A 115,343-nucleotide genomic window follows, 5' to 3' on the forward strand; every position below is an offset into this window, starting at 1 on the left:
AACAAACCAAGAACTGACACCATTTTATGATCAAATTAAATCACAAAATAAATCAGTGCACGACGTGTTAACTTTAGCTTCTCTAGTTGAAAAAGAAGGTGTGAGTGACAGCGACCGTGCTAAGATTGCAGGTGTTTTTGATAATCGTATCGATCAAGGTATGACATTGGGTACCGATATTTCAGTTTTATATGCACTTAATCAACATAAGACGATGCTTTCAATTGAAGATACTAAAGTAGATTCACCTTACAACCTTTACCAAAATAAAGGGATTGGACCAGGTCCATTTGCAATGCCAAGCGAATCTTCAATCAAAGCCGTTCTAAATCCTGCTGATCGTGATCAAGGTTATTTATACTTTGTGGCAGATTTGAAGACTGGAACCGTCTACTACAGTAAGACTTATGATGAACATATCGCAACAAATACACGATTAGGTCAACAAAATTAAACAGGTAGTTGACAAATTGGTTCATTCACTCTAATATTTATCAGGAATGAATATAGAAATATGGGGTGTTTATAAGGATGGTCGAAAGAGTATTTCCTATGACAGCTGACGGTAAAGTTAAGCTTGAGGAAGAATTAGAAACTTTAAAATTAGAAAAAAGACCAGAAGTTATCGAAAGAATTAAAATTGCACGTTCTTTTGGTGACTTATCTGAAAACTCAGAATACGAATCAGCAAAAGATGAACAAAGTGTGTTAGAAAGTCGCATTAAGCAAATTCAAGAAATGTTGAAATACGCACAAGTTGTTGATGCAACTCAAGCAGAAGCTGACGAAGTTGCCATCGGTAAAAAAGTGGTCTTCACAGAAGTTGGTGAAGATGATCCTGAAGAATACATTATTGTTGGTTCATCAGAATCAGATCCATTATCTGGTAAGATTTCAAATGATTCACCTATTGCCAAAGCTATTATTGGTAAAAAGACAGGAGATGTTGTTTCAATCTCAACTCCTGGTGGCGAATTTGATGTTGAAATTCTAGAAGTAACCTTAGCTGATTAAAATAAAAAAACGTCGATTAGACAGTTAGTCTAATTGACGTTTTTTTATTTTGCGGTGTGTATATAAACCACCTAACATTAAGATAAGTGTGATACCAGATAATACAAACGGATAAATAACGTAATCAGGTTGATAGTAATATTCAATATGATGAGAACCACTTGAAAGGGGAAGGCTCCAAAATGTATTTGCCCATTTTACCGGTGTTACGATTTTTCCATCTACTTTAAATTTCCAACCACTATCAGCAGGGATTGAAGTCATAAAGCGTTTGCTTTCCGACAACTCAACATCTGATGTGTAGTGTGTATTAGATAATTGTTTGGTATTTGTTGGTGTTGACTTAAGAGATTCAACGTCTGTCTTGAAAGAAGCATTATCAAATCGGTATAAAGATAATAAAGAGAAGGACAAGAAGTCTTTTTGTAATTCCAATTTGAAAGTGATTTTGACACCTTTTTGATTACTTGCAATATTCAAGACGCGATTTTCATTGCCACCAAGTGAACTACCACTAACAATAATATCGTTAATATAAAGTTTAACTTGTTTATTATCGAAGAAGTTTGGAACCAGTAAGTAGTAAGAGTCGTTGGTTTCGGGTGTGAAACTATACTCAACTGAAGCTGGCTTTCCTTGTTCCATGACATGATAAGAAGTTGTATCTAGTGATTTTTCAACACTAACATTTGAGAGTGAAACATCCATCTCAGGTTGCTTTTTGAAATATGAAGCTTGTTTGTTTAACAAGTTTGACATTAGTTCTTCTTGATTTAAGATTGGACGATTAGTTGCCAATGAAACTTCTGAAGGATTCTCAGGAGCAACGAATGAAATCGGCAATGAACTATCATTCTTATAAACATCAATCTGATAGTTTTTCATGATTTTTTGGTAAGTATCTAAGTCAGGTCTTGAAGATAAAGTCGCAAAGCGATTAGGTGTTTTGAACGGAAACGGATCTGAATTATCTGTGTAATTATAATAATATTTCACACCTAATAGTGAGTCAGTTAAAACTGTACCATTGGTATAGCTATAAGAACTACCACTACTTTTAAGACCTAAACGATTCAAGAAACTACTTTGATAGTAAGGCGTTAGCGAATTAAAGTGACTGATACCGTTAAATTGTCCACTGAAGGGATCATCATTTGAACGATAGTAAGTTTTTTCTGTTCGGTAAAAACTATCATCGGAAGCTTTAATTTTTTGACTGGTATCGGCGTTTTGATGTGAATAGTTAACATAAGCACTATTTGATTGATAAGAGATATTGTTCAAACTGGCCGCAAAGTTACTTGAAAGATCCAACGTAACTAGTGCCATTAATAGGATTGGGGCAATAGCACCCCATGCATTAAATCGCTTATATAGATAAATTCCCATGGCAAAAAATACAGCTGTAAAGGCAATATTTAGCCAGTCTAAAAATGTAAATTGTGTGAGGTTAATTGAGACAAAAATGATAGCTGCGGCAATTAACACGAGTTGAACAATCCAAGTTTTCTTACTATCAAACTTGATATTTTTGAGGTAATCACTAGCCAGTATTAAGCATAAGAAGACTAAACAGAAAGTAAATCTTCCTGGGAACCAAACGGGGAATTGTCCCATATGCCACATTAAAACAAGCGGAATAAAAGACAATGAACCAACCATAAAGAAGAAAAGTCCAAAGAAGCTGATTCTGATTCGCTTAGCAATAGCTTTGTTCATAAAGAAACCAATAACAGCTAGTAACAAGATACTACTAAAATAAATATTTGGCATACCATAAGACATTTGATTGAAGTCAAATGAACCAATCATCAATTTTGCTAATGTATTTTGCGGTGGATATTGGAAGGCTAGTTCAAACTGTGATCCTTGTGATTGACCTTTACCAGTTAACAGCTCAAGTACAGTAGGAACTAAAACGAAGGCTGTGAGTAGTGCAGACAACAGATTAACACCAATGTACTTAGCAAATAACTTGCGCCAGTTTTTAGGATGGTGAATAATCCAAAGTGTTATATAGTAGAAAAAGCCAAACAACAGCGCCATATATCCTGAATAAAAGTTTGTGATTAGCAACGCACAAGTTACAAGTAATAATTTTTTGAATTGGGGTTTTGATACGAACCAGTCATCAATCGTTTGAATTAGAATAGGTAGCAAGATAACTGAATCAAGCCACATTAAATTGAAATTATTAGCAACAACGAAACCACACATAGCATAAGCAGTAGATAGGGCTAATGTTGTATAGCCATTAAGATGGTTACGACGGTTGAAATAGTGAAAACTACTTAAGCCAATAAAACCAATTTTAGTTAAAATAACAAAGAAAATTCCGGTTGGGAAAAAGGCAGTTGGCACTAGCAGTAGAATTAAGTTGAACGGACTTAGTAAATAGTAAGCCCAGGTTCCAGCCATTGCGCCACCCAATCCTTTGCTAAATGAATATAAAATATCACCAGGATTTTGAGTAACGGTATGCTTAAAGTAAGCTAAAAAGTCAATATATTGCTGACCTAGGTCAACTGTTAGAATAGAATTGTCACCAAAAGGATAAGCTCCTCGTAGTGCAAAATAAATTAAGAATAAAATAAAAGGTAATAAGAAACTGAGCCACTTAAAAGTCTTGATGTTATCAACTTTTATTAGGCGAGTTAGATATTTGTTTTGCATAATCTCCATCCATTATTTAAAAAATTTTCAATACGTTTGTACTGAATAGTAATTCACTCCGAATTTTGTTAAAATAATTCTATTACATTAAGGAATGAATTGTCGTGAAATATTTAAAGAAATTAAAAAATTCAACAAAAAAAAGCACCTCTTCAATCCCTACAAGAATGAACATTCTTTTGGGCGTTATTTTTATTTTATTTGCGTTACTCATCATCCAATCAGGACACTTACAATTGAACTATGGTAGTCGTTTTCGTGCCGAAGTCGATACGTCAGACCGTAACCTAGTTCAAGCTAATGTTCCTAGAGGAATCATGTATGATTCAAAAGGTCGTGTTTTGGTTGGAAATGAATCAAAAAATGCCATCACTTATACCCGTGGGATGAATTTAACCACGAAGGGGATGAAAGAAATTAGTGACGACCTTAGTCAGTATATCTCTTTAGACGGTGACAGTGCAACTAATCAAGATTTAGCCACTTACTATTTAAGTGATACAAGAAATTATAGTGATTTGCTAGATAAGATGCCAAAAGACCAAACGGACTCGACAAAGTTATCAAGTACACAGATTTACGCTAATGCGGTGAAGTACTATATTAGTCAAAAGCCGCAGGTTTCTGATAAACAAAAGTCAGCAGCTATTATACTACGTAAAATCAGTGCTGCTTCAATGCTTTCAACGGTTTATGTAAAAAATAATAATTTAACTGATAAAGAAGTGGCACTAGTTGCTGAACATTTATCAGAACTGCCAGGAGTTAATATTGGAACGGATTGGACTCGTGTCTATCCAAATGGTGATTCAGTCCAAAGTATTATTGGGCGTGTTTCAAGTGAACAGGCAGGATTGCCTAGTGATCGCTTGCAATATTACTTAACTCAAGGCTATCTAAGAAATGACCGTGTAGGAACAAGTTACTTGGAGCGCCAGTATGAACCTATTCTTAGAGGGTCTAAAGCGCTCAACCAAGTAAATATTTCGTCTTCAGATAACACTATTGAAGAAATTAATACGGTTTATCCAGGTGTTAAAGGAAGTAGTTTGACCTTTACATTAGACTTGCAGTATCAACAAATGATTTCTGATAGTTTGAATAAGTACTACCAAAAAGCACAAGCTGATGGTGTCACAAAATACTCAGCTGGGGCTTATGCTGTGGCAACTAATCCCAAAACAGGTGCTATTTTAGGTATTGCTGGAATAGGGCGCAATCCAAAAACTGGTGAGACTTACAGTGATGCGCTAGGAACCATTAACCATGCCTTTACAATGGGGTCTGTTGTCAAAGGAGCTACAGTTTTAGGCGGGTTGATGAATGGGGCAATTACGCCACAGTCTAATACCTTACCCGAAGAAGCTATCTATCTAAGAGGAACACCAGTGATGAAATCTGTTTATCCACTGGGAACATTCTCTTCATTAAATGCACAGACAGCTTTGGAAGTTTCTTCTAATATTTATATGATGCAATTAACGTTAAGATGGTTAAAAGCAGGATATGTTGCTAATAACTATATTACGATGCCGCAAGACGCCTTTGTTCAAATGAGAAATATTTATTCTCAATTTGGATTGGGTGTTAAAACAGGTATTGATTTACCAAGTGAGGTCGCTGGCTATCCAGGACGTTCTTTTGATAGTAAAGGAAACCTTCTTTCAGGATCAGCATTAGCCTTATCATTTGGTAACTACGATGGTTATACAGTAATGCAACTAGCTCAATACATCTCCACAATTGCAAATGGAGGCTATCGTATGAAGCCTTATCTTGTTAAATCAATTGGCCAGACTACAGATGATAACAAGTCGTTTATTACGCAACATACAACATCACCAGAAGTCTTAAACCAAGTGGACTTTACACAAGATCAGCTTCAAGTTGTTAAAGAGGGGATGTATCAAGTTGTTCACGGACATAATGCCTGGGGAACAGCCCACACATTAGCTGATATTGAACCGGCTGTTGCTGGTAAGACTGGTACCGCACAAACATTTTACTATGATCCAGATAATCCTGGAAATCCAAATGCACCAGAAACAACAACATCTAGTTTTGTAGGTTATGCGCCTGCTGATGATCCGCAAATTGCGATTTCTGTTGTGTTCCCTGACTTAGATGTTAACTCAGAAGGACACTATAACTTAGATGTTGCACACGAAATGTTCACAAATTACTTTAAATTGAATCCACAAAAATAGTAGAAAAATTCAAAAAATAATGTTATTATATATGAGTTAAATGCATCATAGACAATTTAGGGGGTGTCATCAACATGAACGTAAATATTAACTTAGAGTGTACATCTTGTCACGAACGTCTTTACTTAACAAAGAAAAATAAACGTAACCACCCACAACGTTTAGAACTAAAGAAGTACTGCCCTCGTGAGAGACATGTCACACTTCATCGTGAAACAAAATAATGAAAACAGCAGGGCTGACCTGTTGTTTTTTTAATATACAAAGGGATTTTTATTATGGATAAAGCTGAACTCAGAAAGATGCAACTGAATAGATTGCAGGAATTTGCTAAGACCACTCAAAAGCAAAGAGAAGAAATTAATCTCTTTCATCAGTTTGTCTCACATCCTAGGGTTAAGGCTGCACAAAGTATTGGCTTGACTGTCGGGGATGCTTTTGAATTAGATACGCTTCCATTAATTGAAGCACTGCTTGAAATGAAAAAGTCAGTCTATCTTGCTAAAGTTAGACCACATAGACAGATGGATTTTGTTGCGTATAATTCTGGTGATCAGTTGGTTAAATCTAAATTTGGTGTTTTAGAACCAGAATTAGATACACCAGTTAAAAATCAATTGGATTTAGTTGTGACACCTGGCTTAGCAATTAGTAGAGATCATCACTATCGTGTTGGATTTGGTGGTGGTTACTTTGACCGTTTCTTGAATCAATACCAAACCAAAACTTTGACTTTGGCACTCACGCCTATGATTTTTGAGTCTGCAGAGTGGCCAATTTCTATGATGGATGTACCGATTGACGAGCTAATTATTCCTAGTGAATAGTAAAGGAGTCTAATAATTGCAAAAAATTAAACGATTTATCAATTCAAACTTTGTTGTCACTTATACTTTATTAGGTGTGATGGCACTCGTATTTCTATTTGAATGTTTTAGTAGTAAGCAATTGGCCTTGTTCAGTGGCGCAATAGACTCAGGGACATTGCTTAACTTTGGATCACTATTTAATCCGCTAGTTGTTATATTTAATCAGTGGTGGCGATTAATTACAGCGCAATTTATTCATATCAACTTCTTGCACTTTGCTTCTAATGCCGTCATGATTTATTATGTCAGTCAGTTTTTAGAACCGGCTTTAGGTAAAGCCAAGTACCTCAGCATTTTTTTACTGTCAGGGATTGGCGGTAATCTGATGTCTTTAGCATTTGGATCAGATATGATAGTTTCTGCTGGTGCAAGCACTAGTTTATTTGGATTGTTTGGTGTGGTACTCGCCTTAGTATGGAATAATCAAAATCCAGCTATGACCGCTATCAAACAACAATTTTTAGCATTAGCTATTTTGAATTTAGTAATGGATTTATTTATTCCAAGTATTAATATCCAAGGTCATTTTGGAGGCTTATTATTTGGTGTATTATTTGGTATAATATTCGGTGGTCAAAAAAATCAAAAATTATATGCAACAAGATGGCGAATAGTTGCGATTTTTGCTACTATAATCTTGACATTAATTTTAATTGGAATAGGAATGCAGGTTTCGTATTAATGAAACAATTGTATGATGTTCAACAATTATTAAAGCGGTTCAATATTTATGTTTATGTTGGTAAACGTAAGTGGGATATTGAGTTGATGGCATTGGAGCTAGATAATATTTACCATTCTGGCCTCATTACCCAGAAAGAATTTATCTCCGCAAAAGTAGTTCTACAGCATGAATATGAAGTTGAAAAGAGAAAGGAAGAACAACGTGGATAAAAAATTAATTGGTGTTGACTTAGGAGGCACCACAATTAAGTTCGCTATTTTAACTAAAAATGGAGAGATTCAACAACGTTGGGCTGAAGATACAAATATTTTAGATGATGGTTCACACATCATTCCTGATATTATTAAATCTATCAACCATCACTTGAATCTTTACCACATGAAACCAGAACAATTTGCTGGAATTGGAATGGGTTCTCCTGGTAGTGTTAACCAAAAGGACGGTTCAGTTGTTGGCGCTTATAACCTAAACTGGCGCAAACCCGTTTTCCCTAAACGTGATATTGAAGAAGGTACAGGAATCCCAGTTTTCATCGATAACGATGCTAATGTAGCAGCGCTTGGTGAAAAATGGAAAGGTGCTGGTGACAACGCTTCTAACGTTGCATTCACAACTCTTGGAACCGGTGTTGGTGGTGGAATCATTGTTAACGATCAAATCGTTCATGGTGCTGCTGGTGCTGCTGGTGAAATTGGTCATATCATTGTTGAACGCCATGGTTACAAATGTACTTGTGGAAACAATGGTTGTTTAGAAACAGTTGCCAGTGCAACAGGTATTGTACGTGTAGCTAGAGACTTGGCAGAAGAATACGCAGGTAACTCATCATTAAAACGCTTACTTGACGCTGGTGAAGAAATTAGCGCTAAAATCGTATTTGATTTAGCTAAAAAAGATGATCCATTGGCTGTACGTGTGATTAACCGTATCTGTGATTACTTAGGATATGCATTAGCTAATATTTCTAATACATTAAACCCTGACTTTGTTGTTATCGGTGGTGGTGTTTCTGCTGCTGGAGACTTATTGTTGAACAAAACAACTGAAGCATTTGAAGAATCAGCATTTCCAAGTGTTAGAAACTCAACAAAACTACGTCTAGCTTCATTAGGAAATGAAGCAGGTGTTATTGGAGCCGCTTCACTAATCGTTCAATAAAAAGTATAAGGGGATTTCGACATGTTAGTTTTATACGTTGTTTTAGCAATTATTGTATTGGCAATCTTGTTTAATTGGTTGTATATCCGCTTTTATAGCAAAAAATTAGCGGGTGCATTATCTAACGAAGATTTTCAAAACACTATGCGCAAAGCACAAATTATTGACTTACGTGGAACAGATGCGTTCGATCAATCTCATATTTTAGGGGCTCGTAGCATACCATATACACAACTTAAACTATCTTTTGCTGAAATGAGACCTGACTTGCCTGTTTATCTGTATGCAGATGGCCAAAGCATTTGTGTGCGTGCAGCAAGATATCTTGTTAACAAAAAAGGGTTTAAAAATGTTAAATGGTTAAAAAAAGGTTATCGAGACTGGGAAGGTAAAACAAAATCTTCTAAAAAAAGTTACTAATAAAAAAGCTTGGTTAAAATAACCAAGCTTTTTTATTTTATTATTTATTTTGCACGACGATGTGCGGATAAACTTTTACGAATTGCACGACGGCGGTTTTCTTCAATACGTTCTGCTTCTTGTTCTTCTGGTTCTACTACTTTTTTCTTAAATGTAAATGCAGCACCAGCAAGAGATGCAACTGTAAGAGCAGTACCTGTTAAAACGCCACCTAAAAATTTTTTAGCCATCTGACATTCCTCCTTTGAATTGTTAAATTGATTTTATCATAATTTCAGAAATATATTAATAAAGGACGTCTAAATTGAAAAAAATATTAATTGTAGCAGGGCCAACTGCTGTTGGAAAAACAGCATTTGGTATTGAACTGGCACAAAAATTTAATGGAGAGATTATTTCCGGAGACTCGATGCAAGTTTATCGTGAAGTCTCAATAGCAACAGCTAAACCAACAGTATCAGAACAAGCTCAAGCTGTGCATCATTTGATTGATACACAAAGTATTTATGATGAATTTTCTGTGAAAGATTTCGTTGAAGAGGCTGATCAACAAATTTCAGAAATAACATCCCGAGGTAAATTACCAATTATTGTAGGGGGAACAGGTTTTTATCTTAATACGCTAATACATGACTTTAAATTAGGAGCAGAAAAAGACGACAACTATTTAAAAGTTGAAAATGACTATCAAAAGATGCTTAAAGAAAAAGGCGAAGAGAATCTTTGGCAACTTTTATTAGAAAAAGACGCAGTTTCAGCAGAGAAAATTCCTAAAGAAAATCATAGACGAGTTATTAGAGCATTAACTGTGATTAAAGTAACAGGGCGGTTATTTTCAAAACAACAAAAAACGCTGCCGGTTAAGTATGATGCTTTATTGTTAGGACTAAACACTGAAAGGCAAGTCCTATACCAAAGAATTAACCAAAGGGTTGATCTCATGATGTCAGAAGGGTTACTCGATGAAGCAAAATTAGTTTATCAAAATCAAAAGCGAATCTATCAAGCCAAACAGGCGATTGGCTATAAAGAGTTCTTTGATTATTTTGATAATAAAATTACTTATGAGCAAGCAGTTGAACAACTAAAGCAAAGCTCAAGACGTTATGCGAAAAGACAATTAACTTATTTTAGAAATAAATTACCAATAAATTGGATTGACCCAATCGAAAAAGATGCTTGCTATAACAGTATTTTTGATAAAGTTAAAAATTGGTTAGAAAAATGATGTGAGAAAACCTGACATTAGAGGTTGTGTATCTTAAAAAGGGCTGTTATTCTATTGATGTGTTGATGAGGTATTAAAAATGGATGAGATAAAACAAAGAAAAGCGCAGCCATTATTAAAAATTTCGGTTGTGATGGAGTTGACGGGGCTAACAGCTCGTCAAATCCGCTATTATGAAGATCAAAAATTAATTGATGTTTATCGTACAAAAGGTAAACAGCGATTATATTCATTGAATCAAGTTGATATTTTGTTGATCATTAAACAACATTTGAGTGATGGCTTCAACATTGAAGACATTCGAGCATATTTTGATAGTCAAAAACGTCAAAAGAAAGCGGTTAATGATAAACAAGCTCGACGGTTATTATTTGATGAAATGATGAATAATAGTCCTTTTGGTTCATCCACTCAGCACTACTAAATTTTAAAAGTTAAAGGTTAGTTACGACGGAGGAAAAAGAATGTCAAAGGCATACACAAAACAAGAAATTAGAGAAATTGTTGAACAAGAAAATGTTAAATTTTTAAGATTAATGTTTACAGACATTAATGGCGCTATCAAAAATGTTGAAGTGCCAGTTAGTCAACTAGAAAAAGTTTTGAACAACGAAGCTGCTTTTGATGGCTCTTCAATTGATGGATTTGTTAGAATTGAAGAAAGTGACATGTTATTACACCCTGACTTATCAACTTGGTTGATTTTTCCATGGGAAGTAGAACACGGTAAAGTTGCTCGCTTAATCTGTGATGTATACATGCCAGATGGTACACCATTCAAGGGTGACCCTCGTTACAATCTTCGTCGCGTTTTAAAACAAATGCAAGACAAAGGTTACTCAGCATTTAATATTGGACCTGAACCAGAGTTCTTCTTATTTAGATTAAACGAAAACAACAAACCATCTCTTGACTTGAACGACCAAGGTGGCTACTTTGATTTAGCACCTGTTGATTTAGGTGAAAACACACGTCGTGATATTGTTTTAGAACTTGAAAAAATGAATTTTGAAATTGAAGCTAGTCACCATGAAGTTGCACCTGGACAACATGAAATTGACTTCAAATACACTGATGCTCTTGAAGCAGCAGATAAAATTCAAACTTTTAAATTAGTAGTTAAAACTGTTGCAAGAAAACACGGTTTACATGCAACATTTATGCCAAAACCTCTACAAGGAATCAATGGATCAGGAATGCATATTAATATGTCACTATTCAAAGATGGTGATAATGTATTCTTTGACGAAAATACAGATAACCAATTATCTAAAGAAGCAATGTACTTCTTATCAGGTATTTTGAACCATGCAAAAGCATTGACAGCTTTAAACAACCCAACGGTTAACTCATACAAACGTCTAGTACCAGGGTTTGAAGCACCTGTATACATTGCATGGTCAGGTACAAACCGTTCACCTCTTATCCGTGTTCCTCAGTCACGTGGCCTTGGAACTCGTCTTGAATTAAGAAGTGTTGATCCAGCAGCTAACCCATACTTAGCTATTGCAGGAATCTTATCAGCTGGTCTTGAAGGACTTGAAACTAAAGAATTACCAGTAGAATCTGTTGATCGTAACATTTACCACATGACAGATGAAGAACGTCGTGAAAACAATATTACTGATCTTCCAGGAACATTGAATGAAGCGGTTGATGAATTCGCAAAAGATGCTGTCATCAAAGAATCATTAGGCGAACACTTAACACAAAGCTTTATTGATTCTAAGAAACTTGAATGGTCAGCATACCGTCAAACAGTTTCTGAATGGGAAAGAGACCAATACATGGAATTGTACTAAAATTAAAAGCTATCTGAATAATTCAGATAGCTTTTTTTATTTTGTCGATAAAGTTTGTGATTGAAGGATGGGTTTCAAATTTTTGATAAATGAGATAAAAGTGTCTAAAAAATGGAGCCCCTAGTTCTTGAAACATAATGGTGTTATCAATGGCATCTAGACTTACAATGGATTTACCAATCCCTTGTTTCAAAAGATCGACAATTAACTGATTATTTTTAACAATAATACTGTTTTTAGGTACAATATTATGATTGTTCAGATACTTTTTAGTGTAGTGATAAACGCCAGAACCTTCTTCTCTGAGCAACCACGTATCAGATTTAAGATTACCGGCCAATACTAATTGATCTGTTTTTATTTTTTCAGTAACAATCAAATTATGATGAACAGGTTTTTCGACGATACCAAAAGCCAAGCGATGATTTAACACATCATCTAAAATTTCTTTAGAATTATGTACTTCAGTAGCTAGATTATACTCGTTATAAATAGCAGAAGGTAATTGAGATAATAACTGAGGGACGAAGGTATGCGCGCTAGTTTGCGAACACGCGAATAATAAATCATATTTTTTGGGATTATCACTAATATCGGTTTGAATAGTTTGCCATTCTTTCAAAATTTTTGTGGTGCTTTGATATAGTCTGGTGGCATTAGGTGTTGGCTCTAGTTTAGCTTTACCATTTCTAATGAATAATTGTGTGTTTAGTCTTTCTTCTAGTTGTTTAACGTGTAATGAGAGGCTAGGTTGAGAAGAAAAAAGTTGTTCAGCTGCTTTTGAAAATGACAAGGTTTCATATACAGCAACAAAGGTATGCAGTAATTTGAACATAAAGAGTCCTTTCTTTTTGTTATTAAGGTTATTAATAGTATATATAGTTATTATCTATTAAACAAATATTAACATTAATGATGTGATATAGTTATGCCTGTATTGAAGGAGAGGAAAACATGAAAATCAAAAAATCTTTTTTACCAGGTATTGCAGTGACATTACTTGTCTCTGTTGTTGCTAAATATTTAGCAATTTATTTACCTTTTATTGGAGCAGAATCTTTGGCCATGTTGATGGGGATTTTGTTAGGTAATACTGTTTTAACACAGTCTAAGCTAAATTCAGGTGTTAAATGGTCAGAAAAATATCCCATTGAAATTGGAATTGCACTACTAGGGTTAACAGTAACGCTTAAAACTATAGAGTCTTTAGGGATTAATGGTATTTTATTTATTGTGTTGCAGATGTTGTTGACTATCATTGTGGCAATAGTGTTAGGGAAAAGAGTCTTTAAGGTATCAAAAAAATCATCGCTTTTAATGGCGGCAGGTAATGCTGTGTGTGGATCAAGTGCAATTGCGGCTGTATCGCCAGAAATCAAAGCAAATGATGATGAAAGACGAACTGCAGTAGCAACAGTTAGTTTAGTTGGAATTGTCTTATTAATTATTCTGCCAATTGTCGGTCCTGTTGTACTCGGTAAGCAAGACTTACTTTTAGGTGCATTAATAGGTGGGACTCTTCAATCTGTAGGACAAGTTGTGGGGACAGCGTCTTTAATTAATCAAGACGTGACAACATATGCAACACTATTTAAAATGTTGCGAGTGATTTTATTATCGGTAGTGGTTATCAGTTTTGCAAGAATGGCTCAGGGAAAAAGTCAAAAAACTGCCCAACCTAAAAAATCAGTTAGCCAATACATTAAAGTACCTTGGTTTATTTTGGCATTTATTATTTTTATTTTGATTAATAGTTATGTTAGTTTACCAACGCAGCTAACGCATAGTGCAAAAGAATTAACCAGTTTCTCTGGTGTTATTAATCTTGCTGGTATCGGCTTAAACTTAAAATTGAAAACGATTAAAGATTCCGGTAGTCGATTTTTAGGTTATGGATTATTAATTAGTTTGCTGCAAGTTGTAGGAGCAATTATCTTAATTAAGTTACTATTCTAATTACTTATTATTAGTAAAAAATTAAACAAAAATGAAATGCAAGGTTGAATTACACAAAAAAATAACTTATAGTTAATTTAGTAGAAGAGGTCGCAATTGACAATAGCTAGATAACTCGCTATCACAATAGCATTAGTTACTCTAGTGAGGGGATATTGCCGAAACGTCAAAGAGTTGTGACGATTTGATGTTGGGGTATGGTTGAATAAATCATAAACTGTCATAAGCATAAAACTTATGGAGCGCTATCGACAAATTGACATCTAAGCCAGTTTAGATTCTTTTGTCTGCCTAGACAAAGGAATCTTTTTTTGTCTAATATTTTAAATAGCCACTCTTCTGAATAATAATTTACGGAAATAGGAGACTGTCATGCCAGATTTATCATCAAAATTAAGTGCAACGTATAACGAAAAGTTAGACTTAGTTAATCCATCAGGGATTAGAAGCTTTGATCAAAAAATCTCAGCTATCCAAGATATTGTAAAACTAACAATTGGAGAACCTGATTTAGATACACCCGAACATATTAAAAATGCTGCAGTAGAAAGCATTCAAAATAATGATTCTCACTACTCAGCTCAAACAGGTAAATTAGAGCTTAGAAAAGCAGTTTCTGATTATTTAAAGCGTCAACAAGGTTTAAATTATAATCCAGAAGATGAAATAATCGTGACAATTGGTGCAACAGAAGCAATTTATGCCACTTTTGAAACGATGTTAAATCCAGGTGATAAAGTGATTGTGCCAACACCGACATTTGCACTTTATTTTCCTATTATCGAGTTGCTAGGTGCACATCCAATTATGGTTGACACCTCACAAACAGGCTTTCAATTAACACCTGAAAAATTGGCAGAAGTGATTGAAGAAGAAGGGCCTTCAGTTAAAGCAGTTTTACTTAATTATCCAAGTAATCCAACAGGGGTTGAATACGATAAAGAAACCGTTGAGGCTCTAGCGCAAGTTATTGAACAGCATGATATTTTTGTTGTTACAGATGAAATTTACTGTGAATTAACTTATGATGTTGATCATTTTTCAATTGCTAAGCTATTGCCTCAACAATCCATTTATATTAACGGATTATCTAAATCTCACGCTATGACAGGATATCGAATTGGTTACGTTTGTGGACCGAGAGAATTCATGTCAAAAGTTGCTAAAGTGCATGCTTTCATGGTGACTTCACCATCTAATCCTGCCCAAGTTGCAGCAACAGAAGCGCTTAATAACGGTGATAATGATGCGATTGAAATGCGTAAAATCTATCAAAAGCGTCGTGACTTAATTGTTGATGAATTAACAAGTATGAACTTTGAGATGGCTAAGCCTCATGGTGCGTTTTATCTATTTGCTAAAATTCCAGCATCATGTACACAAGATTCTTACCAGTTCGCACTAGAATTAGCTGAACAAGCAAAAGTTGGTGTCATACCTGGAAGTGCATTTGGTAAAGGTGGACAAGGTTACATTCGTTTTTCATATGCAGCTTCTGAAGCTGATATTCAACTAGCGATGGATCGTATTCGTGATTACCTTAAAACAGTCAGATAATTAGTAATTAAAATCAGGAGGACAATCAATTGACAGACAGAATGATACCAAACGTAATGGGAACTCAACATCCAGATAACGCTAACATTCCGTTCTTTAAAAAGCATCATAATCCATTTGTTTCAGCTTTTGAAGAAATCGATGAAGCTTATGCTAACTTTTCAACTTTAGATGCCGATGAATACATGTGGGACTGGGAAGGAAAGCATGCTGATTCTTCTGTTATTAGCCGTTTGTATACCAAACAATACGACTATTTCAAAAACCATGAACTTGGTGACGATAAATTTTTAACGTTTAGATTACCTAACATTTGGGAAGAAAAAGGTTATAGTTTAATGCAAGCTATGACAACTATGATGCTGGCAGAAGATTTTGCAGACGATTTAAAATTTAAAAAACGTCCGCTATTTGAAGCGGTTCTGCCAATGACGAAAAGTGCAGATCAACTGATTGCTATGGAAGATAAGTTTGCATCACTTGCACAATTCAAGAATAAAGAATTTGAAAATACACATCCTAATAGCGACCAACTCCAAATGATTCCACTATTTGAAAGTTTTGAAGCGCAGCTAGATGCTCCTGAAATTTTAAAAGAATATATGGCGATGTACAAAAAACACTTTAACCGCCCAATTGAGTATTTACGTGTTTTCTTAGCAGGTTCTGATTCTGCGCTTTCAAATGGATTTTTAAACAGTATTATTGGAAACAAGCTAGCATTATCTAGATTAGGTGCATTTTCAAAAGAAAGTGGCGTACCGGTTTATCCAATTGCTGGGGTAGGAAGTACAATCTTTAGAGGGGGACTTTCTCCTCAATCTGTTGATCGTTACCTTGAGGAATTCCCAGGACTTAAAACAGCAACTGTTCAATCGGCCTTTCGTTATGATTATCCAATTGATGAAGTCAAGTCAGCAATCGATAAATTACGTAATGGGTTACGTCAAAGTGAATTTAATATTGTAAATTCAGCTGACGAAGCAATCTTACTTGAAATTGCAGCAAAAACAGCCAAAGAGTACCACCATACACTAGATCCATTGATTAATGACTTGCAATCTGTTTTTGATGCCTTTCCAAAACGTCGTGACCGTCATCAACACGTGGGGATGATTGGTTATTCTCGAGATGTTGATGGTTACAAAATGCCTCGTGCGATTACCTTTACTGGTTCTTTATACTCGGTAGGAATTCCACCAGAAATTATCGGTTCAGGACAAGCATTGAGTAAATTATCAGAAGATGAATGGGCAACTTTACAAAGCTACTATCCAAATATGAAACGTGACTTTGAACATATATTAGGATTTTATAGTCCAGAAGCAATGGCAGTCTTAAAACAAATCAATCCAGAATTTGGTAAGATTGAAGCCGACGTCGCAGATTTAACGAAACGTTTTGACATTGAAGCTGGTCCAAAAACAAAAGAACAAGCTCAACATTCTCAACTAGCAACAGACTTAGTCAGCATTTCAGATAAAGAAGTTCAGACTTTATTGATTGAAAAAATGAGTAAACTAAGAAGATTCTTAGGCTAATAAAAAAGACATTTGCAAAAGCAAATGTCTTTTTTGTTGCGTTATTAAATTAAATAAATTGAATAATTGACATTAAAATTGGAACAACGATGATAAATAAAACGGTACTTGTTGTCACAATATTAGTTGCATATTTAACATCCCCATGAGCTTCATTAGCCAAGATAGGAAGAACAGCAAGCATAGGTGTTGCTGATTGGACAATTAATGTTTGGGAAGCAAGTGTTGGTAAATCAGCCCCCATACCTTTAACAGCTGTTAATACTAAAATCATAACGATAGGCGAGACAATGAATCTACCGACTAAAGCTGCAGTGGTATCACGGTCAAAACTAATACTTTTTAATCCGGCATCAGCTAAAACAATCCCGATGTAAATTAAGGATAAAGGCGTTACTAAGTTACCAACATAAGTTAATGCGGAACTAACAAATGAAACTTTCATAATTGGAATGTTTAATAGTAAAAAGACAAGAGCCACTAAGAAACCGATTAGAGGCATTGGTAGAACTTTCTTCCAATCAATTTGGCGTTTGGCTTTTTCTTGAAGTTTAGTTGGGTCATCATTTGAAATCAAGAAGACACCAAATGCCCAAGTTGAAACGGTATTGACAATATAGTAGACCAAGAAGAAGGTCATACTTTTATCGCCAAATAGAGCAATGTTCAAAGGTAAACCAATAAATATTGTATTAGCATTAACGATTGCATTGACGAAAACGCCTCGACGTCCGGGACGAACTTTCATGATTTTAGCTAGTGCAAAAGCAATGATATAGCCAATGATTACACTAATAAAAGCATAGACCAGATATAAAGAAAAACTTGATAATTGATCGCGTGATAAGCGACTTAAGACGGAGACAAAGATTGAAGCGGGCAATGCAATATTTTTGATGAATTTTGAAATGGTTCCAGCAAAATTATTGTCGAACCATCCTGAACGTCTAAGAATGTAACCGAGTACCATAATCAAAACGACGACGAGAACGCTTTGAATTGAATTCCATAAAACTGCCATTTTAAAACTACCCCTTAATGTTGAATTTAGTCATTGTTAATATCTTGATATTCAGGTGTCCATTTCATATCAGCTACAGCTTTTTTGACATCTTGAATTGGCTCTTTATTTAGACCTTGGTCAACAATGCTTTGAGCAACAACTTCTGCCAATTTTTGTGAAAATTCTGTAATTTTTGAAACAGGAGGTAAGACAGCTGCACCAGGTTTTGAAGTATCAACAATCCCACCCAAAGCATGACAAGCAGCAGATAATGTTTCTTTGTTAAGTAATTTAGCTGTTGAAGCAATTAATCCAAATCCTAAACCAGGGTACATTAAAGCGTTATTTCCTTGACCTATTTGATAAGAAACGCCGTTATAGTCCACATCTTCTGCAGGAATGCCTGTTGCGACTAATGCACGACCATCTGTCCATTTAATTAGATTTTCGGCAGTTGCTTCAGCTAATTTGGTTGGGTTTGATAATGGGAAAATGATAGGACGTTCAGTGTGATCAGCCATCTCTTTGACGATAGTTTCGGTGAAAGCACCAGGTTGAGTAGAAGTTCCAATCATAATCGTAGGATGTACAGCTTTAACGATAGCTTCCAAGTTAGTTAATTCATCAGCATTAGTGAATTCGCTACGTTTTCTGGTGAATGGTTTTTGAGCTGGCGTTAAATCAGCTGTATCTTCAAATAATAGGCCTTGTTTGTCAACGGCATAGAAGTGTTGTTTAGCTTCTTCTTCAGTTAAACCTTCTTGCATTAATTCGTCCATAATTTGGTTAGCAATTCCCATACCAGCAGTTCCAGCGCCGAATGTTAAGATTTTTTGGTCTTTAATGCTTTCTTTTGAAATATTTAATGCACCTAAAATACCAGCAAGCACAACCATACCAGTTCCTTGAATATCATCATTGAAGGTTGCAATCTTATCTTTGTATTTATCTAAAATAACTTGGGCATTTGAACGACCAAAGTCTTCCCAGTGTAATAGTGATTCGGGAAATAGTTTTTGCTCGGCTTGAACAAATTTGTCAATCGCTTCATAGTAACGGTCGCCTGTGATTCTTTCGTGGCGGTTACCCAAGTATAAGGGGTCGTCTAATAGTTTTTGATTGTTAGTTCCCGCATCAATGCTGACAGGAAGGACTTGTGAAGGGTCGATACCTGCGGCGGCAGTATAAACCATCAATTTACCGATTGCGATGTCAACACCATTAACACCCCAATCACCCATACCAAGAATTCCTTCACTATCTGTTACAACAACTAAGCGAATATCACGGCCACCAGCTGCGTTTCTTAGCGTGTCTTCGATATCGTCAGGTGCATCAACAGAAACAAATGCAGCATTTTGAGGATTTAGGAATAGTTCATTGTATTGTTCAATAGAATCTGCAACTACAGGATCATACACAATAGGCATAAACTCAACAAGATGGTCATCCATTAAACGATAGAATAACGTTCTGTTTTCGTTGAATAGTGTCATCAAGAAAATGCGCTTTTCAAGTGGTGTTGTTTTGCTTTGAAATTGAGCGTAGGCTTGTGTTGTTTGTTGTTCAAGCGTTTGAATTTGGCTAGGAAGTGTACCAGTTAAGCCTAATTTTTGGCGTTCTTCTTTTGTGAAAGCTGTTCCTTTATTTAAAAAAGGATTATTTAAAATAGATTGATTATGTAACATTTTGATGTTCCTTTCGACTATAAGTATTAAATTAAGTACGAGTCTTATCCTAGAACTATCAAAATATTATAGTCAAACTTGTGATATACTATAAATTAATTTTATAGTATCTGTAAAAACACTGTCACAATGGGAGTTAATGATGAACCTTAAACACCTCGCTTATTTTCAAGAAATTATTAATCAAAAAAATTTTTCAAAAGTAGCTGAGAAATTCGAAGTAAGTCAGCCAACAGTAACAACAGCAATCAAAAATCTCGAAAAAGAATTTGGTACAGCTTTGTTGGTACGTGACCGTATTCATAATACGGTTAATCCCACACCAAGTGGGTTACAATTGGCTGAGCATGCAAAAGTGGTCTTACATGAAATCGAAGTAGCTCATCAAGAAATTAATAATCTGACACAAAATAAGATTGTACTAGGATTGCCACCAATCATCGAAAATCACTATTTTCCTAAGATAGGAGCAAGGCTAGCTAAAGAAGGTCTACTTTCAAATGTTCATACGGTTGAAGGTGGATCAATAGCCTTGCGTAATGCAGTAAGAGATGGCAATGTTGATTTGACTTTACTAGGTTCAATTGAGCCTTTGGCTTATCAAAATTTGATAGCTGAAGAGTTTGATCGACAGCCTTTTTGTATTTATGTCTCGAAGTCCCATCCCTTGGCCAATCGAAAAAGAATTTATTTCAACGAGCTACGGCATGATGATTTTGTGTTTTTTGATAGTAATTTTGTTCATAATACAGCTTTCAATAAGTTAAGTCGCCGTAATCATTTTAGGCCTAATATCGTATTTAAATCTAATGACACACATATCTTGATGAAGTTAATTAGTGAGGATGTAGGTGTGGGCTTTTTCACCAAGATAGTTGATTATAATGAGGATGAAGTGACCTGTTTAGAATTGTTAGATCATGAACAGCCTGAATTTATCACGAGTATTGTTTACCGAACAAACTATGTTTTGACACCCAGTCAGCAGCAACTATTGACTATTTTGCATAGTATTTTATAGAAAAAAGCCAGCATAGATGTGCTGGCTTTTTATGATTTATTTAATTGAATAGTCAAACGAGGATTGTGTTAAGTCAACAGTGTAAGTCGTTTTTTCTAAAGGTCGTTTAGTCATGCCGACATCAGTACTATAAATAATCAATCCTAGTTGACTATCTTTTGGTAAATGATAGTAAGTTGGTTGTAATTCAAAGCTTAAGTCATAAAATTCATCAGGGTTAATATCGACTGCTTGTTTACCTTGGTAATTTTGTAAATTAGCATGTCCTTTAGCAATAAGTTTAAAGTCAGTTTCTTGAGGTTGAAGTTTGAATTCTCTCAAAGTTTCATAAGCAAATTGATAACCTAAAGGTTGTGCATTTACTTCAATGATTTGAGGAACAACAGTTAAGCGACGGCGTTTATGGTACTCGACTAGCATTACAGAAATTTGACCCTTATCCATTGAAGAAGAAACGGATAAGTTTATTTTTGGTCGTCCTACCAAGATGCTGTCAGTTTTATTTTGGGGAAGTCTGATTTTAAGTTGTTCAGCCGCTAACTCAGATAATTCACCTTTAATAAATTCAAGTTCCCATTGTTTATCAGTGAGGTTAAGTTGTTTGAAAGTTTGACCGTTGTCGGTGAAATCCTTAATTTTTTCAGAAGCTAACTCAGACAATACTTGAGACTGAGAAGTACCAATTGAGTTATTCCATGTTGTTTCGGCATGCCATACATCTGCTTCAACATTGTCTTGTATTAACACATTAGGCCATTGCTCATCAGCGTTATTTGGAACATTTAGCAGTTCTTCGGATAACCATAAGTTCATCATATTAGTGAAGTCGATAGAGGCAAGGTTATTCATATAAACATGTTCTCCTTGATGAAGGAATAGTTTATGTTTAATAGGAAGTTTTTCTAATTCTTGCCAAAGCTTGTAAACATTTTTAGGTTTAACATTCCAGTCATTAAGGCCATGAACGCCGATGTAAGAACAATTTAGATTTTCAAGTTGATGACGGTAGTTTCTGATTTCCCAGAATTCACTATATTGTCCAGTTGCGCGATCTTGTTGTTCTTGTAAGTAGGCCATTTGTTTATCAAATTTCTCTTGTAATTTGATGGCATGTCCGCTGTCTTTTAAATTACTTTGACAAACAACAGCCAGTGCATCGCAATCTTCACCCTGACAAGCATCAGGGGCAATGACTAATCCGTTTTCGCGGTAATAGTCATACCAACTTGAAATAGCTGCTTCAGAAATAATTGTCTTAAGCCCTTTAACTCCGGTACTAGCAACAGCCGTTGCTAGTGTTCCCAAATAAGATTTACCGGTCATGGCAATATTGTCGTTTGACCAAAATGCAGTCGTTGTTTTGGTTCTTGAAGGGGAAGTATAGGCGATTCTATCTCCTGTAAGCCATTCAATGATTTCTTTAGCACAAGTTGTTTCGCTAGGATCACCAGTGTTTCGTAAGCCATCAGAGCCTCTTGTTCCAAAACCACCGGCATATATATTAGCAAACCCGCGAGCAAAGAAATAATCATTTAGCCGATAGATACGCTGTCTGGTTGCTGTCTCTTCAGCGCGTTGAGCAGGGGATGCATCAGGAGTGATTTTTTCAAATGTATTAATAGAAGCTTCTTTAAAATGAGGTTGATTATCAGCTGTCACTTTAGTTAGGTTTTCATCAACATTATGTAAATCATTCTTGTCATCATTTGTACCACCAAAATAGGGGTTAGCTGTATATAATGAAGGGACTTTTAGTCCAAAGTCAGTTTCTCTAGGTCTAAAAATCGTAACTTGAAGTAAATCTCTTTGATCATCTAAGTCAGTATCAAGGTCACTTTCAACATAAACGACTTCTCTAATCATGTTTTGGGCGTCAAAAACAGGTAATGATTTACCATTAAAGAATAAATGCTGATTAAAGTGAGGGTCTTCAATATATTTCAAGAAGAATCCTTTATCTGCAAGATTATCAATTAATTCATATCCATTTTTAGCACGCGTATTCAATAGTAGATAAAGTGCTTCAATGAAATTAGTTTCATCTATTATATCTGCTTCAATAAACGGTAAGTGATTGTCCGTTAGTAACTTAAAAGGATTTGATAAATCAAAATCTTGCTTGGATTCATAATTAAGTAACTGAAGAGCTAAGACATAAAATTCTGAACTAGTTAAAGTTGTTTGATCTTCGTCTAACCACTGCTTAAGTGTTTTGTGGTTATTGATTGCGAGTAGATTAAATTTGTAGTCAAGTGATTCACTTGAGTTAACTTCAGGGAAGAAGTTGCTAAAAGCAGTGTAGACGTTATTTGAAAACGAGAGCTTATCATAGTTTTTAGATATAAAATCAAGTTGTTCAAGTTCTTCTTGTTGCTGGTTAAGTGGCAGATGTAATCTGGCATATTGGTTATAGTTCATCTAAATCCTCCGTATTATTAAAAAATTAATGATTAACTAATAATAATTTTATCTTTTTTGGTGTTAGATTAAAAGGTTAAAGAATAAGATAAACAAAAAAGACCAACTCATATTGAGTTGGTCTTTTATATGTAGATAATTGATGACACAGGTGAGATTCGAACTCACGACCTACGGTTTAGAAGACCGTTGCTCTATCCAGCTGAGCTACTGTGTCAAAACATTACTTAAACAGTATATCTAGAATCGGCGTATGTGTCAACAAAAAATACAAACTTTTTTCAAATAAATATTTTTGGAATATTTAACCGAATAAATTGACGTTTTATAACTTATTTGATATTATTAGGTAGTTGTATTTGTGTACCTCACATCTGCAACCGCACGCTCAAGGTTTTAAGCCGTTAGGCACCTTGTTTAGTGGCGAGTCTAAGAATATATTTTCAGGAGGTGTACAATATGTACGCAATTATTAATACAGGTGGTAAACAGTACAAAGTCGAAAAAGGCGAAGCTGTTTACGTAGAAAAATTAAACATTGAAGAAGGCCAAAACGTAACATTTGACCAAGTTGTTCTTGTAAACGACGGCAAATCTACAAAAGTTGGTACTCCTTTTGTTGAAGGTGCTAGTGTTGTGGCTAAAGTTGAAAAACAAGGTAAAGAAAAGAAAGTTGTTACTTTCAAATACAAACCTAAAAAACATAGCCATACTAAAAAAGGTCACCGTCAACCTTATACAAAAGTGGTTATCGAAGATATTAAAGCTTAATTTAATTTAATGACTTTGCGAGGTGAAAAAAATGCTAGATCTTAACAATATTAAACTATTTTCTAAACATAAAGGTGGAGGTTCAACTGCTAACGGTCGTGACTCTGCTGGTCGTCGTTTAGGTGCTAAACGTGCTGATGGTCAAACTGTAACAGCTGGCTCAATCTTATTCAGACAACGTGGAACAAAAATCCACCCAGGTCAAAACGTTGGACGTGGTAGTGACGATACTTTATTTGCAAAAATCGAAGGTGTTGCTAAATTCGAACGTCTAGGTAGAGATCGTAAACAAGTTTCAGTTTACCCATTAGAACAAGCTAAATAATAACTTTTAAAAGGCTGAAATTATTCAGCCTTTTTTTATTGGAGGAAATATGAATCTTTATCAAAAAAGAAGAGAACAAATTTACCAAAAACTAAATAAAGAACAAAAACAGGCAGTGCTGTTATTCAATGAAAAAAATATTCGTTATTTAACTGGTTTTACAGGCGACGAAGCCCAACTATTGCTCACTTTACAAGGAGAAGCAGTGTTAATGTCAGATTCAAGATTCATGGGTCAAATTGAAGCTGAAGTTGACAAAGGGGTTAAAGTTTATAATAAAACAAAATCGTTGCTTCAAGAACTAGATACTGTTATAACTAATCAGCATATTAAGCAGTTAGTTATCGAAGGTGATGATATCAGTGCCTCTTTATTTATGGACTTAACCGATGCATTACAGTCTGTCGATGTAAAGTTATGTTATCAATGGGTAGAAAAACTTCAAATGATAAAAGATGAAAAAGAAATTTCTTTAATAAAAAAAGCAATTGAAATTTCAGAAAAAAGTTTAAAAAAAGTAATACCTGAAATCAAACCGGGAATTTCAGAAAAAGAAATTGCTAATTTGTTAGATTTTCAATTAAAACAAGATGGACTATCTGATGTTAGTTTTGAAACAATTGTTGCTTCAGGTTATCGTAGTGCTTGGCCACATGGTGCTGCTAGTGATAAAGTGATTGAAAATAATGAATTAGTAACGATTGACTTTGGGGGTTACTATCAAGGATATACATCAGATATCACAAGAACTTTTGCGGTTGGTGAAGTACCTGATGAGCTTGAAAAGATTTACCACATTGTTTTAGAAGCTAATAGACGTGCTACAGATAAGGCGAGAGTTGGCTGTACAGGACTCGAAGTTGATCGTGCAGCACGTGAGTATATTAAGGAATGTGGCTATGGTGATTATTTTGGACATGGTATTGGACACGGTATTGGATTAAATGTTCATGAATTAACTGATCCAAGACTATCGTTCAAAGATATCACATTACAAAAAGATATGATTATCACAATCGAACCTGGTATTTATGTACCAGGACTAGGCGGCGTTAGGATTGAAGATGATGTGTTGATAACAGATGGTGAACCAGAAGTTCTAACAACATTACCTAAAGCCGAATTAATCAAATTATAATCTTGCACTATACATATTAAAATTGATATTATAAAGTACAAGTAAAAGCGGAGGAAAAATACATGATTTCAGTAAATGATTTAAAAAATGGTTTAACAATTCAATTTGATGGACAATTATGGAAAGTAAACGAGTTCCAACACGTAAAACCTGGTAAAGGTGGCGCATTCGTGCGTACAAAATTACGTAACTTAAGAACAGGTGCTGTTCAAGAAAAAACTTTCCGTTCAAGTGAAAAGGTTGAACGTGCAACAATTGATAACAACGAAATGCAATATTTATACGCTGATGGTGACAAACACGTATTCATGGATACAAAAACATACGAACAAGTTGAATTACCAAACGATGAAATTGTAGAAGAATTAAAATTCATGAAAGAAAACATGGTTGTGAACGTGACAATGTTTGAAAATGAATTATTGGGTGTTGAACTACCTAAAGTAGTCGAATTAACTGTTGCTGAAACAGAACCTGGAATCCGTGGAGATACTTCTTCTGGTGGTTCAAAACCTGCTACAATGGAATCAGGAGCTGTTGTGCAAGTGCCATTCTTCGTTAACGAAGGTGATGTATTGAGTATTAACACAACAGATGGAACATATATTTCTCGCGCAAACTAGTAGATTAGTAAAGTAGAGGTGTCGATATGGCAGAAGATACAGCAATTTTGTTAGCAAAAGATGGATCAGATGATCAGATTAAAGTTAACCTTCACGTACTTGAAATTATTTTGGGAATTGCCGCAACAAAAATAGAAGGCGTTTACCAAATGCGTGGCACTTTTGGCAACAACCTTAATGAGTTATTTGGTCGTATTAATCGTGGTAAAGGTGTTACGATTGAAGTTAACGAACACAATCAGTTAAAAACAGATGTTTACGTTTATTTAAAATATGGTGTTAGCGTCCCACAAGTTGCTTTAACACTTCAAAAAGAGTTAACAGAGCAACTTAAACAAATGACTGATTTGAAACTAGATGAAATTAATATTCATGTTGTTGGTCTTGTTTCTCAAAAACCTGAAAAAATCGACCCCGATGCTTTATTTGACGAGGAAATGACTGATTAAGGGAGAGCCAAATATGAACCAACATGATATCCGTCGAGCAGCACTTCAAGCAAACTTCATTCAATTAAGTAGTGAATTAACAGACGACCAAGCACTTGAAACGGTTAAAGACCATTATTTAAGTGAAGAAGAAACTTTACCTCAATTCTTAGAGTTGTTGGTTAAAGGTGTTGCTTCAAAGAAAGATGAACTAAATCAAGTCATTGATGATCGTTTGAGTGACAAATGGCAATTTAACCGAATTGCTAAAATTAATATTGCAATCTTACAATTAGCATTGTACGAATTACAATACACTGAAACCCCAACGGCTGTTGCTATTAATGAAGCTTTGAATTTAGCTGATGAATTTAGTGACGAAAAATCCAAGAAGTTTATTAATGGATTATTATCAAATTTTAGTAAGCAATAATGAAGAAGCTGGTATATTTTTTGTATACCAGCTTTAAATATAATGGAGGAGAACTATGTTTAAACTGATAAGCGGAAAAGCAATTGCCCAAAAAAGACAAGAAGATTTACGTCTAGAAGTTGAAAGCCTTAAGCAAAAAGGTGTGACCCCCAGTCTACGAGTGATCTTGGTGGGGCATAGTGGTCCTAGTGAAATTTATGTGCGTAACAAAAAACGTCGAGCAGAGGAATTAGGTTTAGATTTCGAGTTAATCAGATTTGATGAAACAGTTACCGAAAAAGAATTAATTGCGTTTATTCAATCATTAAATGAAGACAAAGCAGTTGATGCGATGTTAGTTCAATTACCGCTTCCAAAACATATCGATGAAGACAAAGTTGTCCAAACGGTTTCTCCTTATAAAGACGTAGATGGGTTTAGTCCAATTAATTTCGGTTATTTGTGGCAAAACAACCCCAATGTAATTCCATCAACAGCTGGTGGTATTATGACATTGCTTGAAGAAAGCAATATTTCAACTGCTTCTAAGCATGTTGTTATCGTTGGTCGCAGTAACATCGTTGGTCGTCCATTAGGGGCCTTAATGTTAAACGCTGATGCAACAGTTACCATGGCTCACTCCAAAACAAAAGATTTGAAATCAATTACTAAACAAGCCGATATTCTAATTAGTGCCGTTGGAAAAGCTCACTTTATTACTGCTGATATGGTTAAAAAAGGAGCAACAGTTATAGACGTCGGAATGAACCGTGATGAAAACGATAAGTTGGTAGGGGACGTTGAGTTTGATGAAGTTGCCGAGGTTGCAAGTGCAATGACGCCTGTTCCTGGTGGTGTTGGTCCAATGACAATTTTGACATTAATGGAACAAACTATTGAGATAGCTAAAAAGCGTGTTTAATCATGACAGAACAAAATTATTTAAGCGTTTCACTTTTAACAACCTACCTTAAACGAAAATTCGACTTAGACCCTTACCTAAAAAAAGTTTACCTAACAGGTGAGATTTCAAACTTTCGAATGCGTCCAAATACCCATCAATATTTTTCAATTAAAGACGACCAGTCTAAAATTAATGTGGTTATGTTTAAGTCGGCATTTCAAAAGGTAAAATTCACACCTGAAGAAGGAATGAAAGTTCTCATAGAAGGGCATGTCAGTATTTATCCACCAACAGGTAGTTATCAATTTTATATTGATAAAATGCAACCTGATGGTATTGGCGCACTTTATGCAGCTTATGAACAATTAAAGAAAAAACTTTATAGCGAAGGATTATTCTCAGTTGATAAAAAAGCTATTCCTAAATTTCCTGACAAAATCGCGGTCATCACTAGTCCATCGGGGTCAGTTATTCAAGATATTATAACAACAGTAAAACGTCGTTATCCCAAATGCCAAATTGTCTTATTTCCGGCAATTGTACAAGGTGACAAAGCAAAAGATAGTTTGATTCACGCGATTGAGCAGGTAAAACACAGTCAGCTGAATTTTGATACGATGATAATTGGTCGCGGTGGCGGATCAATTGAAGATTTGTGGCCATTTAATGAGGAGCAAGTTATTCGTCAATTATTTGATTTGGATTTGCCTATCATTAGCTCAGTTGGTCACGAGACGGATACAACATTAAGTGATTTAGTTGCTGATGTACGTGCTGCTACGCCAACCGCTGCAGCTGAAATTGCAACACCTAATCTACCTGATGTTTTAGACTATTTAGCACAAGCTAGAAGCCGTCTTTATCAAACCGTATCTAAAGAGATTATGTATCGTAAACAAGCTCTAGCTAATTTGACAGATAATCCATTCTTAAAAAATCCAAGTCGAATTTATGAGCAACAATTACAATTGGTTGATCAATTATCAAATCGATTAAAGCAAACAACCAACCAAATTTTAAAAACTAAAAACTACCAATTAGAAATTATGAGTCATCAAATTGATGGGCGATTATTGAGTCAACGAATTGAACACTATCAGGCATTAGTCAATAATCAAACCCGACAACTAACTTATAATTTTAAACAGTTACTAAGTCATCAAACAGCACGTGTTCAATATACAATGAATCAATTAGATGCTTTGAGCCCACTAAATACGATGAAACGTGGGTATACTTATACTGCAGATGACCAAGGACAAGTTATAAAATCTGTTGCACAACTTGCTGTAAATCAAACAGTGACTATTCATTATTATGATGGTAGTGCGACAGTGAATGTACGTGATATAAAAAAGGAGAATAAAGATGGCTGAATCGACTAATTTTGAATCCCAGTTACAAGAGTTAGAAACAATTGTCAAAAACTTAGAAAATGCGCAAGTACCTTTAGAAGAAGCGCTTGATCAATTCAAAAAAGGTGTTGAATTAAGCCAATCTCTTCAAAAACAATTAGTCAATGCAGAAGATACTGTTAATAAGCTAATGAATGAAGATGGTCGATTACAAGATTTCAATACAGAAAAGGATTAGAGATACCGTGGAAAAAGTAAGAGAGCTGCAATCAGAGTATTTGTCAGATTTTAATCAGTTTTTGACATCTGAAATTGAGTCTCAAATAGTGGATTCTGATTTTGCAGAAATACTTAATTATTCAATTCAAGCAGGAGGTAAACGAATACGTCCATTGTTTGTTTTTGCAGTATGTCGAATGTTGAATCGTAAAATCGATGAAACGGTCTTCAAAGCTGCGGCAGCAATTGAATGTTTGCATACTTATTCGCTTATTCATGATGATTTACCTGCCATGGATAATGATGATTATCGTCGAGGTCAATTGACTAGCCACAAGAAATTTGGTGAAGCTAATGCTATTTTAGCAGGGGATGCACTATTGACTTTAGGATTACAGTGGTTAGCAGAACTGCCTAATTATGCTGGCGATATTGTCGCTTATGTTAGTCGAGCAATTGGCCCTAACGGAATGGTTTATGGACAGTATTTGGATGTTCTTTCTGAAACAGATCAGTCAATTCAAGATGTTGCTAAAATTCATCATTTAAAGACGAGTCGCTTATTTCAAGCAAGTTTATATACAGGACTTAAGTTGTCTGATGCAACAGCAGAGGAAATTTCAAGTACGTTAGACTTTGGGGATGCTTTTGGATTAGCCTTTCAAATTTTCGATGATTTAGATGATGCGAACCAAGCTGCTTTAGAGGGTCATGATGACGAAGATAAAACAACTTATGTTAGCATTTACGGCATCGATGGTGCACAATCACACTTGGCAGAAGAAATTAGCAAAGCAAAATCAGCTCTTGTTGCTATTCCTGGGCGTGATTACTTATTAGATTTTTTAGATTACTTTGACAGTGGGGAATAATAGTTGAAAAAAAGAGTAGATGTAATTTTAGCAGAACAAGGGTACTTTCCATCTAGACAGCGTGCCCAAAGTGCAATCATGGCGGGAAATGTTTTAGATCACAATCATCAGCGAATTGACAAAGCCGGCGATAAATTTGATGAATCTGAAACTTTTATTTTGAAAAATCACGAAGCTAAGTATGTATCACGAGGTGGCTTTAAGCTCGAAAAAGCACTAAAAGTTTTTAATATCTCATTACAAGATAAAATTTGTTTAGATATTGGTGCTTCAACAGGTGGTTTTACTGATGTGGCATTACAAAATGGTGCACAAAAAGTATACGCTTTAGATGTTGGGTATAATCAACTGGCTTGGTCTTTAAGAGAAGATCCTAGAGTAGTTGTTATGGAAAGACAAAACTTTCGTTATAGTACGCTAGCAGACTTTAATGAAGGACGTCCAACTTTTGCAATGACAGATGTGTCGTTTATTTCATTGAAACTAATCTTGCCACCAATGTATGAGATTTTAGAAGCTAACCATGATGCTGTCTGCTTAATTAAGCCACAGTTTGAAGCTGGTCGCGAAAAAGTTGGTAAAAAAGGAATTATCAAAGATCATAAAGTCCATGCCGAAGTGTTAGACACTATTATTGATTTTTCATTAAAAACTGGTTTTGATGTACTAGATTTAGACTTTTCACCGATTAAAGGTGGCCATGGAAATATTGAATTTTTGATTCATTTACGCAAAAATGAATCAGGATCTGGTCAAAACAAGTGGAATAAGTCTGTACCAGAATTAATGGCATTAGTTGATGAAGGAATTTAAAATAAGACAATGAAAAAAGTACTTAGACAAAACGCGATTTTAGATATTATTAAAAATAATACTGTGCAAAGTCAGCAGGAACTATTGGAGTATTTAAATGAGCGTGGTATTAAGACGACACAAGCCACAATCTCAAGAGATTTTGATGATTTATATATCGACAAAAACCGCCTAACAACCGAAGGCTTTGCCTATAGTCAAAATAAGAAAATGACGCAACTTAAAAAAGATAGACAGTTTTTATCCTTTCCAATAACGGATATTAAGCAAAAACGGGATATGGTTCAATTGCAGACTCATCCCGGGATGGCTGAAGCTTTGGGTGAAGAAATTAAGGCTAAAAATCTTGAAGGGTTATTTTCTGTTATCGAAAATGATGCGTTAGTTTTAATTATTTTTTATTCAGTTAAAGATGCATCAGCCTTTATCAAATATTTGCATCAATTGTAAGAAATGAGGATGCTATGTTAAGTCAATTAGATATTAAAAATTTTGCGATTATTGAAGAAGTTCAAATGACCTTCAATGCGAACATGTCAACCTTAATTGGTGAAACAGGTGCGGGTAAATCTATCATTATTGATGCGCTATCACTATTAATGGGACAACGCGCCTCTTCTGAGATGGTCCGTAGCCAAGCTAGTGAAGCTGTCATTACAGGATTATTTGAGGTTACGCATAATCGAGATAAAATTCAACAATTACTAGATGGTTATAATATCGAATTAGATGATAATCAATTGGTTATTCAAAGACGCATTTCTCAAAAAGGTCGCAATATCATTCGTGTTAATGGCGAGCTCACAACGGTTAGTTTACTGAAAGAGTTGAGCCCATTCTTAGTTAATATTCATGGGCAACATGACCAACAAATTTTGATGAATCAAATGTCACATTTATCATTATTAGATAGCTATGCAAAAGATAAGTTAGCGCAAGTTAAAGAGGCTTATGATACGGCCTTTACAACTTACCAAAAATTATCACGTCAATTAGATAAAATCACAGATAATGCTCAGCAAATGGCTCAGCAAGTTGACATTTTAAACTTTCAAATTAATGAAATTGATGAGCTTGAAATTGATTTGGAAAGTGATCAGAATTTAGAAGAAGAACTTGAAAAGTTATCAAACTTTCAAACAATCAGCGACAAAATTTATCAATTGTTAGCCTACCTTGAATCAGATGATCAAGGACTAATGACCATTATGAACGCTGTTAAATCTGAATCTGATAATTTAACGATTTATGGTACTGAGTTTAAAAATTTAGCACAAACGATTAATGATGCCTATTACTCAATAGATGATGCTAATCATCAGTTGCATACTATTTCAGATAATTTCGACTTTGATGAAGCACATTTTCAATATGTGTCTGAACGTGTCACACAATTATTAAATCTCCAAAAGAAATATGGTCCGACTTTAAATGATGTTTTAGTATTCCATGAAAATGCACAGCAACAACTAGACGAGTTATTTTTCAGTCAAGATGATATTGAAGCTATTAAGCAACAAAAAGAGGCTGTTTTACAAGATGTTAAAAAATATGCCGCACAATTAACCGATATCAGAAGTAAACAAGCCAAGTTGTTAGAACAAGAAGTTAAGCAACAACTCAACGATTTATATATGGATAAAGCCCAGTTTGAGATTCGATTTAGTTTGAATGCTGAATTCGATAAAAACGGACAAGACAGTGCCATTTTTTATATTTCGTCAAATACTGGCGAAAGTTTACAACCGCTACATAAGGTTGCTTCTGGTGGGGAACAATCACGTGTGATTTTAGCGTTGAAAACAATATTTTCACGAGCTGATCAAGTTTCAACTGTTATTTTTGATGAAATTGATACAGGTGTTTCTGGTAGAGTGGCGACTGCTATTGGACATAAGATGAAACAAATCGCTCAAAATCAACAAGTTTTAGTTATCACACACTCACCACAAATTGCAGCATTGTCGGATTATCGCTACTTAATTGAAAAACATGTCGTGAATGAGAGAACGAAGACAATGATTAGCAACTTGAATTTGGATGAGTCTATCACAGCTATTGCAAAAATGATAGCCGGTGATTCCGTGACGAATGCGGCCTTAGAAAATGCCAAAGCCTTATTAGGACTTGCTGAATAGTGGCAATTTCTGTCTTAAGGCTTGAAAAATGTTTGAAACTATTGCATTATTATAGTAATACTTTAAAAATGTTGGGAAGATAAAACGATGTCAAGTAAAGGTTTATTAATTGTCCTATCAGGCCCCTCTGGTGTGGGTAAAGGGACAGTCAGACAAGCGCTTGTTGAAAGCCATGCTTTTGACTTTAAATATTCAGTTTCAATGACCACCAGACAACCTCGTGAAGGTGAAGTTGACGGTGTAGATTACTACTTTAGTGATAAAGCATCTTTTGAAGAAGCAATCGAAAAAGGTGAAATGCTAGAGTACGCACAATACGTTGATAACTATTACGGTACACCACTAAAACCGGTTAATGATATGTTAGAACAAGGGCATGATGTTTTACTTGAAATCGAAGTAAAAGGTGCAATGCAAGTAAGAGACAAGATTCCTGAAGGAGCTTTCATCTTCTTGACACCACCTGATTTGTCTGAATTAAAAAACCGTATCGTCAAACGTGGAACTGACGATTTAGATGTTATTCAAAAGAGAATGACTAAGGCCAAAGAAGAAATTTTGATGATGGAAAGCTATGATTATGCGGTAGTTAATGATGAAGTTGACTTAGCCGTTCAAAAAATCAAATCCATTATTGATGCTGAACATGTTCGAGTTGATCGCGTAATCGATGATTACCGTCAAATGTTAGATAAATAAAAGGAGTAACAATCTATGATTTCATATCCATCAATTGACAAACTATTAACAAAAGTTGATTCACGTTATTCATTAGCAGTTTTAGCTGCAAAACGTGCACATGAACTAGAAGATGGCGCACCTCAAGCTATCGAAAGTTACAAATCAAGAAAAGTTGTCGGTCATGCACTTGAAGAAATCGCTGAAGGTGCCGTTGAAATTGACCCTAACCATAAAGCTAATGTATAATTAATCGGCTTGTATTTTGATGAACCTTCATCAACATCTTTGTATGTGGATGAAGGTTTTTTAATCGTAAAGAGAGGTTTTTGAATGTCTAAGTTTGCTGACGTAATTGTTGACGTGGCTACACAAGATACAAATAAAACATTTCAATATCAAATACCCAATCAATTGGTTGATCTTGTAGAAGAAGGTTCACGAGTAGAAGTACCTTTTGGTCGTCGAAAAATCCAAGGATTTGTAGTCAATATAAAGTCTCAAAGTAGTTTTTCGGGCAAGATGAAGAATTTATTGTCTGTCATTGATGAGTTCCCGCCTTTGAATCAAGAGCTGTTAACGTTATCTGATCAATTAGCTAAGCATTTATTTACTTATCGTATTTCAGTTATTCAAACGATGCTACCTAATGTCTTAAAGGCTAATTATCAGCGCTTTCTAAAACCAACCAAAACTATTTCAGAATCAAACTACCAGCAATTATTTGAAAACCAAACAAATGATCAGCTTTCTCTTAATCAAATCAAGGACTATGAGTTGATCAAATTGATTCAAAAAACATTAAAAAATAAAGAAACAAAAATTGTTTATCAAGTCAAAAACAAAGCTAAAGACAAGATGACAACTCAAATTGATTTAGGGCTGGGCATGCCAGTTTATCAAAAACTATTGGACTCAACAAAAGCTAATGCAACAAATCAACAAAAGCTTTTAAAATTCATCATAGAAAATCCACAAAATTTTCCTATTATACAGACACAGTTGGTTAAAGAAGCAGCATTATCAACTAGTTTTCTGGTAGAAGCAGAAAAAAAAGGTTGGATTAAACGATCAAAAGTTCAAATTAATCGTAATCCACTTGCTGATTTAACGATACAAAATGAGGCTTCTGCTAAAGTGTTAACACAGGAGCAAGAAACAGCCGTTCAATCAATTAATCAGGCATTAACCGAAAGACAAAAGCAAGTATTTTTACTAGAAGGAATTACAGGAAGTGGCAAAACAGAGGTTTATTTACAAACAATTGCCAAAGCATTAGCAAACAAAAAGCAAGCTTTGATGCTAGTTCCTGAAATTGCTTTGACACCGCAGATGGTCCGACAAGTCTTTGCACGATTTGGTTCGAAAGTAGCCGTTTTGCACAGTGGTCTTTCTGACGGTGAACGTTATGATGAATGGCGTCGAATCAACGGGCAAGAAGTCGATGTTGTTGTAGGTGCCAGGAGTGCTATTTTTGCACCCTTGAAAAATTTGGGACTTATCATTATTGACGAAGAGCATGAAAGTACCTATAAGCAAGAAGAAAATCCGAAATACCATGCTCGTGAAGTAGCTAAATGGCGGGCGGATTATCATCAGGCTGTCGTGATTTTGGGAAGTGCAACGCCATCACTAGAATCAAGAGCTCGAGCACAAAAAAACCGATATCAATTATTGCTAATGACAAAGCGTCCAGAACAAATCGCATTACCCAAAGTAGACTTAATTGATATGACAAAAGCGCATTTTTCTAGTCAATTAGATTTATCTGATGAGTTAATTTCTGGTATAAAGCAAACAATCGCCAAAAAACAACAGGTTATTTTATTGCTGAATAGGCGTGGATATGCTAACTTCATGCTATGCCGTGATTGTGGCTATGTCTTAAAATGCCCGCATTGTGATATTTCACTGACCTTGCATAAAGATACGCAACAAATGAAATGTCATTATTGCGGCTATGAAACGGGAATACCTAAGCAGTGCCCAGAATGTCAGTCTACTCGTATTAAATTCTTCGGTAGTGGTACGCAGAAGATAGAAGAGTTGCTCCAACAATTGATACCGGAATCGACCATTTTAAGAATGGATGTCGATACTACTAGAAAAAAAGGCGGACATCAAAAAATTCTTGATGCTTTTGGAAATCATGAAGCGGATATTTTGCTAGGAACACAGATGATAGCCAAGGGACTTGATTTTGAAAATGTTACGCTAGTCGGTGTTATTAACGCAGATAGTGGGTTGTCTTTTCCAGATTTTCGTTCATCTGAAAAAACATTTGATTTATTGACTCAAGTTAGTGGTCGTGCAGGCCGTGCAAGTTTACCTGGTAAGGTCTTGATTCAAACTTATAATCCAGATCATTATGCTATTCAGCTAGCTAAGCATCATAACTATGAGGGATTTTATCAAAAAGAGATGGCCATTAGACGTCAGGGACAATACCCACCTTATTTTTATTTGAATTTGATTACTGTAACGAGTAAATTAGAACAAAAGGCAGCAATGGCGGCTTTTAAAATCAAGAGTTTACTGAAAAAAGAATTGAGTCAACAAGCTTTAATATTGGGGCCGACACCTCAAGCGGTAACCAGGTTAAAAGACCATTACTACTACCAAATTTTAATCAAATATAAAGTTGAGCCCAAGTTGTATTCGGTTTTGAATACAATTAGGATGCAAGGCTTTGATTCAAAAAAAGACCAGGTCAATATCTATTTAGATGTTGATCCTTATCAATTTAATTAGAAGGTGACAATAATGAAAACAATTATTTTTATGGGAACACCTCAATTTAGTGTTCCAATTTTAAAAGGACTTAATGAAGCTGATGAGTACGAAGTAAAAGCGGTTGTCACTCAACCAGATAAAAAGTTAGGCCGTAAAAGACAACTAACACCAACACCTGTAAAAGCTTATGCAACTGAAGCTGGGTTACCTGTTTTTCAACCAGAAAAACTAAGTCAAAGCGACGAGCTCGCTGAACTTATTCAATTACAAGCAGATTTCATTGTGACAGCGGCTTATGGTCAGTTTTTGCCAACTAGTTTCTTGAACTCTGTCAATATTGCAGCAGTTAATGTGCACGGCTCATTATTGCCTAAATATCGTGGTGGCGCACCTATTCAATATGCCTTGAAAAATGGGGATAAAAAAACAGGTGTCACAATTATGGAAATGGTAAAAGAAATGGATGCCGGTGATATGTATAGCCAAGAAGCCATTACAATTGAAGACACGGACAACTCCGCTACAATTTTTGACAAGTTAAGTTATTTGGGTCGTGATTTGCTCCTTAAAACATTGCCTGAAATTGTTAAAAATCCAACTAATAAAACACCTCAAAAAACCGAAGAAGTTACTTTTTCACCAACAATTAGTAAAGAAGAAGCCCAAATTTCTCAATCATTGACAGCTACAGAAGCTCATAATTTGATTCGAGCATTGAATCCTAATCCAGGTGCTTTTCTTTACATTAATGGTGTGCGTACAAAGATTTGGCAATCACACGTACTAGATGAGAAAACTGATTATCAATCAGGCGTACTAGTTGATAATAATAAGCGTTTTTGCTTAAGTTTTTCTGATAATAGTGTTTTAGAAATTGATGAAATTCAACCAATGGGCAAACCGCGTATGAAAATCAGCGACTACCTGAATGGACATGGTCGAAACTTAAAAATTGGAGAAAAAGTAGTTAGTGATGAAGAATAAATCTGCTAGAAGAATAGCTTTAGAAACTCTCATTTCTGTTTTCAAAAATAAGAGTTATTCTAACATAGCTTTAAACCATGCTTTGAAGAAATCAGATCTTTCAAGCAATGATAAAAACTTAGTAACACAATTAGTCTATGGAACAATCCAACACCAAATTTATTTGGACTATCAAATTCGTGATATTTTCAAGGAAAATAAAAAGGCCCCTTGGATGAGACCGTTATTATTGATGTCAATTTATCAATTATTCTTTTTGGATCGCGTTCCTAATCATGCCGTATTAGACGAAGCCAATTTATTAGCTAAACAATACGCTAAGAACAATCTTTATAAAGTAGTTAATGGTGTTTTACGAAATGTCCTCCGTCAGGGACAACAAACGCCAGACGAAGCAAACCTTGTGACATATCTTGCTACGGTTTACAGTATTCCAGAATGGCTAGTTGATTACTTAATTGCTGATTTTGGTCAAAGTAAGACTAAAAGTATTTTACAGTCAATTAATCAACCACCTCAAAATACAATTCGTATCAACCATAAAGTTACAACTAAAAACAAAGTTTGCCAATGGTTAGATAATCATGAAATTAGTTATACTGATTCAGAAATTTCACCAGATTCACTTCACTTATCCTATGGTCCAATTAATCAATTAGGACTTTTTGAACAAGGTGCCATTACAATTCAAGATGATTCAGCAACATTAGCAGCCCAAAGTTTGCAAGTAGAAGCAGGTGATACTGTTTTGGATGCTTGTGCAGCTCCAGGTGGCAAAACTATTCAAATCGCTGAAGAATTGGTAACAGGTAAAGTGACAGCCTTGGATATCCACAAAAACAAATTGAATTTGATTAAGGAAAATGCGACTCGAATGCAAGTTGCTGATTTAATTGAAACTAAGCAACTAGATGCTAGATTAGTGAGTCAAGAACTCGGAACAGCAATTTATGATAAAATCCTAGTAGATGCACCTTGTTCAGGATTGGGTTTGTTGAGAAGAAAACCGGAAGTTAAATATACAAAAGAGCTTTCTGATGTTAAAAAGCTCAGCCAAATCCAACTTGAAATTTTAAATGGTGTTTGTGATAGTTTGAAACCAAACGGTCGTTTGGTTTATAGCACATGTACCATTACTAATGAAGAAAACGAACAGGTTGTTAACTCTTTTTTGAAGCAGCATCCTGATTTTTCATTAGAAAAGGTTTATCTAAAAGCTGATAACGAAGCAATCAGATCTGATGACTTTGTCCGTATTTTTCCAGACACCTATCAGACTGATGGGTTCTTTATCGCTTTTTTAGTCAAAAGTGAAGGAGATAAATAAGTGATACAGACTGCATGGCAAACAGATGTTGGGTTAGTTCGGAAAACCAATCAAGATTATGTCAAAGTGTTTAATAACCCAGAGAACTTAGTTCTCGCTATTGTAGCTGATGGTATGGGAGGGCATCGTGGAGGCGATGTCGCATCATCTATGGCCGTGAACCATATTGGTCATAGTTTTGAGCAGACTTCTATTCATAGCTATAACGAGGCAAAATCTTGGTTGGAAGCTGTTCTAGTTAAAGAAAATAAAGCAATATTAGAAGCAAGTAACCAATTTAAAGACTTACGCGGTATGGGGACAACTATCGTTTTAGTGATTGCTTTTAAAGATGCTTACTTATTCGCTCATTTAGGAGATTCTAGAGCTTACTTGTTAAAACAAGAAATTTTATATCAAGTAACTGAAGATCATTCCTTGGTGAATGAATTATTAAAGCAGGGTGAAATCACACCTTCACAAGCTAAAAATCATCCGCAAAAAAATATCATTACAGAGTCATTAGGCGTTTCTCAATCAATCAACCCAGAGTATGTCAAAATGATTCCTAATAAATTTGATATTGTTTTATTATGCAGCGATGGTTTAACAAATACGTTAACTCGTTCACAAATTCAAAAAGTCTTAAATCAAGACATGACTTTGCAAGAAAAATGTGATGTTTTAATCGCACTAGCTAATGAAGCCGGTGGCGAAGATAATATTACGGTGTGCTTGTTAACAAAGAATGAAGAGGTGTAATTGTATGTTAGAAAAAGGTTATTTGTTAGCCAAAAGATACAAAATTATTAAACTCATTGGTCGTGGTGGCATGGCGGATGTTTATCTAGCACAAGACATTATTTTGGAAAGACACGTTGCAATTAAAGTGATGCGTGGGGAATTTCAAAATAATTCACCATTAGTTAGACGCTTTCAAAGAGAAGCACTAGCTACTAGTGAGTTAAGTCATCCTAATATTGTCAGCATCTTAGATATTAGCGAGTCGCAAGGGATGCAGTATCTGGTGATGGAATACATAGACGGTTCTAACCTGAAAGACTACATCAGAGAAAATTATCCGATTTCAATGAACAAAGTAATCAATATTATGGATCAAATTTTGTCAGCGATTAAACTGGCACATCAGCATGAAGTGATTCACCGAGATTTGAAGTCACAAAATATTTTGATTAGTAAAACAGGTGTTGTTAAAGTTGCAGATTTTGGAATTGCGATTTCACTAGGTAAGAATGCAGTAACACAAACCAACAGTTTACTGGGATCAGTTCATTATATTTCGCCAGAACAAGCCAAAGGGTCAATGGCTACCAAGCAATCTGATATTTACTCATTGGGGATTATCTTGTATGAATTGATAACAGGAAATGTGCCTTTTGGTGGGGAAACTGCGGTTTCAATTGCCTTAAAACACTTCCAAGAAAACATTCCCTCAATCAGAAAAATGCATCCAGAAATCCCACAAGCACTTGAAAATGTGGTATTAAAAGCAACATCCAAAAATCCAGAAGATCGCTATGAAAGTGTTTCAGAAATGAAAGCCGATTTAGATTCATCGTTATCGGCTAATCGAGTTGATGAGCCTAAGTATGAACCAGCACATGCTTTGAAAGCTGACGATACAAAAGTTATTCCAGACTTATCAGGTCACGTTGCTAATTTAACAGAAGAAGAGCGTGAAGAAACGGATCATGGTGTTGAATCTGAATCAACTAAAGAAGAATCGGCGCCTAAAAAACGTCATTTAATTTGGTTTATCGGAGCAGGTATTACGGTCTTCTTATTAATCATCTTCTTAGTCTTTAAGATATTTGCTTCTAACGGCACTATGATTACAGTACCTAATTTAGAAAATCTGACACAATCAGAAGCGCAAAGTCAATTGACTGCACAAGGATTATCAGTGGGTGCGGTTGATGAACAGAACAATTCAACAGTTGAAAAAGATAAAGTAATTAGAAGTATGCCAAGTGCGAATACACAAGTGCGTTCTGGGACAAAGATTGGTCTGATTATTTCTTCAGGTCCAGGACTAACATCTGTTCCAAATGTTGCTAACCAGAACTATGATCAGGCTAAAGAAGTTCTCGAAAAAGCAGGGTTTACAGTTCAAAGAAAAGATCAAGCTTCTGATTCAGTAGATAAAGACTTAATTATTTCTCAAAGTGAAACCGCTGGTAAGCAAGTAGACGCTTCTAAGACTACGATTACTTTGACTGTTAGTACAGGTGTCCAAAAAATCAAATTACGTGATTTGAGTGGTTATTCTGAAAAGAGTGCTCGTGACTATGCTAATGAAGTAGGTATTAATTTAACCATTAAACAAGATTACTCTAATAATACGCCAGAAGGCCAAATTATTAGTCAAAATCCAAACCCGCAAGTTGAAGTTAAAAAAGGTGACAACGTAACAGTTACCGTTTCAAAAGGAAAAGAACCGACCTATGATTCTAGTTCTAACTCAAGTTCCCAATCAAGTAGTAATAACAAATTAATTACACAATCCTTTGAAATTGAGTATGATAAAGACACAGCAGTCAATGGACAAAATCATATTCAAATTTATGTCGGCGATTCTTTGAATAATAGTCGTAATATTTATCGCGATGAACAAATTACGCAAGATAGAAATTATGCAATTACATTCAACTTAGCACCAAACACTAACGGATCAATTAGAATTGTCCGTGATGGCACAACCATTATTAATCAAACAGTAAAAAATTAGTGAGGTTTTATGATAAAAGGACAAATTATTAATTCAATTTCAGGCTTTTACGATGTTGTAACCGAAAATGGCAAATATCGAACAAGGGCTAGAGGTAATTTAAGAAATAAAGGACAAAAGCCGATTGTTGGTGATTACGTCGAAATTCAACCAGAAGAAGCAACTAAGACAGGTTACTTAATGTCTATTGATGAACGAAAGAATGCCTTGAAGCGTCCGTTACTAGCAAATATCTCTGATGTTTTATTACTAATTTCGGCCAGAGAACCAGAATTTTCTCCTAAGCTGTTAGATCGATTTTTGACATTTATTGAAGAGCATCATGTAGATATTGCTATCTATATCTCGAAGATGGACTTGCTTTCTGGTGATGAAGTGACGCATTTAAAAAATCAGTTAGCCTATTATGAAAGTATAGGCTATCCTATTTTCTACTCAGATCAACCTTTATCCGTATTAGAAGACTATTTTAAAACTAAGCAATTAAGTGTTCTAGCAGGTCAGTCAGGTGTTGGTAAATCGACGCTGCTGAACCAATTAAACCCAAATGCACAACAAGAAACAGCGGCAATTTCTCAAACGCTAAATAGAGGGAAACATACAACTCGACAAGTTCAATTATTTGAATTGGAATCAGGTTATCTAGCAGACACGCCTGGATTTTCATCTATTGATATTCAAATGATTCAAATTGATGAATTACGAGATTGTTTTGTTGAATTTAGAAGTCATGCGCATCTTTGCCAATTTAGATCATGCCAGCACTTAAACGAACCTAATTGTGAAATTAAAAGATTGGTGGAAACAGGTGAAATCTTACAGTCTCGATATGATATGTATTTAGAATTACGTGAAGAGATTGAAAGAAGTCGCACACCAGAGTATGTTAAGAAACAAAGAAAAAGGAGAAAATAAAATGAAAATCATGCCTTCTATTTTAGGCGCCAACAGCCTTGAATTGTATCAGGAAGTTGTCAGAGCAAAAGAAGCCGGAATTAGTGGGCTTCACATTGATGTGATGGATGGCCATTTTGTTCCTAATCTAGGTTTCACAGCTCAAAATGTTAAAGATATTAAGCAAAATTTTCCTGAAATGGAAGCAGAAGTTCATTTAATGGTGAGTCATCCAGAGCAGATGATTAATGATTTTATTGATGCGGGTGCGGATATGATTGAGTTTCATATTGAAAGTACCACAAATGCTTATTATTTAGTGTGGCAGATAAAAAAAGCTGGTGTGAAGGCAGGTATCGTACTGAGTCCCTCTACACCAGTATCGGTAATTATGCCTTTACTTGATATTGTTGATCAAGTTCTAGTAATGACAGTCAACCCAGGCTTTGGTGGTCAAACTTTTATCAAAGAAATGATGTCAAAAGTGGCTGAGTTGGCGAAACTTAAAACTACTTACGAGTCTAACTTCGAAATCGAAGTTGATGGTGGCGTGAACGACCAGACTTTTCCAGATGTAAAAGAAGCTGGCGCTACTGTAGCAGTATCAGGTTCTTACCTATTTAAAGGTGATAATTTCCATGAAAAACTAAGCAGGCTGGTATAATGTCAGGAACGATTAACGTTGTATTGGGCGGACCTTCAAATTATTACCCTATTGATTTAAAGAAACGTCTGCAAGCGGGAGGAGCAATTATTGGTGTCGATTATGGTGCACAATGGTTGTTAGATAATGAAATTATTCCTGATATTGCAATTGGTGATTTTGATTCAATCAGTGAAAGTCAAAAACAGCAATTAAAGAATAAGGTTAATGACTGTTTGATTTATCCCACGCATAAAGATTATACAGATGGTCAACTTGGACTGATGAAAGCAGTTGAACTGTTAAAACAGCAAAAAACTGATGATTTGATTATAATTTATGGAGCAACGGGCGGACGTCTGGATCATTTGCTTTCAAATTTGTTTATGGTATTAGCACCAGATGTTTTACCTTATGTTGAAAAAATCAGATTGATAGATGATTACAACGAAGTTGTTTATATTAGCGAAGGTAAACATCAGTTTTGCGCCCAAAAGGGGCAAAATTATTTTTCTGTTGTTCCATTAACTGGTGTTTCTCATTTAACAATTACAGGAGCAAAGTATCCCTTAACCGATTTTTCTTCTAAACAAATTCAGCCGTTTATTAGTAATGAATTTGAAGAAGGTCAACCTATACAAGTTCAACTAGATGAGGGCATTATAGCTATTATTTATAGCAAAGATTAATATATAGACAAAATAAAAAAGCCATGTTCATTAAGAACATGGCTTTTAATTGTTGTTTGTATTAATTAAAAATTAAACACGGGTAACTTTACCGGATTTTAGAGCTCTTGCTGAAACCCAAACACGTTGTGGCTTTCCATCAACAAGGATGCGAGCTTTTTGAAGGTTTGGCTTCCACTTGCGACGTGAAGAGTTCAAAGCGTGTGAACGCGCGTTACCGAATGTTGTCTTACGACCTGTAATTACATCTTTTGCCATTTGCTAAACCTCCTTTTCCAGTAAAATAATTCAATTACTAATATAAGATATCATAACCGATAGAATAATTCAATTACTATATGAATTTTATCAAAAATAATTTAATAATTGTATGCGCTGTGATAAAATAGGAAAAGTAAATGATTTGGCTTCATTATCGGTAATGGAGGGAAGATATGACTGTAAAAATAAACACAAAATATGGACAAATCGACATTTCTAACAATGTCATCGCAACGGTTGTTGGTGGTGCCGCTACTGATATCTATGGTATCGTTGGAATGGCAAGCAAAAACCAACTTAAAGATGGTATGAACGAAATCTTAAACCGTGAGAACTACACAAAAGGTGTGGTAATCAAACAAAATAACGGTGAAATAGTAGTAGACGTTTATATCATTGTTGGTTACGGCGTTAAAATGTCAGAAGTTAGTCGCAATGTGCAAAACAGCGTAAAGTATCACTTGAAACAATATTTAGGAACACAAGCAAAATCTGTCAATGTTATTGTACAGGGTGTCAAAATTCTTGAAGACTAGCTAAAAGCAAAGCTTTGCTAGTTTTATTTATTTTCAAATATCTGGAGGTTATATTATTGGTTGTCACTGAGATTAATTCAGCCAAGTTTCGCGATATGGTGCGTATTGCGACTTATCGCTTAAATAAAAATGCAGAATTTGTTGATTCATTGAACGTTTTTCCTGTACCTGATGGTGATACAGGAACAAATATGAATCTAACGGTTCAAAGCGGAGAAAAAGCTGTTAACGAAAGTAACGGTTCACAAGTGGGTGAATTAACTGCAGCTTTAGCTAAAGGAATGCTGATGGGAGCACGCGGAAACTCGGGTGTTATTTTGTCACAATTGTTTAGAGGATTCTCCAAAAAGACTGAAGACAAAGAAGTTCTGGACTCACAAGCACTAGCTGACGCTTTTGTTGGTGGTGTTGAAACCGCTTATAAAGCAGTTATGAAACCTGTTGAGGGAACAATTTTAACTGTTGCTCGTCAAGCAGCTCGTGCCGGTCAAAAGAAAGCAACTGAAACAACTGATGTTAACGAAGTTATGCAAGCAGTTGTTGAAGGTGCACATAAATCACTTCAACAAACACCAGAATTATTACCTGTCTTAAAAGAAGTTGGCGTTGTGGACTCTGGTGGACAAGGGCTTTTATTTGTTTATCAAGGATTCTTAGAAGCATTAACAGGTGAAAATGTTTCAGACTTGTATCAACCTGATAAATCTGAAATGGATGAAATGGTTAATGTTGCGCATCATCAAGGTGTTCAACCACAAATTTCAACACAAGATATCCACTTCGGATACTGTACAGAAATGATGATTGATTTAACTGCCGATTTTGAAGGTAAAAAAGAATTCGAATATGATGAATTTAGAGAATATCTAAATGAATTGGGCGATTCTTTACTAGTTGTTTCTGACGATGAAGTAGTTAAAGTCCACGTGCATACAGAAGTACCAGGACACATTTTCTCTCATGGTAAGAAATTTGGTAAATTAGATAAAATCAAAGTAGATAATATGCGTATTCAACATGAAAATGTTGTAGATGAATCTCATAAATCAGAGGTAGAACCTGTTGATTTTGCGGTTGTTGCTATCGCAGTTGGTGAAGGTTTACGTCAATTGTTTGAAAGTTTAGGTGTCAGCTATGTCTTGAGTGGTGGTCAAACAATGAACCCAAGTACACAAGATATCGTTGATGCTGTTGAAAAACTAAAAGCGAAAAAAGCAATTATTTTACCAAACAACGGTAATATTATGATGGCTGCTAAACAAGCTAAAGAAGTATTATCTATTCCTGTTGAAGTAGTCCCAGCAAAAACCGTTTCTCAAGGAATGTCAGCAATGCTTGGATTTGATCCAGAAGCATCACTTGAAGACAATGCTGAAAGTATGACTGAATTAATTGAAGGTGTCACAAGTATTCAAGTTACTCGTGCAATTCGTGATACAGAAATTGACGGTGTTGAAATTCACAACAACGACTATATGGGACTTTTAGACGGTAAAATTGTTCACTCAACTTCTGATAAATTTGAAACAATTCTTGAAACTGTTAAAGATGGTTTAGATGAAGATAGTGAAATTGTAACCATTATTATTGGTGAAGATGGTTCAGAAGAAGAAGCACAACAACTAGAAGACCGTATTTTAGAAATTGATGAAGACTTAGAAGTTGAAATCCACCAAGGTGATCAACCCGTATACGATTACTTAATCTCAATAGAATAATAATGATGAAGAAAAAGCTTTTAACTCCCTTAAAAGAGATAAAAAATGTTGGACCTAAAACACTTGATAAATTTAAACAATTAAACTTATCGACAGTTTATGATGTCCTTTATAGTTATCCAAGAAAATATGACGATTACAATACGTATGAATTATCTGCGATTGAAAATGGTCAAAAATCAACATTTATAGGTCGTGTTATCACACAACCTATTGTGCGTAAGGCAGGTTTTAAAAGAACAATTCTTTCTTTCAAACTAAAAATTGACCATGAAATCATCATGGTCAGTTTTTTTAATCAACCTTGGATGAAATCAAAAATTGAACAGGGTGAAGTCATTGCCGTTTACGGAACTTATCAAAAACCGGCTCAAAGGCTCAATGCTATACAACTAGTCCCTCAAAATTATTTAAATCGTTTGATGCCAAGCTACTCGTTGAGAAAAGTTTTCTCACTTGAAAGCTATCAAAAGTTTATTGTGAATTTATTGAAAGACCGTGAATTGATTATTGATGATGCAATACCACTTTATTTAAGACAGCGGTATCAATTGTTGAACGATAATCAATTAATTAGATTAATGCATTTTCCAAAAACAAAACAACAACAGCAACTAGCTAGACGAAGTGCTGCTTTTCGGGAATTCTTTTTGTTTCAGATGCAATTACAAGAGATTATCTATCAAGAGTCTTACCAAGAAATTGGTATCATCAGGCAGTATCATCGCATACCTGTAGATAGTTTTATAGAAGCACTTCCTTTTGAATTATCAAACGCGCAAAATCGAGTTGTTAATGAGATACTGGCTGATATGGCACAACCTAAAGTTATGCATCGCCTGCTTCAAGGAGATGTTGGTTCTGGAAAGACGATTGTAGCCGCAATTAGTGCGTTTGGTGCGATAACAGCAGGGTATCAAGTTGCCTTGATGGCACCAACAGAAATATTAGCACAGCAGCATTTTGCTAAATTAAAACAGTTGTTAAACCCATTTGGTGTTAGTGTCTCTTTGTTAACAGGGTCATTGACTACCAAACAAAAACAAGATATTTATCATGATCTAGCAACGGGAAAAACTAACTTTGTTGTTGGAACACATGCGTTGATTCAAAAAGCAGTCGCATTTAAAAAGCTAGGGTTAGTTATTGTCGATGAGCAGCATCGTTTTGGTGTTAATCAAAGGCAAAAGTTAATCGATAAAGGTGATGCAGTTGATTTATTATCAATGACAGCAACACCTATTCCAAGAACACTGGCGATGACGGCTTATGGTAATCTTGATATTTCAACTATTGATGAATTGCCTCAAGGACGACAAACAATTGTCAGTCAGTGGGTTAGCCCTAAGCAAGCTACGATAATCTATCAAAGAATGTTACAACAATTAAAAGAGAAGTTTCAAATTTATGTTGTTTCACCTTTAATAGAAGATTCTGAACAGCTTAATTTAGAGAATGTTGAAGCATTATATGACAAGATGTCACAGCAATTTCCTGATTATTCCGTTGGTCTTTTACATGGTAAAATGAGTGCGGATCAAAAACAGCAGGTGATGACGGCATTTGAACAACACAAAATAGATATTTTGGTTTCAACTACAGTCATTGAAGTTGGTGTTGATGTCAAAAATGCGAATATGATGGTCATATTTAATGCTGATTATTTTGGATTATCGCAATTACATCAACTTAGAGGACGTGTCGGTCGAGGTCAAACACAAGCTTATTGTTTGTTTGTTTCAGAGCCAAAAAGTGAGACAGGTAAAAAGCGGATGGCTATCATTGAACAAACGACAGATGGCTTTGTTTTAGCTGAGGAAGACTTAAAGTTACGAGGACAAGGCGATTTGTTTGGTCATAAACAATCTGGTGTACCACAATTTCAAGTTGGCGATATTTTAAAAGACTATCAAATACTAGTAGAGGCTAAAAATTCAGCCCAAGAAGTCCTGACACATGATCCTTTATTGACTCGAACACCTGAAAACCAAAATTTAAAACAACTATTAAATTATTTAAAATCAAAAACGAAAGATTAAGGAGACAAATTAATGAAAAGAATTGCAGTAGATGTTATGGGTGGCGACCAAGGGCCAAAAGCTGTTATTGATGGTGTTTTAATGGCTAGAGAAGAACTATCAGATTTTACTTTTGTGCTTTATGGAAACCAAGATCAAATGAAAGCACATTTACCTGAAAATATGAAGCAAATTGAGATTGTGCACACTACAGAAGAAATTCTTGGTGAAGACGAACCTGTTAAATCAATTCGTCAAAAGAAGGATGCTTCGATGGTACTAGCGGCTAAATCAGTAAAAGCTGGCGAAAATGATGCATTATTATCACTAGGAAATACAGGGGCACTACTTGCATCAGGTATTTTTATTGTGGGTCGTATTAAAGGAATTGAAAGACCTGCATTGATGCCAGTACTTCCTGTTGAAAATTCGGATAAAGGTTTAACTTTACTGGATGCAGGTGCCAACGCATCATGCAAGTCTAAGCATATGGTTCAATGGGCAGAAATGGGAAGTTTTTATTCACACTCTATCCGTCACGTTGAAAATCCACGCGTTGCCTTGTTAAATAATGGTAGTGAGTTTGACAAAGGTGATGAATTACATCAAGAAGTGTACCAACTACTGAAATATCAGCCTAACATTAATTTTGTTGGTAATATTGAAGGTAATGAAGTACTTCAAGGAAAAGCAGATGTTATCGTTGCCGATGGTTTTTCTGGAAATGTTATGCTAAAAACGCTTGAAGGGACAGCCTCAACTATTATGGGTGTCTTAAAGGATAGCCTGCTTAATAATGGCTTGAAAGTTAAAATGGGAGCTGGATTAGCAAAACCTGCTTTTAAAGAGATTGGCAAACAGTTTGATATGGCAATTTATGGTGGTGCGGTATTAATGGGTGCTAAAGCACCAGTTATTAAGGTTCACGGTCGAGGAGACGGTCGCTCAATCTATTATGCGTTCCATCAAGTTGATGAAATGTTGAAGCAAGATTTAGTTCAACAAGTAAAAGAAGCATTTGATAAAAAATAGTTGATAATATAGTAGACATTTTGAACTGATTGAACTAGAATTGTCTGGTAATCATTTTATTGGAGGTACCTAATTTTGAGTAAAGAAGAGATTTTTAATAAAATTGCCGATTTAATTGCAGATCGCTTTGAAGTCGACAAAGACAAGATTGGTCCAGAATTAAATTTCAAGACAGATTTAGATGCAGACTCAATTGATTTTGTTGAATTTGTTCTTGAAATGGAAGACACATTTAGTTCAGAAATTCCAGATGAGGAAGCTGAAAAATTAACAACAGTTCAACAAGCCGTTGACTACGTTTACAACAATTTATAAAAAACAGTAGCTTAATAAAAAGCTGCTGTTTTTTTACGTTGAAAAATTAATTTTTCATGATATAATTAAGCCAATAATTAAATATTTAATAAATCTCTAATAAATTAAGATTTTTTAAATTGAACTGGAGGAATTTCATTGGAAAAACCAAGCGATTTGCTTTTAGATATTCAACACTTGCATACAGGTTTTCGATTAAAAGGAAAATTTTATGATGCGGTTGATGATGTCTCTTTAACATTGAAGAAGAATGAAATTCTAGCAATTGTTGGAGAATCAGGGTCAGGAAAAAGTACATTAGCTTCTAGTATTATTGGACTTTATGACCAAAAAAACACACGGGTCAGAGGGGATATTTTATTCGATGAGTTAAATCTCGTTGGATTAAATGAATCACTATTTAACCGAATTCGGGGAAAAGAAATTGGTATGATTTTTCAAGATCCATTAGCTGCACTAAATCCACTAATGCGTATTGGTGCGCAAATTGAAGAAACTTTATACTATCACACAAAATTAGATGAAAAGGCACGAAAAAAACGAGTTCTTGAATTATTAGATCAAGTAGGGATTCCAGATCCTGTAAGAATTAGTCGTCAATACCCACATGAACTTTCCGGTGGTATGCGTCAAAGAGTTATTATTGCGATTGCGATTGCCGATAAACCTTCTATCTTGTTAGCTGATGAGCCAACCACGGCTTTGGATGTAACGATTCAAGCACAGATCCTAGATTTATTAAAAGATATTCAAGACGAAACAGGTGCAGGGATTGTTTTGATCACGCATGACTTAGGTGTCGTATCAGAAACAGCAGATAGAGTCGCTGTTATGTATGCTGGCCAGATTGTTGAAGTGGCGCCGGTTGATGAATTGTTCACTAATCCGCTACATCCATATACACGTTCCTTATTGGAATCAATGCCACAAACTGATGTAGATGACGAAGAATTGCATGTTATTGAAGGAACCGTTCCTTCATTAGATAAAATGATGACAGATGGTTGTCGATTTGCACCAAGAATTCCTTGGATTGATGCCAAATCTCATGAAGAAGAACCAATTTTACACGAAGTTTCACCTGGACATGAAGTTCGTTGTACTTGTTATCGAGATTTTTACTTTAAAAACTAAAATGTGACGAATGGAGGATAAAAGATGTCATTAATAGAAATCAAAGACTTGAAAATTCATTATCCAATTCGTTCAGGTTTCTTTAATCGGGTAACTGATCATGTTAGAGCGGTTGACGGTATAAACTTTGAAATTAAAGAAGGAGAAACTTACGGATTAATTGGTGAATCTGGAAGCGGTAAATCAACAACAGGAAAAGCGATTGTGGGACTGGAGAATGTAACATCAGGCCAAATTATTTATAAAGGGCATGATATTACGAAAGCCAGTGAACGACGCAAATTAAAATATAATCGTGATGTTCAAATGATTTTTCAAGATTCAATGTCTAGTTTGAATCCTAAGAAAAGAATTTTTGACATTATTGCTGAACCTATTAGAAACTTTGAAAGCCTTTCAAAAGAAGAAGAAAAAAAACGTGTTCAGGAACTATTAGATATTGTTGGAATGCCAAGCGATGCTTTATACAAGTATCCACACGAATTTTCGGGTGGTCAAAGACAAAGAATTGGTGTTGCACGTGCGGTGGCAACTAAACCTAAGTTAATCATTGCAGATGAACCTGTATCAGCACTTGATTTGTCCGTGCAAGCACAAGTTTTAAACTTCATGAAAAAAATTCAAAAAGAATATAATATTAGTTACTTGTTTATTTCTCACGACCTGGGTGTTGTTCGTCATATGTGTGAGAACTTAGCTATTATGCATAGAGGTCGCTTAGTTGAGGTTGGGACAAGAGAAGATATTTATCATAATCCCCAACATATCTATACTAAACGATTACTTGCTGCTATCCCTAAGATTGACCCAAAGAATCGCGAGAAGGATAAAGAACATAGAAGAAATGTAGATAAAGAATTTTTAGAAAACCAAGATAAGTGGTATAAAGATGGCCGTGTATACCCATTGCAACAAATTGGAAAAAGCCATTTTGTTGCTTTACCACAAGATAAATTAGAAGGAGGTCAATAATATGTGGAAAACAATTTTAAGACGTATTTTGGTAATGATTCCACAAATTATTATCTTGTCAATTCTAATCTTTTTCCTATCTAAGATGATGCCTGGAGATCCTTTTACGGCTATGATTGACCCTAATATGGATCCTAAAACCATAGAAGCTTTAAGACAGCAAAATGGGTTAAATGACGCACCGTGGGTGCAGTACTTGAATTGGGTAAAAAATCTATTTCATGGCGATTTAGGAATGAGTTACACACAAAAAATGAGTGTTACTTCATTGATTGGTGAACGTGCACAAAATACATTCTGGTTGTCATTAGTTACATTGATTTTATCTTACCTATTTGCTATTCCTATGGGGATTATTGCAGGTAGATACAAGTATGAATGGCCTGATCAAGTAATTAGAGTTTTTAATTATATTACATTTGCTATTCCTGGATTTGTTGCATATGTTTTAGTTATTTGGCTTTTTGGGTATATTCTAAATTGGTTCCCAACGACCGGTACTGTTAGTCCTAGTGCTGTTCCAGGGACGTTTGGTTATATATTGGACAGAGCGCATCACATTATTTTGCCAGCTTTAACGGCGGCATTATTGGGTACGACAGCTACAGTTCAGTATTTAAGAACGGGAATTATAGACAATCAAGTTGAAGATTACGTTAGAACTGCTCGTTCAAAAGGAGTTCCTGAAAGGGTTGTATTCAATAAACATATTTTAAGAAATTCACTTCTGCCAATTACAGCATTCATTGGAAGTACAATTGGTGCTTTATTAGGTGGATCTGTAATGCTTGAACAGATATTTAGTTATCCTGGTATGGGAAACTTATTCCTAGAAGCTATAAATCAGCGTGATTACCCAGTAATCACAGCTTTAATTTTAATGTTTGGAATATTAGCTATTTTAGGGAATCTAATTTCTGATATTGTTATGAGTATTGTTGATCCTAGAATCAGAGTGAAGTAGGAGGGGTAACTATTGTTTAAGAAAAAACGAAATCAAGAAATTAAAACTTCAGCTGGTGATCTGATTTCTGTTCCTCCATCAGGTATGAAGATAGTAAAAAACGAAATTATCAAAGATAAATTTGCATTAATGTCCGTTTTTGTATTATTAATAATTGTGCTATTTACGTTTGGGGGCTCGTTATTTGTCCCTAAATCATCTTATTTAGATGCTAGTATTTTAGATGGTTTATTACCAGCGTTTAGTCCGGGGCACTTTTTAGGTACGGATGATGGTGGAAGAGATATATTATCTGTTTTAATTGTGGGTGGTCGAAACTCAATTTTAATTGGGATAACTGTGACCGTTATTTCTAGAGTAATTGGTATAGTTCTTGGGCTAATAGCAGGATATTTCGGTGGACTTGTAGATGATATTATTATGAGAATCATTGATTTTATTATGGTTTTACCCACGGGGATGATTATTATTATTTTAACTACTATGATTCCAAACTATAATGCATTTACTCTAGTTGGTCTGCTTTCGTTATTTAGTTGGATGGGAGCTACGAGATACTTTAGAAGTTTCATATTAGCACAAAGACAAAAAGAATATGTTATGGCTTCAAAGACCTCTGGATCATCCAATTTAACTATTATGTTTAAAGAAGTTCTTCCTAACATAAGTTCTATGATTATCATTAACAGTGTACTGGGAATTGCTGGTAATATTGGGATGGAAACAGGTCTATCTTTCTTGGGATATGGACTGCCACCTACTACACCTAGTATCGGGACTTTGGTAGGTTACGCTAATAATCCTATAAACATTACTAATAGGCCTTGGTTATGGCTTCCAGCAGTTGTTCTATTGCTTGTGATTTCATATTTGATTAACTATGTTGGTTCTGCTTTACAAAGAGCAGGAGATGCAAGACAGAGAAGATAAGAATAAAATTAAAAAAAGATTGTATTTATAATAATTAAATGTTAGAGTTACATTAAATTATTATTAAATGGAGGTTCTAAGATGGTATTGAAAAACAAAAAGAAATGGCTACTGCCATTAACCACTGCTGCAATTGCAATGACTTTGACAGGTTGTAGCAATAACAGTAGTAGTGGAAGTAGTAGTGGAAGTAGTAGTTCATCTAGTGAACAAGCTACGGCTGATAAACAGTTCCCAAGAAAGGTTTCCAATACAAGTAAACCTATTGAGGGCGGAACATTAAATTATGGAATGGTGTCAGATTCACCATTTACAGGAATTTTCAACTCTAATTTATCAAAAAGTGCGGCAGACAGTACGGTAGCACAGTTTGGTAATGAAAGTTTGTTTAAAACAAATGATGATTATAAGATCATCGATGGCGGAGCAGCTAATTTAAAATTAGATATTGATGCTAAGACGGCAACTGTGACAATCAACCCTAATGTTAAATGGTCTGATGGTGTTCCAGTTACTGCTAAAGATGTTGTATATTCATATAAAATGGTGGCCAACAGCGGAACACAAACAACAAGATATACAGGGAAATTAAAGAATATTGAAGGAATTGCAGATTATCATGATGGTAAATCTGATCAAATCTCAGGTATTACAACGCCTAAAGGGGACGATGGTAATACTGTTGTTATCAAGTTTAGTAATATGACTCCTGGGATGTCACAATCTGGAAATGGGTACTTCCTAGAGAATGCTTCTCCAGAACATTATCTAAAAAATGTACCATTTGATAAGCTAGTATCTTCAGACGAAATTAGAAAACGACCATTGTTCTTTGGTCCATACAAATTAAGCAATCTAGTTGCCGGTCAATCAGCTGAATGGGTACCTAATGAATATTATTACGGAGAAAAACCTAAACTAGCAAAAATCACAGCATCCGTTGTTAGTTCTGCTAATGCTACACAAGCAACTTTGAGTAATAAATACGATATCATCGATGTGAGAAATAGCGAGTGGAAAGAAGTTCAAAAAGCTCCTAATACAGAATTTATTGGGGATGTTGGATTAGGATATGGTTTCTTAGGTTTCAAGGTGGGTAAATGGGACTCACAAAAAGGTGAAGCTGTGATGGATTCTAATTCTAAAATGGCTGATAAGAACTTGCGCCAAGCTATCGGATATGCAATGAATATTGATCAAGTTAATGATAAATATTCTAATGGGTTGAGTTATAGAGTAAAAAGTTTAATTCCAGAGAAATTCAATAACTTTTACGATAAAAATGTTCAAGGGTATGAATATAATATTGACAAGGCCAACAAGTTACTTGATGAAGCTGGATACAAGAAAAATGGCGAATATAGAACAGATAAGAATGGCCAACCTTTAGTTATTAATTTAGGTTCATCAACAGGTTCATCTATTCAAGAACCAATTATTCAAAACTATATTCAACAATGGAAAAAAATTGGATTAAATGTTCAATTGGCTAGTGGAAGATTGATGGAATTCAATAGCTATGTTGAAAAAGTTCAAAATGATGATCCAGGTATTGATATGTTTATGTTAGCTTGGAACTTATCATCAGAACCTTCACCTGCTGGTATCTATGCAAGAACAGCACCTTTCAACTTTACTAGATTTACATCAGATGAACATGATAAATTATTAGCAGATATTGATTCAAAAGAATCTTTCAATGCAGAACATCGTCAGCAAGCATTCTTCAAGTGGCAAGAATGGATGAACGATAATGCCTATGTAATTCCAACAAGTAATGCTTATGGTATTACAGCAGTTAATAAACGAGTAGTGGGATATGGATTAGATTCAGATTCTTCATGGTCAACAGTTGGTGTATCATCTAACTAATAGCTAATTTAGATATAAAAAACACTTTTCAATTCAATGAAAAGTGTTTTTTTGTGCGTTTTTTCTTAAACGACAAACTGGTATAATATATGTAGACATAAAAGGAGATTTTAAACATGGTTAGTTCGAAATTTACGAAAAAGTTACGAGATGATTTTCAAATAATATTTAAAGACATGGGTCTTTTGGATGAAGCATTTACACATTCATCTTATTCAAATGAGCACCGCAATCTAGAATTGAAAAACTATGAAAAACTAGAATTTTTAGGTGATGCGGTTTTAGAATTAGCTATTTCAGAATTTTTGTATCATCAATTTCCTGACCTTGACGAAGGTGAATTGACACGTTTTCGTTCAAATGTTGTTAGAACGGAAGGGTTTTCGAAATTTGCTAAAGAGGCGGGTTTTGATCAAGAAATTATGCTTGGTAAAGGTGAGGAAAATAATGGTGCAAGACTAAGAAAGACATTGTTAGAAGATGTTTTTGAAGCCTTTAATGGTGCGCTATTTTTGGATCAAGGGATGCCAGCAGTCTATCAATTTTTGAAAGCAACTGTTTTTCCAGACATTATCAAGGGAGATTTCTCGTATAATGCCGATTACAAAACACAATTACAAGAACTATTGCAACAAAACGGATCAGTGAAAATCAGCTACGAAACACTCCAAGAAACAGGAAGCGATAATGACAAGACCTTCAGAGTGGCGGTGTTTGCTGAAGGGGAAAAATTAGCTGAAGGAACTGGCGATTCTAAGAAAAAAGCAGAGCAGCATGCAGCTAGTGAAGCTTTGAAAAAATTACAATAATGGAGTTGACGAAATGCCATTAAAGTCATTAACAATTAATGGATTTAAATCATTCCCAGATAAAGTGACTTTGGAATTTCCTAAGGGAATTACAGGGATTGTTGGTCCCAACGGAAGTGGTAAAAGTAATATTACTGAAGCTATGCGTTGGGTGATGGGAGAAACAAATGTTAGACATCTGCGTGGAGAAAACACGACAGATGTTATTTTTGGTGGAACAGCCATGAAAGCACCATTGAATCGTGCTGAAGTTACGGTGTTATTTGATAACCAAGCGAAGCAATTAAATAGTGATTTTAAGGAAATTGAAATTACACGAACCATTTTTCGTAATGGAGATACTCAGTTCCAAATAAATCAACAAAACGTTAGACTAAAGGATATTCACGATTTATTTATGGACTCGGGATTATCTAAAGAATCTTTTTCAATTATTTCACAAGGCAGTGTTGAACAAATTTTCAATGCGAAACCTACCGATCGCCGATTTATTATTGAAGAAGCAGCGGGCGTATTAAAATTTAAGCAACAAAAAAGAACTGCAGAATTAAAGTTAAAACAAACACAAGATAATTTAGTTCGAATTAATGATTTTGTTAAGGAACTAGAGACTAGAATTGAACCTTTAAAACAGCAGAAAAGTTTAGCTGAGGAATATCGTACACAAAAAAATGGGTATGATTCCAAAAATAAAATCGTACTAACTTTAGAAACAAATGACCGTGTTAATAAGCAGGAGCAAACACGCAACCAAAATAACCAAACAAAACAAAAACTACAAAAATTAGATCGTGTCGTTGCTTCTACACAGAAACAACTAGAAGAATATCGAAAAGAGCGTCAAGAACTTAGAGATAGACAAGATCAATTGCAAGCGGACTACAACAAACTTGTGAATCAAAATTATGAAATTAAAACACAATTAGCTGTTTATGATCAAAGTACAGAATTTGATGAAACGAGTCGAAAAGAACTGAAAACCCGTCAAGATGAGTTGCAAAGCCGCCAACATCAGCTCGAAAAAGAGTTGTCTGAAAAAGAAAAGCAATTAAATACGGTTACTCAACAATATAATCGGTTAAAGGACCAAGAACGCGAACTTAAGACTAAAGTATCTCAAGATCCAGGCAAGTTACAAAAAGATTTAGAATCTCTAAGAGATGATTACATCGATAACTTGCAAAATAAAACGACGTTATCTAATCAAATTATTTTTGCCGAGACGGCTATTAATCAACTTAAAGGTGAATTAACCTCCCCTGAAGTTAAAGAGTTAGAGTCAAACTTAGTTAGTCTTGATGCCAAAATCGAAAAGGTTACGCAAGAAAAGCAGACACAAAAAAATTGGTTAGATAAACTGGAAACGGAAGTTGCTGATAGCCTAACTGCCATTGAAAAATCAACAGCTACAGTAGTGAAGAAGCAAAAAGAACGTAGTGAGTTAAAAGAGCTTGCTCAAGGAACAAAAGCCCAGCTACAAGCTCTTAAGCGATTACATGATAACCATGAAGGGTACTTTCAAGGTGTTAAAGCTGTTTTGAATCATAAATCTGAATTCCCTGGAATTTTAGGTGTCGTCAGCGAACTGATTGACTTTGATAGTCGTTATCAACTAGCTTTAGACACAGCTTTAGCAAGCAACGCACAAAACTTAGTATCGAAAACTCAAGATAATGCTAAAAATGCAATCAAAACATTAAGAGATAAGAATTTAGGACGAGCAACCTTTTTACCATTAGACCAATTAAGACAACAGGTGTTATCAACAGAAGTTAAAAAGGTACTAAAAACGACTTCGGGGTATCTCGGAATAGCCTCTGATTTGGTTTCTTGTTCGGCTGAGGTTAAGCCAGCCGTTATTCATCTTTTAGGTCGAATTATTGTGATGGATAACCTAGATCATGCAACACAATTAAGCCGCTTACTAGAACAAAGACACCATATTGTGACTTTAGATGGTGATTATTTAAGCCCTGGCGGACAAATGTCAGGTGGTTCACACAATAAGAATAGTCAATCACCATTGCTAATCAAGAAACAATTGGAAGATCTTACAGCCAAAAGCCAAGCGTTTGATAGTCAGATTGCTGAAGTTCAGTCACACTTACAACAAGAAATTACTGAAAAACAGCGCCTAGAAAAAATTCAAGCTGAAAATACCAATAAAGTAGCGGAAGTGAAGTCTGAGCTAACGGATTTTGATAATCAAATTAACCGTATTCAAGACGAAAAACAATCGCTAACAAAACAGTTGAATTACTTAAAACACGGATTACAAGCTAAAAAAGCCGAATTAGAAAAACAACAAGCACAATATGCGCAATTGAATACACAAAAAGTTCAAGCAAAGCAAGACGTTGAAAAAATACAACAAAAAATAAAAGAAACACAAGCACAAATTCAAAACTTTGATCAAGTTTCTCAGCACGTTCAAGCGCAATTAACCGAGTTATTACCTGAAATTGCGGTTTTCAAAACTAAGCAAGAAAACTACCAATCTCAAATTGCTGAAAAACAAGCTGATATCAAACAATCTCAACAACAACAAGCACAACTACAAGAAAAACTAACACAGTTAAGTCAAGCAAAAGAGAAAAATTCACAGGACTTAAACAAACAGAAGTTAAAATTCGAACAAAACCAAGTAACAATTACAACTTTAGATCAGCAAATCAAAGAAACAGCACAAAAACTATCGGTTGTTGAAAATAAAGTCACAGCACTTGAAGCGGATTACACTAAGCATTATGATTCAAGAAAAATAGTTGCTGAAGCTCAAGAAAAAGAGAGCAATCAATTAGCTATTTTGAAATCAGAAATCAATACTCGCTTAGAAACTCTAAATCAGGATTATCATTTAACTTTTGAAAAAGCAATGTCTGATATTGAGAATCCAGAAGAGATTAACATCAATCAACTGCAACATGAAATTAAGTTGCATAAGCTATCGCTTGAAGATATTGGTCCCGTGAACTTGGGTGCTATTGAAGAGTATAAGGAAGTCAAAGAACGTTATGATTTTCTACATCAACAGCAAGAAGATTTATTATCAGCTAAATCAACGCTAGAAAATACGATGAATGAAATGGATAAAGAAGTTTCAACACGTTTTAAAGAAACGTTTGAGCAAGTTAGCGCAGCATTTGCGGATATTTTCCCTAAAATGTTTGGCGGAGGTCATGCAAAACTTGCCTTAACTGATGAAACTGATATTTTAAATACTGGAATTGATATTATCGCGCAACCACCAGGCAAAAAGCTACAAAGCTTAAGTCTACTATCCGGTGGGGAACGTGCATTGACAACAATTACATTGTTGTTTGCCATTTTGAAAGTGCGTCCAGTACCATTTTGTATTTTGGATGAAGTAGAAGCATCACTTGATGAAGCTAATGTTGATAGATTTGCTCAGTTCTTGAAGAACTATGATTTAACAACGCAATTCATTATGATTACACATAGAAAAGGCTCAATGGCACAAGCAGATCAACTATATGGGGTTATGATGCAAGAATCTGGTATTTCTAGTTTGCTGTCAGTCTCATTAAGCGAAATTGAACAACAATTGTAGGAGGTTATTATGGGATTATTTGATCGTATAAAAAAATCCATTTTTGGAGATAAAAAAGAACAAGAAGAAAAGAAAGAATCACCTGAATTAGAAGAAACACAAGAACCAGCGTCTGATGAAGAACCAAAAGAAGCAGATTCTGCTCAAAATCCGGATGATGCTGAAGAAACAAATCAGGATAGTGAGGCAACTGATAAGCCTGAAATAGAACCGACTAAAGAAGTGGATAAAGAAGAGTCGGTTGTAAAAGAAACTAAAGAAAATGTTGATTCAAAAGAGGAAAGCTCTGAACAAGAGCCAACTGACGAGGACAGCCAAGTACAACAAAGTAGTAGTGACGAGGTATCGACTCAAATAGTTGACGAAGTTGAAGAAGAAGTTGAAACAGAGTCAGAAGAACCAAATGTTGAAGAAGTTCAAGACGAAGAAGAAGCAGAAGATGACGAAGAGGAAAAGAAAGAGCACCTATACGAAAAAGGGCTAGAAAAGACTAACCGTTCTTTTGGAGATAAGTTAAATGCTTTCTTTGCCAACTTTAGACGTGTCGATGAAGATTTCTTCGATGATCTAGAAGATCTTTTAATTGAGTCGGATGTGGGATACCAAACTTCAATGGACTTAGTTGAAGCTTTAAGAGATGAAGCTAAACTAAAAAACGCGAAATCAAAACAAGCTTTAAAAGAAGTTATCGTCGAAAAATTAGTAGGTCTTTATGAAAATCCTGGTGAACAAGATGAAGGTCTAACTTACAATGATGCCAATAAACCAAATGTTTACTTATTCGTAGGTGTTAACGGTTCAGGTAAAACAACAACAGTTGGTAAATTAGCAGCCCAACTAAAATCACAAGGTAAATCAGTGATGTTAGTAGCAGCTGATACTTTTAGAGCAGGGGCTGTTCAACAACTTGTTCAATGGGGAGAACGTGTTGGCGTTGATGTTGTAACAGGACCAGAAAAAGCTGATCCGGCTTCTGTTGTTTTTGAAGGTGTTAAAAAAGCGCACGAGCAAGAAGTAGATTATTTACTGATTGATACTGCTGGACGTTTACAAAACAAAGTGAACCTAATGAATGAGTTGGATAAAATCAAACGTACTATTCAAAAGACATTCCCAGATCAACCTGAAGAAACCCTACTAGTCTTAGATGGTTCTACTGGACAAAACGCAATGAGTCAAGCTAAAGAATTCAATCAAGTAACACAAATATCAGGTATTGTCTTAACTAAATTAGATGGGTCTTCACGCGGGGGTATTGTTATTGCCATCCGTAACGAAATGAATATTCCAGTTAAATTAGTGGGACTAGGTGAGCAAGTAGGTGACTTAGCACCATTTGACACTGAGAAATTTGCATTGGGATTATTCAAAGGATTAATTTAAGAAGATTGGCCAAATAAGGCCAATTTTTTTGTATAATAGAAGTAATTGACGAATTAAAAAAAGTCCTTTAACCTAATGCAAGGAGGTCGAAGCATGAGTTTAGAAAAAACACAATATTTAACCCAGCTGTTTTCATTTTATGGACCTCTACTAACTGCTATGCAACAACGCTATTTTGAAGATTATTACTTTAATGATTTATCGCTTGCGGAAATATCAGAAAATGCCGATGTTTCAAGACAAGCTGTTTATGATAATCTCAAACGAACGACGCGTTTGCTAGAAGATTACGAAGCTAAATTGAATTTGAATCGTAATTTTTTAGCTATTGAGCAGTTAAGTCAACAGGCACTATCAACGATAGATAAGAAAAATTATACTGAAGCAAAAGACACAATCCAAAAAATTAGACAAATAATAGAGGAGAACTAAGTATGGCATTTGAAGGCTTAAGTGAACGTATTCAAAATGCGTTATCTGGCTTACGAAAAAAAGGTAAAGTTACCCAAACCGATATTAATCAAGCAACTCGTGAAATTCGCTTAGCATTACTTGAAGCGGATGTTAACTTTAAAGTTGTTAAAGAATTTATTGCGAAAATTAAAGAACGTGCCTTGGGATCAGATGTTTTAGAAAGTCTGACACCAGGTCAACAAATCATCAAAATTGTTAATGAAGAGTTAACACAAATGATGGGTGAATCGTCAGTTGAATTGAACAAATCTGATAAAATCCCAACAGTTATCATGATGGTTGGTTTGCAAGGGACTGGTAAAACTACCACTGCAGGTAAATTAGCTAACCGTTTAATGGCAGAGCAAAAAGCACGTCCATTACTAATTGCTGCTGATATTTACCGTCCAGCTGCTGTTGACCAATTGAAAGTTATTGGGGACCAATTGGAAATCCCAGTTTATGAAGAAGGTGTCGACAATTCTGCTGAAGATATTGTTAGACATGGGATGCAACAAGCAAAAGAAAATAAAAATGATTATGTGATTATTGATACTGCTGGACGTCTTGAAATTGATGAATCTTTAATGGATGAATTGAAAAATGTTAAAGAAATCGCTCAACCTGATAACATTGTTTTGGTTGCCGATGCAATGACAGGTCAAGCGGCTGCAACAGTTGCCGATGGCTTTAACCAAGCACTAGATATCACAGGTGTTATTCTAACTAAATTAGATGGGGATACTCGTGGTGGTGCCGCTTTATCAATTCGCTCAATCACTAACAAACCAATTCTATATGTTGGGGAAGGGGAAAAATTATCTGATTTAGATATTTTCCATCCTGACAGAATGGCTAACCGTATTTTAGGTATGGGTGACATGATGAGCTTGATTGAAAAAGCTCAGCAAGATTATGACGAAAAAAATGCGCAAGAATTAGCTGAGAAAATGCGTGAAAACACATTTGACTTCAATGACTTTATTGCGCAAATGGATCAAATTCAAAGTATGGGACCTATTGATGAATTAATTAAGATGATTCCAGGTATGGCAAACAACCCAGCACTTCAAAATATTAATATTGGTGAAAAAGATATTGCACATTTAAAAGCAATTGTCTATTCTATGACACCTGAAGAACGTGAAAATCCAGATATTTTAACACCTTCTCGTCGTCGTCGTATTGCAGCCGGTTCTGGACGTAATATTCAAGAAATTCACCGTATGATTAAGCAATTTAAACAATCAAAAGAAATGATGCAAAAAGTTTCAAAAGGAAATACTAGCGATCTTGAAGGAATGTTAGGTGGTGGAATGAAAGGTAAGATGGGTAAAATGGCCATGAATTCCATGATGAAACGTTCTCAAAAGAAAAAGAAAAAACGTCTTAAAAAAGCTAAAAGATTTAAATCATAATCTGTTAAGTAAAAACCCTTTACAACTTAAAATGTTCATGCTAAACTAATTAAGTTAATAAAAATAGGAGGTCATTAATATGGCAGTTAAAATTCGTATGCGTCGTATGGGTTCAAAACGTAAACCTTTCTACCGTCTAGTGGTAGCAGATTCAAGATCACCTCGTGATGGTCGTTTTATCGAAGAAGTTGGTTACTACAACCCACTTTCAAACCCAACACAATTAAAATTAGAAGAAGATTCAATTTTAGAATGGTTACAAAAAGGTGCTCAACCTTCAGATACAGTTCGTAGCTTGTTATCTGGTGCTGGAATCATGACAAAATTACACGAATCAAAATACTCTAAATAAATTTTTAAAAGCTTAAATGAGGTAACTTCATTTAAGCTTTTTTTCTGAAAGGAGTTAACCTTATGACAGCTAAATATGAAGTTGGAAAAATTGTTAATACTCACGGAATAAAAGGTGAGTTGAAAGTTTTTCCTTCAACAGACTTTATTGAAGAGCGCTTTTCACCTGGTATGTCTTTAATTATTGAACATCAAAAACAAGAAATTGAAGTGACGGTTAAAAGTACACGCTCTGTTAAGAACTTCTTACTAGTTCTCTTTGAGGGCTTAGAAGACATTAACTTAGTCGAAAAATATAAAAGCGATTTACTTTATGTTGCAGAAGATAACTTGCAAGAACTTGAAGATGGCGCTTATTACTACCATGAAATTATCGGAATCGAAGTAATTGATTTAGATAAAGATGAAGTGCTCGGCACAGTAACTGAAATTTTCCCAACAGGTGCAAACGATGTTTGGACAATTGAAAAACCTGGCCGAAAAGATGTTTTACTCCCATTCTTAAACCAAATCGTCAAAAAAATTGACTTGGATCAAAACAAAGCTTGGGTAGAAGTACCTGAGGGGTTAATTGATGAAAATTAATGTTTTAACGCTGTTTCCAGATATGTTTGAATCAATGAAGCATTCGGTTGTTGGAAAAGCCATTGAGAATGAAAAGCTCAACTTAAATGTGATTGACTTTCGTAAATTTACTAAAGATAAGCAAATGCATGTTGATGACGCGCCTTATGGCGGGGGACCAGGGATGGTTCTACAAGTTCAACCTATTGCTAGTGCTTTATCTGAAATTGAAAACAAGCAAAAAGTTGTTATTTTAGCACCAACGGGGAAACCATTTAACCAAGAAATGGCAACAGATTGGGCTAATAATTATGACAATATCACTTTTATCTGTGGTCATTATGAAGGATTCGATCAACGTGTGTATCAATATGCGACAGATGTCGTTTCTATCGGTGATTTTATTTTAACTGGTGGAGAAATTCCAACGATGGCGATGATTGACTCAACAGTAAGACTAATTCCAGGTGTTTTAGGTAATGAAGATTCAGCAAGTGATGAATCTTTTTCTGATGGGTTATTAGAATACCCACAATATACACGTCCAGCGGAATTTGAAGGACAAAAAGTACCAGATGTTTTATTAAGTGGTCATCATGCTAATATCAAAGCTTGGCGTGAGAAACAATCACTTAAAAACACCTATTTATATCGTCCAGACTTACTAGAAAATAAGACGCTAAGTCTAAAACAGCATCAATTATTGCAAGAAATTAAGCAAGAATTAGCTGACTAATCTTAAGATTAAGTAACATTGACTTTTTAAAATAATACTGCTAAAATATCGTATTGTGATGCATATCACTAATAAATCGGATATTCCGCTGGTCGAATTTGATTAAGAGTATCGACAAAGGAGAAAAAATCATGAATCAATTGATTAAAGATTTAACACAAGATCAACTAAAAACAGATCTTCCTGATTTCCGTGCCGGAGATACAGTTCGTGTTCACGCAAAAGTTGTTGAAGGTACTCGCGAACGTATCCAAATCTTCGAAGGTGTTGTTATTAAAAGAAGAGGAACTGGCGTAAGCGCAAGCTACACAGTTCGTAAAATCAGTAGTGGTGTTGGTGTAGAACGTACATTCCCACTACACACACCCCGTGTTGCTAAGATTGAAGTAACTCGTCAAGGTCGTGTACGTCGTGCTAAACTTTACTACCTACGTAACCTACGTGGTAAAGCAGCAAGAATCCCAGAAAAAAGAAGATAATTCTATTTTTCACAATAAAAAAGCTATTACTGTTAAAAGTAATAGCTTTTTTTGTTCAAAGACTTTATTTGACAAACTAACACAATATGATAAGATTATATTTCAAATAGTAATAATTACTATTTATATTAGAAAGCAGGTTTTATAATGAGACAAAATATTCTTTTAGAATGTGCAGAAACTGGTGAAAGATTGTATTTAACTAATAAAAATAAACGTAATAACCCTGAACGTTTAGAATTTAAAAAATATTCACCTAAAAAACGTCAACGTATGATATTCAAAGAAACCAAATAAGGAGATTGAATGGCTAAAAAATCAAAAATTGCAAGAGCACGTAAACAAAGAGAACTAATTGACCGCTATGCGGCAATTAGACAAGAGCTTAAAGCAAAAGGTGACTATGAAGCACTTGCGAGATTACCTAAAGAATCAAATCCTAACCGGTTGCAAAACCGTGATTTATTGGACGGTAGACCAAGGGGCTATATGCGAAAATTCAAGCTATCTCGTTTGAATTTTAGACAATTGGCTCTGAAAGGCCAAATTCCGGGTGTGAAAAAAGCCAGCTGGTAAAAAACCAAAAACTTGGAGCATTATTCAAGTTTTTGGTTTTTTTAATGAACAAAATATCTGGATGCTATTAAAAATATTTACATATTTTCAATAGCATAAGTAAATCCTTTCTGAAAAATATCACTTAGTAAATCAGCGAGTTCTTTAGCTGATAACTTTTTCTTAGGAGATGCCCAGTATTTATAGGTTTGAATGATTATATCAATTGAAAATTCTTTAAGTAATGATAACTTATCATTTGAAGCAGTTTCATATTTTGAATTTTCAAAGAATTTTTCAATCATAATATGTCTAAGCCTTACTTCGAAGCTAGGATCACCATTTGGTCCCAGTAGTATGTGGATAGCAGGTGCATATTTATCAATTGCCAAAAACAAATGCATCATTGCATTAGGATCAGCAATATCAATATCTGGATTTTTTTGCATCCATTTTTTTCGATTCTCTCTAATATGTGCCATAATATAGCATTCAATATGCCCTGCTAGTTGATACTTATCTTCATAATAACGATAAAAACTACTACGATGGATACCTGCTTGTTGGACAATGTCATTTATTGTGACGTCTTCGAATTTTTTATCTTTAAGTATCTTAAGAAAAGCACGTCTTATATTTTCTTGTGTAAGATTTGTTTTATTTTCGTAAGCCATAATGTCGCTCCTTAAAATGATGTAACAAAATGAGACATAATGACTTATTTTGTTGTAGCTAATCTACCAGATTAAGCGTATAGTTTCAAATGAAATTTCAACTAATATTAAGTCATAGGAGGAATAAAAATGGATACAAAAAATCAAGCATTAGATATCCATGGCAAAAACTATAGTCGAATCAGCGTTATGCTTTTGATTTTACTTGCTACTTTTGCTGGTATTTTAATGCAAACATCACTGGGAACAGCTATTCCCACATTAATGAAAGAATTTGATATTAATTTAAGTACAGCACAGCAAGCAACAACTTGGTTCTTACTTGCTAATGGGGTGATGATTCCGTTAACAGCTTATCTAGCCACACGAGTTTCTACAAGATTATTACATGTGGTTGCTTATGGAATTTTAGCACTCGGTATTTCAATTACGGCGTTGACTCCTGCCACTAATTCAGCTTGGTTTATGTTTTTAGTTGGACGTGTTCTAGCTGCGATTGCTGTTGGGGTTATGATGCCTTTAATGCAAATCGTTATTTTAAACATGTTTTCAGTTAAACAAAGAGCTACAGCACTTGGACTTAGTGGATTAGTTATAGGTATGGGACCAGCTATTGGTCCAACGCTTTCTGGTTGGATTTTAGATCAGGATCACGTTATTTTTGGACTTACAATTTCTAATTCTTGGCGTACAATTTTTATTATTCCATTGATTGTCATTGTGATTGCTTTTATTTTAAGTCCTTTTATCATGAAGGATGTTATTCCAAATAAAAAAATCGAACTGGATGTTTTATCATTATTCTATTCAGTTATTGGATTTGGATTATTCTTGCTTGGATTTACTAATGTCGCAACAGATGGTTGGACAGACTTACTAAACGTTATCTTACCAATTGTTTTAGGAATCCTCTTACTGGCTATCTTCGTCATCCGTCAGTTAAAACTTGAAGTCCCATTTTTAGATATTAAAGTATTTAAAGTTAAAGAATTTACCATTACAACGATTACATTAATTTTGGTGACGATGGCAATGTATGGTGTCGAAATGATGCTACCTACTTATTTACAAAATGTTCATGGTTTAACGCCTTTAAATTCAGGTTTAACCTTGTTAGGTGGGGCGTTGATGATGGGAATTATTTCGCCGGTCGCCGGTATTTTGTATAACAAAGTAGGGGTTAAGCGATTAGTTTTAGTAGGACTTTCAATTATTGCGATTGGAACAATTCCATTTGTCTTTTTATCAGAGTCTACACCAACACACCTTATTACTGTGATGTATGCTGTTAGAATGTTAGGGGTTGCATTGACGATGATGCCGTTAACAACCCGTGCCATGTCAGCGTTACCGACTGAAATGTCAACGCATGCAACAGCCGCTAACAATACAATGAGACAAGTTTCATCTTCTATTGTTGTGGCTTTATTAACGTCTGTTACACAAAATATTATGAATACTAATGCTCCTGACGTGGCATTGAAAACAATCGATCCTATTAAGTATGGTGCTCAAAGTTTAACTGCATCAATGGATGGATTTAGAGTAGCCTTTGCAATTGGATTAAGTTTTGCTGTTATTGGGTTAGTAATGGCACTATTTATTACTAACCAAAAACCTGAAACTTTAGAAAATGATAAATAGGAGGTGCTTGGAGTGATTATTTATATTGTTATTATTTTAACACTATTAACTTTATTAGCTTGGTTTTTAATTAAACCAACAGCCCTGAGAGTTATTTGTGGAACTATTAGTTCAGCGTTATTATTGCTTTCAAGTGTAGCTGTTGTAGCTAACACGGCATATCATTTTGGTATGGAAGAAACAACAACGACAACGACAACCGAAATTTATACAGCAGGGCAATCAGGGGCGCCTGTTAATTTGCTTATTGCTAATCAAATTGGAACTGATTCTGATAATTATGCAATGAGTTTTAGAGACAATCAAAATGCAGAGAAGCCAGAAACTTATTTTGTTCCGGATCAACATCATATGGCTGAAGCGGTTAAAAAATCAGCTAATTATCAAGTATTAGATACAACAGAGCCAGCCAAATTAACAACCACGACAACAAAATGGCAGTTTTCTTCTGACTTTTATAAAATGCTATTTAAAGTAGAAGATACCGATACAGAACTGATTTTAGAAAAAAATGAAGTAATTGTTCCGCAGTCAAATTGGCTCGTTTTATCAGTAGACCAAGCTAAAAGCTTAACTGAAAAACAACAAGCTATGACCGATGCGCAAAAGCAAGCGCAACAAGCACAGCTTAAACAAGCTGTAGCAACACAGGTACAAAGTTATCAAGCACAAAATCCTGCAACAACACAAGCACAACTTGCGGATTATACTCAAAAAGTGACAACAGAGCTAACATTACAAGCTATGAAATCATTAATAGAGTAATAAAAAACATCTCCTAAATTTTAGGAGATGTTTTTTATATCATAGGACGATACAGGCTGATGACTTTGCCTAATATATTGACATTATCAACTTGAATATCAGTCATTGTATCGTTTTCGGGATGCAAGTAAATTTTATTTTGTTTTTTATAAAAACGTTTTAAAGTGGTTTCGTTGTCTTCGGTTAAAGCAACGACAATGTCACCATTTTGAGCGCTTGTTTGAGAATGAACAAAGACATAATCTCCAGGGCAGATATGGGCATTAATCATACTATTTCCTTTAACTTCTAAGATAAATAAGTCATTTTTTAAATGCTCTAAGTGTGGGGGAACGGGAAAATAGTCGTTAATTGATTGATCAAAAGTATAAGCAGGTTCTCCTGCAACGATTTCACCGATAACTGGAATGGCATCTTCTTTAATATCAAGTCGTTCTTTTCCTAAATCCGTTACACGAATTGCACGGGTTTTATTACCTTCTTTAGTAATAAAACCGTCTGTTTCTAATTTTTTCAAGTGACTGTGTACGGTGGAAGTGGAAGCCAGGTTAACATGTTGTGCAATTTCGCGTACACTAGGGGCATATTGATTATCTAAAATGGTATAATAAAGATAATTTAAAATTTCTAATCGTTTATTTTCTTTGATGTTAGCCATTTAATTACTCCCTTAATATTGTTAAAATAAGGATAGCACATCAAATAATAAATAAACAATCATAAAAAAGAGGTTACTATTATGAGTCAAAACCAAGAAAGAATCGATCGTATTAATGAATTAGCTAAAAAACGTAAGGAAGCTGGTTTAAGCGAAGCTGAAGAAATGGAACGTAAAAAACTTCATCGTGAATACCTAGCTGATTTTCGTGCAGGATTCAAACAACAAATCGAAAATATGAAAATTATTGATAAAAACGGTAAAGAAGTGACATCTGAAAAAGCTAAAGAAGCTCAAAGAAGAAAAGGTTTACGCGAAGATTAGTTGTCAAACTTCTAGCTAGTTGTGTAAAATAGTATAATGTAACTAATAAACGGGGGTGCGTAATATGAATTTAGGACTTGCGATTTTATTAATTGTGATTGCCCTAATCGGTGGACTAGTCTTAGGTTTCTTCTTAGCTAGATCTTACATGAAGAAATACTTACAAGATAATCCGCCAATCAGTGAAGATATGATTCGTTCAATGATGGCACAAATGGGACAAAAACCATCATCTAAGAAATTGAATCAAGTGATGGCAAACATGCGTTCAAAAAACCGTAAATAAAAAAGTAGCTAGGTTATCTAGCTACTTTTTTTCTTTTGGAATGTATTTGAAGTTGGGGTTAGTTTCTTGATCAATGGCATGCCAGTGATTTTGAATATCTTGATCTAATTGTTCATTGAATTCATCTGTTAATTTTTGTTTCTTGTCAATATAGATAGGTTCACCAAAGGTAATTGACATTTTTTGACGCTTGAAAACACCACTCATCTTTAAAGGTCCTTGATAAACAGCAGGGACCAAAGGAACGTTGGCCATTTTGGCAATCACACCAGCTCCGGCTTTTACATCATTAGAGTAACGTGATCCAGTTGGGAACATAATTAAGCTAAGTTCAGTGTTTCTCAAGTTTTTAACCGGGATTTTAATAACTGATGGTCCTGGATTTTGGCGGTCAACACTAAATCCATGAGAATGATTCAAGACAAATCTTAGAATAGGGTTTTTGAACAATTCTTTTTTAGCCATAAACATAAATTCTTTTGGACTGGCTGCTAAAGCAAAAATAATGGGTTCCCACCAAGTTCTATGAGGAGCAATCAAAATATAGTTACCTTCGGGTAATCTTTCTTTATGTAAAACTAATGGTCGACCATTTATAATGAAGAATATTGCATGTGCTACAACACGAATAAATCGATAAAACATATTATCACCTTTCTTTTAACCATGTTATTATAACAAAAAAACAGTTTAACTGATATTTGAAAAGGAAATGACATTTATGACGCTGTACGAAAATGAAGAAATTAACCACCTATTTAATGAAAAGATTAAGATCATTCAAAATAAAACAGTCTTTTCTTTTTCTTTAGATACAATTTTATTAGCTTATTTTACACAAATTAAAAAGAATAGCAAAGTTGTTGACTTGTGTTCGGGTAATGGGGCAGCAAGTTTGTTTTTAACGCATTATCATCCAACAGCCCAAATTGATGCTGTTGAAATACAATCGGATATTGCTGAAATGGCTACAAGATCAGTTGAGTTAAATGAATTGAGTAATCAAATCACGGTTCATAATCGGGATGCAAAAGAGGCGACAGCTTTTTTAAAGAAAGATAGTTATGATGCAGTGATTTGTAATCCGCCATATTTTGAGCTTGATTCAGGACATAAGGTTAATCCAAACGAACAACTAGCCATTGCCAGGCATGAAATTATGATTAACTTGGAAGATATTATTAAAACATCAGCAGGACTACTAAAAACCAAGGGAAAACTTTTTATGGTTCATCGACCTGATCGATTAACTGAAATCATGACTTTAATGGCAAAATATGACTTAATGCCTCGCAAAATTCAATCCGTTATTCCAAAAAAAGGACGAGAAGCTAATATCGTTTTGGTAGAAGCAATGGCCAAAGGGGCAATGACGGGTGTTAAATTACTGCCAGAAATTGTGGTTCATGAAGAAGATAATCATTATGCTGAATTTATTGAAAGAATCTTAGCAGGTGATAGGGATTAATTATTATTTTTATGTTTTAAGGTGTGCTGATCAAACTTATTATGGTGGGTTCACGACAAATTTAACCAAAAGATTAGCGACACACAATGCTAAAAAAGGAGCGAAATATACGCGAGCCAGAGTCCCAGTTCATGTGATTTATTATGAAAAGTACGCTACAAAATCACAGGCTTTAAAACGAGAAGCATGGTTCAAAAAGAAAAGCAGAAAACAAAAACAACAATTTTTAAACCGACATCATGTTTTAGCACCTTATTTTAATAAAAAGTATTGAATGAATGAAAAATCTAGGGTATAATTTGATAGTTGCAAAAAGCAGCAAACCACATCAGTAGTAAATTTTTGATAAGGTGCTTTTAATTAAAGTTTTATCAAAGAGATATAAAACTGCTGAGAGGATTAAAAAAACCAAATGGAGGAATTTATTTATGTCAGTAATTAGCATGAAACAATTACTTGAATCAGGTGTACATTTTGGTCACCAAACAAGACGTTGGAATCCAAAAATGAAACCTTATATCTTTACAGAAAGAAACGGAATCTACATCATCGACCTACAAAAAACAGTTCGTATGGTTGAAGATGCTTACAACTACGTTAAAGCAGTTGCAGCAGATGACGGTGTATTTCTTTTTGTTGGTACTAAAAAACAAGCTCAAGATGCAATCGCAGAAGAAGCAACACGTGCAGGTCAATTCTACATCAACCACCGTTGGTTAGGTGGAACATTGACTAACTGGGATACAATTCAAGGTCGTATCAAACGTCTTAAAGAAATCAAAGCTATGGCTGAAGATGGTACATTCGACGTACTTCCTAAAAAAGAAGTTGCATTGTTAAACAAACAACGCGAAAGACTTGAAAGATTCCTTGGTGGTATCGAAGATATGCCAAGAATCCCAGATGTATTATTCATCGTTGACCCTCGCAAAGAAAGAATTGCAGTTAAAGAAGCTCAAAAACTTAACATTCCTATCGTTGCTATGGTTGATACAAACAGTGACCCAGATGAAATTGATGTAATCATTCCATCTAACGATGACGCTATTCGTGCCGTACGTTTAATTACAAGCAGCATGGCTGACGCTATCATCGAAGGTAAACAAGGTGAAGACCAAGCAATCGATGAAGCTTCATTCGAAAAAGAAGAAGCAAAATCAGAAGAAAAATAATTTTAATTAATTAACTTGAAAATTTAATAGGGGGTATTTGACATGGCTGGTATTACAGCGGCTCAAGTAAAAGAACTTCGTGAAAAAACCGGTGCTGGTATGATGGACGCTAAAAAAGCGCTTGTTGCTACAGACGGTGACATGGACCTAGCAATCGATGAACTTCGTAAAAAAGGTGCTTTAAAAGCAGCTAAGAAGAGTGATCGTGTTGCAGCTGAAGGTTTAGCTGATGTTGAATTCAGCGGAAACGTTGCAGCAATGGTTGAAGTTAACTCAGAAACAGACTTCGTTTCATCAAACGATCGTTTCGTATCTTTCGTTAAAGATGTAGCTGGTAAAATTGCTGAAGCTCAACCTGAATCAGTTGAAGCAGCAATGGCTCTACCATACAACGAAAATGGTACAGTTCAAGACGAAATCACAAACCTAACATCTGTTATCGGTGAAAAAATTAGCTTCCGTCGTTTCAACCTAGTGAAAAAAGAAGATAACCAAGTATTTGGTGCTTACTTACACAACGGTGGAACAATCCTAGCACTTGTAACATTAGAAGGTGCTGACGAACAAACAGCTAAAGATGTTGCAATGCACGTTGCAGCTATCAATCCTAAATACGTTTCACGTGAAGACGTTCCTTCAGAAGTCTTAGACCACGAAAAAGAAGTATTCACAGAAGAAACTAAAAACGAAGGAAAACCTGAAAAGATTATTCCAAAAATCGTTGAAGGTCGCATGAACAAATTCTTATCAGAAATTAGTTTAGTAGACCAAGAATTCGTTAAAGATCCTGACCAAACAGTTCAACAATTCGTTGAATCTAAAGGCGGAAAAGTTGTTAACTTTGTTCGTTACGAAGTCGGTGAAGGAATCGAAAAGAAAGCTGATAACTTTGTTGAAGAAGTTATGAGTCAAGTTAGAAAATAACAAAAATTTAACACCGTTAAGGTGTTATTTTTTTGGAAAAAATACGATTTAATACTTTAAATATGATAAAATGTTATCAGTATAGTAGGAGGATTCCATGAGTTCAATTAATTATAAACGAGTTGTTTTAAAGGTTAGTGGCGAAGCATTAGCCGGTAAAGATGGTTTTGGTATTAATCCTGAAATCATCAAAAGTCTAGCTGAAGAAATTAAATCAGTTCATGCGTTAGGCGTTGAAATTTCAATTGTTGTTGGTGGCGGTAATATCTGGCGTGGTGAAACAGGTGCCAAACTAGGTATGGAACGTTCTCAAGCTGACTACATGGGAATGCTAGCAACTGTAATGAACAGTTTGGCATTACAAGATGGTTTGGAATCTGTTGGTGTCCCAACACGCGTTCAAACTGCAATTGAAATGCGTCAAATCGCAGAACCTTATATTCGTCGTCGTGCGATTCGTCATCTTGAAAAACATCGTGTGGTTATCTTTGCTGCTGGAACTGGTAATCCTTACTTTTCAACTGATACTGTTGCAGCACTTAGAGCTGCTGAAATGGATGCAGAAGTTATTTTGATGGCTAAAAATAATGTTGACGGTGTTTACTCAGCAGATCCAAAACAAGATCCAGATGCTGTTAAATTTGATGAATTATCACAATCAGACATGATTAACAAAGATCTTCGTGTAATGGATATGACAGCAAGTTTCCTATCAATGGACAATGATATTCCTTTAATTGTCTTTAACATCAATGAGCCTGGAAATATTGAACGTGTTGTACTCGGAGAAGATATTGGAACAAAAATTCGCGGAGGAAAATCATAATGCAAAACCAAGCAACTACAAACGCTAAAGAATCAATGAAAAAAAGTGTACAAGTTTACCAACAAGAAATTGGAAACGTTCGTGCAGGTAAAGCTAACGCAAGTATTTTAAACCCTGTTAAGGTTAACTACTACGGCGCACCAACACCGCTAAATCAAATGGCTTCAGTTACAATTCCTGAAGCACGTGTATTGATGATTTCACCATATGACAAATCTTCACTAGGTGATATCGAAAAAGCAATTTTAGCTTCTGACTTAGGTCTTAACCCAGCTAATGATGGTGATGTTATTCGTCTAGTTATTCCTCAACTAACAGGTGAACGTCGTCAAGAGTTAGCTAAAGAAGTTGGTAAAATTGCTGAACAAGGAAAAGTTGCAATCCGTAACATTCGTCGTGATGCAATGGAAGATGTTAAAAAACAACAAAAAAATGGTGACATCACTGAAGATGAACTACGTCTATTAGAAAAAGACATTCAAAAATTAACTGACGATGCAATCAAAGAAATTGAAGATTCATCTGATGCAAAAAGTGCTGAAATTACCGAAGGTTAAAACTTCGGTTTTTTGATAGGAATACAAATGAAATCACAATCAAGTAATCTTAACCATTTAGCAATTATTATGGACGGTAATGGGCGTTGGGCAAAGAAACGATTTTTGCCACGTGTTACCGGCCATAAGCAAGGGATGGACAATGTTAAGTCAATTACAAAAGCAGCTAGTCGCTTAGGTATAAAAGTCTTAACTTTATATGCTTTTTCAACTGAAAATTGGGGACGTCCAACAGAAGAAGTGGGTTATTTAATGAAATTACCCGCTTTATTTTTTGATAAATTCATGCCAGAATTGATGGCAGAAAACGTTCGTGTGAATGTTATGGGATTTTTAGATGAGTTACCACAATCAACTTATGATGTCGTAATGAAAGCGGTTGACAAAACCAAAAATAACACGGGATTAGTTTTGAATTTTGCCTTGAATTACGGTTCAAGACGTGAATTAACCCAAGCAATGAAAGAAATTGGTCAACAAATCCAAGCAGGTGAACTAAGTCCATCTGATGTGACAGAAGATGCTATCGAAAAGCATTTATTGACTAGTCAATTTGAAGATCCTGATTTATTAATCAGAACAAGTGGCGAGCAAAGACTGTCAAACTTTTTGCTTTGGCAATCAGCTTATACAGAGTTTGCCTTTACAGATAAAAGTTGGCCAGACTTCTCTCCAGAAGATTTGACTGATATTATCGAGGACTTTTCTAAGCGTCATCGACGTTTTGGTAAGCTATAATAGTCCAAAAGAAAGAAGAGACGTGCTAATGAAAATACGTGTATTGACGGCACTAGTTGCTTTGGCAATCGCGCTCCCTTTAGTTTATGTTGGAGGGATTTATTTAACGATTATTATGGCAGTTTTAAGTATTATTGCCATGGCTGAAATTTACATGATGAAAAAACGAGTGTTGGTTTCGGTAGACCTTGTATTAGCTGCCTTAGCCGCAGTTTCTTTGACCGTTTTTGATCAGAATTTGCCGATGGATCGTTACCGAGTATTCTTACTTTTAATGGTCTTATTACTAGGGTTAACAATTATCGACTCTAATCGGTTCAATTTTGAAGATGTTGGGGTTATTGCCATTACATCATTATATGTTGGACAAGGGTTCCATTACTTTTTACAAGCTAGAGCATCTGAAAAAGGACTGGCACTTGTTGGGTTACTATTGGTCATTATTTGGATTACAGATAGTGGCGCTTATCTAGTTGGCAGAACCATTGGGAAGCACCCATTGTATAAGCCAATTAGTCCCAATAAAACAATTGAAGGTTCTGTAGGTGGGGTTGTTGTCGCAATTTTGGCGTCACTACTATATACTAGCCTTGTGCCATTAAATATGTCATGGGTACAAGTCATTATCATAAGTGGTTTATTATCCATAGTTGGCCAAATTGGTGACTTAGTAGAATCAGCTTACAAGCGTTTTTACCAAGTTAAAGACAGTGGGACGATTCTACCAGGTCATGGTGGAATTTTAGACCGCTTTGACAGTTTACTATTTGTATTGCCCGTTGCTTATTTAATCGGATTATTTTAAAAAGAACAGGAGCCAAAGAGCAAATGCAGATGCTTGGAATTCTTATATTTCTTATTATTTTTGGAATTTTAGTGGTTGTCCATGAATTCGGACACTTTATTGTGGCTAAAAAGTCAGGAATTCTTGTCCGTGAATTTTCTGTTGGAATGGGACCAAAAATATTCCAAAAATTACACAAGAATACAACTTATACCGTTAGATGGCTACCGTTAGGTGGTTATGTTAGATTAGCTGGTCCAGATGACACAGCAAAAATTGATCCAGGATCAATGGTGTTACTTCAATTAAATGAAGAAGGGCAAGTTATCCGGATTAATACGACGCCAGATGATATTTCTTTTGACGGTATTCCCGTTCAGGTAAAAAAAGCTGATTTAGAAGATACACTTTATATTGAAGGCTTTGAAAATGGTGATGAAGAAAAGTTAAGACGATTTAACGTTATTCATGACGCCACAATTATTGAAGAAAATGGAACAGAACTCCAAATTGCACCAAGAGATGTGCAAATGCAGTCCGTTTCAGTTTGGAAAAAAATTGCAACTAACTTTGCAGGTCCTTTCAATAATGCATTATTAACTTTAGTTGTCTTTATGATTTACGCTTTTGTTTCGGCTGGTGCCCCAACAACAGTGGTTAATAACTTCTCGCAAAATTCACCTGCACAAACAGCTGGAATTGAAAAAGGGGATAAGATTGTCAAAGTTGATCAACAAAACATTGCTTCAACAACTGACATTCAACAATATCTTAGCACTACAAAAAATGAACAGGTAACAGTCGAAATTGAACGTAACGGACAAACTGTTCAAAAGACTGTTAAACCTCAAACCATTACTGAAAACGACACGAATTACCGCTTGCTAGGATTAACATTTGACGTTGATGGCTCATTTTCTGCTCGTGTTAGTCAAGGTTGGAATTTAACAACCAATACAGCAACTTTAATTTTTAAAGGTGTCAAAAGTCTAGTTACTGGCTTTAGCTTAAACAAGTTATCTGGTCCTGTTGGTATCTACAAACAGGCTTCAGATTTATCTAATCAAGGATTTTTAAGTATTTTGTACTTCTTAGGTGCAATATCCATTAACCTGGGAATTATGAACCTATTACCAATTCCAGGATTAGATGGTGGTAAATTACTACTTAACTTGTATGAATTACTTCGTGGAAAACCAGTTTCACAAGAAAAAGAAGTGATTATTAATATCGTAGGTGTGGTTATTTTATTCGCATTAATCATTGCTGTAACCGGAAACGATATTTATCGCTATTTTATTAAATAAGTAACTTAGTTGGAGGAACTATGAAACAATCTAAATTTTTTATGCCAACCTTAAAAGAAACACCTTCTGATGCTGAAGCTGTCAGCCATCAGTTAATGTTACGTGGTGGTTATGTACGCCAAGTTACTGCCGGCGTTTATTCTTATTTACCATTGGCAAATCGTGTATTATCAAAAGTATCACAAATTATCCGTGAAGAAATGGAAGCAATTGACTCAAGCGAAATGATGATGCCAGAATTATTACCTGCTTCATTATGGCAAAAATCAGGTCGTTATGATTCTTATGGTCCAAACTTATTTAAACTAAAAGATCGTCACGAACGTGACTTTATTTTAGGACCTACACATGAAGAAACATTTACTGAAATTGTGGCTCAAGAAATCAAAAGTTACAAACGCTTACCATTTTCATTATTCCAAATTCAAACTAAGTTCCGTGATGAAAATCGTCCAAGATTTGGACTACTTCGTGGTCGTGAATTTATTATGAAAGATGGTTACAGCTTTGCAAGTAACTACGAACAACTTGATCAACAATACGAAGATATGAAGAATGCTTATCTTAAAATCTTCGCTAGAACTGGCGTAGAAGTTAAGCCGATTATTGGTGATGCTGGTGCAATGGGTGGATCTGATTCACTAGAATTTGGTGCTCCTGCAGCTATTGGTGAAGATACAATTGTTTATACTGATTCAGGCTATGCTGCTAACATTGAAATGGCTTCAAGTTATTTCGTCAAAGAAGAAAACAACGCACCATTACAAGATGTTGAAAAAGTAGCTACACCTAATATCAAGACTATTGCTGACTTAGCAGACTTCTTAAACATTAGCGAAAAAGACATTGTCAAAAGTGTTGTTTATATTGCAGATGAAACACCTGTTCTTATTTTAATTAGAGGTGATCAAGAAGTTAACGAAGTGAAGTTGAAGAACTTATTACAAGTTGAAGACTTACGCTTAGCAACTAATGATGAACAATTTGAATTAACACAAGTAAAAGCTGGTAGTATTGGACCTGTTGAACAAAGTTTTGCCAAAGAAGTTATTGCTGATCGTAATGTTCAAAACATGGCAAACTTCATTGTAGGAGCCAATGAAACAGGCTTCCAACTTAAAAATGTTAACTTAAACCGTGATTTTACACCTGATAACTTTGCAGATATTGCTGTTGTTAAAGAAGGTGAATTAGATCCATCAGGAAAAGATGAATTAAAATTCACTCGTGGTATTGAAATTGGTCACATCTTTAAACTAGGAACACGTTACTCAGAAGCAATGAATGCTAAGTTCTTAGATGAAAATGGTAAAGCCCAGCCTGTTATTATGGGTTCATATGGAATTGGTGTTTCAAGACTGCTTTCTGCAATCATTGAACAACACCATGATGACCGTGGTATCCTATGGCCTAAAGAAGTCGCACCTTTTGAAGTCCACCTTATTCAAATGAAAATGAATGATGACGAACAAACACAAATTTCTGAAAAGATGTATCAAGACTTACAAAGTCAATTTGAAGTTTTATATGATGATCGTGCAGAACGTCCAGGTGTGAAATTTGCAGATGCTGATTTACTAGGTGCACCTTTCCGTGTCATTATTGGTAAAAAAGCTGCTGAAGGAATTGTAGAAGTGAAAAACAACCAAACTAAAGAAGCAGTTGAACTTCAAATTTCTGAAGTTGCAGATTATTTAAAAAATGAAATAGGGTAGAACATGTCTAAAGAAAATCAACTATTTTTAAATTTATTGAATCAAGTTAAGTTTGATCAATTAGTTGCTGATGGATTTTCTGAAAATGATAGTTTTTACCAAGGTCAAATAAAAAAAGTGGATGTCTACCAACAAGAGAGAAAGTGGATTTTCCACCTTTTTTTTCCTAAAAAAATATCTTTTTCAGCTTATCGACTGTTGAAACAAGCAGTGACACAAGAACTTACTAACTTTGTGGAACCAGAATTGGTTGTTGCCTTCGGTGAAAAGTCAGATGCTATTGATCAAGACTATTATCAAGATATTGTCGAACATCATCTCACAAGTTCATCTATGATTAAGCGTATTTTATTGAATGCAAAATCTGATTATCAAAATCAAGTTTTAACTTTGAAACTAGAGAATGCAGTCAGTCAAGCTATGATTACAGATGACGTGCTAACTGAACTAAAAGAGTTGCTGCAACAATATGGTTTTTTAGTTGATCAAATTAAAACAACTGTGATTGATGAAGCGCAATCTTTAAAAAACTTGGACAGTCTGTTCCAACAGCAACAACAATTTGAACAATCGCTTGAGCAAGAAGCACACAAACAGCAAGCTGCACCGAAAAAGCAGGCCGTTACAAGTTCACAAACATCATTAGGTAATCCCATTTCACCTAAGTCACAATTTCAACAGTTGAAAGATGTTCAAGAAGAACAGCAAGATGTTGTTATTGAAGGACATCTATTTGATGTGGAAGTTCGCAGTTTGCGTAATGATAATAAGATGTTAATTGCCAAGCTAACAGATTATAGTGACTCAATTACAATTAAAAAGTTTCCTCGAAACCAGCAGGAAACAGCTGTTTTTGAAAACATCAAACCTGGGATGTGGGTCCGTGTTAAAGGACAAACCCAAAACGATAAATACAGCCAAGAATTGACTATCATGATTAGAGACCTTGAAGTTTTTGAAAAACCTGAACGTCAAGATACTTATGAGGGTGACAAAAGAGCCGAGCTACATCTTCATACAACGATGAGTCAAATGGACGCTACAAATTCGATCAAGGAATACGTTCAAGCTGCCGCTAGATTTGGTCATAAGGCAATTGCTGTAACAGATCATGCTGGTGCGCAAGCTTTCCCTGAAGCGCATGCAGCAGGTAAAGCAAATGATGTTAAAATTTTGTACGGACAAGAAGCTAATTTCGTTGATGATAGCAAAAATCTGCTCGTTCAAAATCCAGTTAGTTTAGATGCCCAATCTGCTGATTATGTTATTTTTGATGTTGAAACAACTGGACTTTCAGCTGTTTATGATCAAATTATTGAAATCGGTGCCGTTCGAATGAAAAACGGTGAAATTATTGAACGATTCGATGAATTTATTAATCCTCATGAGGCACTGTCGACAACAACGATTAATTTAACCAGCATTACGGACGATATGGTGGAACAAGCTGATGATGAAAAAGAGGTTCTAACGCGTTTTGTTAAGTTCATGTCAGGCGCCCAAGCAATAGCTGGACATAACGTCTCATTTGATATCGGCTTCTTAAATGCGGCACTTGTAAGGTCAGGATTTGAGAAGGTATCAATTCCGATTATTGATACGTTAGAATTATCTCGACTTCTTCACCCTGAACAAGGACGTCATACACTAGATACGTTGTCTAGAAAATATCAAATCACTTTAGAACACCATCACAGAGCTGATAGTGATGCTGAAGCAACTGGGTACTTATTGTACAAATTGATGACGGTTTTTGAAGACCAATTCGGTGAGACTAACCTAAACAATTATAATCAACATAAGAATCCACATTTAACCTATAAGAGAGCCCGTCCAAGTCATATGACTATTTTGGCAAAGACACAAGCAGGATTGAAAAACTTATTTAAGCTAATCTCAATGGCTAATGTCAAGTATTACTATCGAACACCTCGATTGCCTAAGTTCTTGCTTGATGATTATCGAGAAGGCTTATTAATCGGAAGCGGTTGTGCAGATGGCGAAGTATTCACTGCAATGATGCAAAAAGGTTATGAAGAAGCTAAGCAATTGGCTCAGTATTATGACTATTTAGAGATTCAACCACCAAGTGCTTACAGTTCTTTAATTGAACGTGAATTAATCCGTAATCAAGAAGATTTACAAGACATTTTAAAAAATATGATTAAACTTGGAGAAGAACTAGATAAGCCTGTCGTTGTAACAGGTGACGTGCATTATCTGAACCCAGAAGATCATATCTATCGTGAAATTTTAATTTCATCCATTAAAAGTAGTCCTTTACGTCATCAAAATCTTCCCGATTTACATTTCCGGACAACACAGGAAATGTTTGATGAATTTGACTTTTTAGACGAGCAGACAGCGTATCAAGTTATTGTTGCTAATCCTAATCAAATTGCTGAATCAACTGACGAAATTGTACCGGTTAAAGACAAACTTTATACACCAATCATGGAACATTCTGAAGAAGAAATTCGGGAATTATCTTACAATAAAGCTTACGAGTTATACGGCAATCCGCTACCTAAAATTGTTGAAGACCGAATTGAACACGAACTAAAAAGTATTATTGGGAATGGATTTAGTGTTATTTATCTTATTTCTCAAAAACTGGTATATAAATCGAACAAAGATGGCTATTTAGTTGGATCACGTGGATCTGTTGGGTCGAGTTTTGCAGCCACAATGACGGGAATCACAGAGGTTAATCCATTACCACCACATTATCGTTGTGGTAGTTGTAAGTATTCTGAATTTTATACCAAAGGTGAGTATGGTTCAGGATATGACTTACCTAACAAAAAGTGTCCTAATTGCGGTGAAGAGCTGGTAAAAGATGGTCATGATATTCCATTTGAAACTTTCTTAGGTTTTAACGGAGATAAAGTTCCAGATATTGACTTGAACTTCTCTGGGGATTATCAGCCTGTCGCGCATAATTACACTAAAGTGTTGTTTGGTGAAGACAGTGTGTTTAGAGCAGGAACTATCGGAACCGTTGCTGATAAGACGGCTTTTGGTTATGTTAAACACTACGAAGAAGAAAAAGAATTAGACCTTCGAACAGCTGAAGTTGAACGACTAGCCAAGGGGTCAACCGGAGTTAAGCGTACAACTGGTCAGCATCCGGCTGGAATTATTGTTGTACCTGATTATATGGACATTTATGACTTTACGCCAATTCAATATCCAGCAGATGATCAAAGTTCAACATGGAAAACAACTCACTTTGATTTTCATTCAATTCACGATAATATCTTAAAACTTGATATTCTAGGACATGATGATCCAACGATGATTAGAATGCTACAAGATTTGAGTGGGATTGATCCCTTAACCATTCCAACGAATGATCCGGGTGTGATGGCGTTGTTTTCTGGAACAGAGTCCATTGGTGTTACACCTGAACAGATTAATTCAAAAACGGGAACACTGGGTGTACCTGAATTCGGGACAAAATTTGTTAGAGGGATGCTTGAAGATACTAAACCAACGACATTTGCTGAGCTATTGCAAATTTCAGGGCTATCGCACGGAACTGACGTGTGGCTGGGTAATGCATCTGATTTAGTTGATAGTGGGCAAGTTACCTTGAAAGAGGTTATCGGATGTCGTGACAATATTATGCTTGATTTGATTCACTGGGGAATGGAATCTCAAACGGCTTTCCAAATTATGGAACGTGTGCGTAAAGGAAAAGGTATTCCTGATGAGTGGCAAAAGCTAATGCGTGACAATCCTAATATTCCGAGCTGGTACATTGACTCTTGTTTAAAAATCAAGTACATGTTCCCAAAAGCTCACGCGACAGCTTATGTTATGATGGCTTTGCGAATTGCTTACTTCAAAGTGCATTATCCAACGATTTATTATGCTGCATACTTTAGCGTGAGAGCGAGTGATTTTGACTTAGTTGCCATGTCAAATGGTAAAAACTCAGTTAAAGAAGCTATGCAAGAAATTAGTGCAAAAGGTAACGATGCAACAGCCAAAGATAAAAGTTTGATGACCGTTCTTGAGTTAGCTAATGAATGTCTAGAACGAGGTATTAAAATTAAAATGGTTGATGTTGAAAAATCTGCAGCCCAAGATTTTACTATCTTGGATGATCATACGTTACTCGCACCGTTTAACGCTGTTCCTGGTTTAGGGGACAATGTAGCCAAACAAATTGTTGCAGCACGAGCTGATAAGAAGTTTTTATCACAAGAAGACTTAGCAACAAGAGGAAAAGTTTCCAAGACAATCATGAGCTATTTTGAAGAAAATGGTGTTTTGGAAGGACTACCCGAACAGAACCAACTATCACTTTTTTAAATTGATTTGAAGGCCTGAATATGCTAGAATATAGTCATTGGATGGTTCTTAGTTCGAGTGAGCAGAAATGCTCACTCTTTTTATTGCAATAGGAGGATTATGTGGCTGAGATTACAGAAATTGTTGAATCTTTAGTTGCACCAATCGTTGACGAGAAAGGTTATGAACTTGTTGACGTTGAGTATATTAAAGAAAAATCAACACGTTATTTAAGAATTTATGTCGATAAAACTGGTGGAATTGATATTGAAGAAGTCGCACAGGTTAGTGAACAATTAAGCGAAAAGCTTGATGAACTCAATCCTGATCCTTTTCCAGAACCTTATATGTTAGAAGTCTCTTCTCCAGGTGTTGAAAGACCTCTAAAGAAAGAAAAAGACTGGGAAAGCGCGATTGGTGAATACATCAATGTTAGTTTATACCGTGCTTTTGAAGGCGAAAAAGTATACGAAGGTTTTTTAATTAGTAAAGACGAGTCATTCGTAACTTTAGAAATCAAAATTAAAACACAACGTAAACAACTCTCAATTCCAACGGATATTGTGGCTAAAGCAAGATTCGCAATTGAGTTTTAGAAGGGGACGTAGTTCATGTCAAAAGAAATGTTAAGCGCCTTTGAGGCACTTGAAAAAGAAAAAGGAATCAAAAAAGAAGTCATCATTGATGCCTTAGAAGCAGCGTTGGTTTCTGCATATAAAAGAAATTACAACAAAGCTCAAAACGTTGAAGTAACCTTTGACGAAAAGAAAAGCGATATCAAAGTATATGCTTTGAAAGAAGTTGTTGAAGAAGTTTTTGATGACAGACTAGAAATTAGTTTTCCAGATGCATTAAAAATCAACAAAGCTTATGAATTAGGCGATGTTTTAAAATTTGAAGTGACACCTAAAGACTTCGGTCGTATTGCTGCACAAACAGCTAAACAAGTTATTATGCAACGTGTTCGTGAAGCTGAAAGAACCAACATCTTTAACGAATATTCACAATATCAAGATGAAGTTGTACAAGGTGAAGTTCAAAGACAAGACAACAAATTCGTTTATGTTAATATTGGCCGTGTTGAAGCATTGATGTCACGTGCTGACCAAATGCCAAATGAAACTTATAAACCACATGACCGTATTAAAGTGTTAGTATCTAAAGTGGATAACACAACAAAAGGTCCACAAGTTTTTGTTTCACGTACACACGCTGATTTAGTTAAGCGTTTATTCGAACGTGAAGTTCCTGAAATCTACGATGGTACGGTGGAAATTGTATCTATCGCTAGAGAAGCTGGTGACCGTACTAAGATGGCTGTTCGTTCAGATAACAAGAATATCGATGCAGTCGGAACTTGTGTTGGTCAAAAAGGTGCCCGTGTTCAAACAATCGTTGATGAACTAGGTGGCGAAAATATGGACATCATTAACTATGAAGAAGATCCATCAGACTACATTGCCAACGCACTAAACCCAGCAGAAGTTATTGCTGTTCAATTCGACGAAGCACAAAACAGTTGTTTAGTGATCGTGCCAGATTACCAATTGTCACTTGCAATCGGTAAACGTGGCCAAAACGTTCGTTTAGCAGCTAGACTTACAGGATACAAAATCGATATTAAAGCAGAATCAGAAGTCGAATTTGTCGAAGATACTGAAGAAGCTAATACAAGCGAGGAAGTATCAACTGATAATCCTTCAGAAAATACTGAAGAATAATCTTTGAGTAGGTGGTAACTATGAAAAAACGTAAGGTTCCAATGCGTCGAGATTTACTGACTAATGAAATGGTACCTAAAAAAGAATTAGTACGCATTGTGTTAGACAAAGAAGGTAATTTGAGCATTGACCCAACTGGTAAAAAGCCAGGTCGTGGGGCCTATGTGTCATTGAAACCAGACAATATTCAAGTAGCTAAAGATAAACAAGTATTGAACCAATCTTTAAAAATTAAAGTGGATGATTCTTTTTACGATGAGCTGTTTGAATATGTTGAACATCAAAAAGCCAGACAAGAATTATTTGGAGATAACAAGTGATTGATAAACGTCAAAAAGTGTTAAACATGCTAGGATTAGCACAAAAATCTCAAAATTTGATCTCTGGAGCACCTCAAGTAATTGAAGGGATTCGAAACTCTTCGGTGCATTTGGTATTCTTAGCAACAGATACTGCTAAAAACAACCAAAAAGATATTACAAATAAAGCCAGTTACTATAAAGTACCAGTTATTACAGATTTTACGAGCCAAGACTTTGAACAAGCTATTGGCCGAAATCGTAAAATACTAGCGATTTGTGATAAGGGCTTTAGTAAAGCAATACAAAAATACTATAGTGAAGAAGTGTGATGCTGATGACAAAAACATAATCGGCATCGTGCTTGCTTTGCGGAAATAAGAAAGGAATGACCATTCTTTGACCTCAAATCAAAATAATAATCATTCAACAAACCAACAAAACGAGCATAAACCAACAAAAATTAAAATGAGTGCAGTTAGAAAACGCAATACTAACAGCAATAACAACCAAAACCAAGGTAACTCAAACAATTCTAACAATAACAAAAATGGTTACTCAAAAAACCGTAACAACAATAATCAAAGCCAAGATCGTCGCAATAACAGATCTAATTCAAACCAAAAGACTAATAATTCACCAAGACCTAAAGCAGGTTTAAAACACTTGGAAGAATTAAAAGAAAAACAACGCCAAGATACAAATAAAAAACCACGTAACAACAATCGTGGTGGACAAAATGGTCGTCCAAACAACAAGTCAAACGACCGCAACGGTAATCGTCCTTCAAATAATGGCGGTCGTCCAAATTCAAACAGTAACCGTCCTCAAAATAATAACGGTGGCGGAAATTATAAGAAAAATAACGATCGTAACCAAAAACCAGCACGTCGTAATACGTTACCAAATATTCCAGCAGCACCTGAACCAGTGCAAAACGAGTCTGAAAACCGTAACCGTAAACGTGTTGACCACAAGAAGAACGTTAACTCAAAGAATAACTGGCGCAACAACAAGAAAAAGAACAATAGACATCAAGAACAAAATGTTCACATTAAGAAGAAAAAACCAATGCCACAAAGAAAAGAAAAGCCATTGCCAGAAGTATTGGTTTTTGAAGACGGCATGAATGCACAAGATTTAGGTAAATTATTACACCGTGAACCAGCTGAAGTTGTTAAAAAGCTATTCATGTTAGGTGTTATGGTTAACCAAAATCAATCACTTGATAAAGATACAATCGAATTGATTGCAACTGATTATGGTATTGATTCAAAAGAAAAAGAACATGAAGATATCTCAGATATTGACAAAATCTTTGAAGCTGAAAATAGCAATACTGAAAATCAAACACCTAGACCACCAGTTATTACAATCATGGGACACGTTGACCATGGTAAGACAACCTTACTTGACCACTTGCGTAACACTCACGTTACAGATGGTGAAGAGGGTGGAATTACCCAACATATTGGTGCTTACCAAGTTGATAATGACGGTCGCTTAATCACTTTCTTGGATACACCAGGGCATGCTGCGTTTACAAATATGCGTGCTAGAGGTGCTGATATTACTGATATTATCATCTTAGTAGTGGCAGCTGATGACGGTGTTATGCCTCAAACTAAAGAAGCGATTAACCATGCCAAAGCTGCTGGTGTACCAATTATTGTGGCAGTTAACAAAATTGATAAACCTGATGCAAACCCTAACCACGTGATGGAACAATTGATGGGATATGAATTGATTCCTGAAGATTGGGGTGGATCAACAATCTTTGTTCCAATTTCTGCTAAAACTGGTGAAAACGTTGATGACTTACTAGAAATGATTCTATTACAAGCTGACGTGATGGAATTACACGCTAACCCAGAACAAAAAGCAGTTGGTACAGTTATTGAAGCACGTCTTGATAAAGGTAAAGGTTCAGTAGCTTCATTACTAGTTCAACAAGGAACACTTCGTGTAGGTGACCCAATTGTTGTTGGTAATACATTTGGTCGTGTTCGTGTTATGACTAACGACCGCGGTCGTCGTGTTAAAGAAGCACATCCATCAGAACCAGTTGAAATTACAGGTCTTAATGGTGTGCCAAATTCAGCCGATCGTTTCGCAGTATTTGAAGATGAAAAAACTGCTCGTGCAGCTGGTGAAGAACGTGCAAAACGTGCATTAGTTGAAGAACGTAACAACAATAGCCGTGTTACACTAGATAACTTGTTCGATACGATGAAAGAAGGCGAATTGAAACAAGTTGATGTTATTATCAAAGCCGATGTACAAGGTTCTGCTGAAGCTTTAGCTGGATCACTTCAAAAGATTGAAGTTGAAGGCGTTAAAGTTAATATCGTTTACTCTGGTGTAGGGGCTATTAATGAAAGTGATGTAACATTAGCTACTGCAAGTAATGCTATCGTTATCGGATTTAATGTTCGTCCAACACAACAAGTAAGAAAACAAGCTGAAACTGAAAACGTTGATATTCGTCTATATGGTGTTATCTATAAAGCTATTGATGAAATTGAATCAGCTATGAAGGGTATGCTAGATCCTGAATTCCAAGAAAAAGTTACAGGTAACTTAATTGTTCGTGAAACATTCCACGTTTCAAAACTTGGAACTATCGCTGGTGCATTCGTAACTAACGGTTCAATTCAACGTGATAGTGGTGTAAGATTAATCCGTAATGGTATTGTTATCTACGAAGGAAAATTATCTTCACTAAAACGCTTTAAAGATGATGCTAAAGAAGTAAATCAAGGCTTTGACTGTGGTTTGATGATTGAAAACTACAATGACATCAAAGTTGATGATGAAATTGAAGCTTATGTCATGGAAGAAGTTCCTGTTAAATAAAAGGGGGAATTCCAATGAAACACCGTATTGAACGTGTGCAACAAGAAATTTTACGTGAAGTCACAACAGTATTACGAAAAAACGTTAAAGACCCTAGAGTTAAAGACGTTACGGTTACTGATGTTGAACTAACGGGTGATTTATCTCAAGCTACTATTTACTATAGTATTTTGTCTGATAAGGCATCTGACAATCAAAAAGTTGAAGAAGGACTTAAAAAATCAACAGGTTTAATTCGTCACGAAGTAGGGCGTAATTTGACAACGTTTAAAGTTCCTGAATTAATCTTTAAAAAAGATGATTCTGTTGCTTATGGTGCCAAAATTGATGCTTTGATTCGTCAATTAAATCAAAAAGACTAAAAAACGCCATTTTATGGCGTTTTTTTTATAATAAAGGATGGTTAAGTAAGATATGTTAAGTGGTGTAATTGTTTTATATAAAACTAAGGGGATGACGAGTACCGACTGCGTTCGTGATATGCGTCGCGTTCTTCAAATGAAAAAAGTGGGTCATGGTGGTACTTTAGATCCATCAGTAGAAGGGATTTTGCCAATTGCGATTGGACAAGCAACTAAAATCATCGATTTGATGCAGACCCATGATAAAACGTATATTGGTGAAGCCATTTTAGGCTTTGAAACTGATACGGAAGACTTAGATGGTGAAGTGACGAAATCACAAGATGTTGAGACCCCCTATTCAGAAGAAGAAATTGTAGCAGCGATGGCACAACTAACAGGGGATGTTGAACAACTACCGCCAATGTATTCATCCGTTAAAATTAAAGGGCGTCGATTATATGATTATGCGCGAAACAACATTCCTGTTGAACGCCCAATTCGCCATATTAAGGTATCTAAATATGCCAAAATAGGACAATCTACTTACGATGAACAAAACAAGCAGCAACGATTTAAATTTGAAATTACTTGTTCAAAGGGAACTTATGTGAGAACACTAATTAAACAATTAGGCGATATTCTTGGCGTTCCTGCTGTTATGAGCTCATTGACCCGTGCTAAAAGTGCTGGATTCGGGTTGAAAGATGCTGTTTTATTAGAGACTTTAAAAGAACAACCTGAAAAAGCACCTGATTATGTGGTACCTCTTGAACGTTTCTTTGAAGATCAACCGGCTTACCATTTAAGCGATAAAGAGTTTGAAATGGTACAAAATGGTGCCAAACTTAAATTTCCAATTGACGTAGAACGTCTATGTTTGTATCATAATCGAAAAATAAAAGCGATTTACAAGAAAGACGTTAAACATCCGCCACTTTATCGTCCGGAAATGATGTTGCTTCAAAATAGTTAACCGATAAGGGAGGATAAGTATGCGTAGTTACGAACTAGATTATCCAGTTAATAATCAAATTGTCGAACCTCAAGGAATTGTATTGGTTCTTGGATTTTTTGATGGTGTTCATCTAGGTCATCGTCAATTAATTGAAAAAGGTCAAAAAGTTGCTCAAGAGCAAAACTTGAAATTAGCTGTTATGACAATGAATACGCACCCTAGCAAAATATATGGTCCAGCTGATGTTACTGTGCCGTTAATTACTACAACAAGTGAAAAACAGCAATTGATGAATGAAGCAGGGGTCGATATCTTCTATATTGGCAATTTCAATGGCCCGCTAGCTAAGGTTCAACCTGATGAATTTATCAACGATGTTCTGGTTAAATTAAATGTTAAAGCAGTTGTTGCAGGATTTGATTATACTTTTGGAAAAAAAGAAGTAGCTAATATGTCATTGCTAAAACAGTTAGCTCAAAATAAGTTTGATGTTTATGAAGTCGACAGTTACAACAAAGGTAATGAAAAAGTTAGTTCAACTCGAATTCGTCGATTGATCGAAAAAGGTGACGTCGATCAGGCTAATGAATTACTAGATTCAATTTATCAGACATCTGGACAAGTCGTTCATGGGTTCAAACGTGGCCGAAAACTGGGATTTCCAACGGCTAATATTGCTTCTAGTGAAGATAAAGTTGGCCTAGCCTCAGGTGCCTATACTGTTGAATTGAAGGTTCATAACCAATGGTATCAAGGGATGGCAAGTGTTGGTTATAACATTACGTTTGATGATGTGAAAGATTTATCCGTTGAAGTCAATATTTTTGATTTTGATGAAGATATTTATGATGAAATTGTTGATGTGAGATGGTATCACTATCTTCGACCAGAAGAAAAGTACCCCTCAATCGATGCTTTAATTGAACAATTGAACCAAGACGAAGCCAATAGCAAAGCCTATTTCAAAACCTTAAAAAAATAGCTTGATAATTTTAGCTGTCATCTTGACATTCTGCTATTTAGTTGTTATATTCTAATAGTTAGCACTCGTAATTTAATAGTGCTAATTCGAAGAGGTGACGCTATGTTATCAAAACGACAAGAACTAATATTAAAGATGATTATCAATGTCTTTAACAAGACACAACAGCCTGTTGGGTCAAAGACATTGATGGATGAACTAACGATTCAAGTTTCTTCAGCCACTATCAGAAATGAAATGGCTAAGCTTGAGGAATTAGGATTAATCGAAAAAACACATTCATCTTCTGGTCGTGTCCCATCAAATAAGGGATATCGCTATTATCTAGATTATTTATTACAGCCTACAGATATGCCAGAAAACTTGCATGAAAAACTGCAAATGGATTTTAATCATCAATTTCAAAAAATTGACGATATTGTATCTCGTTCGGCAAAAATATTATCTGATCTGACTAGTTATACAGCTTTTGTAGCTAGTCCAGAAATTCAGTTTTGCAGAATTACTGAATTTCGCATCGTGCCACTTTCTAATCATCAAATGATGGCAATTTTGGTCACCAGCGATGGCGACGTCAAAAATCAGCTTTATCGCTTACCTGAGGATGTATCGGGTAAAGAACTAGAATCATTAGTTGAGAAAATCAATACGGCAGTTAAGGGCAAAACTTTACATGAAGTATCAAGTTATTCTTCTGGGAAGTTCATGTCAATTCTCGGTATTGAAGAGGACACAGCTAGTTTGATTCTTCTTCAATTATTGAAGGATGTTTTCAAACCAACTGAAACTGATCAACTATTCGTTAATGGTGAGTTGAATCTCCTTAACAATTATTCTAGTTTTGATGACTTGGATAATTTGAAGTCACTTTATCAGTTGCTTAGTCATCCAGAGATATTTTCAGATTTAATTCATGAAAATAGTCTAAACAATCCAGCATTTTCAGTTCATGTCCGTTTAGGAGATGAGCTACCGCTTGATTTATTGAAAGACTACAGTCTATTGACGGCTACATATGAAGTCGGTGACTTTGGAAATGGAATTGTCGCTTTACTAGGGCCAACAAACATGCCCTATTCACAGATGATTAGTTTAATGAACTACTTCAAAGAAGAACTTGCAGATCAATTACTAGATTATTATAGCAAGTTTAGATAAGGAGGATGACAGTGTCTAACGAAGAAAAAGATATTAAACAAGAAAATACAACCGAAGAACCTGTTGAAGAAACAACGGAAGAAGTTGTTGAAGCAGAAGAACCTTCAGAAGTTGAAAAACTTCAACAAGAGCTTGAAGAAGCACAAGATAAATACTTGCGTTCACAAGCTGAAATCCAAAATATTCAAACACGTCAACAAAAAGAACTCGCTCAATTCAGTAAATATGAAGGTCAAAGCCTTGCAAAAGAAATTTTGCCAGCTTTAGACAATTTACAAAGAGCCCTACAAGTTCAAGCTGACGATGAGGCTTCAAGCCAATTGAAAAAAGGGATTGAATTAACTTATAACGCATTAATGAAAGCTTTAAATGATAAAGGTATTACAGAAGTTGAAGCAGAAGGTGCACCTTTTGATCCAAATTATCACCAAGCTGTCCAAACAGTTGAAGCAACTGAAAACCATCCAAAAGATACAGTTGTTGAAGTTTATCAACCTGGATACTTATTTAAAGATCGTATTTTAAGACCTGCAATGGTTAGCGTTGCAAACTAAGAAATTCGAAAGGAAGTTATTGATTTATGTCAAAAGTTATTGGTATTGATTTAGGAACAACTAACTCAGCAGTTGCTGTTTTAGAAGGTAAAGAACCAAAAATTATTGCAAACCCAGAAGGTAACCGTACAACTCCTTCTGTTGTTGCTTTTAAAGATGGTGAAATTCAAGTTGGGGAAGTTGCTAAAAGACAAGCAATTACAAACCCAGACACAATTTCTTCTATCAAACGTCACATTGGTGAAGCTGGTTACAAAGTAACTGTTGGTGACAAGTCATATACACCACAAGAAATTTCAGCAATGATTTTACAACACATTAAAAAATTCAGCGAAGATTACTTAGGTGAAGAAGTAACAGAAGCTGTTATTACAGTGCCTGCTTACTTCAACGATTCACAAAGACAAGCAACAAAAGATGCTGGTAAGATTGCTGGTTTAGATGTTAAACGTATTGTTAACGAACCAACTGCTAGTGCTTTAGCTTATGGTTTAGACAAAGCCGAAGAAGACGAAAAAATCCTTGTTTATGACTTGGGTGGTGGTACATTTGACGTTTCTATCCTTGAATTAGGTGACGGTGTATTCCAAGTACTTTCAACAAATGGTGATACTCACTTAGGTGGGGATGACTTTGATGAAGCAATCATGGATTGGTTGATTGCACAATTTAAAGACGAAAATGGTATTGACTTATCTAAAGATAAAATGGCATTACAACGTCTAAAAGATGCAGCTGAAAAAGCTAAAAAAGATTTATCAGGTGTAACAACAACTCAAATTAGCTTGCCATTTATCTCAGCAGGTGAAGCAGGTCCATTACACTTGGAAACAACTTTAACTCGTGCTAAATTCGACGAAATTACAGCTGAATTAGTTGAAAGAACAAGAATCCCAGTTGAAAATGCACTAAAAGATGCTGGACTTTCAAAAGATGAAGTTGACAAAGTTATCTTAAACGGTGGTTCAACACGTATTCTTTCAGTTCAAAAAGCTGTTGAAGACTGGACAGGTAAAAAACCTGATCACTCAATCAACCCTGATGAAGCTGTTGCCTTAGGTGCTGCTGTTCAAGGTGGTGTGATTTCAGGTGACGTTAAAGATGTTGTTCTTCTTGACGTAACACCATTATCATTAGGTATTGAAACAATGGGTGGCGTTTCAACTAAATTGATTGAACGTAACACAACAATTCCTACAAGTAAGTCACAAGTCTTCTCAACAGCTGCTGACAATCAACCAGCTGTAGACATTCACGTTCTTCAAGGTGAACGTCCAATGGCTGCTGACAACAAGACGCTAGGTCGTTTCCAATTAACAGATATTCCACCAGCACCACGTGGTGTTCCTCAAATCGAAGTTAAATTCGACATTGATAAAAATGGTATTGTAAATGTATCTGCTAAAGACTTAGGTACTCAAAAAGAACAAAAAATTACAATCCAAAGTTCATCAGGTCTATCAGATGAAGAAATTGAACGTATGACAAAAGATGCTGAAGAAAATGCTGAAGCAGATAAAAAACGTAAAGAAGAAGTAGACTTACGTAATGAAGTTGATCAATTAATCTTTACAACTGATAAGACATTGAAAGAATTAGATGGCAAAGTTTCTGAAGAAGAAGTTTCAAAAGCTAAAGAAGCTAAAGAAGCTTTAGAAAAAGCACAATCTGACAATGACTTAGAAGCAATGAAAGCTAAAAAAGATGAATTGAACCAAATCGTTCAAGATCTTACAACAAAACTATACCAACAAGCACAAGAAGCCCAACAAGCTCAAGGTGGCGAACAATCAGGTCAAGCAAACAACGATGACACCGTAGATGGTGACTTCCGTGAAGTAGACCCTGATAAAGATAAATAACAATTACGATGAAAAAGTCAAATTGTCAATTTGACTTTTTTCATTTATAGAAATGAAAGAGGAATTTTATGGCACAACAACGAGATTACTATGAAGTCCTGGGTCTTTCTAAAAATGCATCGGAAGCCGAAATAAAAAAAGCTTATCGTAAACTATCTAAAAAATACCACCCTGATTTGAATGATTCTGAGGATGCTGAAGAAAAGTTCAAAGAAGTTAGTGAAGCATATGAAGTCTTGAGCGACTCCCAAAAACGCGCTGCTTATGATAATTATGGTCATGCAGGTGTTAATGGTGGTGCGCAAGGCGGAGCTGGTGGTTTTGGTGGCGGTGCCCAAGGATTTGGCGGTTTTGAAGATATCTTTAACCAATTCTTTGGTGGTGGAGCTGGCGGCGGTGGCCGTGCACAAGATCCAACTGCACCAAGAAAAGGGCATGATTTAGATTACACCATGACACTTGAGTTTGAAGAAGCAATTTTCGGTAAGAAAACAAATGTCACATATGATCGTGATGAAACATGTAAGACTTGTGATGGTAAGGGTGCAAAACCAGGTACTTCAACCAAAACTTGTCAAAAATGTCATGGTTCAGGTCATATGACCGTAGATCGTCAAACAATGCTTGGTATGGTTCGTCAACAAGTTGCCTGTGATGAATGTCACGGTCAAGGTGTGATTATTGAAACACCTTGTGAAGACTGTCATGGTAAAGGAACAACTAAACAAAGACACACTGTTGAAGTTAATATTCCAGCAGGTGTTGACCAAGGCCAACAAATTCATTTAACTGGTCAAGGTGAAGCTGGTGCTAATGGCGGGCCTTACGGTGATTTATACATTGTTTTACGTGTTCGTCCAAGTAAGACATTTGAACGTTCAGGAACAACAATTTACTACACTGTTCCAATTAGCTTTGCTCAAGCTGCACTTGGTGATGAAATTGACGTTGATACTGTTCACGGTAAAGTTAAATTGCGTATTCCAGCTGGAACACAAACAGGAACAACCTTTAGGTTAAACGGTAAAGGTGTTCCGCAATTGAACGGACATGGAACAGGTAACCAAGAAACAACAGTTAAAATTGTGACACCTAAGAAAATGAATGAGGATCAAAAGAAAGCCTTAGTCGACTTTGTTAAAGCTGGCGGGGAAGACATTCAACCTCAAGACAAAAACTTTTTTGAAAAAGTAAAAGATAAATTTATGTGAATTCTAAAAAAGAGAAGATCTTAATCTTCTCTTTTTGTTTGTGACCATTTCGGATACTTGCTATAATAAAGAACAGAAGTAATAGAGGAGAACACATGAATTTAGAAGAATTAAAAGATTATCAATCAAGAATAAGAAATTTTTCTATTGTTGCCCATATTGATCATGGGAAATCAACAATAGCTGACCGCATCTTAGAACTGACAGATACAGTGTCAAAGCGTGAAATGCATGCTCAAATTCTAGATAGTATGGAACTAGAACGTGAACGTGGCATTACAATTAAGTTGAACTCAGTTGAGTTAAAGTATCGTGCCAAAGATGGTAAAGACTATATTTTCCACTTAATCGATACACCAGGTCACGTGGACTTTTCATATGAAGTTTCACGTTCACTTGCAGCTTGTGAAGGAGCTGTTTTGGTCGTTGATGCGGCTCAAGGTGTTGAAGCACAAACACTAGCTAATGTGTACTTGGCCTTAGATAACGACCTTGAAATTGTACCTGTTATTAACAAAATTGATCTACCTGCAGCAGATCCAGATCGTGTTAAAGATGAAATTGAAGATACAATCGGTTTAGATGCACAAGATGCTGTGCTTGCTTCAGCTAAGAGTGGGTTAGGAATTGAAGAGTTACTAGAACGTATCGTAACTGACATTCCTGCACCTCAAGGTGATTTTGAAGCACCATTGAAGGCGATGATTTTTGACTCTGTATATGATTCGTATCGAGGGGTTGTTTTATCAGTCCGAGTTGAAGATGGAATCGTTAAACCCGGTGATATGATTGAAGTTATGAGTAATGGTAAACAATACGAAGTAACAGAAGTAGGTGTGTTGTCACCTAAAGCTGTTAGTCGTGATCGTTTAGTTGCAGGTGATGTTGGTTATCTAACGGCTAACATCAAAACTGTTCGTGATACGCACGTGGGTGATACGTTGACACTAGCTAACAACCCAACGACTAAACCAACACCTGGTTACCGTCCAGCAAAACCTATGGTTTATTCAGGGATGTATCCAGTTGAAAATGCTAAATACGATGATTTAAGAGAAGCTTTAGAACGTTTACAGTTAAATGATGCAGCGCTTGAGTTTGAACCTGAAACTTCTCAAGCCTTAGGGTTTGGTTTTAGATGTGGATTCTTAGGATTACTTCATATGGATGTTATTCAAGAACGTCTAGAACGTGAATTTGGCTTAGAATTAATTATGACAGCACCATCTGTGGATTATCATACGAAGCTTCAAAATGGTGAAGAAAAAACGGTTGCTAACCCTGCAGATATGCCTGATCCTAGTGATATTCGTGAAATTCAAGAGCCTTACGTTAAAGCAGAAATTATGGTACCAAATGATTATGTTGGTCCTGTAATGGAGCTAGCTCAAAGAAAACGTGGTAACTTCGTTACTATGGATTACTTAGATGCTAACCGTGTTAACGTTATTTATGAAATTCCACTATCTGAAATTGTGTTTGATTTCTTTGATGAACTAAAATCAAATACACGTGGATATGCTTCTCTTGATTATGAGTTATGTGGATACCGTCCAAGTGACCTAGTTAAGATTGATATTTTACTTGCGGGTGAAGTAGTCGATGCCTTGAGTTTCATTGTTCACCGTGACTTTGCTCAAGCTCGTGGTCGTGCCATTACAGAGAAACTAAAATCTGTTATTCCACGTCAGCAATTTGAAGTACCTGTTCAAGCTTCAATTGGGAATAAAGTTATCGCACGTTCTACTATCAAAGCTTACCGTAAAGATGTTACAGCTAAACTATATGGTGGGGATGTTACCCGTCGTATGAAACTGCTTGAAAAACAAAAAGCCGGTAAGAAACGTATGAAGGCCGTTGGAAAACTAGATGTGCCTCAAGAAGCCTTTATGAGTGTACTAAAAATGAGTGACGACGAAAAATAAAAGCTTTAATCCTCTTTAGATTGCCTAAAGAGGATTTTTTATTTTAAAAGACTAATGATATAATACCTAGGTTGAAAACTGATACTAATGGAGTTGCTAATGAAAAAATTTAAAAGAGGTTTGTTGTACTTATTTGCAACAGTGTTATTAATTGTCGGCATTGCTTTAATTTTTAATGAGCCCATTCAAAGTAGCATTGTTTCTCATAATACTGAAGTGGCTAGAACTTCTGTGACTAAGGAACAAATTCAAAAAAACATGCAAACTAAGAGTGAAGATTATGATTTTTCTAAAGTTAAAAGTTTAGATATTAATCAGGTAGGACAGTCATTAACTCATAATCAGACACAAGTTATTGGATTAATGGCTATACCTAGTGTCAATATGAACTTACCGGTTTCAAAAGGCCTGAGTGATGCTGCATTGTCTTCTGGTGGTGGAACGATGCGTGAAGACCAGCAAATGGGGGTTGGTAATTATCCCATTGCTGGACATTATATGACAGATAAAGGACTTTTGTTTTCGCCATTAGAATCAGTCAAACTAGGTGAATTGGTTTATTTAACCGATTTAGATAAAGTATACACTTACAAGATTTATCAAAAAGAAGTCGTCGATCCATATGCGGTATGGCTTGTTGATAATACAGATAATGCCATTGTGACACTAATAACTTGTGCAGATGGCGGGGTTAATCGTTGGGCAATTCGCGGTGAGTTGATTGAGACAAAAGACGCTACGCAATCTGAATTAGCCACATTTAATTTAAAATAAGCAAAAGGGGTTAAACTAGCTTGGATTTCAAACAAAAAGAACCGTTGACTAAGATTTCTTCTGAGACTCGGTCAGAACTAGGACTATCAGACATTGCCGTGACACTCTTAGAAAATAGAGGACTCACTTCAAAAGAAGCAATTGAAGATTGGATTAATCCATCAGAAGAGTCGATTCATGATCCGTTTTTATTTACAGATATGCAAAAAGCCGTTGATCGTATTCATCAAGCAATAGATGCTCAAGAGCAAATTACAGTATATGGTGATTATGACGCAGACGGTATCACAAGTACGGCAATTTTGGTAGAAACGCTTGAAATTATGGGTGCCAATGTAAATTATCATCTTCCTAATCGTTTCAATGAAGGGTATGGTCCCAATCAAGCCAGTTATCAAAAGTTGATTAATGAAGGAACACAGCTGTTTATTACCGTTGATAACGGGGTAAGTGGAAAAGAGGCTGTTGAATTCTTGAATGAGCAAGGTATTGATATCATTATTACTGATCATCATAATTTACCTCAAGTCCTACCCGATGCGTTAGCGATTATTCATCCAAGATTAGCGAATCAAGCTTATCCTTTCGATGATTTAGCTGGAGTGGGTGTTAGCTTTAAGTTATGCTGTGCCTTGTTGGGCGAGACTGCTTATGAACTGCTTGATTTAGTAGCTATTGGAACGATAGCTGATATGGTTGCGGTAACAGGAGAAAACCATACGCTATTGAAGTTTGGTGTTGAAGCTTTACAAAACACGCAAAGATTGGGATTAAGACAGCTGTTAGTTGAATCAGGGGCTAATTTAGATGACTTAGATGAAACTAGTATTGGGTTTGTCATCTCACCACGACTGAATTCACTAGGACGACTAGAAAATGCAGGGAAAGCAGTCGAATTGTTGCTGAATGATAATCCTGAAACCTGCGAATTACTAGCTAAAGAAATCGAAACAATTAATATTAAGCGAAAAGAACTAGTTGTGACAACAACCAAAGAAGCGCTTGAACTGGCAAAAAGCACGCAGTATCAAAATCAAAACACATTGATTATTTATCAAGAAAGTTGGCATGAGGGTATCTTGGGAATTGTGGCCAATAAAGTAGTTGAAGAAACGCAAAAGCCTGCTATCTTATTGACTAAAGCTGAAAACGGTGTTTTAAAAGGGTCTGGTCGTAGTATACAAGGCTTTGACTTGTTTACAGCACTTACACCAATCAAATCAGAACTGGTCTCATTTGGCGGTCACGACATGGCATGTGGCTTGTCTGTTGAGGAAGATAAGCTAGATAACTTAATTCAAAAATTTGAAGCCAGTTTTTCACTTAATAGTCAAGATAGTGAACAATTATTTGATTGCTCACTCACGCCTGATGATTTAACCTTAGAGCAACTCAAAGAAATCTCAGCTCTTGGACCTTTCGGGACCAACTTTGAAATGCCACTATTCAAAATCAATTCCCCACACATTTCTTTTGCTAGAAAGATTGGACAAACACAAGATCATTTGAAATTTACGATGCTTAATTCAAAAGGGATGCAAGTTTCGGGAATTGGGTTTAATTATCCAAATGTTGACCTCAATACGTTCAAGGAAAAAGGCATTTTATATGGTGAATTATCCAAGAATGAATGGAAGGGCAAAGTAACCCCTCAACTTATGCTCAAGCATCTTGAATTTGAAAAAGAACAGGTCATTGACTGTCGCCATTATCAGTTTAATCAAATTATGGCTGTGCAAGGTACTTTTGGCTTTTTCAATGAAGAAAAACTAAATGCATTTAAGGAAAAACTGAATATAGATGATGACCAGGCTGTTTTGTTACGTTCTAGCAACCCAAAATCACAGACAATTATTATAATGGATCAGCCATTAAATAATCAGCAATTAGAAGCGGTTCTTTCATCATCAGCTATTGAACAAGTTTATTTTTACGGTCAAATCAAAAATTTACATCTCACACAGATGCCATCTCAAGACAAGTTTCGCGAAGTGTTGAAGTATTTCTATCAACATCATGATTTGAAAACAACGGACTTAAAACAATTAACAGCATACTTCAACTTATCAATTTACGAATTAAATTTGATTTTAAGGGTGTTTTTAGAGCTAAATTTTGTTAAAATAGATAGGGTTCTAATTAAACCAGTTGAAAATGTTCAGTCAAAAGCACTGACATCTTCAAATTTATTACAACAAACACAAAAACAATTACAATTTGTTAATCAGCTAAATGCGATGTCTTCATCTGATTTGAAGCGTCATATTTTACAATATTTAGGTTAGCAAAGATAGGAGTCCTAAACTTGACAATGAATTTTAAAGATTACGTAGCAGATGTTCCTAATTTCCCAAGTGAAGGTGTTACTTTCCGTGATATTTCACCTTTAATGGCTGATGGTGAAGCTTACCATGCTGCAACAATGGAAATTGTTAAATATGCTAAAGACCTAGGCGTAGATATGGTATGTTGCCCTGAGGCTCGTGGATTTTTAGTAGGTTGTCCTGTCGCAGATGAGCTAGGTGTTGGTTTTGCACCAGCTCGTAAAGCAGGTAAATTACCTCGTGAAACAGTTTCTGTTTCTTACGATTTAGAGTATGGTCAAGACACACTTTACATGCACAAAGATGCTATCAAACCTGGTCAAAAAGTTCTAGTTGCTGATGATTTAATGGCAACAGGTGGAACTGTTCGTGCAACTATCGACTTAGTTGAAAAACTAGGTGGAATCGTTGTTGGAACAGCTTTCTTGATTGAACTAAAAGACTTAAACGGTCGTGATAAAATCAAAGATTACGATATGTTCACATTAATGGACTACTAATATATATCAAGGCTAGTCCTTGATTATGGAGCGTTGGCAGAGTGGTAATGCACCGGACTCGAAATCCGGCGAACCGGTTAATACCGGCGCGCAGGTTCAAATCCTGTACGCTCCTTAATAAAAAATCCCTTAAGGCTTAATAGCTTTAAGGGATTTTTAATTCATCTTCAAACAATAAAGTTTGGTGGTCATCAGCATCATAGGCAATGACTGTAAGTGGTTGATTAACTAAAAAAGGTTTTTTCAAATCGAAATCAACTTCTAAATCGGTTCCAGGTTGCACAAATTTTAATTTTTGTGTTTGATTATTTAAAAACAATGTAAAGGTTAATAAGTTTTCTAAAGGAACCAGACCAACTAATTGATCATCGATTGTTTCCCAAATCAAATGGACCACTTCTTCTGGTAATTGCTGCATGACTTTGACTGAAGCAAAACGTTCTTGTAGGGGGTTAAAAGGCATTATTTCTCCTCTGCAATATCGCCGAATTGACCAGCAGTAATATCAATTAAGTCTGAAACTTTAATTTGAACACTACGACCGACTTTTCCGGCTGAAACAATAATTTCATCTTCAAGATCTGCTTGTTGGTCATAGAAGATAGGGACTTTTAATTTTTCATAGATACCAATAGGTGTATTGGCACCATGAACATAGCCAGTTGTTTTTTCTAAATCTTTTAAGGGTAGTAAGTGAACTTTCTTATCACCAGAAATTTGACTCAACTTTTTGTAGCTGAGATGTTTATCTAGTGGCACAACGCCGACTAAAACAGGGTTTTCAGTTCCTTTTAGAACAAGTGTTTTGTAGACTGTTACGTCGTGTTTTGGAAAGTTTTCAGTATCTAAAGCATCAACGTCACCATCTTTAACGGTTGGTGCCACGATTGATTGATAATTAATTTTTTGCTGATCCAGCATTTTTTCAACCAATGTTTTTGAAACTTTAGCTTTTTTCTTAGACATCTAAAGACTCCTTTTTATTTGTAATAAATATAATCTTAGCAATGTGATTTTTAAGTGTCAAAAGAAATCCAAGTAAAAATAAGTTATAATGAAACCATAATTTTAATTTAAGTGAGGGAATATTTTGAATTTAATCGAACTATCAATTCAAACAGCAACGGATTCAGTTGAAGCATTGTCAGCTTTCTTAATGGCGAATGGTGCACTGGGTATTCAAACGAGAGATCGTCAAGATTTTGAAAATAAAAATACACCTGGTTATGGTGAACTAATTATGACGGACGATATTAAAGATTTACCAGAAGCAGCAGAAGTTAGTGGATATTTTGATGAGTCAACCTTTGACCAAACCCTTCCTGCTCAAACTAAAGAGAAGCTAACTGAATTAAAGGGTTACCAACTTAATATTGGGTCAGGAGTTATTGCTTTGAATCGTATTGTGGACCAAGATTGGGAAAACAATTGGAAAGAGTATTACCATCCAGTTCGTTTGTCACATTGGTTTACAGTTGTTCCTGAATGGGAAAACTACCAAACAAAATCACACCATGAACAAATTGTTCGTCTGGATCCGGGTATGTCATTTGGAACAGGCACTCACATTACAACACAATTAGCTTTACAGTATTTAGAAAAGACAATGGTTAAAGATGATGCACGTGTGTTAGATCTTGGGACAGGCTCAGGAATACTTGCGATTGCTGCACACAAAATGGGTGCGCAACAAGTTGTTGGAACGGATATTGACGCACATGCTTTAACTTTTGCTGAAGAAAACATCAAATTAAATGAGCTAGAAAATCAGATTACTTTGCAAGAAAGTGACTTACTGAAACAAGTTTCAGGTGAGTATGATATTATCATTGCCAATATTTTGGCTGAAATTTTGATGGAATTAGTACCCAATTTAGCTGAACATCTAGCTGATAACGGTGTTGTGATTTTATCAGGTATCGATCAAGCACAACGCGATAAATTGGTCGCAAAATTAGCAGAATTTAATTTTGAAGTTATTAGTGAAATGCGTCAAAAGACATGGATTAGTTTGCTAGTGAAGAAACAAGAGGTGTAAACATGCAACATTACTTTTTAGATGAGACTTTATCAATTAATCAAACTGTGTCACTTCCTAAAGATATTGCTCACCGTGTTTCTCGAGTAAGACGTAGTAAAGTGGATGATGAGATTGAGGTTGTCGACAGTCTTCACCAAGTATTTATTGCAAAGATTACGAGTTTAGAAAATAAAGCTGTTGAAGTTGAGATTGTGCAAGAACAAGATCGCCAAGTAGAGTTGCAACAAGACGTTACTTTATTAGTGGGGATGCCTAAAAAAGAAAAAGCAGAATGGATTATTCAAAAGGGGACAGAACTAGGTGCTAATGCATTTGTGTTCTTTAATTCAAGATATGCTGTGGCTAAGTTAAAAGCTGATAGATTAGCTAAAAAATTAGACCGTTTAAATACAATTGCTAAACAAGCTGCTGAACAATCAAGACGCTCAATCGTTCCTGAAGTCAAAGTGCTAGACAAATTAAGTGACTTAGATCTATCAGAATTTGATCATACTGTAGTCGCTTATGAAGAAGCTGCCAAACAGTCTGAAAAATCTAATTTGGTCAAAGTATTTGAACAGGTTGAACCTAATCAAAAAGTACTAGGTGTATTTGGACCTGAAGGTGGATTAGCAGAAGAAGAAGTGACGAGTTTAGTTAGCCAAAGTGCAACAGTTGCTGCGCTAGGACCACGTATTTTGAGAGTAGAAACAGCCCCCTTATACTTTTTGAGTGCATTATCTTATCAAACAGAGTTAAATCATTGATTTAAAATTGGTATTTTAAATTTAAGGTTGTTATAATTCAACTATAATGACTAGAGGAAAGCTAGGGGTTGAGACTATGTCTAAACATAAGGATTTAACAGTTACAGAGGTATTTGACCTTTGCGCTGAATATATGAATCAAGAACACTTAGACTTTGTGAAAAAAGCCTATGAATTTGCAGCTTATCTGCATAAAGATCAAAAGCGTCAATCAGGACAGCCCTACATTATTCACCCTATTCAAGTAGCCGGTAGTTTAGCCGAACTTAGAATGGACCCTGAAACAATCGTGAGTGGTTTTTTACATGATGTTGTTGAAGATACAGAAGTAACACTTGGAGATGTTGAGGAACTATTTGGTAAAGATGTCGCAACAATTGTTGATGGTGTTACTAAACTGGGCAAAATAAAGTATATGTCACATGAAGAACAACTTGCTGAAAACCATCGTAAGATGCTAATTGCAATGGCTCAAGACTTACGCGTTATCATGGTTAAATTAGCAGATCGGTTGCATAATATGCGGACATTAGACCATCTAAGACCAGATAAACAACGCCGTATTTCAACTGAAACAATTGAAATTTATGCACCATTGGCAGATCGTTTAGGGATTAGCAAAATCAAATGGGAACTAGAGGATATCTCATTACATTACCTAAACCCACAACAATACTACCGTATTGTAAGTTTGATGAAGACTAAACGTAGTGAGCGTGAAGGCTTTATTGCGGATGCAATTAATACAATGGAAACGACTTTAGATGATTTGAACATCAAATATACAATTTACGGTCGTCCAAAGCATATCTACTCAATTTACAAAAAGATGAAAGAAAAGCACAAACAGTTTGATGAATTATATGATTTATCAGCTGTTCGCATTCTAGTTAAAAGCGTTCGTGATTGTTATGCTGTATTAGGTGCAGTGCATACTAAGTGGAAACCTGTTCCACGTCGTTTTAAAGACTATATTGCAGTTCCTAAAGCTAACGGTTACCAATCACTTCACACAACGATTATTGGTCCTGGTGGCAAACCGCTAGAAATCCAAATCAGAACAGAAGAAATGCACGAAATTGCTGAATTTGGTATTGCAGCTCATTGGGCTTATAAAGAAGGGGTTAGCTCACCAGTTAGAATTGACGAAGCTGGCCAAAAAATTGATATTTTCCGTGAGATTTTAGAGTTGAGAGAGGATTCAACTAATGCTCGTGACTTCATGGAAAGTGTTAAAGGAGACTTGTTCTCTGACCGCGTATATGTCTTTACACCAAAAGGTGATGTTTATGAGTTGCCTAAAGGGTCTATTCCACTAGACTTTGCATATTTAGTTCACACAGAAGTTGGGAACCATGCAGTGGGTGCACGTGTTAATGCTAAGATGGTTCCACTTGATTACAAAATGAAAAACGGAGATATTATTGAAATTAATACTTCTCCAAATGCTAATCCAAGTCGTGACTGGACTAATATTGTTAAAACATCCCGCGCACGTAACAAAATTAGACGCTACTTCAAAAACCAAACTAAAGATGAAAATATCGAAAAAGGCCGTAATGATATTGAAAACCAACTAACTGAAATGGGCTATTCACCAAAAGAATTTATGGATAAAGCTCATATTCAAGAATTGGTTAACCGATTCAACTTTGGCTCTAAAGAAGAACTGTTTAGTTCAATTGGTTATGGTGAAATCACACCGCTAGTGGCGGCTAACCGTTTAACAGAAAAAGCACGCCGTGAAAGCGAAGCACAAAAGCGTAAAGAGCTAGAAGCTTCGATTTTATCAGCTGCTGATAACAAAACACATAATCAAATTGACCGTTCTAAACAAAATGAGCCAACTAAAATGCAGATTCAGCATGAAAATGGTGTTATTATCCAAGGTCTTAATAACTTGTTGATTAGATTAGCTAAGTGTTGTAATCCTGTACCTGGGGATGCAATTGTTGGCTATGTGACAAGAGGTCGAGGCGTTACAATTCACCGTACTGATTGTTCAAATATCAGTGAATCAGACCGTATAGAAGGTCGAGTAATGGATGTTGAATGGATGGACGTTTCTTCAAAAGACCAAACTTATTTTGCAAATCTAAGTATTTATGGATTTAATCGTAGCGGTTTGTTAAATGATATTCTTCAAAAACTTAATGCGGTTTCAAAAAAACTATCCAATATCAGTGGTCGTATTGATCATAATGATATGGCGCATGTTCGTTTAACCGTTTCTGTTAAAAATTCACAACACCTTAACGAAATTTTGACGCAAATAAAAAATATTCCAGATGTTTATGAAGCAAAGAGAGCAGATCAATAATGAAAATTGTTATTCAACGTGTACAAGAAGCAAGTGTTACAATCGATAATCAATTACACTCAAAAATTGGTAATGGGTTGTTGCTACTTGTGGGCGTTCATCAAGATGATACGCCAGATATGCTGCAAAAAGCAGCACAAAAAATTGCTAAAATGAGAATCTTTAGTGATGATGATCAAAAAATGAATCTAAGCGTTAAAGACGTAGCAGGTGAAATTCTGTCAGTGAGTCAATTCACGTTACTTGCCAATACTAAAAAGGGAAACCGTCCTCACTTTCAAGAAGCAATGGCACCTAAACAAGCTGAAGCATTTTATGATCAGTTTAATGCATTATTAAGAGAAGAAAACTTAACAGTTAAAGAGGGACAATTTGGAGCAGATATGGCTGTTGCATCAGTTAATGATGGTCCTGTTACAATTGTCTACGAGCTGTAGTCTAAATTGACATAGAGCGTCTTTTTCTAGTATTCTATATTAATGCGAAATAAGACAAAAAACTGGATAGAGAAGGGTCTTGTGTATGAAGTTACAAAAACCTAAAGGAACAGTTGATATTTTGCCTGGCGAATCTAATCGCTGGCAATATGTCGAAACTGAAGTTAGAAATTTTATGGACTTGTATGATTTCAATGAAATCAGAACGCCTATTTTTGAACAATATGAACTATTTGCCCGTTCAAGTGGTGAATCTTCAGATGTTGTATCAAAAGAAATGTATGATTTCTTCGATAAAGGAGAACGTCATATTGCATTGAGACCAGAAGGGACAGCTGGAACCGTTCGTTCATACGTTGAAAACAAACTGTATGCACCTGAACATGAAAAACCAGTCAAACTATTCTATATTGGCCCAATGTTTCGTTATGAACGTCCACAGGCTGGACGTCAAAGACAATTTCACCAAATCGGTGTGGAAGCTTTTGGTGCAACACATCCGATGCAAGATGTTGAAATTATTTTATTAGCTCATGACTTATTAAAAAAACTAAACGTTCAAAACTTTGAATTACACCTTAATTCATTAGGAAACGCAGAAGTTAGAAAAAATTACCATGAAGCACTAGTTAATTATTTTGAACCATTTAAAGATGAATTATCAGATGATTCTAAACAACGTTTGCAAGTAAATCCACTTAGAATTTTAGATTCAAAAGATAAACGAGATCAAGAATTAGTGGCAGATGCACCTAAGTTACGTGATTATTTAGATGATGAAACTAACCAACATTTTGGCTTTGTTTTGAACATGCTTGATGAGTTAGGTATTAATTATCAAATCGACGATAACTTGGTTCGTGGTCTAGATTATTACACGGGCACAATCTTTGAATTTATGATTGAAGATAAGAACTTGTGGCAAAGCAAAAGTACGGTGCTAGCAGGTGGTCGTTATGATAATTTAGTAGAAGAGTTCTCAGGTCCCAAAACACCTGCCATTGGTTTTGGTATTGGATTTGAAAGACTAATGCTAGTTTTACAACAACAAAACCCTGAAATGTTTGCAACAGAGGGACCAGAGGTTTATATTGCTAATGTAGGTGATAATTCTGTTGCAACTGTTTTGAAACTAGCTCGTTCTTTGAGAAATCAAGGACTTAAAGTGGTCTTTGATGTTTCACAACGTAAATTAAAAAATCAATTCAAATCAGCTGACCGCCATCAAGCGAAGTACATTTTGACTATTGGGGACCAAGAGGTCGAAAAACAAGCTGCAACACTTAAAAATCTTGAGGATGGTTCACAGACTGTTGTTGATTTTGAATCTTTAAATAAAAATGCATCAGAATTATTAAAAGAAATTAACTAGGGGATAGTAAAAATGGAAAAACGTACAGCTTATAACGGTCAAGTGACCGAAGAATTAGTCGGAGAACACGTGACGCTTCACGGATGGGTTCAAAAACGTCGTAGTTTAGGAAGTTTAATTTTCGTAGACTTAAGAGACCGTTCAGGATTCGTTCAACTTGTTTTCAATACAACTTTTAGTGCAGATGCATTAGCTGTTGCTGAAACATTGCGTGCTGAAGATGTTATTTCAGTTCATGGGAAAGTCGTTAAGCGTTCAGAAGAAACACAAAACCTAAACAATCCAACAGGTAAAATTGAAGTTGAAGTAGACAGAATTGAACTGCTTAATAAAGCCAAAACACCACCATTTGATATTAGTGATGATGTTCAAGCCTCAGAAGAAACTAAACTAAAATACCGTTACTTAGACCTACGTCGTCCTGAAATGCAACGTGGTATCATGATGCGTTCAAAAATGATGCACTCAATTCACGCTTTCTTCGATGAACAAGGATTTGTTGATATCGAAACACCTTATTTAGGTAAATCAACACCTGAAGGTGCTCGTGACTATTTAGTTCCTTCTCGTGTTTATCCAGGTAGTTTCTACGCTTTACCTCAATCTCCTCAATTATTTAAACAATTATTGATGGGTGCTGGATTTGACCGTTACTACCAAATTTCCCGTTGTTTCCGTGATGAAGATTTACGTGGAGATCGTCAACCTGAATTTACTCAAATCGATATGGAAACTACTTTCTTAGATGAAAAACAAATTCAAGATATTACTGAAGGTCTAATCAAGAAAGTCATGAAAGACGTGAAAGGTCTAGACGTTAAAACACCATTTCCAAGAATGTCATGGCATGATGCAATGGCAAACTATGGTTCTGACAAGCCTGATACACGTTTTGATATGAAACTTCAAGACTTATCAGACTTATTCAAAGATAGCGACTTCAAAGTGTTCTCTGGTGCAGTAGCTAATGGCGGACAAGTTAAAGCTATCGTTGTCAAAAATGGTGCTAATGAATATTCACGTAAACAAATCGATCAAAAACAAGAATACATCAAGCGTTTTGGTGCAAAAGGATTAGCTTGGATGAAATTTGTTGATGGTGAATTCAATGGACCTGTTGCGAAATTTGTAACGGATCAACATGACGAATTAAAAGACAAGTTAAACCTTGTGGGTGATGAATTAGTATTATTTGTTGCTGACCGTTCTAAAGTTGTTGCTGATGCTTTAGGTTACTTACGTGTTGAAATTGCCAAAGAACAAAACTTGATTAACAAAGAAGAATTTAACTTCTTATGGGTTGTAGACTGGCCATTATTTGAATACGACGAAGGTGACGAAAAATGGGCTGCAGCTCACCATCCATTTACTATGCCTGATGATGAAGGCGTTAAGTTACTAGATACAGAACCACATAAAGCACATGCTCGTAGCTATGATATTGTTCTAAATGGTTATGAACTTGGTGGTGGATCAATCCGTATCCATAATCGCGAAATTCAAGAAAAAATGCTAAAAGTTTTAGGATTTACAGAAGAAAGCGCCAAAGAACAATTTGGATTCTTATTAGATGCCCTTGACTTTGGATTCCCACCACATGGTGGACTTGCAATTGGATTAGACCGTTTTGCAATGTTACTTGCAGGACGTGATAACATTCGTGACGTTATTGCATTCCCTAAAAACTCAAAAGCAAGTGAACCAATGATGAACGCGCCCGCAGAAGTTTCTGATGCGCAACTAGCAGAACTAGGTATTGAAACAAGAGATTAATTTGTAAAAAACGATAAATATTAAATTATTTATCGTTTTTTTATTTTGTTTTAAGGTTGTAAACAACTATTTTTTTGATATACTAACCTTAAACTTACTAAAGAGAAGTTTGAGAGGGGATTTATAATGTCTAAAGACTTACGAGAAAAATTAACTAAAGAACAATATGAAGTGACACAAAATGCTGCAACAGAAGCACCATTTACGGGTGAATATGATGATTTCTGGCAAGACGGTATTTTTGTTGATGTTGTGAGCGGAGAGCCTTTATTTTCTTCGACAGATAAATATGATGCGGGCTGTGGTTGGCCATCATTTACCAAACCAATCGACAAAGTGGTCGAAAAAAGAGACTCTTCTCATGGCATGGAACGAATCGAGGTCAAAAGTAAAGACGCTGATTCACATTTAGGACACGTATTCAATGATGGACCACTTGAAAAAGGTGGCATGAGATACTGTATTAATTCAGCTGCATTACGCTTTATTCCGGTAAATCAACTGGAAGAAAAAGGATATGGTAAATACTTAATTTTATTTGATAAGTAAAACTCAGGAGGTTAGTTGAAGATGAAAAAAGAGTATGCAATTTTTGCAGGAGGTTGTTTTTGGTGTATGGTCAAGCCTTTTGATGAACAACCAGGAATTATTAAAGTAACTTCTGGTTACACAGGAGGTCATGTTGCAAATCCAACATATGAACAAGTTTGCACAGGCAAAACGGGTCATACTGAAGCAGTTAAAATTGACTATGATGCAGATGTGATAACTTATCCAGAACTTGTTGAAATCTATTGGCGTCAAACAGATCCAACGGATGCAATGGGGCAATTTCAAGATCGTGGTGATTCATATCGTCCGGTTATTTTTTATCATGATGACAGTCAACGAGTAGTTGCTGAGAAATCAAGAGATGAACTTGAAAAAAGCGGTCGATTTGATAAACCAATTGTTACCAAAATTGAAGAGGAGTCGCCTTTTTATGAAGCGGAAGATTATCATCAAGACTTCTATAAAAAAGATCCCGCAAGATTTGAAATGGAAGAATTAGGCGGTCGTGAACAGTTCAAAAAAGATGTTTGGAAATAGTAGATAATTGCTTTAAAAAAATCGTTTTTTTGTTAAACTTAGGATAAGTTTAAATAAAAGGAAGTAAAAAGCTATGGATCAACTGTCTCAAATCAGCCGGCAGCATACTAATTTTTCTAAAGTTAGTGCGGCTGTTATCTATGCACTATGTGTATCGATTGCGTTGAACTTCTTTTGGGAACCCGGTCATATTTATGCAAGTGGTGTTACGGGGTTTGCCCAGATCATTCAAAGTTTGTCGCACAATTTATTACCAACTAATGTGATGTATTTTGCATTGAACATTCCTTTAGTCATCCTGGGGTGGTTAAAGATTGGTCACAAGTTTACACTTTATACTATTTTAGCCGTTGTTTTTTCATCAATCATGATGAAAGTAATGCCGCCAATCAGTACACAGTTTGATCCCATTATCTGTGCTTTATTTGGTGGTGTGGTCAACGGTGTTGGAACAGGTTTTGCTTTGAAAAGCGGTATTTCAACCGGTGGATTAGACATTATTGGAATTATTGTCCGTAAGAAAACGGGTCACAGCTTCGGAACAATTAATATATTCTTTAACTTGATTATTGTATCAGTGGCCGGCTTTATTTTTGGTTGGGCATTTGCTTTTTATACAGCTATTGGGATTTTTGTGAATGGCCGCGTTATTGATATGATTTATACTCAAAATCAAAAAATGCAAGTGATGATTGTGACAGAGCATCCTAGAGACCTGATTGATGATATTCAGCAAAAAATGCGTCGCGGAATTACAATTGTTCACGACGTTGAGGGCGCTTTTGGTCACACTGAAAAAACAATTCTGTTCACAATTATTTCGAGATATGAAATGTATGAATTAGTACATGTTATTCAAAATAAAGATCCATATGCTTTTGTCAGCATCACGAAGGCTGAAAAAGTCATTGGTAGATTTAAGGAGCCTAAAGTTGAGTAAAGAGTCATTAATTATTGGAAGTCACGTAAAACTATCAGGCAAGAAAATGCTGTTATTATCGACAGAAGAGACACTTGCTAATCAAGCTAATACGATGATGGTATTTACTGGTGCTCCTCAAAATACGAGAAGACGTCCGTTGTCTGATTTCAACATTGAAGAAGCAACACCTATTATCGAAGAACATAATATCAACCCAATCGTGGTTCATGCACCTTATATCATTAATCTTGGCAATGTTAAAAAGCCCGAAAATTTTGCCTTTGCAGTTAACTTTCTAGCTGATGAAATGAAGCGTGCCGAAGCAATTGGCGCTAAATATATCAGTTTTCATCCAGGATCTCATGTGGGCTCTGGTGAAGAAGCAGCTATTGCTCAGATAATCAAAGGTCTAGATGAGGCTATTGAGAAAAGTGAAACAACGACTGTTAGCATTGCGTTAGAAACAATGGCTGGTAAAGGGACTGAAATAGGTAAAACTTTTGAAGATCTTGCACAAATTATTGAAGGTGCTAAACATTCTGATCGTTTGTCAATCACTTTTGATACTTGTCATGTTTATGACGCGGGTTATGATATCAAGAATGACTTTGAAGGTGTTATGGCTGAATTTGATCGTGTTATCGGTATTAATCGTATTACAGTTATTCATTTAAATGATTCAAAGTTTGGATTAAAGTCACATAAAGATCGTCACGAAAACCTGGGATTTGGCGAGCTTGGATTTGAAACCTTACAAGATATTGCTTATTATGAGCCATTCAAATCGTTGCCAAAGATACTAGAAACCCCCTTTGTACCTGATGAAGTAGATAGTAAAAAGAAATACTCACCTTATAAACGTGAGATTGAAATGTTACGTCAGCAAAGCTTTGACAGTGACTTAAAACAAGCAATATTGAAGGATAATCAGTAATTAAGAATTAAATTAAAAAACATAGTGATATTTTGTTGACCTGGTTATCTTTGTTCGATATAATTAATCTTGTAATTAGTTGACCTATAGGGTCATAGAAATGGAAGGAGGGATATCATATGGCAAAGACAGTCGTTCATGACAACGAATCTCTTGATGATGCTCTTCGTCGCTTCAAACGTTCCGTTTCTAAAAGTGGTACACTCCAAGAGTACCGTAAACGCGAATTTTACGAAAAACCAAGTGTAAAAAGAAAATTAAAATCTGAAGCAGCTCGTAAACGTAAGAGATAACGTCTCGTAAAACCCTTATTTTTGGTTATATTTCCAGAAATAAGGGTTTTTTTTCGCCCCAAAAAGCTTTATCATTAAAGCGTATATAAAATTACTTTCGGAGGCGTATTATTGACAGACACAACGATACAAAACAACTATGCAAGTGCAGATGATTTAATCAGTTTAGTCGGCGTTAATGACCAACACCTAAAGTTAATACAAGATTATTTTGATGTTGAGTTGACTAACCAGGGTGATAGTATTCGCCTCAAAGGGTCAGAATCAGATGTTTTACTAGTTGACCAACTATTAAAGTCACTTTCAAATTTGATTAGCCAACGTGTTAAGATTAACGGATCTGACGTGATGAGTGCCATTAAGATGGCGCAAAAGGGTACATTGGACTACTTTGAAGATCTTTACCAAAAAATATTGATTAGAGATGCCAAAGGAAAACCAATCCGTATCAAAAATTTAAGTCAAGCGCATTATGTTGAAGCAATTAAGCACCATGATGTCGTATTTGGGATTGGTCCAGCGGGTACTGGTAAAACTTATTTGGCTGTTATCATGGCTATTTCTGCTTTTAAAAGAGGAGAAGTTGAACGCATTATCTTAACTCGACCAGCTGTTGAAGCTGGTGAGAACCTAGGGTTTTTACCTGGGGACTTGAAGGATAAAATTGATCCCTATCTTCGTCCTATTTATGATGCGCTATATGCTATTTTTGGGACAGAGGCTACTAACCGATTGATGGAAAGAGAAATCATTGAAATTGCACCCTTAGCTTATATGAGGGGACGTACACTTGATTCAGCCTTTGTAATACTAGATGAGGCACAAAACACAACCCGTTCACAAATGAAGATGTTTTTAACACGTCTAGGTTTTGATTCCAAAATGATTGTTAACGGTGATATCACTCAAATCGATTTACCGTATAATGCTAAAAGCGGTCTAGTTGAAGCAAAACAACGTTTACAAGGAATCAGTGCAATCAAGTTTATTAACTTTTCTGCTAGTGATGTTGTTAGAAATCCAGTTGTTACAAAAATTATTGAAGCCTACGAAAAGAATGAGGAACAAAAATGAGTCAATTAGATATTAATGTTATAAACGAAGAAAATTTATTAAGTTCAGATCAAGTTGACTGGGCGTTAGATTTGTTGAACTACACAAAAGATAAAATTGCACCTGAACAAGCCATTGAAATGTCAATCAGTTTTGTGAGCGAAGGTGAAATCAAGAAGATTAACGAAACCTATCGTGGAAAAGATAATCCAACAGATGTGATTAGTTTTGCGATTGAAGACGGTGAAGACCAAGAAGAAATTGAAATGCTTCAACAGACTTTTGGGATTGCTAGAAATATTGGAGACTTGGTTATTTGTCCAGCGATTGTTGCAGAACATGGAGAAGAATATGGTCATGGATTTGACCGTGAATTCGGATATACGTTGGTACATGGTTTCCTTCACTTGAGTGGATATGACCACATTGATCCAGAAGAAGAAAAGGAAATGATTGGGTTGCAAAACCAAATCTTAGACGAGTATGGCCTTAAAAGATAAAAAACAAATACAAAAAAACCGTCACTTTTTTCAGTCATTAAAGCATGCTATTGATGGTATCTTACATGTTTTAAAAGTGGAGCGAAATTTTAAGATTGATATTATCGTCAGTATCATCGTGATTTTGGTTAGTTTTTACTACAAAATATCGAGTTCGGAATGGCTTTGGGTTATTTTCTCGATTTTTTCAGTGATTATTGCTGAAGTAGCCAATACTTCAATTGAAACTGTTGTCGACTTGGCAGCTGATTTTAAGTATCATGATTATGCCA

The 115,343-nt window shown here is 35.5% G+C and carries 116 protein-coding genes, 2 tRNA genes, 1 pseudogene, 1 riboswitch and 1 other annotated feature (2 of these 121 cut by a window edge); of the genes and pseudogenes, 106 read left to right on the forward strand and 13 right to left on the reverse strand.

Translation table 11 applies throughout. From position 1 onward, the window contains the following. Together mltG and greA are read left to right on the forward strand one after the other, a co-directional pair. Positions 1–454: the 3' portion of an endolytic transglycosylase MltG gene (gene mltG / locus JNUCC72_RS01920; protein ID WP_454144347.1), read on the forward strand. Its footprint begins 632 nt before the window's first position; only the last 454 of its 1,086 coding nucleotides appear in the window; the start codon falls outside the window, past its left edge; the stop codon is at positions 452–454. A 77-nt stretch (positions 455–531) separates the two neighbouring features. Then, positions 532–1,014: a transcription elongation factor GreA gene (gene greA / locus JNUCC72_RS01925; RefSeq protein ID WP_454144349.1), complete on the forward strand. Its 483-nt coding sequence runs from the start codon at positions 532–534 to the stop codon at positions 1,012–1,014. A gap of 24 nt (positions 1,015–1,038) precedes the next feature. Here greA and JNUCC72_RS01930 read toward each other — a convergent pair whose 3' ends face one another. Next, positions 1,039–3,687 (reverse strand): YfhO family protein, encoded by a 2,649-nt coding sequence (locus JNUCC72_RS01930; RefSeq protein ID WP_454144351.1) that lies wholly within the window; start codon positions 3,685–3,687, stop codon positions 1,039–1,041. A gap of 104 nt (positions 3,688–3,791) precedes the next feature. On the opposite strand from JNUCC72_RS01930, the gene JNUCC72_RS01935 reads away from it, so the two are divergent. From JNUCC72_RS01935 to JNUCC72_RS01965, 7 genes are all read left to right on the forward strand, one after another. Next, complete coding sequence (locus tag JNUCC72_RS01935) at positions 3,792–5,894, forward strand: peptidoglycan D,D-transpeptidase FtsI family protein (protein ID WP_454144353.1); 2,103 nt, start codon at positions 3,792–3,794, stop codon at positions 5,892–5,894. Positions 5,895–5,968: 74 nt separating this feature from the next. Next, positions 5,969–6,118: a 50S ribosomal protein L33 gene (gene rpmG, locus JNUCC72_RS01940; RefSeq protein ID WP_082618877.1), complete on the forward strand. Its 150-nt coding sequence runs from the start codon at positions 5,969–5,971 to the stop codon at positions 6,116–6,118. A gap of 54 nt (positions 6,119–6,172) precedes the next feature. Then, entirely contained in the window at positions 6,173–6,721 is a 549-nt protein-coding gene (locus JNUCC72_RS01945) for a 5-formyltetrahydrofolate cyclo-ligase (protein WP_454144355.1), read from the forward strand. A 16-nt stretch (positions 6,722–6,737) separates the two neighbouring features. After that, positions 6,738–7,445 (forward strand): rhomboid family intramembrane serine protease, encoded by a 708-nt coding sequence (locus tag JNUCC72_RS01950; RefSeq protein ID WP_454144357.1) that lies wholly within the window; start codon positions 6,738–6,740, stop codon positions 7,443–7,445. Further along, positions 7,445–7,657: a YqgQ family protein gene (locus tag JNUCC72_RS01955; protein ID WP_339969946.1), complete on the forward strand. Its 213-nt coding sequence runs from the start codon at positions 7,445–7,447 to the stop codon at positions 7,655–7,657. Before JNUCC72_RS01950 ends, JNUCC72_RS01955 begins: the two co-directional genes overlap by 1 nt. Then, positions 7,650–8,606: an ROK family glucokinase gene (locus JNUCC72_RS01960; RefSeq protein ID WP_454144359.1), complete on the forward strand. Its 957-nt coding sequence runs from the start codon at positions 7,650–7,652 to the stop codon at positions 8,604–8,606. Before JNUCC72_RS01955 ends, JNUCC72_RS01960 begins: the two co-directional genes overlap by 8 nt. Positions 8,607–8,627: 21 nt before the next feature. Then, entirely contained in the window at positions 8,628–9,026 is a 399-nt protein-coding gene (locus JNUCC72_RS01965; RefSeq protein WP_454144361.1) for a rhodanese-like domain-containing protein, read from the forward strand. 44 nt (positions 9,027–9,070) lie between these two features. On the opposite strand, the gene JNUCC72_RS01970 is transcribed toward JNUCC72_RS01965, so the two are convergent. After that, the gene (locus JNUCC72_RS01970) at positions 9,071–9,256 is read right to left on the reverse strand and encodes a DUF3042 family protein (RefSeq protein ID WP_454144363.1); all 186 of its coding nucleotides are present in this window, start codon (positions 9,254–9,256) and stop codon (positions 9,071–9,073) included. 74 nt (positions 9,257–9,330) lie between these two features. Between JNUCC72_RS01970 and miaA the strand changes: the two genes are divergently transcribed. The 3 genes from miaA (at position 9,331) to glnA (ending at position 12,056) form a co-directional block, all read left to right on the forward strand. After that, the gene (gene miaA / locus JNUCC72_RS01975) at positions 9,331–10,254 is read left to right on the forward strand and encodes a tRNA (adenosine(37)-N6)-dimethylallyltransferase MiaA (RefSeq protein WP_454144365.1); all 924 of its coding nucleotides are present in this window, start codon (positions 9,331–9,333) and stop codon (positions 10,252–10,254) included. Between the two features lie 79 nt (positions 10,255–10,333). Next, positions 10,334–10,678: a MerR family transcriptional regulator gene (locus JNUCC72_RS01980; protein ID WP_454144367.1), complete on the forward strand. Its 345-nt coding sequence runs from the start codon at positions 10,334–10,336 to the stop codon at positions 10,676–10,678. A gap of 40 nt (positions 10,679–10,718) precedes the next feature. Next, entirely contained in the window at positions 10,719–12,056 is a 1,338-nt protein-coding gene (glnA, locus tag JNUCC72_RS01985) for a type I glutamate--ammonia ligase (protein ID WP_454144369.1), read from the forward strand. Between the two features lie 22 nt (positions 12,057–12,078). On the opposite strand, the gene JNUCC72_RS01990 is transcribed toward glnA, so the two are convergent. Next, positions 12,079–12,891: a LysR family transcriptional regulator gene (locus JNUCC72_RS01990; RefSeq protein ID WP_454144371.1), complete on the reverse strand. Its 813-nt coding sequence runs from the start codon at positions 12,889–12,891 to the stop codon at positions 12,079–12,081. 119 nt (positions 12,892–13,010) lie between these two features. Here JNUCC72_RS01990 and JNUCC72_RS01995 point away from each other — a divergent pair, with 119 nt between their 5' ends. From JNUCC72_RS01995 to ppcA, 3 genes are all read left to right on the forward strand, one after another. Continuing rightward, positions 13,011–14,012: a YeiH family protein gene (locus JNUCC72_RS01995; protein ID WP_454144373.1), complete on the forward strand. Its 1,002-nt coding sequence runs from the start codon at positions 13,011–13,013 to the stop codon at positions 14,010–14,012. A gap of 76 nt (positions 14,013–14,088) precedes the next feature. Continuing rightward, a riboswitch (Lysine riboswitch) is annotated at positions 14,089–14,268 on the forward strand. 116 nt (positions 14,269–14,384) lie between these two features. Continuing rightward, a complete protein-coding gene (locus JNUCC72_RS02000; RefSeq protein WP_454144375.1) occupies positions 14,385–15,569 on the forward strand; it encodes an aminotransferase class I/II-fold pyridoxal phosphate-dependent enzyme in 1,185 nt (394 codons plus the stop codon). Positions 15,570–15,625: 56 nt separating this feature from the next. After that, positions 15,626–17,110, forward strand: a complete 1,485-nt coding sequence (gene ppcA, locus JNUCC72_RS02005; RefSeq protein WP_454144690.1) for a phosphoenolpyruvate carboxylase — start codon at positions 15,626–15,628, stop codon at positions 17,108–17,110. 49 nt (positions 17,111–17,159) lie between these two features. Here ppcA and JNUCC72_RS02010 read toward each other — a convergent pair whose 3' ends face one another. Beyond that, entirely contained in the window at positions 17,160–18,131 is a 972-nt protein-coding gene (locus JNUCC72_RS02010; protein WP_454144377.1) for an AEC family transporter, read from the reverse strand. A gap of 26 nt (positions 18,132–18,157) precedes the next feature. Then, positions 18,158–19,801: a malolactic enzyme gene (locus JNUCC72_RS02015; protein ID WP_454144379.1), complete on the reverse strand. Its 1,644-nt coding sequence runs from the start codon at positions 19,799–19,801 to the stop codon at positions 18,158–18,160. Positions 19,802–19,943: 142 nt separating this feature from the next. Between JNUCC72_RS02015 and JNUCC72_RS02020 the strand changes: the two genes are divergently transcribed. Next, entirely contained in the window at positions 19,944–20,822 is an 879-nt protein-coding gene (locus JNUCC72_RS02020) for a LysR family transcriptional regulator (RefSeq protein WP_454144381.1), read from the forward strand. Between the two features lie 36 nt (positions 20,823–20,858). On the opposite strand, the gene JNUCC72_RS02025 is transcribed toward JNUCC72_RS02020, so the two are convergent. Continuing rightward, the gene (locus tag JNUCC72_RS02025) at positions 20,859–23,240 is read right to left on the reverse strand and encodes a Xaa-Pro dipeptidyl-peptidase (RefSeq protein ID WP_454144383.1); all 2,382 of its coding nucleotides are present in this window, start codon (positions 23,238–23,240) and stop codon (positions 20,859–20,861) included. A gap of 143 nt (positions 23,241–23,383) precedes the next feature. Further along, positions 23,384–23,457, reverse strand: a tRNA-Arg gene (locus JNUCC72_RS02030). A 151-nt stretch (positions 23,458–23,608) separates the two neighbouring features. Continuing rightward, positions 23,609–23,681, forward strand: a sequence feature (ribosomal protein L21 leader region). Positions 23,682–23,699: 18 nt separating this feature from the next. Between JNUCC72_RS02030 and rplU the strand changes: the two genes are divergently transcribed. The 23 genes from rplU to JNUCC72_RS02145 all read left to right on the forward strand — a co-directional run bounded on the left by rplU (position 23,700) and on the right by JNUCC72_RS02145 (position 43,914). Continuing rightward, the gene (gene rplU, locus JNUCC72_RS02035) at positions 23,700–24,011 is read left to right on the forward strand and encodes a 50S ribosomal protein L21 (RefSeq protein WP_056975169.1); all 312 of its coding nucleotides are present in this window, start codon (positions 23,700–23,702) and stop codon (positions 24,009–24,011) included. A gap of 31 nt (positions 24,012–24,042) precedes the next feature. Next, the gene (gene rpmA / locus JNUCC72_RS02040) at positions 24,043–24,336 is read left to right on the forward strand and encodes a 50S ribosomal protein L27 (protein WP_454144385.1); all 294 of its coding nucleotides are present in this window, start codon (positions 24,043–24,045) and stop codon (positions 24,334–24,336) included. Positions 24,337–24,385: 49 nt separating this feature from the next. Continuing rightward, entirely contained in the window at positions 24,386–25,474 is a 1,089-nt protein-coding gene (locus JNUCC72_RS02045) for a M24 family metallopeptidase (protein ID WP_454144387.1), read from the forward strand. 62 nt (positions 25,475–25,536) lie between these two features. Continuing rightward, positions 25,537–26,097, forward strand: a complete 561-nt coding sequence (gene efp / locus JNUCC72_RS02050) for an elongation factor P (RefSeq protein WP_454144389.1) — start codon at positions 25,537–25,539, stop codon at positions 26,095–26,097. Between the two features lie 26 nt (positions 26,098–26,123). After that, entirely contained in the window at positions 26,124–26,546 is a 423-nt protein-coding gene (locus JNUCC72_RS02055) for an Asp23/Gls24 family envelope stress response protein (RefSeq protein WP_339969907.1), read from the forward strand. 13 nt (positions 26,547–26,559) lie between these two features. Next, complete coding sequence (nusB, locus tag JNUCC72_RS02060; RefSeq protein WP_454144391.1) at positions 26,560–26,958, forward strand: transcription antitermination factor NusB; 399 nt, start codon at positions 26,560–26,562, stop codon at positions 26,956–26,958. 55 nt (positions 26,959–27,013) lie between these two features. Further along, entirely contained in the window at positions 27,014–27,859 is an 846-nt protein-coding gene (locus JNUCC72_RS02065) for a bifunctional 5,10-methylenetetrahydrofolate dehydrogenase/5,10-methenyltetrahydrofolate cyclohydrolase (RefSeq protein WP_454144393.1), read from the forward strand. Between the two features lie 2 nt (positions 27,860–27,861). Then, positions 27,862–29,217: an exodeoxyribonuclease VII large subunit gene (gene xseA / locus JNUCC72_RS02070; RefSeq protein ID WP_454144395.1), complete on the forward strand. Its 1,356-nt coding sequence runs from the start codon at positions 27,862–27,864 to the stop codon at positions 29,215–29,217. Further along, positions 29,210–29,434, forward strand: a complete 225-nt coding sequence (locus tag JNUCC72_RS02075; RefSeq protein WP_454144397.1) for an exodeoxyribonuclease VII small subunit — start codon at positions 29,210–29,212, stop codon at positions 29,432–29,434. Before xseA ends, JNUCC72_RS02075 begins: the two co-directional genes overlap by 8 nt. A gap of 7 nt (positions 29,435–29,441) precedes the next feature. Next, positions 29,442–30,287 carry a polyprenyl synthetase family protein gene (locus JNUCC72_RS02080; RefSeq protein WP_454144399.1) on the forward strand — a complete coding sequence of 282 codons (846 nt, stop codon included), beginning with the start codon at positions 29,442–29,444 and terminating at the stop codon, positions 30,285–30,287. Between the two features lie 3 nt (positions 30,288–30,290). Further along, the gene (locus tag JNUCC72_RS02085; protein WP_454144401.1) at positions 30,291–31,100 is read left to right on the forward strand and encodes a TlyA family RNA methyltransferase; all 810 of its coding nucleotides are present in this window, start codon (positions 30,291–30,293) and stop codon (positions 31,098–31,100) included. A 9-nt stretch (positions 31,101–31,109) separates the two neighbouring features. Then, a complete protein-coding gene (locus JNUCC72_RS02090; RefSeq protein WP_454144403.1) occupies positions 31,110–31,550 on the forward strand; it encodes an arginine repressor in 441 nt (146 codons plus the stop codon). A 14-nt stretch (positions 31,551–31,564) separates the two neighbouring features. Next, complete coding sequence (gene recN, locus JNUCC72_RS02095; RefSeq protein WP_454144405.1) at positions 31,565–33,238, forward strand: DNA repair protein RecN; 1,674 nt, start codon at positions 31,565–31,567, stop codon at positions 33,236–33,238. An 87-nt stretch (positions 33,239–33,325) separates the two neighbouring features. Next, positions 33,326–33,937, forward strand: coding sequence for a guanylate kinase (gene gmk, locus JNUCC72_RS02100; RefSeq protein WP_454144407.1), 612 nt, complete (start codon positions 33,326–33,328; stop codon positions 33,935–33,937). A gap of 15 nt (positions 33,938–33,952) precedes the next feature. Then, positions 33,953–34,165, forward strand: a complete 213-nt coding sequence (gene rpoZ, locus JNUCC72_RS02105) for a DNA-directed RNA polymerase subunit omega (RefSeq protein WP_454144409.1) — start codon at positions 33,953–33,955, stop codon at positions 34,163–34,165. Between the two features lie 84 nt (positions 34,166–34,249). Next, complete coding sequence (gene priA / locus JNUCC72_RS02110; RefSeq protein ID WP_454144411.1) at positions 34,250–36,667, forward strand: primosomal protein N'; 2,418 nt, start codon at positions 34,250–34,252, stop codon at positions 36,665–36,667. A 12-nt stretch (positions 36,668–36,679) separates the two neighbouring features. Next, positions 36,680–37,633, forward strand: coding sequence for a methionyl-tRNA formyltransferase (gene fmt / locus JNUCC72_RS02115; protein WP_454144413.1), 954 nt, complete (start codon positions 36,680–36,682; stop codon positions 37,631–37,633). Then, the gene (gene rsmB, locus JNUCC72_RS02120; protein ID WP_454144415.1) at positions 37,623–38,960 is read left to right on the forward strand and encodes a 16S rRNA (cytosine(967)-C(5))-methyltransferase RsmB; all 1,338 of its coding nucleotides are present in this window, start codon (positions 37,623–37,625) and stop codon (positions 38,958–38,960) included. The genes fmt and rsmB overlap by 11 nt, the downstream gene beginning before the upstream one ends. Beyond that, positions 38,961–39,701: a Stp1/IreP family PP2C-type Ser/Thr phosphatase gene (locus tag JNUCC72_RS02125; protein ID WP_454144417.1), complete on the forward strand. Its 741-nt coding sequence runs from the start codon at positions 38,961–38,963 to the stop codon at positions 39,699–39,701. It abuts the gene before it with no gap. Positions 39,702–39,705: 4 nt separating this feature from the next. Further along, a complete protein-coding gene (gene pknB, locus JNUCC72_RS02130; RefSeq protein WP_454144419.1) occupies positions 39,706–41,688 on the forward strand; it encodes a Stk1 family PASTA domain-containing Ser/Thr kinase in 1,983 nt (660 codons plus the stop codon). A 9-nt stretch (positions 41,689–41,697) separates the two neighbouring features. Beyond that, complete coding sequence (gene rsgA, locus JNUCC72_RS02135) at positions 41,698–42,603, forward strand: ribosome small subunit-dependent GTPase A (RefSeq protein WP_454144421.1); 906 nt, start codon at positions 41,698–41,700, stop codon at positions 42,601–42,603. Position 42,604: 1 nt separating this feature from the next. After that, positions 42,605–43,246: a ribulose-phosphate 3-epimerase gene (gene rpe, locus JNUCC72_RS02140; protein WP_454144423.1), complete on the forward strand. Its 642-nt coding sequence runs from the start codon at positions 42,605–42,607 to the stop codon at positions 43,244–43,246. Beyond that, positions 43,246–43,914 (forward strand): thiamine diphosphokinase, encoded by a 669-nt coding sequence (locus JNUCC72_RS02145; protein WP_454144425.1) that lies wholly within the window; start codon positions 43,246–43,248, stop codon positions 43,912–43,914. The genes rpe and JNUCC72_RS02145 overlap by 1 nt, the downstream gene beginning before the upstream one ends. 72 nt (positions 43,915–43,986) lie before the next feature. Here the strand turns inward: JNUCC72_RS02145 and rpmB are convergent, their stop codons facing one another. Beyond that, positions 43,987–44,172 carry a 50S ribosomal protein L28 gene (gene rpmB / locus JNUCC72_RS02150; protein ID WP_056975148.1) on the reverse strand — a complete coding sequence of 62 codons (186 nt, stop codon included), beginning with the start codon at positions 44,170–44,172 and terminating at the stop codon, positions 43,987–43,989. Positions 44,173–44,348: 176 nt separating this feature from the next. Here rpmB and JNUCC72_RS02155 point away from each other — a divergent pair, with 176 nt between their 5' ends. The 21 genes from JNUCC72_RS02155 to rpsN all read left to right on the forward strand — a co-directional run bounded on the left by JNUCC72_RS02155 (position 44,349) and on the right by rpsN (position 66,006). Continuing rightward, entirely contained in the window at positions 44,349–44,711 is a 363-nt protein-coding gene (locus JNUCC72_RS02155; protein ID WP_339969866.1) for an Asp23/Gls24 family envelope stress response protein, read from the forward strand. Positions 44,712–44,767: 56 nt separating this feature from the next. Then, entirely contained in the window at positions 44,768–46,429 is a 1,662-nt protein-coding gene (locus JNUCC72_RS02160) for a DAK2 domain-containing protein (protein WP_454144428.1), read from the forward strand. Positions 46,430–46,434: 5 nt separating this feature from the next. After that, positions 46,435–48,468 carry an ATP-dependent DNA helicase RecG gene (gene recG, locus JNUCC72_RS02165; RefSeq protein ID WP_454144430.1) on the forward strand — a complete coding sequence of 678 codons (2,034 nt, stop codon included), beginning with the start codon at positions 46,435–46,437 and terminating at the stop codon, positions 48,466–48,468. A gap of 12 nt (positions 48,469–48,480) precedes the next feature. Further along, the gene (plsX, locus tag JNUCC72_RS02170; RefSeq protein WP_454144432.1) at positions 48,481–49,479 is read left to right on the forward strand and encodes a phosphate acyltransferase PlsX; all 999 of its coding nucleotides are present in this window, start codon (positions 48,481–48,483) and stop codon (positions 49,477–49,479) included. A gap of 75 nt (positions 49,480–49,554) precedes the next feature. After that, positions 49,555–49,794 (forward strand): acyl carrier protein, encoded by a 240-nt coding sequence (gene acpP, locus JNUCC72_RS02175; protein WP_454144434.1) that lies wholly within the window; start codon positions 49,555–49,557, stop codon positions 49,792–49,794. Between the two features lie 138 nt (positions 49,795–49,932). Next, complete coding sequence (locus JNUCC72_RS02180) at positions 49,933–50,928, forward strand: ABC transporter ATP-binding protein (protein ID WP_454144436.1); 996 nt, start codon at positions 49,933–49,935, stop codon at positions 50,926–50,928. Positions 50,929–50,952: 24 nt separating this feature from the next. After that, positions 50,953–51,900 (forward strand): ABC transporter ATP-binding protein, encoded by a 948-nt coding sequence (locus tag JNUCC72_RS02185; RefSeq protein WP_454144438.1) that lies wholly within the window; start codon positions 50,953–50,955, stop codon positions 51,898–51,900. Between the two features lies 1 nt (position 51,901). Next, positions 51,902–52,864: an oligopeptide ABC transporter permease gene (gene opp4B / locus JNUCC72_RS02190; protein WP_454144440.1), complete on the forward strand. Its 963-nt coding sequence runs from the start codon at positions 51,902–51,904 to the stop codon at positions 52,862–52,864. Between the two features lie 12 nt (positions 52,865–52,876). After that, positions 52,877–53,794 (forward strand): ABC transporter permease, encoded by a 918-nt coding sequence (locus JNUCC72_RS02195; protein WP_454144442.1) that lies wholly within the window; start codon positions 52,877–52,879, stop codon positions 53,792–53,794. Positions 53,795–53,875: 81 nt separating this feature from the next. Further along, positions 53,876–55,666, forward strand: coding sequence for an oligopeptide ABC transporter substrate-binding protein (locus JNUCC72_RS02200; protein ID WP_454144444.1), 1,791 nt, complete (start codon positions 53,876–53,878; stop codon positions 55,664–55,666). 116 nt (positions 55,667–55,782) lie between these two features. Continuing rightward, entirely contained in the window at positions 55,783–56,475 is a 693-nt protein-coding gene (gene rnc, locus JNUCC72_RS02205) for a ribonuclease III (RefSeq protein ID WP_454144446.1), read from the forward strand. A gap of 13 nt (positions 56,476–56,488) precedes the next feature. Beyond that, on the forward strand, positions 56,489–60,046 hold the full coding sequence (gene smc / locus JNUCC72_RS02210) for a chromosome segregation protein SMC (protein ID WP_454144448.1): 3,558 nt from the start codon (positions 56,489–56,491) through the stop codon (positions 60,044–60,046). 9 nt (positions 60,047–60,055) lie between these two features. After that, the gene (gene ftsY / locus JNUCC72_RS02215; protein ID WP_454144450.1) at positions 60,056–61,429 is read left to right on the forward strand and encodes a signal recognition particle-docking protein FtsY; all 1,374 of its coding nucleotides are present in this window, start codon (positions 60,056–60,058) and stop codon (positions 61,427–61,429) included. A gap of 93 nt (positions 61,430–61,522) precedes the next feature. After that, a complete protein-coding gene (ylxM, locus tag JNUCC72_RS02220; RefSeq protein ID WP_454144452.1) occupies positions 61,523–61,861 on the forward strand; it encodes a YlxM family DNA-binding protein in 339 nt (112 codons plus the stop codon). A gap of 2 nt (positions 61,862–61,863) precedes the next feature. Beyond that, positions 61,864–63,300, forward strand: coding sequence for a signal recognition particle protein (ffh, locus tag JNUCC72_RS02225; RefSeq protein WP_454144454.1), 1,437 nt, complete (start codon positions 61,864–61,866; stop codon positions 63,298–63,300). Between the two features lie 79 nt (positions 63,301–63,379). Beyond that, a complete protein-coding gene (gene rpsP, locus JNUCC72_RS02230; RefSeq protein ID WP_339969835.1) occupies positions 63,380–63,652 on the forward strand; it encodes a 30S ribosomal protein S16 in 273 nt (90 codons plus the stop codon). 62 nt (positions 63,653–63,714) lie between these two features. Then, positions 63,715–64,236, forward strand: a complete 522-nt coding sequence (gene rimM / locus JNUCC72_RS02235) for a ribosome maturation factor RimM (RefSeq protein WP_454144456.1) — start codon at positions 63,715–63,717, stop codon at positions 64,234–64,236. Next, positions 64,226–64,951 carry a tRNA (guanosine(37)-N1)-methyltransferase TrmD gene (trmD, locus tag JNUCC72_RS02240; protein WP_454144458.1) on the forward strand — a complete coding sequence of 242 codons (726 nt, stop codon included), beginning with the start codon at positions 64,226–64,228 and terminating at the stop codon, positions 64,949–64,951. The genes rimM and trmD overlap by 11 nt, the downstream gene beginning before the upstream one ends. 131 nt (positions 64,952–65,082) lie before the next feature. Next, complete coding sequence (rplS, locus tag JNUCC72_RS02245; RefSeq protein ID WP_339969829.1) at positions 65,083–65,430, forward strand: 50S ribosomal protein L19; 348 nt, start codon at positions 65,083–65,085, stop codon at positions 65,428–65,430. 147 nt (positions 65,431–65,577) lie between these two features. Next, a complete protein-coding gene (rpmG, locus tag JNUCC72_RS02250) occupies positions 65,578–65,727 on the forward strand; it encodes a 50S ribosomal protein L33 (protein ID WP_339969827.1) in 150 nt (49 codons plus the stop codon). Positions 65,728–65,736: 9 nt separating this feature from the next. Then, entirely contained in the window at positions 65,737–66,006 is a 270-nt protein-coding gene (gene rpsN, locus JNUCC72_RS02255; protein WP_454144461.1) for a 30S ribosomal protein S14, read from the forward strand. Between the two features lie 77 nt (positions 66,007–66,083). Here rpsN and JNUCC72_RS02260 read toward each other — a convergent pair whose 3' ends face one another. After that, a complete protein-coding gene (locus tag JNUCC72_RS02260) occupies positions 66,084–66,659 on the reverse strand; it encodes a TetR/AcrR family transcriptional regulator (RefSeq protein ID WP_454144463.1) in 576 nt (191 codons plus the stop codon). Between the two features lie 129 nt (positions 66,660–66,788). On the opposite strand from JNUCC72_RS02260, the gene JNUCC72_RS02265 reads away from it, so the two are divergent. Together JNUCC72_RS02265 and JNUCC72_RS02270 are read left to right on the forward strand one after the other, a co-directional pair. After that, positions 66,789–68,303 carry an MDR family MFS transporter gene (locus tag JNUCC72_RS02265; protein ID WP_454144465.1) on the forward strand — a complete coding sequence of 505 codons (1,515 nt, stop codon included), beginning with the start codon at positions 66,789–66,791 and terminating at the stop codon, positions 68,301–68,303. A gap of 12 nt (positions 68,304–68,315) precedes the next feature. After that, positions 68,316–69,068, forward strand: a complete 753-nt coding sequence (locus tag JNUCC72_RS02270) for a DUF4811 domain-containing protein (RefSeq protein ID WP_454144467.1) — start codon at positions 68,316–68,318, stop codon at positions 69,066–69,068. Positions 69,069–69,102: 34 nt separating this feature from the next. Here the strand turns inward: JNUCC72_RS02270 and lexA are convergent, their stop codons facing one another. Further along, positions 69,103–69,726, reverse strand: coding sequence for a transcriptional repressor LexA (gene lexA / locus JNUCC72_RS02275; RefSeq protein WP_339969815.1), 624 nt, complete (start codon positions 69,724–69,726; stop codon positions 69,103–69,105). 81 nt (positions 69,727–69,807) lie between these two features. On the opposite strand from lexA, the gene JNUCC72_RS02280 reads away from it, so the two are divergent. Then, positions 69,808–70,050 carry a DUF896 domain-containing protein gene (locus JNUCC72_RS02280; protein WP_339969813.1) on the forward strand — a complete coding sequence of 81 codons (243 nt, stop codon included), beginning with the start codon at positions 69,808–69,810 and terminating at the stop codon, positions 70,048–70,050. Positions 70,051–70,114: 64 nt separating this feature from the next. Continuing rightward, positions 70,115–70,336 carry a YneF family protein gene (locus tag JNUCC72_RS02285; protein ID WP_339969811.1) on the forward strand — a complete coding sequence of 74 codons (222 nt, stop codon included), beginning with the start codon at positions 70,115–70,117 and terminating at the stop codon, positions 70,334–70,336. A gap of 21 nt (positions 70,337–70,357) precedes the next feature. On the opposite strand, the gene JNUCC72_RS02290 is transcribed toward JNUCC72_RS02285, so the two are convergent. Then, positions 70,358–70,981 (reverse strand): lysophospholipid acyltransferase family protein, encoded by a 624-nt coding sequence (locus JNUCC72_RS02290; protein ID WP_454144470.1) that lies wholly within the window; start codon positions 70,979–70,981, stop codon positions 70,358–70,360. A gap of 76 nt (positions 70,982–71,057) precedes the next feature. On the opposite strand from JNUCC72_RS02290, the gene JNUCC72_RS02295 reads away from it, so the two are divergent. The 28 genes and pseudogenes from JNUCC72_RS02295 to JNUCC72_RS02430 all read left to right on the forward strand — a co-directional run bounded on the left by JNUCC72_RS02295 (position 71,058) and on the right by JNUCC72_RS02430 (position 101,706). Continuing rightward, positions 71,058–71,804 carry a tRNA1(Val) (adenine(37)-N6)-methyltransferase gene (locus tag JNUCC72_RS02295; protein ID WP_454144472.1) on the forward strand — a complete coding sequence of 249 codons (747 nt, stop codon included), beginning with the start codon at positions 71,058–71,060 and terminating at the stop codon, positions 71,802–71,804. Continuing rightward, a complete protein-coding gene (locus JNUCC72_RS02300) occupies positions 71,791–72,078 on the forward strand; it encodes a GIY-YIG nuclease family protein (protein ID WP_454144474.1) in 288 nt (95 codons plus the stop codon). The genes JNUCC72_RS02295 and JNUCC72_RS02300 overlap by 14 nt, the downstream gene beginning before the upstream one ends. A 154-nt stretch (positions 72,079–72,232) precedes the next feature. Further along, positions 72,233–72,976 carry a 30S ribosomal protein S2 gene (gene rpsB, locus JNUCC72_RS02305; protein ID WP_454144476.1) on the forward strand — a complete coding sequence of 248 codons (744 nt, stop codon included), beginning with the start codon at positions 72,233–72,235 and terminating at the stop codon, positions 72,974–72,976. A 42-nt stretch (positions 72,977–73,018) separates the two neighbouring features. Further along, complete coding sequence (gene tsf / locus JNUCC72_RS02310; RefSeq protein WP_454144478.1) at positions 73,019–73,900, forward strand: translation elongation factor Ts; 882 nt, start codon at positions 73,019–73,021, stop codon at positions 73,898–73,900. Between the two features lie 97 nt (positions 73,901–73,997). Beyond that, positions 73,998–74,726: a UMP kinase gene (gene pyrH / locus JNUCC72_RS02315; protein WP_339969799.1), complete on the forward strand. Its 729-nt coding sequence runs from the start codon at positions 73,998–74,000 to the stop codon at positions 74,724–74,726. Next, positions 74,726–75,283 (forward strand): ribosome recycling factor, encoded by a 558-nt coding sequence (gene frr / locus JNUCC72_RS02320; protein ID WP_454144480.1) that lies wholly within the window; start codon positions 74,726–74,728, stop codon positions 75,281–75,283. Before pyrH ends, frr begins: the two co-directional genes overlap by 1 nt. A gap of 27 nt (positions 75,284–75,310) precedes the next feature. After that, complete coding sequence (uppS, locus tag JNUCC72_RS02325; RefSeq protein ID WP_454144482.1) at positions 75,311–76,021, forward strand: undecaprenyl pyrophosphate synthase; 711 nt, start codon at positions 75,311–75,313, stop codon at positions 76,019–76,021. A 28-nt stretch (positions 76,022–76,049) separates the two neighbouring features. Beyond that, positions 76,050–76,826: a phosphatidate cytidylyltransferase gene (locus JNUCC72_RS02330; protein WP_454144484.1), complete on the forward strand. Its 777-nt coding sequence runs from the start codon at positions 76,050–76,052 to the stop codon at positions 76,824–76,826. A gap of 29 nt (positions 76,827–76,855) precedes the next feature. Beyond that, a complete protein-coding gene (rseP, locus tag JNUCC72_RS02335; protein WP_454144692.1) occupies positions 76,856–78,112 on the forward strand; it encodes an RIP metalloprotease RseP in 1,257 nt (418 codons plus the stop codon). A gap of 20 nt (positions 78,113–78,132) precedes the next feature. Further along, the gene (locus JNUCC72_RS02340) at positions 78,133–79,827 is read left to right on the forward strand and encodes a proline--tRNA ligase (protein ID WP_454144486.1); all 1,695 of its coding nucleotides are present in this window, start codon (positions 78,133–78,135) and stop codon (positions 79,825–79,827) included. 3 nt (positions 79,828–79,830) lie between these two features. Then, positions 79,831–84,147 (forward strand): PolC-type DNA polymerase III, encoded by a 4,317-nt coding sequence (locus JNUCC72_RS02345; protein ID WP_454144488.1) that lies wholly within the window; start codon positions 79,831–79,833, stop codon positions 84,145–84,147. Positions 84,148–84,248: 101 nt separating this feature from the next. After that, positions 84,249–84,722, forward strand: coding sequence for a ribosome maturation factor RimP (rimP, locus tag JNUCC72_RS02350; protein WP_454144490.1), 474 nt, complete (start codon positions 84,249–84,251; stop codon positions 84,720–84,722). A 15-nt stretch (positions 84,723–84,737) separates the two neighbouring features. Then, a complete protein-coding gene (gene nusA, locus JNUCC72_RS02355) occupies positions 84,738–85,847 on the forward strand; it encodes a transcription termination factor NusA (protein ID WP_454144492.1) in 1,110 nt (369 codons plus the stop codon). Between the two features lie 20 nt (positions 85,848–85,867). Further along, positions 85,868–86,167, forward strand: a complete 300-nt coding sequence (rnpM, locus tag JNUCC72_RS02360) for an RNase P modulator RnpM (RefSeq protein WP_454144494.1) — start codon at positions 85,868–85,870, stop codon at positions 86,165–86,167. Beyond that, entirely contained in the window at positions 86,164–86,478 is a 315-nt protein-coding gene (locus JNUCC72_RS02365) for a ribosomal L7Ae/L30e/S12e/Gadd45 family protein (RefSeq protein WP_454144496.1), read from the forward strand. The genes rnpM and JNUCC72_RS02365 overlap by 4 nt, the downstream gene beginning before the upstream one ends. A gap of 175 nt (positions 86,479–86,653) precedes the next feature. Then, positions 86,654–89,002 (forward strand): annotated as a pseudogene (gene infB, locus JNUCC72_RS02370) (translation initiation factor IF-2); the annotation flags it as partial. A 14-nt stretch (positions 89,003–89,016) separates the two neighbouring features. Then, on the forward strand, positions 89,017–89,364 hold the full coding sequence (gene rbfA, locus JNUCC72_RS02375) for a 30S ribosome-binding factor RbfA (RefSeq protein WP_454144498.1): 348 nt from the start codon (positions 89,017–89,019) through the stop codon (positions 89,362–89,364). A gap of 52 nt (positions 89,365–89,416) precedes the next feature. Next, a complete protein-coding gene (truB, locus tag JNUCC72_RS02380) occupies positions 89,417–90,319 on the forward strand; it encodes a tRNA pseudouridine(55) synthase TruB (RefSeq protein WP_454144500.1) in 903 nt (300 codons plus the stop codon). Positions 90,320–90,338: 19 nt separating this feature from the next. Then, a complete protein-coding gene (ribF, locus tag JNUCC72_RS02385) occupies positions 90,339–91,283 on the forward strand; it encodes a riboflavin biosynthesis protein RibF (RefSeq protein WP_454144502.1) in 945 nt (314 codons plus the stop codon). Positions 91,284–91,385: 102 nt separating this feature from the next. Next, complete coding sequence (gene hrcA / locus JNUCC72_RS02390) at positions 91,386–92,441, forward strand: heat-inducible transcriptional repressor HrcA (protein WP_454144504.1); 1,056 nt, start codon at positions 91,386–91,388, stop codon at positions 92,439–92,441. Between the two features lie 11 nt (positions 92,442–92,452). Further along, complete coding sequence (gene grpE, locus JNUCC72_RS02395; RefSeq protein WP_454144506.1) at positions 92,453–92,995, forward strand: nucleotide exchange factor GrpE; 543 nt, start codon at positions 92,453–92,455, stop codon at positions 92,993–92,995. 26 nt (positions 92,996–93,021) lie between these two features. After that, a complete protein-coding gene (gene dnaK, locus JNUCC72_RS02400; RefSeq protein ID WP_454144508.1) occupies positions 93,022–94,857 on the forward strand; it encodes a molecular chaperone DnaK in 1,836 nt (611 codons plus the stop codon). 68 nt (positions 94,858–94,925) lie between these two features. After that, complete coding sequence (gene dnaJ, locus JNUCC72_RS02405) at positions 94,926–96,068, forward strand: molecular chaperone DnaJ (RefSeq protein WP_454144510.1); 1,143 nt, start codon at positions 94,926–94,928, stop codon at positions 96,066–96,068. Between the two features lie 95 nt (positions 96,069–96,163). Next, positions 96,164–97,993 carry a translation elongation factor 4 gene (gene lepA / locus JNUCC72_RS02410; RefSeq protein WP_454144512.1) on the forward strand — a complete coding sequence of 610 codons (1,830 nt, stop codon included), beginning with the start codon at positions 96,164–96,166 and terminating at the stop codon, positions 97,991–97,993. Between the two features lie 99 nt (positions 97,994–98,092). Next, entirely contained in the window at positions 98,093–98,767 is a 675-nt protein-coding gene (locus JNUCC72_RS02415; RefSeq protein ID WP_454144514.1) for a class A sortase, read from the forward strand. Positions 98,768–98,787: 20 nt separating this feature from the next. Then, positions 98,788–101,052, forward strand: a complete 2,265-nt coding sequence (recJ, locus tag JNUCC72_RS02420; RefSeq protein ID WP_454144516.1) for a single-stranded-DNA-specific exonuclease RecJ — start codon at positions 98,788–98,790, stop codon at positions 101,050–101,052. 20 nt (positions 101,053–101,072) lie between these two features. Continuing rightward, positions 101,073–101,591, forward strand: coding sequence for an adenine phosphoribosyltransferase (locus JNUCC72_RS02425; protein WP_454144518.1), 519 nt, complete (start codon positions 101,073–101,075; stop codon positions 101,589–101,591). 27 nt (positions 101,592–101,618) lie between these two features. Next, positions 101,619–101,706, forward strand: a tRNA-Ser gene (locus JNUCC72_RS02430). 30 nt (positions 101,707–101,736) lie between these two features. Here the strand turns inward: JNUCC72_RS02430 and JNUCC72_RS02435 are convergent. Beyond that, on the reverse strand, positions 101,737–102,054 hold the full coding sequence (locus JNUCC72_RS02435; protein ID WP_454144520.1) for a DUF960 family protein: 318 nt from the start codon (positions 102,052–102,054) through the stop codon (positions 101,737–101,739). After that, positions 102,054–102,557, reverse strand: coding sequence for a YbaK/EbsC family protein (locus JNUCC72_RS02440; RefSeq protein WP_454144522.1), 504 nt, complete (start codon positions 102,555–102,557; stop codon positions 102,054–102,056). Before JNUCC72_RS02440 ends, JNUCC72_RS02435 begins: the two co-directional genes overlap by 1 nt. Before the next feature lie 124 nt (positions 102,558–102,681). Between JNUCC72_RS02440 and prmA the strand changes: the two genes are divergently transcribed. The 14 genes from prmA to JNUCC72_RS02510 all read left to right on the forward strand — a co-directional run. Further along, on the forward strand, positions 102,682–103,629 hold the full coding sequence (prmA, locus tag JNUCC72_RS02445; protein WP_454144524.1) for a 50S ribosomal protein L11 methyltransferase: 948 nt from the start codon (positions 102,682–102,684) through the stop codon (positions 103,627–103,629). Positions 103,630–103,631: 2 nt separating this feature from the next. Beyond that, positions 103,632–104,378, forward strand: a complete 747-nt coding sequence (locus JNUCC72_RS02450) for a 16S rRNA (uracil(1498)-N(3))-methyltransferase (RefSeq protein WP_454144526.1) — start codon at positions 103,632–103,634, stop codon at positions 104,376–104,378. A 76-nt stretch (positions 104,379–104,454) separates the two neighbouring features. Next, positions 104,455–106,698, forward strand: a complete 2,244-nt coding sequence (locus JNUCC72_RS02455; protein ID WP_454144528.1) for a RelA/SpoT family protein — start codon at positions 104,455–104,457, stop codon at positions 106,696–106,698. Further along, the gene (gene dtd / locus JNUCC72_RS02460; RefSeq protein ID WP_454144530.1) at positions 106,698–107,135 is read left to right on the forward strand and encodes a D-aminoacyl-tRNA deacylase; all 438 of its coding nucleotides are present in this window, start codon (positions 106,698–106,700) and stop codon (positions 107,133–107,135) included. Before JNUCC72_RS02455 ends, dtd begins: the two co-directional genes overlap by 1 nt. A gap of 85 nt (positions 107,136–107,220) precedes the next feature. Beyond that, positions 107,221–108,507 (forward strand): histidine--tRNA ligase, encoded by a 1,287-nt coding sequence (hisS, locus tag JNUCC72_RS02465; protein ID WP_454144532.1) that lies wholly within the window; start codon positions 107,221–107,223, stop codon positions 108,505–108,507. A 12-nt stretch (positions 108,508–108,519) separates the two neighbouring features. Continuing rightward, the gene (aspS, locus tag JNUCC72_RS02470) at positions 108,520–110,280 is read left to right on the forward strand and encodes an aspartate--tRNA ligase (RefSeq protein ID WP_454144534.1); all 1,761 of its coding nucleotides are present in this window, start codon (positions 108,520–108,522) and stop codon (positions 110,278–110,280) included. Positions 110,281–110,406: 126 nt separating this feature from the next. Further along, positions 110,407–110,829, forward strand: coding sequence for a peptide-methionine (R)-S-oxide reductase MsrB (gene msrB / locus JNUCC72_RS02475; RefSeq protein ID WP_454144536.1), 423 nt, complete (start codon positions 110,407–110,409; stop codon positions 110,827–110,829). A gap of 21 nt (positions 110,830–110,850) precedes the next feature. Further along, positions 110,851–111,369: a peptide-methionine (S)-S-oxide reductase MsrA gene (gene msrA / locus JNUCC72_RS02480; protein ID WP_454144538.1), complete on the forward strand. Its 519-nt coding sequence runs from the start codon at positions 110,851–110,853 to the stop codon at positions 111,367–111,369. A gap of 73 nt (positions 111,370–111,442) precedes the next feature. After that, complete coding sequence (locus JNUCC72_RS02485) at positions 111,443–112,309, forward strand: YitT family protein (protein WP_454144540.1); 867 nt, start codon at positions 111,443–111,445, stop codon at positions 112,307–112,309. A gap of 46 nt (positions 112,310–112,355) precedes the next feature. Further along, positions 112,356–113,225: a deoxyribonuclease IV gene (locus tag JNUCC72_RS02490; protein WP_454144694.1), complete on the forward strand. Its 870-nt coding sequence runs from the start codon at positions 112,356–112,358 to the stop codon at positions 113,223–113,225. 119 nt (positions 113,226–113,344) lie between these two features. Further along, positions 113,345–113,518 (forward strand): 30S ribosomal protein S21, encoded by a 174-nt coding sequence (rpsU, locus tag JNUCC72_RS02495; protein WP_056975084.1) that lies wholly within the window; start codon positions 113,345–113,347, stop codon positions 113,516–113,518. A gap of 111 nt (positions 113,519–113,629) precedes the next feature. Next, complete coding sequence (locus JNUCC72_RS02500) at positions 113,630–114,592, forward strand: PhoH family protein (protein WP_454144542.1); 963 nt, start codon at positions 113,630–113,632, stop codon at positions 114,590–114,592. Next, entirely contained in the window at positions 114,589–115,071 is a 483-nt protein-coding gene (gene ybeY, locus JNUCC72_RS02505; protein WP_454144544.1) for an rRNA maturation RNase YbeY, read from the forward strand. The genes JNUCC72_RS02500 and ybeY overlap by 4 nt, the downstream gene beginning before the upstream one ends. Beyond that, positions 115,055–115,343: the 5' portion of a diacylglycerol kinase family protein gene (locus JNUCC72_RS02510; RefSeq protein ID WP_454144546.1), read on the forward strand. It continues 98 nt past the right edge of the window; the window shows 289 of its 387 coding nt (coding positions 1–289); it begins with the start codon at positions 115,055–115,057; its stop codon lies off the right edge, out of view. Before ybeY ends, JNUCC72_RS02510 begins: the two co-directional genes overlap by 17 nt.

Source organism: Holzapfeliella sp. JNUCC 72, assembly GCF_053668685.1.

Excerpts from the sequence above, each read along its gene's own strand:
- JNUCC72_RS02485 (WP_454144540.1), top strand. The coding sequence starts at position 111,443 with ATGGATCAACTGTCTCAAATCAGCCGGCAGCATACTAATTTTTCTAAA.
- JNUCC72_RS02415 (WP_454144514.1), top strand. The coding sequence starts at position 98,093 with ATGAAAAAATTTAAAAGAGGTTTGTTGTACTTATTTGCAACAGTGTTA.
- smc (WP_454144448.1), top strand. The coding sequence starts at position 56,489 with ATGCCATTAAAGTCATTAACAATTAATGGATTTAAATCATTCCCAGAT.
- JNUCC72_RS02075 (WP_454144397.1), top strand. The coding sequence starts at position 29,210 with ATGGCTGAATCGACTAATTTTGAATCCCAGTTACAAGAGTTAGAAACA.
- JNUCC72_RS02260 (WP_454144463.1), bottom strand. The coding sequence starts at position 66,659 with ATGGCTTACGAAAATAAAACAAATCTTACACAAGAAAATATAAGACGT.
- aspS (WP_454144534.1), top strand. The coding sequence starts at position 108,520 with ATGGAAAAACGTACAGCTTATAACGGTCAAGTGACCGAAGAATTAGTC.
- glnA (WP_454144369.1), top strand. The coding sequence starts at position 10,719 with ATGTCAAAGGCATACACAAAACAAGAAATTAGAGAAATTGTTGAACAA.
- rsgA (WP_454144421.1), top strand. The coding sequence starts at position 41,698 with ATGATAAAAGGACAAATTATTAATTCAATTTCAGGCTTTTACGATGTT.
- frr (WP_454144480.1), top strand. The coding sequence starts at position 74,726 with ATGCAAAACCAAGCAACTACAAACGCTAAAGAATCAATGAAAAAAAGT.
- JNUCC72_RS02045 (WP_454144387.1), top strand. The coding sequence starts at position 24,386 with ATGAATCTTTATCAAAAAAGAAGAGAACAAATTTACCAAAAACTAAAT.
- rpmG (WP_339969827.1), top strand. The coding sequence starts at position 65,578 with ATGAGACAAAATATTCTTTTAGAATGTGCAGAAACTGGTGAAAGATTG.
- JNUCC72_RS02155 (WP_339969866.1), top strand. The coding sequence starts at position 44,349 with ATGACTGTAAAAATAAACACAAAATATGGACAAATCGACATTTCTAAC.
- rpsP (WP_339969835.1), top strand. The coding sequence starts at position 63,380 with ATGGCAGTTAAAATTCGTATGCGTCGTATGGGTTCAAAACGTAAACCT.
- ffh (WP_454144454.1), top strand. The coding sequence starts at position 61,864 with ATGGCATTTGAAGGCTTAAGTGAACGTATTCAAAATGCGTTATCTGGC.
- rseP (WP_454144692.1), top strand. The coding sequence starts at position 76,856 with ATGCTTGGAATTCTTATATTTCTTATTATTTTTGGAATTTTAGTGGTT.
- JNUCC72_RS02055 (WP_339969907.1), top strand. The coding sequence starts at position 26,124 with ATGGCAGAAGATACAGCAATTTTGTTAGCAAAAGATGGATCAGATGAT.
- dnaK (WP_454144508.1), top strand. The coding sequence starts at position 93,022 with ATGTCAAAAGTTATTGGTATTGATTTAGGAACAACTAACTCAGCAGTT.
- JNUCC72_RS02295 (WP_454144472.1), top strand. The coding sequence starts at position 71,058 with ATGACGCTGTACGAAAATGAAGAAATTAACCACCTATTTAATGAAAAG.
- plsX (WP_454144432.1), top strand. The coding sequence starts at position 48,481 with ATGAAAAGAATTGCAGTAGATGTTATGGGTGGCGACCAAGGGCCAAAA.
- msrA (WP_454144538.1), top strand. The coding sequence starts at position 110,851 with ATGAAAAAAGAGTATGCAATTTTTGCAGGAGGTTGTTTTTGGTGTATG.
- tsf (WP_454144478.1), top strand. The coding sequence starts at position 73,019 with ATGGCTGGTATTACAGCGGCTCAAGTAAAAGAACTTCGTGAAAAAACC.
- JNUCC72_RS01930 (WP_454144351.1), bottom strand. The coding sequence starts at position 3,687 with ATGCAAAACAAATATCTAACTCGCCTAATAAAAGTTGATAACATCAAG.
- JNUCC72_RS02265 (WP_454144465.1), top strand. The coding sequence starts at position 66,789 with ATGGATACAAAAAATCAAGCATTAGATATCCATGGCAAAAACTATAGT.
- JNUCC72_RS02455 (WP_454144528.1), top strand. The coding sequence starts at position 104,455 with ATGTCTAAACATAAGGATTTAACAGTTACAGAGGTATTTGACCTTTGC.
- JNUCC72_RS02440 (WP_454144522.1), bottom strand. The coding sequence starts at position 102,557 with ATGTCTAAGAAAAAAGCTAAAGTTTCAAAAACATTGGTTGAAAAAATG.
- rplU (WP_056975169.1), top strand. The coding sequence starts at position 23,700 with ATGTACGCAATTATTAATACAGGTGGTAAACAGTACAAAGTCGAAAAA.
- JNUCC72_RS02490 (WP_454144694.1), top strand. The coding sequence starts at position 112,356 with ATGCTGTTATTATCGACAGAAGAGACACTTGCTAATCAAGCTAATACG.
- JNUCC72_RS01965 (WP_454144361.1), top strand. The coding sequence starts at position 8,628 with ATGTTAGTTTTATACGTTGTTTTAGCAATTATTGTATTGGCAATCTTG.
- efp (WP_454144389.1), top strand. The coding sequence starts at position 25,537 with ATGATTTCAGTAAATGATTTAAAAAATGGTTTAACAATTCAATTTGAT.
- msrB (WP_454144536.1), top strand. The coding sequence starts at position 110,407 with ATGTCTAAAGACTTACGAGAAAAATTAACTAAAGAACAATATGAAGTG.
- recN (WP_454144405.1), top strand. The coding sequence starts at position 31,565 with ATGTTAAGTCAATTAGATATTAAAAATTTTGCGATTATTGAAGAAGTT.
- JNUCC72_RS02450 (WP_454144526.1), top strand. The coding sequence starts at position 103,632 with ATGCAACATTACTTTTTAGATGAGACTTTATCAATTAATCAAACTGTG.
- JNUCC72_RS02185 (WP_454144438.1), top strand. The coding sequence starts at position 50,953 with ATGTCATTAATAGAAATCAAAGACTTGAAAATTCATTATCCAATTCGT.
- ppcA (WP_454144690.1), top strand. The coding sequence starts at position 15,626 with ATGGGAACTCAACATCCAGATAACGCTAACATTCCGTTCTTTAAAAAG.
- ylxM (WP_454144452.1), top strand. The coding sequence starts at position 61,523 with ATGAGTTTAGAAAAAACACAATATTTAACCCAGCTGTTTTCATTTTAT.
- rpsB (WP_454144476.1), top strand. The coding sequence starts at position 72,233 with ATGTCAGTAATTAGCATGAAACAATTACTTGAATCAGGTGTACATTTT.
- greA (WP_454144349.1), top strand. The coding sequence starts at position 532 with ATGGTCGAAAGAGTATTTCCTATGACAGCTGACGGTAAAGTTAAGCTT.
- JNUCC72_RS02330 (WP_454144484.1), top strand. The coding sequence starts at position 76,050 with ATGAAAATACGTGTATTGACGGCACTAGTTGCTTTGGCAATCGCGCTC.
- uppS (WP_454144482.1), top strand. The coding sequence starts at position 75,311 with ATGAAATCACAATCAAGTAATCTTAACCATTTAGCAATTATTATGGAC.
- JNUCC72_RS02285 (WP_339969811.1), top strand. The coding sequence starts at position 70,115 with ATGAATTTAGGACTTGCGATTTTATTAATTGTGATTGCCCTAATCGGT.
- rsmB (WP_454144415.1), top strand. The coding sequence starts at position 37,623 with ATGAAGAATAAATCTGCTAGAAGAATAGCTTTAGAAACTCTCATTTCT.
- JNUCC72_RS02280 (WP_339969813.1), top strand. The coding sequence starts at position 69,808 with ATGAGTCAAAACCAAGAAAGAATCGATCGTATTAATGAATTAGCTAAA.
- hrcA (WP_454144504.1), top strand. The coding sequence starts at position 91,386 with ATGTTATCAAAACGACAAGAACTAATATTAAAGATGATTATCAATGTC.
- priA (WP_454144411.1), top strand. The coding sequence starts at position 34,250 with ATGTCTAAGTTTGCTGACGTAATTGTTGACGTGGCTACACAAGATACA.
- JNUCC72_RS02145 (WP_454144425.1), top strand. The coding sequence starts at position 43,246 with ATGTCAGGAACGATTAACGTTGTATTGGGCGGACCTTCAAATTATTAC.
- recG (WP_454144430.1), top strand. The coding sequence starts at position 46,435 with ATGAAGAAAAAGCTTTTAACTCCCTTAAAAGAGATAAAAAATGTTGGA.
- rpe (WP_454144423.1), top strand. The coding sequence starts at position 42,605 with ATGAAAATCATGCCTTCTATTTTAGGCGCCAACAGCCTTGAATTGTAT.
- nusB (WP_454144391.1), top strand. The coding sequence starts at position 26,560 with ATGAACCAACATGATATCCGTCGAGCAGCACTTCAAGCAAACTTCATT.
- JNUCC72_RS02200 (WP_454144444.1), top strand. The coding sequence starts at position 53,876 with ATGGTATTGAAAAACAAAAAGAAATGGCTACTGCCATTAACCACTGCT.
- JNUCC72_RS01990 (WP_454144371.1), bottom strand. The coding sequence starts at position 12,891 with ATGTTCAAATTACTGCATACCTTTGTTGCTGTATATGAAACCTTGTCA.
- ybeY (WP_454144544.1), top strand. The coding sequence starts at position 114,589 with ATGAGTCAATTAGATATTAATGTTATAAACGAAGAAAATTTATTAAGT.
- rbfA (WP_454144498.1), top strand. The coding sequence starts at position 89,017 with ATGAAACACCGTATTGAACGTGTGCAACAAGAAATTTTACGTGAAGTC.
- fmt (WP_454144413.1), top strand. The coding sequence starts at position 36,680 with ATGAAAACAATTATTTTTATGGGAACACCTCAATTTAGTGTTCCAATT.
- rimM (WP_454144456.1), top strand. The coding sequence starts at position 63,715 with ATGACAGCTAAATATGAAGTTGGAAAAATTGTTAATACTCACGGAATA.
- lexA (WP_339969815.1), bottom strand. The coding sequence starts at position 69,726 with ATGGCTAACATCAAAGAAAATAAACGATTAGAAATTTTAAATTATCTT.
- JNUCC72_RS01955 (WP_339969946.1), top strand. The coding sequence starts at position 7,445 with ATGAAACAATTGTATGATGTTCAACAATTATTAAAGCGGTTCAATATT.
- lepA (WP_454144512.1), top strand. The coding sequence starts at position 96,164 with ATGAATTTAGAAGAATTAAAAGATTATCAATCAAGAATAAGAAATTTT.
- rnpM (WP_454144494.1), top strand. The coding sequence starts at position 85,868 with ATGAAAAAACGTAAGGTTCCAATGCGTCGAGATTTACTGACTAATGAA.
- pknB (WP_454144419.1), top strand. The coding sequence starts at position 39,706 with ATGTTAGAAAAAGGTTATTTGTTAGCCAAAAGATACAAAATTATTAAA.
- opp4B (WP_454144440.1), top strand. The coding sequence starts at position 51,902 with ATGTGGAAAACAATTTTAAGACGTATTTTGGTAATGATTCCACAAATT.
- JNUCC72_RS02025 (WP_454144383.1), bottom strand. The coding sequence starts at position 23,240 with ATGAACTATAACCAATATGCCAGATTACATCTGCCACTTAACCAGCAA.
- JNUCC72_RS01970 (WP_454144363.1), bottom strand. The coding sequence starts at position 9,256 with ATGGCTAAAAAATTTTTAGGTGGCGTTTTAACAGGTACTGCTCTTACA.
- hisS (WP_454144532.1), top strand. The coding sequence starts at position 107,221 with ATGAAGTTACAAAAACCTAAAGGAACAGTTGATATTTTGCCTGGCGAA.
- xseA (WP_454144395.1), top strand. The coding sequence starts at position 27,862 with ATGACAGAACAAAATTATTTAAGCGTTTCACTTTTAACAACCTACCTT.
- rpoZ (WP_454144409.1), top strand. The coding sequence starts at position 33,953 with ATGATTTCATATCCATCAATTGACAAACTATTAACAAAAGTTGATTCA.
- rplS (WP_339969829.1), top strand. The coding sequence starts at position 65,083 with ATGAATCAATTGATTAAAGATTTAACACAAGATCAACTAAAAACAGAT.
- JNUCC72_RS01995 (WP_454144373.1), top strand. The coding sequence starts at position 13,011 with ATGAAAATCAAAAAATCTTTTTTACCAGGTATTGCAGTGACATTACTT.
- JNUCC72_RS02340 (WP_454144486.1), top strand. The coding sequence starts at position 78,133 with ATGAAACAATCTAAATTTTTTATGCCAACCTTAAAAGAAACACCTTCT.
- rnc (WP_454144446.1), top strand. The coding sequence starts at position 55,783 with ATGGTTAGTTCGAAATTTACGAAAAAGTTACGAGATGATTTTCAAATA.
- rpmB (WP_056975148.1), bottom strand. The coding sequence starts at position 44,172 with ATGGCAAAAGATGTAATTACAGGTCGTAAGACAACATTCGGTAACGCG.
- dnaJ (WP_454144510.1), top strand. The coding sequence starts at position 94,926 with ATGGCACAACAACGAGATTACTATGAAGTCCTGGGTCTTTCTAAAAAT.
- JNUCC72_RS01945 (WP_454144355.1), top strand. The coding sequence starts at position 6,173 with ATGGATAAAGCTGAACTCAGAAAGATGCAACTGAATAGATTGCAGGAA.
- JNUCC72_RS02065 (WP_454144393.1), top strand. The coding sequence starts at position 27,014 with ATGTTTAAACTGATAAGCGGAAAAGCAATTGCCCAAAAAAGACAAGAA.
- JNUCC72_RS02290 (WP_454144470.1), bottom strand. The coding sequence starts at position 70,981 with ATGTTTTATCGATTTATTCGTGTTGTAGCACATGCAATATTCTTCATT.
- JNUCC72_RS02000 (WP_454144375.1), top strand. The coding sequence starts at position 14,385 with ATGCCAGATTTATCATCAAAATTAAGTGCAACGTATAACGAAAAGTTA.
- JNUCC72_RS02090 (WP_454144403.1), top strand. The coding sequence starts at position 31,110 with ATGAAAAAAGTACTTAGACAAAACGCGATTTTAGATATTATTAAAAAT.
- dtd (WP_454144530.1), top strand. The coding sequence starts at position 106,698 with ATGAAAATTGTTATTCAACGTGTACAAGAAGCAAGTGTTACAATCGAT.
- ftsY (WP_454144450.1), top strand. The coding sequence starts at position 60,056 with ATGGGATTATTTGATCGTATAAAAAAATCCATTTTTGGAGATAAAAAA.
- pyrH (WP_339969799.1), top strand. The coding sequence starts at position 73,998 with ATGAGTTCAATTAATTATAAACGAGTTGTTTTAAAGGTTAGTGGCGAA.
- JNUCC72_RS02015 (WP_454144379.1), bottom strand. The coding sequence starts at position 19,801 with ATGTTACATAATCAATCTATTTTAAATAATCCTTTTTTAAATAAAGGA.
- rpsN (WP_454144461.1), top strand. The coding sequence starts at position 65,737 with ATGGCTAAAAAATCAAAAATTGCAAGAGCACGTAAACAAAGAGAACTA.
- truB (WP_454144500.1), top strand. The coding sequence starts at position 89,417 with ATGTTAAGTGGTGTAATTGTTTTATATAAAACTAAGGGGATGACGAGT.
- ribF (WP_454144502.1), top strand. The coding sequence starts at position 90,339 with ATGCGTAGTTACGAACTAGATTATCCAGTTAATAATCAAATTGTCGAA.
- JNUCC72_RS02345 (WP_454144488.1), top strand. The coding sequence starts at position 79,831 with ATGTCTAAAGAAAATCAACTATTTTTAAATTTATTGAATCAAGTTAAG.
- JNUCC72_RS02010 (WP_454144377.1), bottom strand. The coding sequence starts at position 18,131 with ATGGCAGTTTTATGGAATTCAATTCAAAGCGTTCTCGTCGTCGTTTTG.
- trmD (WP_454144458.1), top strand. The coding sequence starts at position 64,226 with ATGAAAATTAATGTTTTAACGCTGTTTCCAGATATGTTTGAATCAATG.
- rpmG (WP_082618877.1), top strand. The coding sequence starts at position 5,969 with ATGAACGTAAATATTAACTTAGAGTGTACATCTTGTCACGAACGTCTT.
- nusA (WP_454144492.1), top strand. The coding sequence starts at position 84,738 with ATGTCAAAAGAAATGTTAAGCGCCTTTGAGGCACTTGAAAAAGAAAAA.
- JNUCC72_RS02020 (WP_454144381.1), top strand. The coding sequence starts at position 19,944 with ATGAACCTTAAACACCTCGCTTATTTTCAAGAAATTATTAATCAAAAA.
- JNUCC72_RS02435 (WP_454144520.1), bottom strand. The coding sequence starts at position 102,054 with ATGCCTTTTAACCCCCTACAAGAACGTTTTGCTTCAGTCAAAGTCATG.
- rpsU (WP_056975084.1), top strand. The coding sequence starts at position 113,345 with ATGGCAAAGACAGTCGTTCATGACAACGAATCTCTTGATGATGCTCTT.
- gmk (WP_454144407.1), top strand. The coding sequence starts at position 33,326 with ATGTCAAGTAAAGGTTTATTAATTGTCCTATCAGGCCCCTCTGGTGTG.
- rpmA (WP_454144385.1), top strand. The coding sequence starts at position 24,043 with ATGCTAGATCTTAACAATATTAAACTATTTTCTAAACATAAAGGTGGA.
- JNUCC72_RS01980 (WP_454144367.1), top strand. The coding sequence starts at position 10,334 with ATGGATGAGATAAAACAAAGAAAAGCGCAGCCATTATTAAAAATTTCG.